This window comes from Pseudomonas sp. TMW22080, assembly GCF_022496745.1.
Classification (GTDB): Bacteria; Pseudomonadota; Gammaproteobacteria; order Pseudomonadales; family Pseudomonadaceae; genus Aquipseudomonas; species Aquipseudomonas bubulae.
In genome coordinates this window covers 739,443-836,383 of sequence record NZ_SCFF01000003.1, presented here as the reverse complement: position 1 = coordinate 836,383, position 96,941 = coordinate 739,443, and the positions used below count along the sequence as shown (strand labels likewise).

The following is a 96,941-nucleotide window of genomic DNA, read 5'->3' as shown; positions in this document are numbered from 1 at the left end:
CGGTCGAAGATACCAGGCCGCTGCGACTGTTTATTAAAAACACAGCACTCTGCAAACACGAAAGTGGACGTATAGGGTGTGACGCCTGCCCGGTGCCGGAAGGTTAATTGATGGGGTTAGCTAACGCGAAGCTCTTGATCGAAGCCCCGGTAAACGGCGGCCGTAACTATAACGGTCCTAAGGTAGCGAAATTCCTTGTCGGGTAAGTTCCGACCTGCACGAATGGCGTAACGATGGCGGCGCTGTCTCCACCCGAGACTCAGTGAAATTGAAATCGCTGTGAAGATGCAGTGTATCCGCGGCTAGACGGAAAGACCCCGTGAACCTTTACTATAGCTTTGCACTGGACTTTGAATTTGCTTGTGTAGGATAGGTGGGAGGCTTTGAAGCGTGAACGCCAGTTTGCGTGGAGCCAACCTTGAAATACCACCCTGGCAACTTTGAGGTTCTAACTCAGGTCCGTTATCCGGATCGAGGACAGTGTATGGTGGGTAGTTTGACTGGGGCGGTCTCCTCCTAAAGAGTAACGGAGGAGTACGAAGGTGCGCTCAGACCGGTCGGAAATCGGTCGTAGAGTATAAAGGCAAAAGCGCGCTTGACTGCGAGACAGACACGTCGAGCAGGTACGAAAGTAGGTCTTAGTGATCCGGTGGTTCTGTATGGAAGGGCCATCGCTCAACGGATAAAAGGTACTCCGGGGATAACAGGCTGATACCGCCCAAGAGTTCATATCGACGGCGGTGTTTGGCACCTCGATGTCGGCTCATCACATCCTGGGGCTGAAGCCGGTCCCAAGGGTATGGCTGTTCGCCATTTAAAGTGGTACGCGAGCTGGGTTTAGAACGTCGTGAGACAGTTCGGTCCCTATCTGCCGTGGACGTTTGAGATTTGAGAGGGGCTGCTCCTAGTACGAGAGGACCGGAGTGGACGAACCTCTGGTGTTCCGGTTGTCACGCCAGTGGCATTGCCGGGTAGCTATGTTCGGGAAAGATAACCGCTGAAAGCATCTAAGCGGGAAACTTGCCTCAAGATGAGATCTCACTGGAACCTTGAGTTCCCTAAAGGGCCGTCGAAGACTACGACGTTGATAGGTTGGGTGTGTAAGCGCTGTGAGGCGTTGAGCTAACCAATACTAATTGCCCGTGAGGCTTGACCATATAACACCCAAGCAATTTGCTTAGAAGCGAATTGCGGTGTGTGAAGACGATACAAACCGAAAGTTTGCGGTTCACAAAACACCACATCTATTACATACCCATTCGCTGGAGCGTAAACCGAAAGGTAAACGACCTGGCTACCGAATTTCTTGACGACCATAGAGCATTGGAACCACCTGATCCCATCCCGAACTCAGTAGTGAAACGATGCATCGCCGATGGTAGTGTGGGGTTTCCCCATGTGAGAGTAGGTCATCGTCAAGATTAAATTCCAAACCCCCTGTCTGCTCACGCAGACAGGGGGTTTGTTTTTGTGCGCGAAAAAGCGGTCGCAAGCTTCAAGCCGTGTGCTCTCGGCTTGCCCCAAGCAGTTAGCTTGCTGTGTGCGCGGGGTTTCTATGCAATGGCGCCGCTCATGGCTATCATGCGTGCCTCATTGTGAGGCGATACATGCATGCTGACGTTGTTGAAACTCCTCAAAGATGGTCGATTCCACTCAGGGCAAGCGCTTGGTGCTGCACTTGGCGTTAGCCGCAGTGCAGTCTGGAAGCAGCTCCAGCTTTTGGAATCAAACCTGAACCTGTCGATTCATAAAGTTCGTGGTCGTGGCTATCAGTTAGCTGCACCGCTTGAGCTCCTTGAGCAGGACCAGTTGACTGCCAGCCCATGGCCTGTCTCTATTCATGATTCATTAGACTCCACCAATGCCGAGGCCTTGCGCGCGATCGACAGTGGCACTGCGGCGCCGTTTGTTGTTACGGCTGAGCGGCAAACTGCTGGTCGTGGACGAAGAGGCCGCAAATGGGTCAGTCCTTTCGCAGAAAATATCTACTACAGCCTTGTTCTTCGCATGGATGGCGGGATGCGCCAGCTTGAAGGGCTTAGCCTTGTGGTTGGTCTGGCAGTACTGAGTGCGCTTCGCGGGGTGGGGATATCTGACGCCGGCCTCAAATGGCCAAATGATGTGCTCGTAGGCAACAAGAAAATTGCCGGCATTTTGCTTGAGTTGGTCGGCGATCCGGCTGATGTGTGTCATGTGGTTCTGGGGATCGGCATTAACGTCAATATGCGGGTGGCCAGCGAGGTAGATCAGGCCTGGACCTCGGTATTTCTCGAGTCAGGTCATTCGGTAAACCGCAATGCGCTGATTTCGAAACTCAACGATAGCCTGCTGGTGTATCTGAATCGCCATGCTACCGAGGGCTTTTCGGCATTGCAGGCGCAGTGGGAGCAAAACCACTTGTGGCAGGGTCGTGAAGTCTCTCTGATAGCTGGAGTGCATCAGGTGGATGGCACTGTCATGGGTATTGATCAGCAGGGCGCGCTGCGCATGAGTGTCAATGGCGAAGAGAAAGTGTACAGCGGCGGTGAGCTTAGCTTGAGGTTGCGCCATGATTCTTGAGATGGACTGTGGCAACAGTTTTATAAAGTGGCGTGCCCTTGACGCCGGGGTGGCGGTGGGTGGGGGCGTAGTTGACTCTGATGCTGCGCTGCTGGCCGCGGTGTTGGCCGTTCCGGGGTTGAACATCACCCACTGCCGGTTGGTCAGTGTGCGCAGTGATGATGAGACATCGAGCCTGGTGGCCTCCATCGTGACGACCTTTGGTGTGGCTGCACAGTGCGCGCAGCCTGCAAGGAGTGCCGCAGGTGTCAGTAACGGTTATGAGGAGTTTGCCCGTTTGGGGCTCGATCGCTGGCTTGCCGTGGTTGGTGCTTTTGAGTTGGCGAAGAGCGCGTGCCTGGTACTGGATTTCGGCACGGCGGTAACGGCGGACTTCGTGGCTGCTGACGGTCAGCACCTGGGCGGGTTTATTTGTCCCGGGATGCCCTTGATGCGCGATCAGTTGCGTACTCATACACGCCGTATCCGGTATGACGACCTCTCTGCGGAGCAGGCCTTGCTCCAGCGTACGCCCGGGCGTACGACGGTTGAGGCTGTTGAACGTGGGTGTTTGTTGATGCTGCGGGGCTTTGTGATGACCCAGCTGGAATTGGCGCGCGAGTACTGGGGAGAAGACTTTGAAGTTTTTCTTACCGGCGGTGACGCAAGCCTGGTAAAGGATATGGTTCCAGAAGCGCGCTTGGTGCAAGACCTGGTATTTGTCGGTTTGGCGGTGGTTTGTCCCCTTCCTTGAGGTTTCTATGCGTTGGCTGTTTCTGCTGCTGGTTGTACTGAATGTCTTTTATTACATATGGCACCAGCAAGAGGCTCCGTTGAGGGCCAAAGAAGTTGTTTCCTTGTCTTTGTACAAGGGCAGTCATCAGGGCATACGCCTGCTTGGCGAGGTGCCGCCGGCAGGTGGGGGAGGTGCAGTCGCCATTGACCAGGCGCTGAGTGCGCAATGCATGTTTTTAGGCAATTTACCTGTGCAAGAACAGCTGCACGGCCTGCAGCGCAGGTTGTCTGAGATGGGGATAGCATCTACCCAAGTCGAAGGTGAGCAGGCTGAAATGCCTGGCTATGCCCTCAAGATCAGCCCGCAAGGCACTGCTGCGGCCAGTGAAATGGTTTTGCAGAACCTTGTTAATGAATTCAATGGGTTAAAATACAAAAAAATGCGCTGTGAGGGCTTGCAGGTACCCGATAGTTTGCATAGAATGGCGCCCGCTCCACAGTGAACGCCAAACAGGCTACTAGGTGTGAAGCGAGTCAAGTTGCTAACTTCCTGATTTAATTGAAGAAAGTGGTTGACATAAGGTTGGAATGATGTAGAATTCTAACCAGCTCAGGAGGGGTTCCCGAGCGGCCAAAGGGATCAGACTGTAAATCTGACGTCTACGACTTCGAAGGTTCGAATCCTTCCCCCTCCACCATATTTAAGCTAGAGCAGCAAGATTTGCGGGTGTAGTTTAGTGGTAGAACCTTAGCCTTCCAAGCTAATGATGCGGGTTCGATTCCCGCCACCCGCTCCAGTCTAGCTGTTTTCGCGACATGTTTTGCTCTTGTAGCTCAGTTGGTAGAGCACACCCTTGGTAAGGGTGAGGTCAGCGGTTCAAATCCGCTCAAGAGCTCCATATAACAAGGCAGATATGAAAATATCTGCCTTTGTTTTAACAGGTGCATAGCCTGTCTGGGGTGTTTGCTGGTGGCGCTGTTTTTAGGTGTCACTGCCCTGGTTGGTTGTTACGGTTGTGAGTAGCTCGCATTCTGCTATTCGCTGGCAATTCTCTGCTTGGATAGGGTTGATTGCAAAAGTAATTGCGCTTGTTGTTGAAAAGTCTCTCTCGTGTCGGCATAATCCGCGGCTCGATAATGTTTTAGGTCAGTAGCTCAATTGGCAGAGCGACGGTCTCCAAAACCGTAGGTTGGGGGTTCGATTCCCTCCTGACCTGCCAGATTCGCTCATTGCGTCTGGCTTTCTTTTCACAGGATCCTCTTTGATGACTCCCAAGGCTGAAGTTCAAGGCTCTCGCTTCGATCTCCTCAAGTGGCTTGTAGTGGTAGCTCTTGTGGTGGTTGGCGTTGTTGGGAATCAGTATTATTCTGGTTCGCCGATCCTGTATCGCGTCATTGCACTTCTTGTGATTGCTGCTGTTGCTGCCTATGTGGGCTTGCAGACGGCAAAAGGCAAGTCGTTCGCTGTCCTGGTAAAGGAAGCTCGTACTGAGATTCGTAAAGTCGTATGGCCAACTCGCCAAGAAACTACGCAGACCACGTTGATCGTGGTGGCTGTTGTTCTTGTTATGGCGTTGCTGTTGTGGGGTTTGGATTCCCTGCTCGGCTGGCTCGTTTCCTTGATTGTTGGCTAAGGGTGTCCCGTGGCTAAGCGTTGGTACGTAGTGCATGCTTATTCGGGTTACGAAAAGCATGTTATGCGCTCTCTGATAGAGCGTATTAAGCTGGCAGGCATGGAAGATGGCTTCGGCGAAATTCTGGTTCCCACTGAAGAAGTGGTTGAAATGCGTAATGGCCAGAAGCGCAAAAGCGAACGCAAGTTCTTCCCTGGTTATGTGCTGGTTCAGATGGACATGAGCGAAGGGACTTGGCACTTGGTCAAGGACACTCCGCGTGTCATGGGCTTCATTGGTGGTACTGCTGATAAACCGGCACCTATCACTGATAAAGAAGCAGAAGCAATTCTGCGTCGCGTAGCTGATGGCAGCGACAAGCCCAAGCCGAAAACACTGTTCGAGCCGGGCGAAGTTGTCCGTGTTACCGACGGTCCGTTTGCCGATTTCAATGGCACGGTCGAAGAAGTTAACTACGAAAAGAGCCGCATTCAAGTGGCGGTGCTCATTTTCGGTCGCTCTACTCCGGTAGAGCTAGAGTTTAGCCAGGTCGAAAAGGTCTAGTTAAACACGAATCCCAACCCCATGGCCTAGGCTGTGGGGTTTTGTCGTCACTGGGATAAACGCGCAAGTAACCGGGGAGCCTCTTTAGGCGATTGAACCCGTAATTGGAGTGCCTCATGGCTAAGAAGATTACCGCTTACATCAAGCTGCAAGTGAAGGCCGCTCAGGCTAACCCAAGCCCACCTGTTGGTCCGGCTCTGGGTCAGCACGGCGTGAACATCATGGAATTCTGCAAGGCTTTCAACGCCCGTACTCAGGGTATTGAGCCAGGCCTGCCGACTCCAGTGATCATCACTGTATACAGCGACCGTAGCTTCACGTTCGAAACCAAGTCGACCCCTGCTTCGGTTCTGCTGAAGAAGGCTGCCGGTCTGACTAGCGGTTCCGCTCGTCCAAACACCGTTAAGGTTGGCACTGTAACTCGTGCTCAGCTGGAAGAAATCGCGAAAACCAAAAACGCGGATCTGACTGCAGCTGATATGGAAGCAGCCGTGCGTACTATCGCCGGTTCTGCTCGTAGCATGGGCCTTAACGTGGAGGGTGTGTAATGGCTAAGCTGACCAAGCGTCAAAAGGCAATCGCCGGTAAAATCGAAGCTGGCAAGTCTTACAATTTTGTAGACGCTGCTGCTTTGCTGGCTGAGCTGTCGACTGTAAAATTCAGCGAGTCTTTCGACATCGCCGTTAACCTGGGCGTAGACCCACGTAAATCTGACCAGGTTGTTCGTAGCGCTACTGTGCTGCCACACGGCACTGGCAAGACTGTACGTGTTGCTGTGTTCACTCAGGGTCCAGCTGCTGAAGCTGCTCTGGCTGCCGGCGCTGATCGCGTTGGTATGGACGACCTGGCTGCCGAAATGAAAGGCGGCGACCTGAACTACGACGTAGTTATTGCATCCCCGGACGCAATGCGTGTTGTTGGTCAGTTGGGTCAGATCCTGGGCCCACGTGGTCTGATGCCTAACCCTAAGGTTGGTACTGTAACTCCAGACGTAGCCACCGCTGTTAAGAACGCGAAGGCTGGTCAGGTTCGTTATCGCACCGACAAAAACGGTATCATTCACACTTCCGTTGGCAAGATCGGCTTCGACGCCGTTCAGCTGAAGGAAAACGTTGAAGCCCTGATCGCTGATCTGAAGCGTATCAAACCAGCTTCCTCGAAAGGTATTTATGTTAAGCGCGTAACCCTGAGCACCACTATGGGCCCGGGCCTGGTCATCGACCAGGGTTCCCTGGACGCGTAAGACAAAATTGGCGCAGTCAAATGCGCCAATTGAAAGATTGGGGTCCCTGCCTGGCGGGGGCTATCCAAGACCGTAGGCGGCGAAAGCCTTAAACCTCAAGCCTACGCAGATGGTGCTCCCGGTTCCTTACCGAATCAGACACCAAAACGACATCAGGCCTCGGCCAGATGAAACGGTAACAAGCAGGAGTTAAACCCGTGGCAATTAAACTCGAAGACAAGAAGGCCATCGTCGCTGAAGTCAACGAGGCTGCCAAAGTTGCCCTGTCCGCTGTTGTGGCTGATGCCCGCGGTGTGACAGTAGGCGCTATGACCGGACTCCGTAAAGAGGCTCGTGAAGCTGGCGTTTACGTACGTGTTGTACGTAACACCCTGCTCAAGCGCGCTGTTGCTGACACTGAATACAGTGTTCTCAACGACGTGTTCACTGGCCCGACCTTGATTGCATTCTCGCAAGAACATCCGGGCGCTGCTGCTCGTATCTTCAAAGAGTTCGCAAAAGGTCAGGATAAGTTCGAGATCAAGGCAGCTGCGTTCGAGGGCAAGTTCCTCGCAGCTAATCAGATCGACGTACTGGCAAGTCTGCCGACCCGTGACGAAGCAATTTCTCAGCTGATGAGCGTGATTCAAGGCGCTACCAGCAAATTGGCTCGTACTCTGGCGGCCCTTCGCGACCAGAAAGAAGCTGCTGCAGCCTAAGGCTGAGCGACTCCTTTCAGCGTTTATTGTTTATTTCGATGGCCGCGTAGGCTGTCACCCCAATACAGGAATTTATAGTCATGTCTCTGACTAACGACCAAATCATCGAAGCAATCGGCGAAAAATCCGTTCTGGAAATCGTTGAACTGATCAAAGCAATGGAAGAGAAGTTCGGCGTTTCCGCTGCTGCTGCTTCTGCTGGTCCTGCTGCTGCCGCTGCTGTTGTTGAAGAGCAAACTGAATTCAACGTTATGCTGCTGGAAGCTGGCGAGAAGAAAGTTAACGTGATCAAGGCTGTTCGTGAGCTGACTGGTCTGGGCTTGAAAGAAGCCAAGGCAGTAGTTGACGGCGCTCCAGCTATGGTACTGGAAGCTGTTGCTAAAGAAGCAGCTGACAAAGCCAAGGCTACCTTGGAAGAAGCAGGCGCTAAAGTCGAGCTGAAGTAAGCATCGACCTTGCGTTTCCAGCCCAGGCGTTAAGCTGAGGCTGATGGCTGGTGGCTCTTGCCACCGGCCTTTTTCCGTTATTGGCAGCCGACTAGGTTGGTGCCTTTAACGTGCTGTAACCACCCTGTGCGGTGGAGCAAACCAAGGGGTTTGCACGATTTTCTGGCTGCTCCCGTCGGGAGAGGCCAAACAAGCAGGTGACCAAGCTGGGGAACGCTGATGGCTTACTCATATACTGAGAAAAAACGTATCCGCAAGGACTTTAGCAAGTTGCCGGACGTCATGGATGTGCCGTATCTCTTGGCAATCCAGCTGGATTCGTATCGTGAATTCTTGCAGGCGGGAGCGACTAAAGATCAGTTCCGCGACGTGGGCCTGCATGCGGCCTTCAAATCCGTTTTCCCGATCATCAGCTACTCCGGCAATGCTGCGCTGGAGTACGTCGGTTATCGCTTGGGCGAACCGGCATTTGATGTCAAAGAATGCGTGTTGCGTGGCGTAACGTACGCCGTACCTTTGCGGGTAAAAGTTCGTTTGATCATTTTCGACAAAGAATCGTCGAACAAAGCGATCAAGGACATCAAAGAGCAAGAAGTCTACATGGGTGAAATCCCCCTGATGACTGAAAACGGTACCTTCGTAATCAACGGTACCGAGCGTGTAATTGTTTCCCAGCTGCACCGTTCCCCGGGCGTGTTCTTTGACCACGACCGCGGCAAGACGCACAGCTCCGGTAAGCTGCTTTATTCCGCGCGTATCATTCCTTACCGTGGTTCGTGGCTCGACTTCGAGTTCGACCCGAAAGACTGCGTGTTCGTGCGTATTGACCGTCGTCGCAAGCTGCCTGCATCGGTATTGCTGCGCGCGCTGGGTTATACCACTGAGCAAGTGCTGGACGCGTTCTACACCACCAACGTGTTCCACGTTCAGGGTGAGAGCATCAGCCTGGAGCTGGTTCCACAGCGTCTGCGCGGTGAAATCGCGGCCATCGATATTACCGATGACAAAGGCAAGGTGATTGTTGAGCAGGGTCGTCGTATCACTGCCCGTCATATCAACCAGCTGGAAAAAGCCGGTGTCAAAGAGCTCGTTATGCCTCTGGACTATGTCCTGGGTCGCACAACGGCCAAGGCTATCGTGCATCCGGCTACTGGCGAAATCATTGCTGAGTGCAACACCGAGCTGACCACTGAAATCCTGGCAAAAGTTGCCAAGGGCCAGGTTGTTCGCATCGAAACGTTGTACACCAACGATATCGACTGCGGTCCGTTCGTCTCCGACACGCTGAAGATCGACTCCACCAGCAACCAACTGGAAGCGCTGGTCGAAATCTATCGCATGATGCGTCCAGGCGAGCCGCCAACCAAAGACGCTGCCGAGACTCTGTTCAACAACCTGTTCTTCAGCCCTGAGCGCTATGACCTGTCTGCGGTCGGCCGGATGAAGTTCAACCGTCGTATCGGTCGTACCGAGATCGAAGGTTCGGGCGTGTTGTGCAAAGAAGACATCGTTGCCGTGCTGAAGACCCTGGTCGACATCCGTAACGGTAAAGGCATCGTCGATGACATCGACCACCTGGGTAACCGTCGTGTTCGCTGTGTAGGCGAAATGGCCGAGAACCAGTTCCGCGTTGGCCTGGTACGTGTTGAGCGTGCGGTCAAAGAGCGTCTGTCGATGGCTGAAAGCGAAGGCCTGATGCCGCAAGACCTGATCAACGCCAAGCCTGTGGCTGCGGCGGTGAAAGAGTTCTTCGGTTCCAGCCAGCTGTCCCAGTTCATGGACCAGAACAACCCTCTGTCCGAGATCACCCACAAGCGCCGTGTTTCTGCACTGGGCCCGGGCGGTCTGACGCGTGAGCGTGCGGGCTTTGAAGTTCGTGACGTACACCCGACTCACTACGGCCGTGTTTGCCCTATTGAGACGCCGGAAGGTCCGAACATCGGTCTGATCAACTCCCTGGCTGCCTATGCGCGCACCAACCAGTACGGCTTCCTCGAGAGCCCGTACCGTGTAGTGAAAGACGCACTGGTAACCGACGAGATCGTTTTCCTGTCCGCCATCGAAGAAGCTGATCACGTGATCGCTCAGGCCTCGGCCACGATGAACGACAAGAAAGTGCTGATCGACGAGCTGGTTGCTGTTCGTCACTTGAACGAATTCACCGTCAAGGCGCCGGAAGACGTCACCTTGATGGACGTTTCGCCGAAGCAGGTTGTTTCGGTTGCAGCGTCGCTGATCCCGTTCCTGGAACACGATGACGCCAACCGTGCGTTGATGGGTTCCAACATGCAGCGTCAAGCTGTACCAACCCTGCGCGCTGACAAGCCGCTGGTAGGTACCGGCATGGAGCGTAACGTAGCTCGTGACTCCGGCGTTTGCGTCGTGGCTCGTCGTGGCGGCGTGATCGACTCTGTTGATGCCAGCCGTATCGTGGTTCGTGTTGCTGATGACGAAGTTGAAACTGGCGAAGCCGGTGTCGACATCTACAACCTGACCAAATACACCCGTTCCAACCAGAACACTTGCATCAACCAGCGTCCGCTGGTGCGCAAGGGTGACCGTGTACAGCGTAGCGACATCATGGCTGACGGCCCGTCCACCGATATGGGTGAACTGGCGCTGGGTCAAAACATGCGCATCGCGTTCATGGCCTGGAACGGTTACAACTTCGAAGACTCCATCTGCTTGTCGGAACGAGTTGTTCAAGAAGACCGCTTTACCACGATCCACATTCAGGAACTGACCTGTGTGGCACGTGACACCAAGCTTGGGCCTGAAGAGATCACTGCAGACATCCCTAACGTGGGTGAAGCTGCACTGAACAAACTGGACGAAGCCGGTATCGTTTACGTAGGTGCTGAAGTTGGCGCCGGCGACATTCTGGTAGGTAAGGTCACTCCGAAAGGCGAGACCCAGCTGACTCCGGAAGAGAAGCTGTTGCGTGCCATCTTCGGTGAAAAAGCCAGCGACGTTAAAGACACCTCCCTGCGCGTACCTACCGGTACCAAAGGTACTGTTATCGACGTACAGGTCTTCACCCGTGACGGCGTTGAGCGTGATGCTCGTGCACTGTCGATCGAGAAGACCCAGCTGGACGAGATCCGCAAGGATCTGAACGAAGAGTTCCGTATCGTTGAAGGCGCTACCTTCGAACGTCTGCGCTCTGCTCTGGTTGGCCGCATTGCCGAAGGTGGTGCCGGTCTGAAGAAAGGTCAGGAAATCACCAATGAAATCCTGGACGGTCTTGAGCATGGTCAGTGGTTCAAACTGCGCATGGCTGAAGATGCTCTGAACGAGCAGCTTGAAAAGGCTCAGGCTTACATCATCGATCGCCGTCGTCTGCTGGACGACAAGTTCGAAGACAAGAAGCGCAAACTGCAGCAGGGCGATGACCTGGCTCCAGGCGTGCTGAAAATCGTCAAGGTTTACCTGGCAATCCGCCGTCGCATCCAGCCGGGTGACAAGATGGCCGGTCGTCACGGTAACAAGGGTGTGGTCTCCGTGATCATGCCGGTTGAAGACATGCCGTACGATGCCAATGGCACCCCGGTTGATGTGGTCCTCAACCCGTTGGGCGTACCTTCGCGTATGAACGTTGGTCAGATTCTCGAAACTCACCTGGGCCTCGCGGCCAAAGGTCTGGGCGAGAAGATCAACCTCATGATTGAAGAACAACGCAAGGTCGCTGACCTGCGTAAGTTCCTGCATGAGATCTACAACGAAATTGGCGGTCGTCAAGAAAGCCTGGATGACTTCTCCGATCAGGAAATCCTGGATCTGGCGAAGAACCTTCGCGGCGGTGTGCCAATGGCTACCCCGGTGTTCGACGGTGCCAAGGAAAGCGAAATCAAGGCAATGCTTCGTTTGGCAGACCTGCCAGACAGCGGCCAGATGGTGCTGACTGATGGTCGTACCGGCAACAAGTTCGAGCGTCCGGTTACCGTTGGCTACATGTACATGCTGAAGCTGAACCACTTGGTAGACGACAAGATGCACGCTCGTTCTACCGGTTCTTACAGCCTGGTTACCCAGCAGCCGCTGGGTGGTAAGGCACAGTTCGGTGGTCAGCGTTTCGGGGAGATGGAGGTCTGGGCGCTGGAAGCCTACGGCGCGGCATACACTCTGCAAGAAATGCTCACAGTGAAGTCGGACGATGTGAACGGCCGTACCAAGATGTACAAAAACATCGTGGACGGCGATCACCGTATGGAGCCGGGCATGCCCGAGTCCTTCAACGTGTTGATCAAAGAAATTCGTTCCCTCGGCATCGATATCGATCTGGAAACCGAATAACACGTGACGCGAATCGAGAGCGGGGCTGTATGGCCCGCTCTCTGCTCCGCCAGGAGGAAAGGCCTTGAAAGACCTACTGAATTTGCTGAAAAACCAGGGTCAAGTCGAAGAGTTCGACGCCATCCGTATTGGATTGGCATCGCCTGAGATGATCCGTTCGTGGTCGTTCGGTGAAGTTAAAAAGCCGGAAACCATCAACTACCGTACGTTCAAGCCTGAGCGTGACGGCCTGTTCTGCGCCAAGATCTTTGGCCCGGTAAAGGATTACGAGTGCCTGTGCGGTAAGTACAAGCGCTTGAAGCACCGCGGTGTGATCTGTGAGAAGTGTGGCGTTGAAGTCGCACTGGCCAAGGTCCGTCGCGAGCGCATGGCTCACATCGAACTGGCTTCGCCAGTGGCTCACATCTGGTTCCTGAAATCGCTGCCGTCCCGTATCGGCTTGCTGATGGACATGACCCTGCGTGATATCGAACGCGTTCTCTACTTCGAGAGCTATGTCGTTATCGATCCGGGCATGACCACTCTGGAAAAAGGTCAGCTGCTGAACGATGAGCAGTACTTCGAAGCGCTGGAAGAGTTCGGCGACGACTTTGATGCCCGCATGGGTGCTGAAGCTGTCCGTGAACTGCTGCACGCTATCGACCTGGAGCACGAGATTGGCCGTCTGCGTGAAGAAATTCCGCAAACCAACTCTGAAACCAAAATCAAGAAGCTGTCCAAGCGCCTGAAGTTGATGGAAGCCTTCCTGGGCTCCGGCAACCTTCCGGAGTGGATGGTTCTGACCGTTCTGCCGGTTCTGCCGCCAGATCTGCGTCCTCTGGTACCGTTGGATGGCGGTCGTTTCGCGACTTCCGACCTCAACGACCTGTACCGTCGAGTGATCAACCGTAACAACCGCTTGAAGCGCCTGCTTGATCTGTCCGCTCCGGACATCATCGTGCGCAACGAAAAGCGTATGTTGCAAGAAGCGGTCGACGCACTGCTCGACAACGGCCGTCGTGGTCGCGCTATCACCGGTTCGAACAAGCGTCCTCTGAAATCCCTGGCTGACATGATCAAGGGTAAGCAAGGTCGTTTCCGTCAGAACTTGCTCGGTAAGCGTGTTGACTACTCGGGTCGTTCGGTAATTACCGTAGGTCCGACCCTGCGTCTGCACCAGTGCGGTCTGCCGAAGAAAATGGCTCTCGAGCTGTTCAAGCCGTTCATTTTCGGCAAGCTGGAAATGCGTGGTCTTGCTACCACCATCAAAGCCGCCAAGAAGATGGTTGAGCGCGAGTTGCCGGAAGTGTGGGACGTTCTCGCTGAAGTTATCCGCGAACACCCGGTTCTTCTCAACCGTGCACCGACCCTTCACCGTCTGGGTATCCAGGCGTTTGAACCGGTACTGATCGAAGGTAAAGCTATCCAGCTGCACCCTCTGGTCTGTGCTGCGTACAACGCCGACTTCGACGGCGACCAAATGGCCGTGCACGTACCGCTGACACTGGAAGCCCAGTTGGAAGCGCGCGCGTTGATGATGTCGACCAACAACATTCTGTCGCCAGCCAACGGTGAGCCAATCATCGTTCCGTCGCAGGACGTTGTATTGGGTCTGTACTACATGACGCGTGAAGCGATCAACGCCAAAGGCGAAGGTCGTGTATTCGCTGACTTGCAGGAAGTTGACCGTGTATTCCGTGCCGGCGAAGCCGCACTGCACGCCAAGGTCAAGGTTCGTATCAACGAAACCGTCAACGACCGTGATGGCGGCAGCGTGACCAACACCCGTATCGTCGACACCACTGTCGGCCGTGCGCTGTTGTTCCAGGTTGTGCCAAAAGGTTTGTCGTACGACGTCGTCAACCTGCCGATGAAGAAAAAAGCGATCTCCAAGCTGATCAACCAGTGCTACCGCGTGGTTGGTTTGAAAGAGACCGTGATCTTCGCTGACCAGTTGATGTACACCGGTTTTGCTTACTCGACCATCTCCGGCGTTTCCATCGGTGTTAACGACTTCGTTATCCCGGATGAAAAAGCTCGCATCATCGCTGCTGCAACCGATGAAGTGAAAGAGATCGAAAGTCAGTACGCCTCCGGCCTGGTAACCCAGGGCGAGAAGTACAACAAGGTAATCGACCTTTGGTCGAAAGCTAACGATGAAGTTTCCAAGGCGATGATGTCCAACCTCTCGAAAGAGAAGGTAATCGACCGCCACGGCAACGAAGTCGAGCAAGAATCGTTCAACTCGATGTACATGATGGCCGACTCCGGCGCACGGGGTTCTGCTGCGCAGATCCGTCAGCTGGCCGGTATGCGTGGTCTGATGGCCAAGCCGGACGGTTCCATCATCGAAACGCCGATTACTGCGAACTTCCGTGAAGGTTTGAGCGTACTTCAGTACTTCATCTCGACTCACGGTGCTCGTAAGGGTCTGGCGGATACCGCCTTGAAAACAGCTAACTCCGGTTACCTGACACGTCGTCTGGTAGACGTTGCACAAGATCTGGTTGTGACTGAAGTTGACTGCGGTACCGAACACGGTCTGCTGATGACTCCGCACATCGAAGGCGGCGACGTTGTTGAGCCATTGGGTGAGCGCGTACTGGGTCGAGTAATCGCCCGTGACGTATTCAAGCCGGGCACCGAGGAAGTTATCGTTCCTGCAGGCACCCTGGTTGACGAGAAGTGGGTTGAATTCATCGAGCTGAACAGCATCGACGAAGTGATCGTGCGCTCGCCAATCAGCTGCGAAACCCGTTTCGGTATCTGCGCCAAGTGCTACGGCCGTGATCTGGCTCGTGGTCACCAGGTGAACATCGGTGAAGCTGTCGGCGTTATCGCTGCCCAGTCGATCGGTGAGCCGGGTACACAGCTGACCATGCGTACGTTCCACATCGGTGGTGCGGCAAGCCGGACCTCCGCTGCTGACAGCGTTCAGGTGAAGAATGGCGGTACTGTCCGTCTGCACAACCTGAAGCACGTTGAGCGTGTAGATGGCTGCCTGGTTGCAGTATCCCGTTCCGGTGAGCTGGCCATTGCTGATGACTTCGGTCGTGAGCGTGAGCGTTACAAGCTGCCGTACGGCGCCGTGATTTCGGTTAAAGAAGGTGACAAGGTTGACGCTGGCTCTATCGTAGCCAAGTGGGATCCTCACACTCACCCAATCGTTACCGAAATGAAAGGTACCGTGACCTACGTGGGCATGGAAGAAGGCATCACGATCAAGCGTCAGACTGACGAATTGACCGGTATGACCAACATTGAAGTACTTGATGCCAAAGACCGTCCAGCTGCCGGCAAGGACATTCGTCCAGCCGTCAAGATGGTGGGTGTTGATGGCAAGGATCTGCTGTTGCCAGGTACCGACGTACCGGCTCAGTACTTCCTGCCAGCGAACGCCTTGGTCGGTGTAGCGGATGGTGCGGAAATCGCGATCGGTGACGTTATCGCTCGTATTCCGCAAGAAACTTCGAAAACTCGAGACATCACCGGTGGTCTGCCACGGGTTGCTGACTTGTTCGAAGCCCGTCGTCCGAAAGAAGCCTCGATTCTGGCTGAAGTCAGCGGCACCATCGCGTTCGGTAAAGAAACCAAAGGCAAGCGCCGTCTGGTTATTACCCCGAACGACGGTACTGATCCGTACGAAGAGCTGATTCCAAAGTGGCGCCACCTGAACGTCTTCGAAGGCGAACAAGTGAACCGCGGCGAAGTTATCTCCGACGGTCCAAGCGATCCACACGACATCCTGCGTCTGCTGGGTGTGAGTGCGCTGGCCAAGTACATCGTTAACGAGATCCAGGACGTTTACCGTCTGCAAGGCGTAAAAATCAACGATAAGCACATCGAGACCATTCTGCGTCAGATGCTGCGTAAAGTTGAGATTGCCGAGTCTGGCGATTCCACCTTCATCAAGGGCGACCAGATGGAGTTGACGCAGGTATTGACCGAGAACGAGCGTCTGGGCAACGAAGACAAGTTCGTGTCCAAGTTCACTCGCGTCCTGCTGGGTATCACCAAGGCGTCGTTGTCGACTGAATCGTTCATCTCGGCGGCCTCTTTCCAGGAGACCACTCGAGTACTGACCGAAGCGGCGGTAACCGGCAAGCGCGATTACCTGCGCGGCCTGAAAGAAAACGTTGTCGTGGGTCGTCTGATCCCGGCAGGTACCGGTTTGGCATACCACAGCGAGCGTAAGCGCCGCCGTGAGGCTGACAAGCCGTTGCGCGTAAGCGCCAGTGAAGTGGAAGCTGCACTGACCGAAGCGCTGAACTCGAGCGGTAACTGAGTTCTGCGGTAAATGATGGGCGGGCCCCGGCAGTTCCGTTCATCGAATCGAGACAATTTGTCTGGGTTTGATGAGTGGAAGTGTCGGGGCCTTGCCTTGACTGGGGGCAAGATCCTCTTTAGACTCTTGTACCCCTAAATTTGGCGGGAATTCGTTCCTGCCATTTTGCTTTTCTTGCAAGACAATAGCGTCGCAAGACAACAGTGGAGCTAGTAGATGGCAACTATCAACCAGCTGGTACGTCAGCCGCGTAAGCGTATCGTCGAGAAATCCGACGTACCTGCGCTGCAAAACTGCCCGCAACGTCGTGGCGTATGCACCCGTGTGTATACAACTACGCCGAAAAAACCTAACTCGGCACTGCGTAAAGTATGCCGTGTGCGCCTGACCAACGGTTTCGAGGTTTCCTCGTACATCGGTGGTGAAGGTCACAACCTGCAAGAACACAGCGTGGTACTGATTCGTGGCGGTCGTGTAAAAGACTTGCCAGGTGTTCGTTACCACACCGTTCGCGGCTCTTTGGATACTTCCGGCGTTAAAGGTCGTAACCAAGGTCGTTCGAAGTACGGTACCAAGAAGCCGAAGTAGTCTTCGGTTTCCGGTAAATAATGCAGATTTCTTTTTTTCTGAGTCGATAAGAGTAAGGTCGGACCTGCATCCCTGGGGTGTAATGGTTCCGAGCTAACCTGAAGACCGTTTGAGGGCTTATCCATGCCAAGAAGACGCGTAGCAGCCAAGCGCGAAGTGCTTGACGATCCAAAATACGGAAGCCAAATTCTGGCCAAGTTCATGAACCACGTGATGGAAAGCGGCAAAAAAGCCGTTGCCGAGCGTATCGTTTATGGCGCGCTGGAAAAGGTTAAAGAACGCAAGAACAGCGATCCCCTGGAACTCTTCGAGAAAGCTCTCGACGCCATCGCTCCGCTGGTCGAAGTGAAGTCGCGCCGTGTAGGCGGTGCTACTTACCAGGTTCCGGTCGAAGTTCGCCCGTCCCGTCGTAACGCCCTGGCAATGCGCTGGTTGGTAGACTTCGCCCGCAAGCGCGGCGAGAAGTCTATGGCTCTGCGTTTGGCTGGCGAACTGTTGGACGCTGCCGAAGGTAAAGGTGCTGCTGTTAAGAAGCGTGAAGACGTGCACCGTATGGCCGAAGCTAACAAAGCTTTCTCGCACTACCGCTTCTAATTTCAGCTTCACTAATTTTGCGAGGGCTTTATGGCTCGTACTACTCCGATTAGTCGCTACCGTAACATCGGTATCGTCGCTCACGTGGATGCTGGTAAAACCACCACCACCGAGCGCGTACTGTTTTACACTGGCAAAAGTCACAAAATGGGCGAGGTGCATGATGGCGCCGCGACCACAGACTGGATGGTTCAGGAGCAGGAGCGTGGTATTACCATTACTTCTGCTGCCATTACCGCCTTCTGGAAAGGTTCTGCCAAGCAGTACAAGGACGAACACCGCTTCAACGTAATCGATACCCCGGGCCACGTTGACTTCACTATTGAAGTTGAGCGTTCCCTGCGTGTACTCGACGGCGCTGTCGTTGTGTTCTGTGGTACCTCGGGCGTTGAGCCTCAGTCGGAAACCGTATGGCGTCAAGCCAACAAATACGGCGTTCCACGTCTTGTTTACGTAAACAAGATGGACCGTGCTGGTGCCAACTTCCTGCGCGTTATCGAGCAGATCAAGAAGCGTCTGGGCCACACTCCAGTTCCAATCCAGTTGGCTATCGGTTCCGAAGACAACTTCCAGGGTCAGATCGATCTGATCAACATGGAAGCTGTGTACTGGAACGATGCTGACAAAGGTATGGTTCCTGTTCGCAAAGAAATTCCAGCTGAGCTGAAAGATCTTGCTGACGAGTGGCGCGACAACATGGTTCAGGCTGCGGCCGAAGCCAATGAAGAGCTGATGAACAAGTACCTCGAAGGTGAAGAATTCACCATCGCGGAAATCAAGGCGGCTCTGCGTCAGCGTACTATCGCTGGTGAGATCGTCCTGGCTGTTTGCGGTTCTTCCTTCAAGAACAAGGGTGTTCCCCTGGTTCTCGACGCCGTTATCGACTTCCTGCCTGCTCCGACTGATATTCCTGCCATCAAGGGTACTGACCCGGATGACGAGACTATCGAACTGGAGCGTCATGCAGACGACAACGAGCCGTTCTCGGCTCTGGCGTTCAAGATCGCTACCGACCCATTCGTGGGTACCTTGACCTTCGTCCGTGTTTACTCGGGCGTGTTGAACTCCGGCGACGGCGTAATCAACTCGGTTAAGGGCAAGAAAGAGCGCGTGGGTCGTATGGTGCAAATGCACGCAAACGCCCGTGAAGAAATCAAGGAAGTACGCGCTGGTGACATCGCGGCCTTGATCGGCATGAAGGACGTCACCACTGGTGAGACTTTGTGCAACGCTGACAAGCCAATCATTCTGGTTCGTATGGACTTCCCGGAGCCGGTTATTTCGGTTGCCGTAGAGCCTAAGACCAAGGATGACCAGGAAAAAATGGGTGTTGCACTGGGCAAGCTTGCTCAGGAAGATCCATCTTTCCGCGTTAAAACTGATGAAGAGACTGGTCAAACGATCATCTCTGGCATGGGCGAGCTGCACCTGGACATCCTGGTTGACCGGATGCGCCGTGAGTTCAACGTCGAAGCCAACATCGGTAAGCCTCAGGTTTCCTATCGTGAGCGCATCACGAAGAACTGTGAGATCGAAGGCAAGTTCGTTCGTCAGTCCGGCGGTCGTGGCCAGTTTGGTCACTGCTGGATTCGTTTTGCACCTGCTGACGAAGGTCAGGAAGGTCTGCAGTTCGTGAACGAAGTGGTAGGTGGTGTGGTTCCTAAGGAATACATCCCGGCTATCCAGAAGGGTATCGAAGAGCAGATGAAGAACGGTGTTGTTGCCGGCTATCCGCTGATCGGCCTGAAGGCTACCGTGTTTGATGGTTCTTACCACGACGTCGACTCCAACGAGATGGCGTTTAAGGTGGCTGCTTCCATGGCGACCAAGCAACTGGCTACCAAAGGTGGCGGTGAGCTGCTTGAGCCGATCATGGCGGTAGAGGTTGTTACACCTGAAGACTATATGGGTGACGTGATGGGCGACTTGAACCGTCGTCGCGGCATGATCCAGGGTATGGAAGATACGGTCTCCGGCAAAGTAATTCGTGCTGAAGTACCGTTGGGTGAAATGTTCGGTTATGCGACCGACGTTCGTTCCATGTCCCAGGGTCGCGCAAGCTACTCTATGGAATTCAAAAAATACGATACAGCTCCGGCGCACATCGTCGAAACTGTTACTAAAAAACAAGGCTGATTTAGTTCAGTCCTTTAGGCAAGGAGTTAATTGTCGTGGCTAAAGAAAAATTTGATCGTTCCCTACCGCACGTCAACGTTGGCACTATCGGTCACGTTGACCATGGTAAAACCACGCTGACTGCAGCTCTGACCCGTGTTTGCTCCGAAGTTTTCGGTTCGGCAATCGTTGACTTCGATAAAATCGACAGCGCGCCAGAAGAAAAAGCTCGTGGTATCACGATCAACACTGCGCACGTTGAATACAACTCGCACATTCGTCACTACGCTCACGTTGACTGCCCAGGTCACGCTGACTATGTGAAGAACATGATCACCGGTGCTGCTCAGATGGACGGCGCTATCCTGGTTTGTTCGGCCGCTGATGGTCCGATGCCACAAACCCGTGAGCACATCCTGCTGTCCCGTCAGGTTGGCGTTCCGTACATCGTGGTTTTCCTGAACAAGGCTGACCTGGTAGACGACGCTGAGCTGCTGGAACTGGTTGAGATGGAAGTTCGTGACCTGCTGTCGACTTACGACTTCCCAGGCGACGACACTCCGATCATCATCGGTTCGGCTCGTATGGCGCTGGAAGGCAAAGACGACAACGAAATGGGCACCACTGCCGTTCGTAAACTGGTTGAAACTCTGGATACCTACATTCCAGATCCAGTACGTGTTATCGACAAGCCGTTCCTGATGCCAATCGAAGACGTATTCTCGATCTCCGGTCGCGGTACTGTTGTAACTGGCCGTATCGAGCGCGGTATCGTTCGCGTTCAAGATCCGCTGGAAATCGTTGGTCTGCGTGACACTACTGTTACCACCTGCACCGGCGTTGAAATGTTCCGTAAGCTGCTCGACGAAGGTCGTGCGGGCGAGAACTGCGGCGTGCTGCTGCGCGGCACCAAGCGTGACGACGTTGAGCGTGGCCAGGTTCTGGTTAAGCCAGGCTCGGTTAAGCCACACACTACCTTCGAAGCTGAAGTGTACGTGTTGAGCAAAGAAGAAGGCGGCCGTCACACTCCGTTCTTCAAAGGCTACCGTCCTCAGTTCTACTTCCGTACAACTGACGTAACTGGTAACTGCGAACTGCCGGAAGGCGTTGAGATGGTAATGCCGGGCGACAACATCAAAATGGTTGTTACCCTGATCAAAACCATCGCAATGGAAGACGGTCTGCGTTTCGCAATCCGTGAAGGCGGTCGTACCGTTGGCGCTGGCGTTGTAGCCAAAATCATCGCGTAAGTGATGATTGCCTGAAAAAAGCCCCCGCTCAGCGGGGGCTTTTTTTATTGAGTTGACACCTACTGGGGTCGTCTATAGAATTGCGCCTCCTTTTAACGGGCGTATTGCGCTCGGTGGGAACAGCAATCTGGAGTCTGAAATCCAATGCAAAATCAGCAAATCCGTATCAGGTTGAAGGCTTTTGACCATCGCCTGATCGACCAATCAACCCAGGAAATCGTGGAAACCGCGAAACGTACTGGTGCTCAAGTGCGTGGTCCAATTCCACTGCCTACCCGTAAAGAGCGGTTCACCGTTCTGGTCTCCCCGCACGTCAACAAAGACGCGCGTGACCAGTACGAGATCCGTACTCATAAGCGCGTACTGGACATCGTCCAGCCAACGGATAAAACCGTTGATGCACTTATGAAGCTTGATCTTGCGGCCGGTGTGGAAGTGCAGATCAGCCTCGGCTAAGACTTGGGTCTTAGTCGTGTAACGCTCTGAAATGGGCGGCCATAGCGGGTGAAAGCCCCGTACACTCATGAGGTTTACAACATGACTATTGGTGTAGTCGGTCGTAAATGCGGTATGACCCGTATTTTCACCGAAGAAGGTGTCTCCATTCCGGTCACGGTCATTGAGATCGAGCCGAATCGCGTCACCCAGTTCAAAACTGAAGAAACCGATGGCTATCGTGCAGTGCAAGTCACTGTCGGCGAGCGTCGCGCTTCGCGTGTAACAGCTGCTCAAGCGGGTCACTTCGCTAAAGCAAACGTTGCCGCCGGTCGTACCGTAATGGAATTCCGTCTTGAAGAAGGCGAGTACCAGGCTGGCGATCTGATCAACACTGAAATCTTCACCGCTGGCCAACTGGTTGATGTAACCGGTCAGTCCAAGGGTAAAGGCTTCCAGGGTACGATCAAGCGTTGGAATTTCCGTGGCCAAGACAACACTCACGGTAACTCCGTTTCCCACCGCGTCCCGGGCTCTATTGGCCAGTGCCAGACTCCTGGTCGTGTATTCAAGGGCAAAAAAATGTCCGGTCATATGGGCGCTGAGCGCGTGACCGTGCAGTCCCTGGAAGTAGTGCGCGTCGACGCTGAACGCAATCTGTTGTTGGTCAAGGGTGCTGTTCCTGGCGCTACTGGCGGCAACCTGGTTGTACGTCCAGCGGCCAAGGCTCGCGGTTAAGGGGAAGCTGACATGCAATTAAATGTAAATGACGCTCAAGCGATCGAAGTTTCCGAACTGACTTTCGGCGGCGAATTCAACGAGACGCTGGTTCACCAAGCAGTCGTGGCCTACATGGCCGGCGGCCGTCAAGGTAGCAAGCAGCAAAAGACCCGTTCCGACGTTCGTGGTGGCGGTAAGCGCCCTTGGCGTCAGAAAGGTACTGGCCGTGCTCGTGCCGGTACTATCCGTAGCCCAATCTGGCGTGGCGGCGGTACCACTTTCGCAGCTCGTCCACAGGATCACTCCCAGAAGCTGAACAAGAAGATGTATCGCGCAGCAATGCGTTCCATCCTTGCTGAGCTGGTGCGTACTGATCGTCTGGTCGTGGTTCAGGACTTCGCTGTTGAAGCGCCGAAAACCAAAGATCTGCTCAACAAGCTGAATGGCATGGGTCTGACTGATGTCCTGATCGTGTCTGAAGGTGTTGATCAGAACCTGTACCTGGCTGCTCGTAACCTGCCACACGTTGATGTACGTGACGTGCAAGGTTCCGATCCAGTTAGTCTGATCGCATACGACAAGGTGTTGATCACCGTGTCGGCCGTGAAGAAATTCGAGGAGCTGCTGGGATGAACCAGGAACGCGTATTTAAAGTTCTGCTTGGCCCGCACGTTTCCGAGAAGGCTACGGTTCTGGCAGACAAGAAAGGCCAGTTCGTTTTCAAGGTTGCTACCGATGCAACCAAGCTGGAAATCAAGAAGGCCGTCGAAAGCCTGTTCAGCGTGAAAGTTGAGCGTGTTACTACCCTGAACGTTCTGGGTAAGAGCAAGCGCACCGCTCGCGGCGTGGGCAAGCGTAATGACTGGAAGAAGGCAGTAATCTCCCTTCAGCCAGGCCAAGATCTCGATTTCAGCAGCAGTGCTGAGTAAGGAAGGGGTGCATCATGGCAATCGTTAAATGCAAACCGACTTCCCCTGGCCGCCGTCATGTGGTCAAGGTGGTCAACCAGGAGCTGCATAAAGGCGCTCCTCACGCACCGCTGCTCGAGAAGAAATCGAAGTCTGGTGGTCGTAACAACAATGGCCGTATTACCACTCGTCACATCGGTGGTGGTCATAAGCAGCATTACCGTATGGTCGACTTCCGTCGCAACGACAAAGATGGCATTCCAGCCACTGTTGAGCGTATCGAATACGATCCAAACCGTACTGCTCACATCGCTCTGATGCTGTACGCAGACGGCGAGCGCCGCTACATCATTGCCCCTAAAGGCGTGAGTGCTGGCGACCAGCTGATTTCGGGTGCTTTGGCCCCAATCAAGCCGGGTAACTCGTTGCAACTGCGCAGTATTCCAGTTGGTAGCACCGTACACGGCATCGAATTGAAGCCGGGTAAAGGCGCGCAAATCGCACGTTCCGCTGGTGCTTCGGCTCAGCTGGTCGCTCGTGATGGTGTCTATGTGACCCTGCGTCTGCGCTCTGGTGAAATGCGTAAAGTACTGGCTGAATGCCGTGCGACCCTGGGTGAAGTCTCGAACTCCGAGCACAGCCTGCGTTCGCTGGGTAAAGCTGGTGCCAAACGCTGGCGTGGCGTTCGCCCAACCGTTCGTGGTGTTGCCATGAACCCGGTTGACCACCCACATGGTGGTGGTGAAGGTCGTACCTCTGGTGGTCGTCATCCGGTATCGCCATGGGGCTTCCCGACTAAGGGCGCGAAGACTCGTGGTAATAAGCGTACCGACAAAATGATCGTCCGTCGTCGCAAGTAAATAGAGGGATACGACAGTGCCACGTTCTCTGAAAAAAGGTCCTTTTATTGATCTTCACCTACTGAAGAAGATCGAAGTGGCGGCGGAAAAGAACGATCGCAAACCGGTGAAAACCTGGTCGCGTCGTTCGATGATCCTGCCACAAATGGTCGGTCTGACCATCGCTGTGCATAACGGTCGTCTTCATGTCCCAGTTCTCGTGAACGAAGACATGGTTGGCCATAAACTAGGCGAGTTTGCCGGTACCCGCACTTATCGTGGGCACGTGGCAGACAAGAAAGCCAAGCGTTAAGGGGTAAGGAACGATGGAAGTAGCCGCTAAGTTGTCGGGCGCTCGAATCTCCGCCCAGAAAGCCCGCTTGGTCGCCGACCAGATCCGCGGGAAGAAGGTGGGCGAAGCGCTCAACCTGTTGGCTTTCAGCAACAAGAAAGCCGCCGAGATCATCAAGAAAGTGCTGGAGTCGGCCGTAGCCAACGCCGAGCATAACGAAGGCGCAGACGTTGACGACTTGAAAGTCGCCACCGTTTTCGTCAACGAAGGGCGTTCGCTGAAGCGCATCATGCCGCGTGCCAAAGGCCGCGCTGATCGCATCGTCAAGCGGTCTTGCCATATCACTGTCAAGGTTGCTGACAAGTAACGGAGTCGAAGAGATGGGTCAGAAAGTACATCCCATTGGCATTCGCCTGGGAATCGTCAAGGAGCACACCTCCGTCTGGTACGCAGACGGCCGGACTTATGCGGACTACTTGTTCGCTGATCTGAAGGTGCGTGAATACCTCCAAGACAAACTAAAAAGCGCGTCCGTAAGCCGTATCGATATCCATCGTCCGGCCCAAACTGCACGTATCACCATCCACACCGCTCGTCCAGGTATCGTTATCGGGAAGAAAGGTGAAGATGTTGAGAAACTGCGTCAGGACCTGACCAAGCAAATGGGTGTGCCTGTGCACATCAATATCGAAGAGATCCGCAAGCCGGAACTCGACGGTATGCTGGTTGCGCAGAGCGTAGCTCAGCAGCTGGAGCGTCGTGTAATGTTCCGTCGCGCGATGAAACGCGCTGTACAGAACGCTATGCGCATTGGTGCCAAAGGCATCAAAATCCAAGTGAGCGGTCGTCTCGGCGGTGCTGAAATCGCACGTACTGAATGGTATCGCGAAGGTCGTGTGCCATTGCACACCCTGCGTGCCGACATCGACTATGCCAACTACGAAGCTCACACCACTTACGGTGTGATCGGTGTAAAGGTTTGGATCTTCAAAGGCGAAGTAATTGGTGGTCGCCAAGAAGAACTGAAGCCACAAGCACCAGCGCCTCGTAAAAAAGCTGCTAAGTAAGGGGTACGCCAAATGTTACAACCTAAGCGTACGAAGTTCCGCAAGCAAATGACTGGCCACAACCGTGGCTTGGCATTGCGCGGTAGCAAAGTCAGCTTCGGCGAATACGCGCTGAAGTCTGTTGCTCGTGGTCGTCTCACCGCTCGTCAGATCGAATCAGCGCGTCGTGCACTGACCCGTCACGTTAAGCGTGGCGGCAAGATCTGGATCCGTGTATTCCCGGACAAGCCTATTTCCAAAAAGCCCCTAGAAGTTCGTATGGGTAAAGGTAAGGGTAACGTGGAATATTGGGTTGCCCAGATTCAGCCAGGCAAAGTCCTGTATGAAATCGAGGGTGTTACTGAAGAGCTGGCGCGTGAGGCTTTCGCCCTGGCTGCTGCAAAGCTGCCGCTCGCCACCTCCTTTGTTAAACGGACGGTGATGTGATGAAAGCGAATGAACTTCGTGAAAAATCCGCACAGCAGCTGAACGAGCAACTGCTCGGCTTGCTGCGCGACCAGTTCAATCTGCGTATGCAGAAAGCAACTGGCCAGTTGGGGCAGTCGCATCTGCTCTCGCAAGTTAAGCGTGACATCGCTCGCGTGAAGACTGTGCTCAAACAGCAGGCAGGTAAGTAATCATGGCTGAAGCCGAAAAGACTGTCCGTACGCTGACTGGCCGTGTTGTCAGCGACAAGATGGACAAAACCATCACCGTTCTGATCGAGCGTCGCGTTAAGCACCCGATCTACGGTAAATACGTTAAGCGTTCGACTAAGCTGCACGCGCACGACGAAACCAATCAGTGCCACATCGGCGACAAAGTCACTATTCGTGAAACTCGTCCGATGGCCAAGACCAAGTCTTGGGCACTGGTTGATGTTCTCGAACGCGCTGTGGAAGTCTAAGGACTAGGGGTCGGAGAAATTATATGATTCAGACTCAATCCATGCTCGATGTGGCCGATAACAGCGGCGCACGCCGCGTTATGTGCATCAAGGTGCTGGGTGGCTCCCATCGTCGTTACGCTGGTATCGGTGACATCATCAAAGTTACCGTGAAGGAAGCAATTCCTCGCGGTAAAGTGAAAAAAGGCCAAGTGATGACTGCTGTTGTAGTCCGCACTCGTCACGGCGTACGTCGTGCTGATGGCTCCATTATCCGCTTTGATGGCAACGCTGCTGTTCTTCTGAACAACAAGCAAGAGCCGATCGGCACCCGTATCTTTGGGCCAGTGACCCGTGAACTTCGTACTGAGAAGTTCATGAAGATCGTCTCGCTCGCCCCAGAAGTGCTGTAAGGAGATCCGACATGCAAAAGATTCGTCGTGACGACGAGATCATCGTGATCGCCGGCAAAGACAAAGGTAAGCGCGGTAAGGTGCTTAAGGTTCTCGCTAACAACCGTTTGGTTATTGGCGGTCTGAACCTGGTTAAGCGTCATACCAAGCCTAACCCGATGTCGGGCGTACAAGGCGGTATCGTCGAGAAAGAAGCTCCACTGGACGCTTCTAACGTGGCCATCTTCAACAGCGAAACCAGCAAAGCAGATCGCGTTGGTTTCAAAGTAGAAGAAGGCAAAAAAATTCGTGTCTTCAAGTCGACCCAAAAAGCGGTTGATGCTTGAACACTGCTAGGTAGATGAGACCATGGCACGACTAAAAGAGATTTACCGGAAGGAAATCGCTCCGAAACTTAAGGAAGAACTTAAGCTTTCGAACGTGATGGAAGTTCCGCGCGTTACCAAAATCACCCTGAACATGGGTTTGGGCGAAGCGATCGGTGATAAGAAAATCATCGAGCACGCTGTAGCTGATTTGGAAAAAATCACGGGTCAAAAATGTGTAGTGACCTACGCTCGCAAGTCCATCGCAGGCTTCAAAGTTCGCGAAGGCTGGCCGATCGGCGTTAAGGTTACTCTGCGCCGTGAGCGTATGTACGAATTCCTGGATCGTCTGCTGTCGATCTCCCTGCCTCGGGTACGCGACTTCCGCGGCCTGAATGCCAAGTCCTTCGATGGTCGTGGTAACTACAGCATGGGCGTAAAAGAGCAGATCATCTTCCCGGAAATCGACTACGACAAAATCGATGCTCTCCGCGGTCTGGACATTACCCTGACCACCACTGCTCGGACAGATGATGAAGGTCGCGCCTTGCTGCGTGCTTTCAAATTCCCGTTCCGCAACTGATTGGAGTAGGACCATGGCTAAGATGAGCATGAAAAACCGCGAGCTGAAACGTCAGCTCACGGTTGCCAAGTTCGCCAAGAAGCGTGCAGCACTGAAAGCTATCATCGTGGATCTGAACGCAAGTCCAGAAGCACGTTGGGAAGCTCAAGTTGCTCTGCAGAAGCAGCCACGTGACGCAAGCGCTGCGCGCATGCGTAACCGCTGCCGCCTGACTGGCCGTCCGCATGGTGTTTACCGCAAGTTCGGCCTTGGCCGTAACAAATTGCGTGAAGCAGCAATGCGTGGCGACGTACCAGGTCTGGTTAAAGCCAGCTGGTAAGGCGCACAGGCAAAGTTACCCCTGTCAGGGTTGCAAGATCCTGACAGCCGGTGACCTTGAATATGAATCAAGCCCCTATTGGGGCTTGATTCATTTCTGGCGTGTGTCTAGAATGACCGGCTCGCCTGAGCCCGTGCTTTTTAAGCATTGAGTACTCGGCGACAGTTGTAGCCGCAAGGCTAATTCTTTTTGTATCAGGAGCGTCTAGCCCATGAGTATGCAGGACCCGTTAGCGGACATGCTAACTCGAATCCGTAATGCCCAGATGGCTGAAAAGTCCGTCGTAAGCATGCCATCTTCCACGTTGAAGGTAGCTGTAGCCAAAGTTCTCAAAGACGAAGGTTACATCGCGGATTATCAGATCAGCAGCGAAATCAAGCCACTGCTGTCTATCGAGCTGAAGTACTTCGAAGGCCGTTCGGTTATCGAAGAAGTTAAGCGCGTTAGCCGTCCAGGCCTGCGTCAGTACAAGTCCTCCGAAGATCTGCCGAAAGTTCGTGGCGGTCTGGGTGTGTCTATCGTCTCCACCAGCAAAGGTGTGATGACGGATCGTGCTGCGCGCGCTGCCGGTGTCGGCGGCGAAGTTCTTTGCACTGTGTTCTAAGGGGGGATAAGCATGTCACGCGTCGCTAAGAACCCCGTTAAGCTGCCAGCTGGTGTCGAAGTAAAATTCGCCGGCCAACAGCTTTCGGTGAAGGGTGCCAAGGGTACTCTAGAACTGAACATCCATTCGTCCGTTGAGATTGTTGAAGAAGCTGGTGAGCTGCGTTTCGCTGCTCGCAATGGCGATCAACAAACTCGCGCAATGGCTGGTACCACTCGTGCGTTGGTAAACAACATGGTCCAAGGCGTAAGCCAAGGCTTCGAGCGCAAGCTCCAGCTGGTCGGTGTTGGTTACAAAGCGCAAGCAAAAGGCACAGTGCTGAACCTGGCTCTTGGCTTCTCGCACCCAGTGGATTACGAGTTGCCGGAAGGCATCACCGCTGAGACTCCTAGCCAAACCGATATCCTGATCAAGGGTATTGATAAGCAGCTGGTAGGTCAGGTGGCCGCTGAGATCCGCGGTTTCCGTCCGCCAGAGCCTTATAAAGGCAAGGGTGTACGTTACGCGGACGAAGTCGTCCGTCGTAAAGAAGCCAAGAAGAAGTAGGGCATAGCAAATGACCGACAAAAAAGTTACTCGCCTGCGCCGCGCTCGCAAAGCACGTCTGAAAATGCACGAACTCGAAGTCGTGCGTCTCTGCGTGTTCCGCTCGGCACAGCACATATACGCCCAGGTCATCTCGGCCGACGGCAGCAAAGTCCTGGCAAGCGCCTCGACTTTGGACAAAGAACTGCGTGATGGTGCCACTGGCAACATCGACGCGGCCACAAAGGTTGGCCAGCTGGTCGCTACGCGTGCAAAAGCCGCTGGCGTCTCGCAGGTGGCTTTCGACCGCTCTGGCTTCAAGTACCACGGCCGCGTGAAAGCGCTGGCTGAGGCTGCTCGTGAAGCTGGGCTGGAGTTCTAAGTTATGTCAAATAACGACCAAAAGCGCGACGAAGGCTACATTGAGAAGCTGGTTCAAGTTAACCGCGTAGCCAAAACCGTTAAAGGCGGCCGTATCTTCACTTTCACCGCGTTGACCGTGGTTGGTGATGGTAAAGGGCGCGTTGGCTTCGGCCGTGGCAAGTCACGTGAAGTGCCTGCTGCGATCCAGAAGGCAATGGAAGCTGCTCGCCGCAACATGATTCAAGTGGACCTTAACGGCACCACTCTGCAGTACGCCATGAAATCCGCCCACGGCGCTTCCAAGGTTTACATGCAGCCTGCTTCTGAAGGTACCGGTATCATCGCTGGCGGCGCTATGCGTGCTGTCCTCGAAGTTGCTGGCGTTCAGAACGTACTGGCCAAGTGCTACGGCTCGACTAACCCGGTAAACGTGGTTCACGCCACTTTCAAAGGTTTGAAAGCTATGCAATCTCCTGAATCTATTGCCGCCAAGCGTGGCAAAAGCGTCAAGGAGATCTTCTGATCATGGCTACCGTTAAAGTAACGCTGATCAAAAGCATGACCGGCCGTATCCCTAACCACAAACTGTGCGTTAAGGGTCTGGGTCTGCGTCGCATCGGTCACACTGTAGAAGTACTTGATACTCCCGAGAATCGCGGGATGATCAACAAGGCTTACTACATGCTGCGTGTAGAGGGTTAATCGATGAAACTCAATGATCTGAGTCCAGCGCCGGGTTCCCGTCGCGAAAAGCATCGTCCGGGCCGTGGTATCGGTAGTGGTTTGGGTAAGACTGGTGGCCGTGGTCACAAAGGTCAGACCTCCCGCTCCGGTGGCACCATTGCTCCAGGCTTTGAAGGCGGTCAACAGCCGCTGCATCGCCGTCTGCCTAAGTTCGGTTTCGTATCCCTGAAAGCCATGGATCGCGCAGAAGTGCGTTTGTCCGAGCTGGCTAAAGTGGAAGGCGACATCGTAACTGTGCAGACCCTGAAAGATGCCAACGTGATCAACGTCAACGTACTGCGTGTGAAAATCATGCTGTCCGGTGAAGTGACTCGCGCTGTCACAATCGGCAAGGGAATCGGCGCCACCAAAGGTGCGCGTTCGGCTATCGAAGCAGCTGGCGGCAAGTTCGAGGAATAAATGGCTAAGCAAGGTGCTCTCTCAGCGCTCAGCAAAGGCGGGTTATCCGAGCTCTGGGCTCGACTGCGTTTTCTATTCCTGGCGATTATCGTCTACCGGATAGGCGCACACATCCCAGTTCCAGGTATCAACCCGGACCGGCTGGCGGACCTGTTTCGACAGAATGAGGGGACCATACTTAGCTTGTTCAACATGTTTTCCGGCGGCGCGCTGGAGCGGATGAGTATTTTTGCGCTGGGGATCATGCCGTACATTTCGGCATCGATCATCATGCAGCTTATGTCCGCTGTCAGCCCGCAACTGGAGCAGTTGAAGAAGGAAGGTGAAGCTGGCCGTCGCAAGATTAGCCAGTACACCCGCTACCTCACTGTCGCTCTTGCTCTTGTCCAGGCTATTGGCATGTCCATTGGTCTGGCAGGGCAAGGCGTAGCGTTCACTGGTGACCTGGGCTTCCATTTCGTTGCAGTAACCACGTTTGTGGCGGGTGCAATGTTCATGATGTGGCTGGGTGAGCAGATTACTGAGCGTGGTGTTGGCAACGGTATCTCGATGTTGATTTTTTCGGGTATCGTCGCCGGTCTTCCGAGAGCAATCGGGCAGTCTTTCGAGTCTGCACGTCAGGGCGATATCAATATTTTCGCTCTGGTTGCTATCGGTTTGCTGGCAGTAGCGATTATCGGTTTTGTGGTGTTCATTGAGCGTGGCCAGCGTCGTATTGCTGTTCACTACGCCAAGCGTCAGCAGGGCCGCAAGGTGTTTGCTGCGCAGACTAGCCACCTACCGCTGAAAGTGAATATGGCCGGTGTTATCCCGGCTATTTTTGCGAGCAGCATTTTGCTGTTCCCGGCTTCGCTGGGTGCCTGGTTCGGTCAGTCTGAAGGTATGGGCTGGTTGCAGGACATCTCGCAGTCGATCGCTCCTGGTCAGCCGTTGAATATTCTGCTGTTTAGTGCAGGGATTATTTTCTTCTGCTTCTTCTATACGGCGTTGATGTTCAATCCGAAAGACGTAGCGGAAAACCTGAAGAAGTCCGGTGCCTTTATTCCGGGTATCCGTCCAGGTGAGCAGTCGGCACGCTATATTGATGGCGTTTTGACTCGTTTGACTCTGTTCGGTGCTCTTTATATGACGGCCGTGTGCCTGTTGCCCCAGTTCCTGGTGGTTGCGGCAAACGTTCCGTTCTACCTTGGCGGGACCTCGTTGCTGATCGTTGTTGTGGTTGTTATGGACTTCATGTCCCAAGTACAATCGCACCTCGTTTCGCACCAGTACGAATCCCTGATGAAGAAAGCCAACCTGAAGGGCTACGGCAGCGGCATGCTCCGCTGAAGTACTACCCCGTAAGGTGAGAGGAGTTGGTGATGAAAGTTCGTGCATCGGTGAAAAAGCTGTGCCGTAACTGCAAGATTATTCGCCGCGAAGGTGTTGTTCGGGTAATTTGCAGCGCGGAACCACGTCACAAACAGCGCCAAGGCTGAGTGTGATCTGTTTGAAGCCCAGCAGCTAGTGCGCTGCTGGGTTGATTATTTGTTATTACAGCGATATTATCTCGCGCCCTATTTCTTGGCTTCCGGGGCGTAGGTAGCTGTCAATTGGAGTCCCACTGAATGGCCCGTATTGCAGGCGTTAACATTCCAGATAACAAGCACACTGTTATCTCGCTGACCTACATCTATGGTGTTGGTCGCACTACCTCACAGAAAATCTGTGCGGATGCTGGTGTAAACCCAGCCGCTAAGATCAAGGATCTGAGCGACGAGCAGATTGAGTTGCTGCGTGGCGAAGTGGCGAAGTTCACCACTGAAGGTGACCTGCGTCGTGAAGTCAACATGAAAATCAAACGCTTGATGGACCTGGGCTGCTACCGCGGTCTGCGCCATCGTCGTGGTCTTCCAGTGCGCGGTCAGCGTACCAAGACCAACGCGCGTACTCGCAAAGGTCCGCGTAAGCCGATCCGCAAGTAATCGCACCAGCGAATCGACAGGAATTTAGTCATGGCAAAACCTGCTGCTCGTCCTCGTAAAAAAATTAAAAAGACAGTGGTTGATGGCATCGCCCACATCCACGCGTCTTTCAACAACACCATCGTGACCATCACGGATCGTCAGGGTAACGCGCTTTCTTGGGCTACCTCTGGTGGTTCGGGTTTCCGCGGTTCACGCAAGTCCACCCCGTTCGCTGCTCAAGTAGCTGCTGAACGTGCTGGTCAAGCTGCGCTGGAATATGGCCTGAAAAACCTTGACGTTAACGTCAAGGGCCCAGGTCCAGGTCGTGAGTCCGCTGTCCGTGCTTTGAACGGCTGTGGCTATAAGATCGCCAGCATCACCGACGTGACGCCAATCCCGCACAACGGGTGCCGTCCGCCGAAGAAGCGCCGCGTGTAATCAGGAGACTGTAAAGAATGGCTCGTTACATTGGTCCAAAATGCAAACTGGCACGTCGTGAAGGCACTGATCTCTTCCTGAAGAGTGGTGTGCGCGCTATCGAATCGAAGTGCAATATTGAAGCTGCTCCAGGCATCCACGGCCAACGCCGCGGTCGCCAATCCGACTACGGTACCCAACTGCGTGAAAAGCAGAAGGTCCGTCGTATCTACGGCGTTCTCGAGCGTCAGTTCAGCGGCTACTACAAACAAGCTGCTGGCAAAAAAGGTGCAACCGGTGAAAACCTGCTGCAACTGCTCGAATGCCGCCTGGATAACGTCGTATACCGTATGGGTTTCGGTTCTACTCGTGCCGAATCTCGTCAGTTGGTATCGCACAAGTCGATCAGCGTTAACGGTCAGACCGTAAACGTTCCGTCCTACCAGGTTCGTGCTGGTGACGTGGTCGCTATCCGCGAGAAAGCAAAGAACCAGCTTCGCATTGTCCAAGCTCTCGATCTGTGTGCCCAACGTGGCCGCGTAGAATGGGTAGAAGTAGACACTGAGAAGAAGTCGGGCGTTTTCAAGAACGTTCCTGCTCGCAGTGATCTGTCCGCCGACATCAACGAAAGCCTGATTGTCGAGCTCTACTCCAAGTAAGGGCTAGAAAATAGGTGCATCCATGCAGATTTCGGTAAATGAGTTCCTGACACCTCGCCATATTGATGTGCAAGTTGTCAGTCCAACCCGCGCTAAAATCACTCTCGAGCCTCTCGAGCGTGGTTTTGGCCACACCCTGGGCAACGCGCTGCGCCGCATCCTGTTGTCCTCAATGCCAGGCTGTGCAGTAGTCGAGGCCGAGATTGACGGTGTGCTCCACGAGTACAGCGCCATCGAAGGTGTACAGGAAGACGTAATTGAAATCCTGTTGAACCTTAAAGGTCTGGCTATCAAGCTGCACGGCCGTGACGAAGTTACGCTGACCTTGTCGAAGAAGGGTTCGGGGGTGGTTACCGCTGCCGATATTCAGCTGGATCATGATGTCGAGATCGTTAATCCCGATCACGTAATCGCCAACCTGGCGTCTAACGGCGCCTTGAACATGAAGCTCACCGTAGCTCGTGGTCGTGGTTATGAACCAGCAGACTCGCGTCAGAGCGATGAAGACGAAAGCCGCAGCATTGGTCGCTTGCAGCTGGATTCTTCGTTCAGCCCGGTTCGCCGTATCGCATACGTGGTGGAAAACGCCCGTGTCGAGCAGCGCACCAACCTGGACAAGCTGGTTATTGATCTGGAAACCAACGGTACACTGGATCCTGAAGAGGCCATTCGTCGTGCTGCAACCATCCTGCAACAGCAGTTGGCTGCATTCGTCGACCTCAAAGGTGACAGCGAGCCAGTGGTAATCGAGCAGGAAGACGAGATCGATCCGATCCTGCTTCGTCCTGTTGACGATCTGGAACTGACCGTGCGTTCGGCCAACTGCCTTAAGGCGGAGAACATTTACTACATCGGTGACCTGATTCAGCGCACCGAAGTAGAACTGTTGAAGACTCCGAACCTGGGCAAGAAATCCTTGACTGAAATCAAGGACGTTCTGGCCTCCCGTGGTCTGTCCCTCGGCATGCGCCTCGACAACTGGCCGCCTGCAAGTCTTAAGAAGGACGACAAGGCGACTGCCTGATCGTCGTAATCACCGAACGTTGTGTTTGGTAAGGAATGAACCATGCGTCATCGTAAAAGTGGTCGTCACCTGAGCCGCACTAGCTCGCACCGCAAGGCTATGTTTCAAAACATGGCAGTGTCGTTGTTCGAGCACGAGCTGATCAAAACGACTCTGCCGAAAGCCAAAGAATTGCGTCGCGTTGCTGAGCCGCTGATTACTCTGGCCAAGATTGATTCTGTTGCTAACCGCCGTCTGGCCTTCGACCGTACTCGTTCGAAAGCCATGGTTGGTAAGCTGTTCAACGATCTGGGCAAGCGTTATGCAACTCGTGAGGGTGGCTACCTGCGCATCCTCAAGTGCGGTTTCCGCGCTGGCGACAACGCGCCTATGGCGTACGTCGAGTTGGTTGATCGTCCAGTTGGCGGTGAAGCTGTATCCGCTGAGTAAGACGTCAGTCTCTACAAAGAACCGGGCCTAGTGCCCGGTTTTTTGTGCGCGTTCGATTATGATTATCTATTGATTCTGATCATTTAATGCATTTGCCCATGTGTAATTCATGGTCAATACTCCTCGTCAGCCGATTAGCCGGCAGTACAAAGACTGACTGAGGAAGCAAACATATGAGCCAGACCAAAACGCTTACAACCGCCAGCGGCGCTCCAGTTGCGGATAACCAGAATTCTCGTTCTGCCGGTCCTCGTGGCCCATTGCTGCTTGACGATTTTCATCTGATCGAAAAGCTCGCGCACTTCAACCGTGAAAACATTCCTGAGCGTCGCGTACACGCCAAGGGTTCAGGCGCCCATGGCACTTTCACCCTGACCCGTGACATGGCTCAGTACAGCAGTGCCAAGCTGTTTGACACCATCGGCAAGCAAACCCCCACTTTTCTGCGCTTCTCAACGGTAGGTGGCGAGCGCGGCTCGGCTGATACCGAGCGTGATCCACGTGGCTTTGCCCTCAAGTTCTACACCGAGGAAGGTAACTGGGACATCGTCGGTAATAACACCCCGGTGTTTTTCATCCGTGACCCGCTTAAATTTCCCGACTTTATCCACACCCAAAAACGCCTCCCGCAAAGCAACCTGAAAAGCGCACAGATGATGTGGGACTTCTGGTCGCACTCCCCTGAGTCGCTGCACCAGGTCACCATCCTGTTTTCCGATCGCGGCATTCCAGATGGTTACCGCCATATGCATGGCTTTGGCAGCCACACGTACAGCCTGATCAATGCTGCGGGTGAGCGTCACTGGGTCAAATGGCATTACAAAACCAAGCAGGGCATCAAGAACCTGCCGCCTGCAGAGGCTGCGCGCCTTGCCGGTACCGACCCGGATTACGCACAGCGTGACTTGTTTGCCGCCATCGAACGCGGTGACTTTCCGAAATGGCGCGTATGCATGCAGGTCATGACTGAAGCTCAGGCTGCAGCCCACTATGAGAACCCGTTTGACGTGACCAAGACCTGGTCGCAGAAAGAGTTCCCGCTGATTGAAATCGGTGAGCTGGAGCTGAACCGCAACCCGCTGAACTACTTTGCCGAAGTGGAGCAGGCTGCGTTCGGGCCAAGCAATATGATCCCGGGTGTGGGCCTGTCGCCTGACCGCATGCTGCAAGGCCGTGTGTTCGCGTATGCCGATGCCCATCGCTACCGTGTAGGCACCAACCACCAGCACCTGCCGATCAACTCACCACGGGTACCTGTGCATAACTATCAGCGTGATGGCTCTATGGCCTTCGGCAACAATGGTGGTGCTGCACCGAACTATGAGCCGAACAGCTATGGCGACGCGCCAAAACAAGCACCGCAATATGCTGAGCCGCCATTGGCCCTCAGTGGTGCAGCTGATCGTTACGATCATCGTGTAGACAGCGATTACTACAGCCACGCCGGTGCCCTGTTCCGACTGATGAACGACGAGCAGAAAGCCCTGCTGATCAACAATATTGCAGGGGCTATGGAGGGTGTGACGGGGGATGTCGTCGAGCGTCAGCTGCAGCATTTCTACAATGCTGATCAGGCTTATGGTGATGGTGTTGCCAAGGCGTTGGGTGTACAGCGTAACTAACTCTAAGTGAGAAGCAGAACCGCCCTCAATTGGGCGGTTTTTGCGTTATTTAACCCTGTTTTCTCTGAAAAACAGGGTTTTTATTGCGATTTAGCCGTGACCTCTCAGTCGGCTTGGTTCAAACTACAGCCTTTCAAGCAGGGAGATGTAAGGCAATGCAAGGCCACCCGGATGTAATCGATTATCTCAATACGTTGCTGACCGGCGAGTTGGCTGCGCGTGACCAATATTTCGTCCATTCCCGTATGTACGAGGATTGGGGTTTCACCAAGCTTTACGAGCGTATCAACCACGAGATGGAGGAAGAGGCACAACACGCTGATGCGTTGATGCGCCGGATTCTGATGCTCGAGGGTACGCCGCGCATGCGCCCTGACGACCTGGATGTGGGTACTACGGTGCCTGAGATGTTCGCTGCCGACCTGCGCCTGGAATATAAAGTCCGTGCCGCGCTGTGCAAAGGCATCGCCCTGTGCGAACTGCACAAGGACTACGTGAGCCGTGACATGTTGCGTGTTCAGCTGGCAGACACCGAAGAAGACCACACCTACTGGCTGGAAAAACAGCTGGGCCTGATCAAGTCGATCGGCTTGCAGAACTACCTGCAATCGCAGTTCTGATCCAGGGAAGCTGAGATGCTTTTGGTGGGAGCGTGGCTTGCCCGCGATGCAGGCAACACGGTCTGGCTTGTGTGTCGCGGCGTTACCTTCGCGAGCAAGCCCGCTCCCACAAGAGCTTGATTTGCGCTCAGTAAAAAGCCCCTGCCATCTCACGATGGCAGGGGCTTTTTCGTACCGCGATTTAAGCCTTGTCGCGAATCAACAGTGGCTTCAGGTAGAAGCCCGTGTGTGATTGCTTCATCTCGGCTACTTCTTCCGGTGTACCGGTAGCAATGATCTGCCCGCCCTTGGAACCCCCCTCAGGGCCGAGATCCACCAGCCAGTCAGCGGTCTTGATCACGTCCAGGTTGTGTTCGATCACTACCACGGTGTTGCCATGGTCGCGAAGACGATGCAGCACATCCAGCAACTGCTGGATGTCAGCAAAGTGCAAACCGGTAGTAGGCTCATCGAGGATATACAAGGTCTTGCCTGTATCGCGCTTGGACAGCTCACGGGACAACTTGACCCGTTGCGCCTCACCGCCTGACAGCGTGGTGGCGGATTGTCCTAGCTTGATATAGGACAAGCCTACATCCATCAGCGTTTGCAGCTTACGCGCCAGTGCAGGCACGGCATCGAAGAACACTCGCGCTTCTTCGATGGTCATTTCCAGCACTTCGTGGATGCTCTTGCCCTTGTATTTGATCTCAAGGGTTTCACGGTTGTAACGCTTGCTTTTGCACACATCGCAAGGCACATAGATGTCCGGCAGAAAGTGCATTTCTACCTTGATCAGGCCATCACCCTGACAGGCCTCGCAGCGTCCGCCCTTTACGTTGAAAGAGAAACGCCCCGGGCCGTAACCGCGCGAGCGCGACTCGGGCACACCCGAGAACAACTCGCGGATTGGCGTAAACAACCCGGTGTAGGTCGCAGGGTTGGAGCGCGGCGTACGGCCAATCGGGCTTTGGTCGATATCGACGACCTTGTCCAGATGCTCAAGCCCCTTGATGCTGTCGTGCGCCGCCGCTTCCAGCGTGGTCGCGCCATTCAGTGCCGTGGCGCTGAGCGGGTAAAGTGTGTTGTTGATCAGGGTGGATTTGCCTGACCCCGAGACCCCAGTGACACAGGTCAGCAGGCCAATCGGAATTTCCAGATCAACATTGCGCAAGTTATTGCCGCGAGCACCCTTGAGCGACAGTGTCAGCTTCTTGTTGCGCGGTGTGCGCTTGGCGGGTACGGCAATCTTCACACGCCCCGACAGGTATTTGCCTGTCAGTGAGTCAGGGTGAGCCATCACCTCGGCCGGTGTACCTTCAGCAACAATATGACCGCCATGCACGCCAGCACCAGGGCCGATATCCACCACATAGTCCGCCAGGCGGATGGCGTCTTCGTCGTGCTCCACCACAATCACGGTGTTACCGATATCACGCAGATGCTTGAGGGTGCCCAGCAGGCGATCGTTATCGCGCTGATGCAGGCCGATGGAGGGCTCGTCGAGGATATACAGCACGCCAACCAGGCCTGCACCAATCTGACTGGCCAGACGAATACGCTGGGCTTCACCGCCTGACAGGGTATCGGCACTACGGTCCAGCGACAGATAGTCCAGCCCCACATTCACCAGGAACTGCAGGCGCTCGCGAATTTCCTTAAGGATTTTGTCAGCGATTTCGCCACGGCGTCCGCTCAGGCTCAGCGTGCTGAAGTATTCGGTTGCATCACCGATAGGCATGCTGGTGACCGCGGGCAGGGTTTTTTCGCCGACCCATACATGACGGGCTTCGCGACGCAGTCGGGTACCCCGGCAATCCGGGCAGGACTGGGTGCTGAGGAACTTGGCCAGTTCTTCGCGCACGGTGGCCGACTCGGTTTCGCGATAACGGCGTTCCAGGTTTGGCACGATGCCTTCGAACGGGTGAGCACGCTTGACGATATCGCCACGATCATTCAGATAGCGGAAATCCACGTTTTGCGTGCCGCTGCCATAGAGGATCACCTTTTGCTTGTCGGCCGGCAGCTCGCTGAACGGCACTTCAAGGCTGAAGTCGTAATGCTTGGCCAACGCCCCGAGCATCTGGAAATAATAAACGTTGCGCCTGTCCCAACCGCGGATCGCGCCTTCGGCCAGCGTCAGCTCGCCATTGACTAGGCGCTTGATATCGAAGAACTGCTTGACCCCCAGACCATCGCAGGTCGGGCATGCACCTGCCGGGTTGTTGAAGGAAAACAGCTTGGGTTCCAGCTCGCTGATCGCATGGCCGCAAATCGGGCAGGCGAAGCGCGCGGAAAAGATTATTTCTTCGCCCGGCTCATCGTCCATCGGCGCAACCAGGGCAATGCCATCAGCCAGTTTCAGCGCTGTCTCGAAAGACTCGGCCAGGCGCTGCTGCAGATCGGCACGCACTTTAAAGCGGTCAACCACCACATCAATGCTGTGCTTTTTCTGTTTGTCGAGCTTGGGCAGTTCGTCCAGCTCGCAAAGCTTGCCGTTGACCCGGGCGCGAACAAAACCCTGGGCGCGCAGTTCTTCAAATACTGAAAGGTGTTCGCCCTTACGCTCGCGGATCACCGGCGCCAGCAGCATCAGCTTGCTGCCTTCGGGCTGGGCCAGTACCAGGTCGACCATTTGGCTGACGGTCTGGGCTTCCAGAGGAATGTCGTGATCCGGGCAGCGCGGGATACCTACGCGGGCATACAGCAGGCGCAGGTAGTCGTAGATTTCGGTGATGGTGCCGACCGTGGAGCGCGGGTTGTGCGAGGTCGATTTTTGCTCGATGGAAATCGCCGGCGACAGACCCTCGATGGTATCGACGTCAGGCTTTTCCATCATCGACAGGAACTGCCGCGCATAGGCTGACAACGACTCGACATAACGGCGCTGGCCTTCGGCATACAGCGTGTCAAACGCGAGGGATGATTTGCCGGAGCCAGACAGTCCGGTGATAACGATCAGTTTGTCCCTTGGCAGGGTCAGGTCGATGTTCTTCAGGTTGTGGGTTCGTGCCCCACGTATCAGGATCTTGTCCACTGCGGCCTCGCTTGGCGGGCATAACGTAAACGAATGAGTATACGGATCTGTGCGAAAGCTGTGCAGGCCCTTGATGGCACACTGTCATTCAAGCAGCCTTTATAACTTTTGCGTGACAAAGCGTCGCGTCTCTCTCGTGTATGTGCTGTTAGACGATGGGACTGATAGAATCGCCGCCGGTTCACATGAGGTTTTTCCATGCACGATCCCCACAGCGAACGCATGAGTAGCGGCGAGACCCGGGCAGCAAGCGGTCTGGCCCTTGTGTTCGCCTTCCGTATGCTGGGCATGTTTATGGTGTTGCCGGTTCTGGCAACCTATGGAATGGACCTTGCCGGTGCAACGCCCGCCCTGATTGGTCTGGCGATTGGCGCTTATGGCCTGACCCAGGCCATTTTCCAGATCCCCTTTGGTGTTATTTCCGATCGTATTGGACGGCGCCCGGTCATTTACCTGGGCTTGATTGTCTTCGCGCTGGGCAGTGTGCTGGCGGCCAATTCCGATTCGATCTGGGGCGTCATTGCGGGACGCATCCTGCAAGGTGCGGGGGCGATTTCTGCAGCGGTCATGGCGCTGTTGTCAGACCTTACCCGTGAACAGCATCGCACCAAGGCCATGGCCATGATCGGCATGACCATCGGCTTGTCATTTGCCGTGGCCATGGTGGTGGGCCCGCTCCTGACTCGCGCTTTCGGGTTGTCCGGGCTGTTTCTGGCGACGGGGGCAATGGCGCTGTGCGGGATCGTGATTGTGATGTTTATGGTGCCGCGTTCCACCGGTACCTTGCAGCATCGTGAGTCCGGAGTGGCGAAGCAGGCCTTGCTGCCGACCTTGCGCCATCCCGACCTGTTGCGCCTGGACCTTGGCATTTTTGTGCTGCACGCCATGTTGATGTCGAGCTTTATCGCACTGCCGCTGGCGCTGGTCGAGAAGGCCGGCCTGCCCAAGGAACAACATTGGTGGGTGTATCTGACGGCCTTGCTGATTTCATTCTTCGCCATGATCCCGTTCATCATCTACGGCGAAAAGAAACGCAAAATGAAACGAGTTTTGCTCGGCGCCGTCGTGACGTTGATGCTCACTGAGCTATTCTTCTGGAAGTTCGGCGACAGTTTACGAACGCTGGTGATTGGCACTGTGGTGTTTTTCACTGCGTTTAACCTGTTGGAGGCTTCATTGCCTTCGCTGATCAGCAAAGTTTCACCCGCAGGCGGCAAGGGCACGGCGATGGGGGTTTACTCCACCAGCCAGTTCCTCGGATCGGCACTGGGCGGCATACTCGGCGGCTGGCTGTTTCAGCATGGCGGTCTGTCGGTTGTGTTCCTGGGAGGCGCAGGTCTGGCTGCACTCTGGTTGGCCTTTGCTGTTACCATGCGTGAACCACCGTATGTAACAAGCCTGCGCCTGCCGTTATCGCCCGAGGCGTTGCGCGAAGCAGGTCTGGCTGAGCGTCTAAAGGCAGTCAATGGCGTTACAGATGCAGTGATCGTGGCTGAAGAGGCTGCGATTTATATCAAATTGGACACCGAACTATTGGATCGCGCGACACTCGAGCAGTTGGTTAACCCAGCGCCGACGTGCGAAGCCTAGGAGAACGTTATGGCCCGTGGGGTTAACAAAGTTATATTGGTCGGCACATGCGGCCAGGATCCCGAAGTTCGCTACTTGCCTAACGGTAATGCCGTGACCAACCTGAGTCTGGCAACCAGCGAACAATGGACTGACAAGCAAACCGGTCAGAAAGTCGAGAAGACTGAATGGCACCGTGTATCGATGTTCGGCAAAGTGGCCGAAATCGCCGGCGAATACCTGCGCAAGGGTTCGCAGGTGTACATCGAAGGCAAGCTGCAAACCCGTGAGTGGGAAAAAGACGGTATCAAGCGTTACACCACCGAAATCGTGGTCGACATGCAAGGCACCATGCAACTGCTGGGTGGCCGTCCACAGGGCGACCAGCAAAACCAGGGTGGTGGCAACAACTACCAGCAACAACAGTCGGCTCCGCGTCAGCAGGCTCAACGCCCTGCACCGCAGCAACAGCAACAGTCGCGCCCTGCGCCGCAACAGCAGGCCCCGCAGCCAGCTCCGGATTTCGACAGCTTTGATGACGATATTCCGTTCTGAGGAATAGCAGAGACTCTTTTGTAAAGTTTCTCTAGGAAACCCCCGCATTGCGGGGGTTTTTTCGTTTTTGGTGTGTAAAAAATGACTTGCTGATTTTTAGCTACGTTCATACCTTGAATTTACGTATTGAATTCGAGGTGTCTATGCATCTATCGGTGAGACGGTTCCAGGGAAGTTCGGGGGAGAGGTTTTCGATCCTTGTCGATGACACTGGCATGCCGCTTTATTACCCGTCGCTGTACGTAACTGCCGAAATGCGCGGTGCCTCTCTTTCTATCAACACAATCAATGGAGCCTTGTCAGCACTCAAGGCGATGCGCGCCTGGCAGGATTACTTCGACCTTGATCTGGAATCGCGCTTTAAGCGAAGTGAGCTGCTTTTGGCTCATGAGATCCATTCGCTGAGGGATTTCATGCAAAAGCCTTTGGAAAATATGTGGCCAAAAGACGGGAAGATCAGGGCCATCAAAGGTCGACAGAAAAGGGTCTCCAAGGAGAATCAGTACAACCGCATCTCTGTCATTGCTGAGTATGTTGGGTTCTTGGCCGGTAGGCTGCACCCAGAGACTGCAACCAGCGCTAGGGCTATCGCAACCATGGTGTCTCAAATTAAGGCTAACCGGCCTAAAATGGGCGCTAAAAGTGAAACAGATAGATCTGATTCTTACCTGAAAGACGCCGTCTTGGATCAGGTTGAAAATATCCTCAAACCCGGCAACGAATTTAACCCGGTTGCTGACTTTGGCCTTCAGTTAAGAAACGCACTGATGTTCAGCATTCTTCGTCTGACCGGGATGCGGCGGGGGGAGCTGTTGAACCTCAAAACCGATGACTTCGATTTTGCGAATAACACGTTAATAATTGTCCGACGAGCAGATTCTGTTGGCGATCCGAGAACCTATCAGCCTCTGGCGAAAACACGGGAGCGTACGGTTCCTCTTATTCCAGAACTCATGGATCGAGTTCGCGAGTACATATCAAAATACCGTAATAAAGTTCCTGGTGCCCGTAAGCACGGATATCTTTTTGTCACTCATCGTCCTGGAAAAACAACAGGGTGGCCAATTTCTAACTCTGGCTTTGGAAAATTCATTGCAACGCTGTCGAGTCTTGCTGGTGAGTTTTCAAGCCTGCATAGCCATGCGCTTCGCCACCATTGGAATTACATTTTCTCAAAATATTGTGATGAAAACTCTATCACTCCCGAGCGTGAAGAAAAACTCAGGTCTTACCTCATGGGGTGGAGTGAAACTTCCGAAACGGCAGGAATTTATAATAAACGTCACATCAAGGAAGAAGCTGGTAAAGCTACTGTTGGATTGCAGGAAAAGCACTTGGGGAAAACATCTGATGATCATGAATTATAAAGCCGTCCCTGGCCGCTATGAACGTACTTCGTTTGTATCTAAAAGTGGCTATGAAGTTGATATATATTCGGATTATTGGAAGTTAAGTAAAGATATTGGGTTCTTCTTGGATGCTCTTCCCGCATGGCTGGATTGTAATTTCAAGCACGTATTTAAGCAGGTTTTGGCTATTTATGGAGAGAACTGCTCGGCGGGATACACGCTGGCGCTATACCGCCGGTTCAAGCTTTATTTTGAATCAACGGACGCTCTTTCACTCTTTAGTCCGGAATCAATGATTTCCTATCGCTCACAGATGGCTGATGCTGAGTGGGAATTGAGTTCAATGCGTGCGTTCATTCGCACATGGGTAAGTCTTGGATATCTCGGAGTCTCCTCTGATATCTTGAAAATGATGGAGAGCTGGAGAATCAAAGGGAACGAAAAAGGGTACGCAGTACAATCAATGTGTCCAGAGAACGGACCTCTTACAGATATTGAGATGGAGGCTATTGTCTCAGGCGTGCTTGATTGTTATGCGATTGGAAAACTCAACTTGCGAGAAACTTGCTTCGTGATGATTTTAGCTATGACTGGCAGGCGTTCAGCTCAAATTGCAGCGTTGAAGATTAAAGACCTTCGCACTGTTGGACAGCGCTACTTCATCGATTTTCCTCGGGGCAAGCAAAAGTATGAGGGGTGGCGTCAGTCGTTCTCTGCGTTTGAAGTTGTTGCGGATTTATGGGCGCTTCTTCAGGAGCAGGCAGGCTATGTGAAATCAGCTTTTTCTGATCTGTGCGGAGGTTCTATCCGGCAGAGTCTTATTCCCGAGCTGCCACTGTTTCCGGCCATCAAACACTACGACGTGAATAAAGGTCTTGAGGTGCAACTTGCAGGAGATTTTTTGCATGCTCGAGTGAAAGAGATTGGTGACTCAATGTCGAGCATTAAAGAGGTGATCGCCGTTATCAGTCACCGAACGGGCGCTTACACGAACATCAATCCATACCGTTTCCGTTACACCCTCGGAACCAACCTAGCGCGAGAAGGCAGGGGCGAATATATCATCGCGCAAGCGCTTGATCACTCAGATCTCCAAAATGTCGGCGTCTACGTAAGGAACATTCCCGAGATTGTTGAGCGTATCGATAAAGCTGTAGCGCTGCAGTTGGCTCCACTTGCGCAAGCGTTTCAAGGCATCCTTGTTGTTGATGAAACCAATGCTCGTCGTGGGGGAGACCGTTCAAGCAGGATTTGCAGTTCAGATGGCAACGTTGGTACCTGTGGCAGCTTTGGGTTTTGTGGTGCTCTGGCCCCGGTCGCTTGCTACACATGCTCTCACTTTCAGCCATGGCTTGATGGGCCACACGAACGTCTCCTTGATGAGCTTATTCGTGAGCGTGGCAGTGTTTATGAAGGCACCGGAGATCTGAAGATAGCATCGGTAAATGATCGACTCATTCTTGCAGTCAGTGATGTAGTAACCCGTTGCAACGCTATGAAGAGCGATCGCACAAATGTCTGACGTCTTCCTGTTTGTTCCCAAAGCCCAGATCAGCAGCCGGCAAAATCTTGACGAGTTCATCCTCATGTGCAGGAACAAGCTCAAGGTGTTTGGGGCTGATCTGGACTGGCATAGCGATGCATGGGTAGGTGTTGGTAACTTCACAAAAAAGGGTGCGCCATCCCGTGGTTTTACCAAAGCGCAGCTTCTGAATGTAGGCATCATTCCATTTGCGAAAGCTTACGTTCGCTATCAGCAGGGGCATAATCCTAGCAAGCTGAAGAGTGAGTTCAAAGCTATTCGCTGCATAGAGGCTGGGCTCCTTGAGGTCAAAGGCTGCGCCGACATCACTCAGACTGACATCAGTGTCATGAACGAGGCTGCCAAGGTTGCGTTCACCTACGGTGCCTCGTCGTATCAGGCAGGAATCAGCCTGGTAAAATTAGTAGCATTCCTAAATGAAAGTGGAATTATCCCGACGCCAATTGTCTGGAAGAATCCCATCAAGAAGCCGAAAGAGATTCATCGCACGGATAACGTTGGCAAACAACGCCGCAAGGAGAAAATACCTCCCGACCACATGCTTGAGGCGATGGCAGAGATGTTCAATAACAATCTCCTGGGCGCACGAGATCGCTTCACAACATCGATCTTCGCGCTGTGCATGTGCGCACCGTCAAGAATTACAGAGGTGCAGGATCTTCCAGTGAGTTGTTTGCACCGGGAGACTGACAGTAAGGGTGTTGAACGGGTCGGGCTCAGATTCTATGCCGGAAAGGGGTATGAATCGGATATTAAGTGGTTGCCTACCCCGATGGTTCAGATCGCCGAAGAGGCAGTTCGCAGGCTCACTGAAATGTCAGAGCTAGGGCGCAAGCTAGCGAAGTGGCTTGAAATTAACCCGAACAGGTTCTATCGCCATGAAGGATGCCCAAACGTGGATGAGGATCAGCCGTTAACTGATACCCAAGCATGCTTAGCTTTGGGGTTAGATCCGGGTGACGTAGCATATGTAGCTACCTGTAGGCTGAAAGCAGGGATGAAATCGTACAAACCTTTTTCGGCCTTTTATGCCGAGCACGGATATGTAACGCTGCGGTTTTTGAACGGTTTCATGCGCAGCAAGCTGCCAAAGGGATGGCCGTGGATGAGCAAGGAGCGGCACATCAAGTATTCCAACGCACTTTGCTGCTTCCGGCAAAACGAGCTTCGTATGGATATGCCGCCTCGACCGATAATTGTCTGGGTGCCAGGGAAGAGCACTTTTACCACCGACATCAACTACATCAATGGCCAGGAACGCAGCATCTGGGAACGAAACGGCTATAAGAATCCTGATGGGACCCCAATTTCTATGGGGTCTCACCAAGTTCGCCACTACTTAAACACTTTGGCTCAGCGCGGCAGCATGGGGCAGTTGGATATCGCTAAGTGGTCGGGGCGAGTGAATGTGCACCAGAACGCTACCTATAACCATATGACTGATGATGAGCACTTGGCAATGGCTAGAGAGGCGGGTGTGGGTGTTGCTTTAACCAAGATCAGGGAGAGCGCACCTGTAACATTGGCTGACCTTAACGCCCATGGAGAGGGGATTGCTCACATCACAATTTTCGGCTTCTGTGTGCATGACTATTCGATGTTACCGTGCCAAAAACATCGTGATTGTCTGAACTGCGCCGAGCAAGTTTGCGTTAAGGGAGATGCCGACAAGCTCGAAAGGCTCAAGAAACACCGTGATGGCATTCGGCTACAGCTTGCAAAGGCTCAGTCTGCGAACCAAGAAGGAGTCTACGGTGCTGACCGCTGGAGCCAGCATCAGATCAAAACCCTTGAGCGAGCTGAACAACTTATTCAAATTCTTGAGTCGAATGAAACTCCTAATGGCACGATCATCCGTTTGAGCATTGATCAAGAATTCAGCCCGTTGAGGCGTGCTATTGCCGCTCAATCCACCGCTCCGCGTTTGCCTGTTTTAAAAGATGTACCGAGCATGGACTAACTCCGAGCATTAATGGAACTGTAAAGCATGGCAAAACATCTGATCTCAAAGGACATGGATTTAATAATAGGGTTGATTGACGGTTGGGAGGGTAAACTTAGCTGGGAGGCTCTCTGCGATGCCGTCGAGACGTTAATCGGATCGCGACCTACCCGGCAAACTCTGCATTCGCATGCCAAGATTAAAAGTGCATTTACTCACCAGAAAGGGAGGCTGAAGTCAGGATTCGTTTCTACAAAGCGTCCGGCCAGCCTAAGTATCGCTGAGCAGCGAATTCGCCGGTTGGAGGCTGAAAACCATCGATTGGAAGGTGAAAATAGCCGCCTGCTGGAGCGGTTCATTCGCTGGCAGTACAACGCTTACAAGTTCAACATTTCTGCAGAAAAACTTGATGCGCCGCTTTCTGTCGTGGAGCGTGACTCATCGGAGGTTAGATCACGAAGTTAGGTGAACGAAATTGTTCTGATTTGAGCTAGGGGTAGCTCACCGGTGAACGATAGCGATCATGAGTGAGCTAGGGGTAGCTCATCGGTGAGCGATAGGCCAGGTCGCGCAACTTGGTCTAGAGTGTCCCTATGTAGTCACTTTCAGGTGAAGTCTGAGCTTCTACACTTAAACGTACCACCCAACCCTTGCCACCCATGCGCCTCGTTATATGAATACCCTCAACGGTAAAGATGGTCTTCTTTCCGCCCACTCATCTTTTGTTATTGGGGTATTGTGTAGACTCGCTTACCCAATTGCAGTTGATCTGGGCTGCTTTTTACATGGATTTTACCACCACATTTCATGACCTTGACCGGCAGAGAGCGACTGTGGATTCAAGCGGTGGATGCAACAATAGCCAGCCTACGCGCCGTCCTGGAGGTATGCTGAAATCAAAAGTTAGAGGTGCTTGTAGGAATCGCGATGAAAATAACCGGAAGAGTTGAAATTGAGGCCGTCACAGATGTCGTATGCGATGTATGCCGTTGCTCCACACGCTTGGATACTGGCGGGCATCAGTTTGGCACCCTACAAGCACACTGGGGCTATGGTAGTGCTCATGATGGGGAGCGCTATGAACTGCATCTGTGTGAGGAATGCTTCTTTCGAACATTGACTTACCTTAAGCAGGATCAGCGAACTCAGCAACAGCTCAGTGAGGATGGCCAAGATTTCAACGATAGTCTCGGGCTGGTCGCGAAGGATGATTATTTTGGTGACGCTGGAAGCCGATAGCTAGTCTCCGCATATTGCAGTTTGGCCGTAGCTGATCCGTTGGGCACAAGGTCGCGTTAGGCCAGCATCCGCACATGCAGTGTTTTTATGAGTGGTGCTGCCTTTTCCTGTGGTATTTGCGAGCCATCTTCATCGCTCATGTCACTCGCTTGCCGTTCTATTCCATACAACCCGCCAATCGAGTTCAGTGCCTGTTTTGCCATGCCCCTTTGGCGTGACAAGGAAAATCCTGAGGGAGAGAATTTTAGCATTAGCTGGAATACTGTATTAATATACAGTATGCTGGCGAGAGTTTGTAGTGTGAAACGTGATTCAAAAGTGGTTATATGTCGTGGCACTTAGCCACCAATGCAAGGGGGACAATCTTTGGCCACTTTAACAGATGATCAAATAGCTTCACTAAAAATAAGTAATTTCCTCTTTCATGTAGTTCACCATGGAAAGGATGAACCCGAATATTTTGACGATGTACCACTTGGGAAGTTCGAGCCTTTTTTTGTCGCTCGAATAAAAGATACTCTTAAAGGGAATAGGTTTTCCTTCTTGGATGACTCTAGTGTTAAAGCCCAAATATTGAAGTGGCAGGGCAAGGAGACCACTTTTCTCGAGCTTTCAAAGGTTTTAGCTTCTCAGTTTAACGATTTTTATGATAAGCGAGTTACACTTGGGGTTTTAATTGTAATCGAGCTGCTCGCTGGAGAGAAACGATACTACTCACTTATAAAGTATGATTCGGATGAAGTCGTTAGCTTCACAAGAAATGGCGCGAAGGCCGTGCTTGCAGATGTGGTCAATAATTTTACACAGTCGGCCAAGTCACTCCAGAAGTCCGCGCTTGTCGACTTGGATGCAGTTGCCGCTGAAGGCCATGTAGCAGTGATTGATCGTCAGACGCGATCTAGTATTAGTGATATTTTTAGAAAGTTTCTTGGTGTCGAACGCACCAAAAAGCCAGCGGAGCTAACTGAGTCCTTGCATAAGGCCGTAATTAAGATCGTTTCTAAGCATAAAGATGACTTCCCATCCTCGTTTACTTGTCGCGCTGTAGAGCAGGTCAGAGAAATTGCAGAGAAACAGAAAGAATTCAATGCAGATGACTTTTTTGATCAGTTTTTTGGCGCTTATGGGAATGATGAGGTTAAAGCGTCCTATCAAAAAGAACTAAATTACCAAGGATTGACTGGTGAAGTATTTGAGTATGTGCCAGATGCGTTGCCGGAGGTAAGAAAAGTTAGATACAAGACCCAAGAGGGGATTGTGATCACGGTTCCGCCTGGGGCTGGTAATACCTTAAAAATTTCTCCAGATGGGAAAACTATCACCATCTCAACGTCTAAAGTAAACGAGGTTTGATATGGATTATGGTGCTCAATTAGTTAGGTTGCTAGAGCAGCCGGGAATGGGCACCAAAGTCGCAGTTTTTGAAACGCTTGCTGAAGTGCGAATGGATGATGTTTCTGAGCCAAGTGCGGAGTTTATTAAACAGCTTAAGCTGACTTCTACATATCTCACTACATATGGACTAGGTTCCATGGTGATCATTGGTGCTATCAGTGGTCAGGAGTGGCCGGCTGAGGAATTCAGTGTAGAAGATGCCTTGGAGCCTGTAAGGGTTATTATCACGAAGCTGTCAACTGATGACTGGGTGTATTTCGCAACGGTCGACGGCTTTCGGCAATGGTTAAAAAGCTTCTGCGCAGGCCAAGCCATTGCGCCAGAACGACTTTGTGTCTGGGTGGCTGGAGATTTTGCGCCTTTTGCTACTTTTCAGCATGCTGTAAGGCCATTCCTATCAGATAAATTATTGCCCGAGATCGAACAGAAGCCCGAGAAACCTTGGAAGCTTGTTCGGGATCTAACTCATGCCTATACCCCGTCGTCTATCAGTCCATGGTTAATTTTAGAGAGTCCTGCCTCAGCAAGCGTTGTATACGATGCATGGTCAGATATTGCCAAACAGAATTTGGCTTTCTGTCTACCGTCCGAAGTCCGCAGCGAAGGTGATGCTGTAGAAGCAGTGTTTCGAGGTGGGCGTTCACTTCCTGTACCGGTGAAGGAGGTGAACTGGAGCGGCGTCGACTATGGTAGTTTTAGTGAGGCATGCAATTGGGTTTATGCAACTCCTCGTGAGGCCGAGACTAAATTTCAGCTATTAAACAATCACTTGGCTATAAATTGGAATCAAGGCAGTGCATGGCCTGAAGGTGCCAGTCAAGTTCTCGAAAATAGCCTGGTAGGCGCCAAAGAGGCATTTGCCTTCCATTTACAAGATCAGAGCAAGGAGGCCATAAAAGGACTTGGTGATCTGAGGAAAGGGCTACAGGAGGAAGTCGCAAAAACACAGACTGCTGCGCGGGATCTAATTTCGGCAGTGTGGCGCGACTTTGCTATTGCAGGTGTCGTGTTAGCGCTTAAGATTCCAAGCAGTCCGATCACTGTGGGTGGAAAAGTTATTCAGTCGCTTTATATTGCGACAGCTCTACTATTAGCGCTTAGTATTTTCGTCAGTGGGTTCTCAAATCGACGATTTAACTCTTTGGCAGACTCTAGTCGAAAAGACTGGAGAAACAAACTATATAGCTTTATGTCAGATAAAGATTGGCAAACGTTAGTAGAGTCTCAGGTAGAGGCTGGAAGAAAGGTTTTTTGGGTGATTTGGGCGCTTTGTTTCATTCTTTACGGGGGGGCCGCCTTGTATCTGATATCACTAGCCTTTCCTGGAGTCATTACCAGCTTTTTGAATATGCTTTTTTTAGAATATCTGAATCCATTGGTAGAGGTGGTTCGTGAGTCTATTGATTGTTGCGTTGGGTAATATAACACCGTAGCGTACAGGTTTTTTTGAATTCAAGCGGTACTAAGTAATTACTTCGATGAAATAAGTCTTTTTAAAAGCTCTGTTAGGCGGGCTGCTTTGGTCACTGGTTTTAGAGCCGGTGTCGAACAGGTGTAGCTCACCAATCTGCATTTTCGGTTCAGGTGGTTAAAGATACCGTAAGGTTTAATAATCCCAGCGTTATTCAGTCAACAATGACCTATTCAGCTCAACTCGAGGCGTCTGACATTGCGGAAAGTATTTATCCATCAGGTCATGAAAGCGGTCGTTATGGTGACGTTCGTCTAGGTTATGTACGAACAGTAACGTCGTAAACATCGCATGGCGCAGGCCAGCGAGATTATCGCCGCATAACTTTTCGTGAGTTTGTCGAAGCGTGTAACGATGCGGCGGTTCTCCTTTAGCCAACCAAACATACCCTCGATGATATTTTGCTTTCGGTACTTGGGTCGCTTACACAGAGTCGACCCATAGCAGTCATTCATTCCTGAGCCTTTCCCTGTCATCTTCAGAATGTCGGCGTAGCTTCCTTCCATTGGAAGGTGTTTTTTAAACACGCAGCAAGTGTTCCAGAGAGCTCGCTCCTCAGCTTGGTATTTGATGAATAGGGTGCGCGAGTGTGTTTACTGTCGTTCGTGAGCACTCCGCAATATTTCACCACATCGTTTTTTCCAGCCGTTATCCATCTGGTTACGGCGAGTAAATGGTTTTGGTCGACCAGATGTTGAGGCCCGTGCCGGGCGGTCTGCCGGCGTACATTGCGGCGTTGACCTAGCCCATTACCGTCTCGGTCCACGCGGTAACGTTTCTACCCCAGCATGCTGTCAGGGGATCAAACGATAAAGTCGCGCTCTAGTTCTCTCACCGAGGCTTTTACCGCAGAAATAGTGCCGTTAGATTCTGGGTGGGCATAAACAATCGCAGTATTCAAATTATGAAGTTTCGCGAGCGCAAGGAATACCTTCAACTTGTATTGCGGCATGCCGTAAACCGACCATAGCTCCCGGTCCTTAAGCTTTTCTAAGTAAAGTTCTGCATACCTTTTCGATAAAAATAAAGGGACCGTGGGTCGGCCGTCGGCAACTGGAGCATGGTAGCTTCCAGTGCTGTACTGGGTTGGACTATTACTCCGCTCTGCGATAATCCAGAAAGGCTCGCCAAGTAAATTAGGTTCATGCAGCCCAGAACTTATAATCTGTTGACCTACTAACTCTGGAAGCGATGGTAGGTCGTCCGCGGTGAGTAGTGATATGTTGTGTCTAGCGGCTACCATCTCAACACCTGCTTGGTAGCCAGATCGAGACACAACTATTCCAATAACATCATGTCCGATATTTTTAATCTTCTGGTGAAATTCGAGGATTTTACCTTGATCAATGGGGCGCTTCCAATCTTTACACTCGATAGCTACCCTATGTCGAACGCCTACCCTAGAAAATTCATAGTATACATCAACTTCATAGGTGTCGCCGGTGGGTAGCTTGAAGGTGGTTCGGCGAGATACTTGTGTTTTTTCGCCGCGAAGATTGAGTAGCGTGCTGTAAACGTACTGGACGTAACTCTCAAAATCCTTGCCCGTATTCTGTATCTTAGACATGTTTCACCGTGAATTAGGTACGATGTTTAGAAATTCTTGGTCAGGCGCACTCTTAAAGATTTTTCAAGTGTGAACCTGTGGATTAATCGTGAACTGTTATTTTAAATCTTGCCAAACTGTGAGATATTCTTTGAGCCCATCCTTTTCGAAAAAAGCGCGATCCTCTAGCAGTTTTAGTATGCCCCATCCTGAATATGCTTGTGCTATGCATACTAAGTTCAGGAATCTAACGGGCATCGTATAGTTACAGATTTCTATGTATTTTTCCTGGTAGCGGGAAGGGCATGCTTCGGTTGTTATTTTGAATAGTATGTAAAAACTTCTCACCGAAGAGAAGACCCCCATTGATGATTGCTCGTCTAACTTGTCGAACATCGCTTCGAAGTCAGACTGCACATCCATTTTGATATTGTCTTTATATAATCTGATAATCTCTTCTTCGATATGGCTGACAGCGTAGGACTCACAGTGCTCTTTGCCGGATGAATCCTTTATAATAAGTCGGCTGTACTCTTGCCTGGCAACTTCCGCAAGATTGTAGAAAGTAGACTCAAAAGATCTCAAGTCTTCAAGCTCTTTTTGCCTTTCCTCAGAGTTTTTTATATGGTTGTTTTGTTCGATAATGCTCATGTTCGCATCTTTTTGCAGGTCTATAGACTTGATTAACATGCACATTGTAATAAAGGTTATAATGGGATTAGAAAATCCGCCTATAAAATCACCAAACGTACCCCATTCTCCCTTGTCAGAAGATAATCCAAGACCTTCATTGAAGTTCAGAGAATATATTAGTAATGCCCCGGTTATCGTCATAGCGCCAATCACTATTTCTTTTCTCATGGTCCTATACCTGTTTAGTCAAGGATGACGCTATGGACCTTGTAATGCTTGACTATGTCATCTCGACCCATAACGCGGGTGACTTCCAATGTTAAAGGCGAAAAATCTTCTGAGCCATTGTTTTGGTGCAGGTTTCTTGAAAAGAGTTTTCTTTGATTAGCAGGGAACATTTGCCAGGTTCTCGCAGGAGCAAAGCTAACAGATTTTTCGTCCTCTGATAAAATTAGGCGGCCAGTTCCTGTTAGTTTGTTAAATCTGGTAATTACAGCGGTTATTTGAATGCGTTGATCTTCTGTAAATTCATGTGATAAATACTGAAATGTGTCGCTATTAAATACTGAAATTGGCGAGCGTCTTTTATTTAAAACTATTCGGTAACCTTGATTTTCTATAGGTTTGTGTATTCTCAGTAAAGGTTCACGAATTCTCTGGATTAAGTCAACTTCGTCTTCGATGTAGGTTCTGGCCCAGCTTATTGCGACAGGCTTTATTATTTGATGCTCGACGCCTACGGCTTGACCTATGTAGTGTTTCATTATCTGGAAGAACCCATCTTCTCCAATCCATTCCAGCACTCTAACTTGTTCGGCGCCAGTAATTGCTAACTCGAATTTTTGCCCGAAAGAGCCGATGAAGGATCTTTTAAAATTGGCTCTTATTCCTTCTATTGAGGGGACTTGCTTTGCGAGTGTTCTATTCAAAATAGTATGTGCTACAAGAGCAACGACCTCTGAGGTCCCCTCTAATGCTTTAGCTCCATAATAGAAGTCGAGATCAGTAAAATTTGCCTCACCTGTTCCAATCGTCACATCCATCGGAATTATCAATTATGTTCCCTCAAAAATGGTGATGTCACCTTACCATTATCCATGGCATGACGATCCTTGGGATACCTATTTTCGATGACTCCTAAGGCTCACTAGCTACACTTGGTTGTTCATGTCTCAGGGCAGGGATCACTGATGCTCAGTAGACCGAGCTGTCTTACTGAGACCAAAAAACCACAGTGCGCGGTACTCCACTATGGGAGCGTGATTTCTCAGGGTTTTGACTAGCTTACAGAGATACACTCAAATCTGAGTAAATCTTCAGGAGCCACTGTAGCTCTCATCGATTTGAGGGTTTTCTGCCGGTCATGGTTACAACCCGCGCTGGTCTAATTCGATTCAGTCGGTGGCTAGAACGAATTAAATGGTCAAGATGAACGCAAATGAGTAGTCAAGTGGAGTGCGACTTCGCACCAATGACATTGCTGTGTCATAGCTCTGTAGCGACCCAACATGAATCTACCGTTCGTCGCCTTTTTTGGCCAAGTTCGCTGCTTGATGCATGGAGTTAGTCGCAGGGGATTCTGTAAAGTTTAGGATGATAAATTGGTGAGGTTGGACAGAAATTTTACAAAAAAATATACAAAATCAATGCGAAATTGAGCTGGTGTGTATCGCGGGCTCCAGTGTTTTGCGGAATGAATCGCTTGCTCGCCAAAATGCAGAGGCTTCTGGTATTCATAACCGTTCTAGGTCTTGCCTTGGGCTTAACAGCTTCAGCGTTACCTAAAAAGCCCCGAGAGTTCTGCTCTCGGGGCTTTTTGTTTGCCTCAAAAATAATCCCCGTAAACGGGGATTATTTTTTACATAAACGCAACCAGCCGTTTATTTTTCAGCGCTGTCCGGTAATGCATACGCAATGATGTAATCACCTACGTCAGGGGAGTGGCTCATGCCCCCTGCAGAGATCACCACGTATTGTTTCCCGGTAACCGGTGATTTGTAGATCAGCGGTGCGGCCACTGCGCCGACAGGCAAGCGTGCTTTCCACACTTCTTTACCGGTTGCCGAGTCGAGCGCACGCAGGTAGTAGTCTTGAGTCCCTGCAAAGAACACCAGGCCCGAGGCTGTTGAGGTTGGACCACCCAGTGTTGGCATGCCCAGCGGTATCGGCATGTGGGTTTTAATTCCCATAGGGCCGGTATCCTGGACGGTGCCCATAGGCACTTGCCACACCAGTTTCTGAGTATTGAGATCAATCGCACTCATGCTGCCGAACGGGGGTGTATTGCACGGCACGCCCAGTGGCGATTGCAGAATGTCGATTCTCACGCCGCCATAGATACCGGCGACTTGTGGGCGAATGGTTCCCATGAAACCGGGCACTTCGTCAGTCGATACTTTGAACTTGCTGGTGTCTTCCTTCGTCACCAGCGACATCCGCAGGGGCACACGCATGTCGTTAACAAACATCATGCCTGTATTTTCGTCGATGGAGATGCCCCCCCAGTTCATACCGCCCAACAAGCCTGGCCATTCGATGTACGGTTTCTCGGACGGAGGTGTAAACGGGCCCACGTAAACGGAGTCCTTGAACATGATCCGGCAGTACAGTTGATCGAAAGTCGTCACGCCCCACATGGACTTCTCAGTCAGTGGCTCAACACCAATAGTTGGCATTCCGACCGAAAACGGTTGAGTCGGTGACAGGTGCTCGCCTTCAGCAGCAGGTGAGGTTGGAACCGGACGTTCTTCAACTTCGGTAACAGGTTTGCCTGTACGACGGTCCAGAACAAAAATATTGCCTGTTTTGCTGGTCTGGATCAAAACCGGCGTTTTCTCGCCGTCAGCGCTCTTCCAGTCATACATAACTGGCTGAGAAGGCAGGTCGTAATCCCACACATCGTGGTGAACGATCTGGTAAACCCACTTGGCTTTACCGGTCGATGCATCCACAGCTACAACCGCCGAGCCATATTTTTCCTTGGCCGCGTTGCGATCACCGCCCCAGTAGTCCGGTGGGCCATTGCCTGTTGGCAGGTAGACCAGGTTCAACTCTTTATCGTAAGTAGGAATAGTCCATACGTTAGGCGTTTCCAGCGTGAACTGGTGATCGTCGGCAGTAGCGTCCTTACCCTCAGGTGCGCCTATGTCCCATGCCCAGACCAAATCACCGGTCAGCACGTCAAATGCACGCACGGCCCCTGAAGGCTCGCCCGCTACAATGTCACGCACCCAGCCGCCGACTACGGTCAGATGACCCATCACAACCGGCAGAGAGGTTGGGTGATAGCGTTTGCTCTTCTCGGTCGGGCCCATGCCTTTCTTGAGATCGACGTAACCGTTCTCACCAAAGCTCGAGCACAGGGCGCCGGTGTGCGCGTCAAGCGCAAACAGACGGGCATCTACCGACGACACCAGAATGCGCTGACGGCATTGTTGGTCGTTGTCGTGCGAAGCCTTGACCTCAGCACTCAGGCTGTCGTCTTTATCGATGTCGTAATAACCCACGCCGCGGCAGGTGACGTGTTCTTCAGTTTTGGCTTTAGGGTCGAACTTCCAGAGAGGAGCCCCAGTATCACCATCCAGTGCGGTGATCAGATTCTCCGGTGTGCATGAATACAGCACGTTGCCAATCTGCAACGGCGTGTTTTCGTCTACGCCTGCACCAGCCCCGGTCGTTCTGCGCCCTGTTCTGTATGTCCAGGCGACCTGTAGGTCCTTGACGTTTTCTGGGGTGATCTGCGTGTAAGGCGCAAACCGGGTACCCGATGCGCTGCGACCATAGTATTCCCAATTTTCAGGCGTATCGGCAGTAGGTTCCTTCGGCTCGGATGCCTTCGACGCGACCACAGGATTTGAGATCGCACCGTGAGGGTAAAACGCAGCAATAAAGGTGGCGATCAACGCGGCAAACACCGCAAAGCCAAACCGGTTAGCCATGCGCCGAGTCATCAGGGATGTACCCGGGAACGTCGCGCCCACCCACAAACTAAGTGTCAGGATAATGGCTGGAACGACAAGGCGTGGCAGCAGTTCCCAATAACTGAACTGACCTACCTCATAAAATGCCCAGACGCATGTGGCAAGGAAAATAAGTGCCGAAAATATAATGCTGAAACGTTTACGCCATAACAATAACGGGGCGAGTAGCAAATAAGCCAACCCGGCTATTAGATAATAACTTGATCCGTCCAGGGCCAATAACATGACCCCACCGTATATCAATGTCACTGCAACAGCAAAAACGAAGAGGGAAAATATTATTCTCGCGAGCGAGCTGATTGCCCGTCTTTTAGTGGGTGATTGATGGTCATCCGTCATTTTCATGAATGCTCTATGGGTGAATACAAAACTGTTCCTCGTCGGTGCGAACAGCCCGGCCGAATGATCGATTCGGACGTAATTGGTTGGGCGTAAATCCTCTGGCACCTCGTCAATCAAGCGTTAAAGCGCTGAAAAACCAGGTCGTTACCCGGTGAGTCGGATGCTGAACGCGCAGTTGCACACAAAGGACTGAAGGTTCTACGAAACCTGGAGCGGAGCATCAGTGCTCTATAGGGTTGGATTTTGTGACTTTGTTTGCGCTAGCAGGCTAATTTTAATCGGATGATGTCTCGGATAAATCCAGCGCATTGGAAAACAATATTGATGAAACAGTAACAATCAAGTAGTCGTGAGCGACTCAATAGGTGCAGAACGTCATCGGTGCTGGGTGGCCAACGAGCAATGAGTCATAGGCACGATGAGCAGATCTGTTGAGTCATCGCTTCAGGTTCGTGCCTGTTAGTTCAAGAGCTGGCATTCAGGCGAATTGTTACGAACGCACCAACAATGTTTCTTGCAGAGTTGGATGTATTCCAAAAAAGCTAATGCTTACACTTAAGCGTTGCTACTAACGTCAAGCGACGTTATCCAATCCAATCCAATCCAGTCCTTACACCCTGACGCAAGCAGCATAAGGCGACTTGCTAAACAGCCTTGATCATCTGCGTTTTTTCAACGGAGCACCTTTCGAATGTTTTTTTCTTTCCGCGCGCTGCTGAGTACCAGCCTGTGCAGCGGTTTGTCGTTCTGTATGTTGTCCCCTGCTTCAGCGTTGGCAGATTCTACGGACTTGATGAGTCGCTCAACACTCACCGGCGATTGGGGAGGGGAGCGACAGAAGCTGGTCGACAAGGGGATTAAGCTGACGGGTGAATACAGCTCCGAGACGATTTCGAACCTGCACGGCGGGATAAAACGCGGCACTCGCTATGCGCAACAAATACGCATTGGCGCGCAGTTTGATCTGAGCAAGTTACTCGACACTCCGGATGCTGGGGTGGTGCAGATCATTATCAATGACCGTCGTGGCCACAGCGCCACGGAAGATTTGCTCGGTAACCGCTTATCAGCTCAGGAAAACTATGGGGGTGAATACACCCGGCTGACCGAGTTCAGCTATCAACGCAATCTGTTTTCCAAAGACCTGTCGGCCAAGGTCGGATATATGGTCATGGGCACCGAATTTGGGGGGATGCCCATCCTGACCAACTTTGTAAGCGCCGGTTTTTGTGCACACCCGTTAACCATGTCCAGCGGCAGTGGATGGGGTAACTATCCGACGGCACACTGGGGGGGAGAACTGCGTTACGACGTTAACCCGTCTCTAACGCTGCAAACCGCTGTGTTCCAAGTCAACCCGGAGCACAACGCACGCCCTTCTGAAGCGTTTTCCATGCCCAGCAACGGTACCACCGGGGCTATTTTGCCACTGGAGGCGATTTTCAATAATCATGCCTTTCTGGATGGTCAGTACAAAGTCGGTTGGTATTACGACACGTCCAATTACCAGAAAATTGGCAGCACAGAAAAGAGCAGTAACCGTACCGGGGCTTACGTGTTGTTTGATCAGGCCATCTGGAAGGACGAGCAAGACCCTGAAAGCGTATTGCGCCTTTTCGGGCAAGCGGCCACCAGTAACGCTGCGACTTCACCGATGCGTCGTTGGTATTCGGTGGGTCTGGTCAAGCAGAAGCCCTTTGCAAACCGCCCCAAAGATACTATCGCCTTTGGTTATGGCCGCGCCGTGATCAATTCGCGCACGCGCGATGAGCAAGAAGCGGCTGCAATCAATTTTGGGGAGTCAGACATGATCGCCAGCCTCGACAACGGCGAGCAGATGCTTGAACTCAACTATGGCGCGCAAGTCACGCCCTGGCTGCTGGTGCGACCGGACATGCAGTACTACATCGAACCGGGCGCGTTCTTCGGTAAAAAAAGAGGAAACGCATTGGCTGTAGGACTACAGATCAAAGCGACTTTTTAACAGGCGGGCTGGCGATTTGTGCGTTACGAACCTGAAAGCGCAGGCTATTAAGCGATCTCCGCGACTCAGGCAAGCACACATTGCCCATTGACCATGCGCCACAGTTCGAGCGGATTGCCCTCCTGTAGCGTTTCAGGCATCAAGGCCGCAGGCAGGTCCTGATAACACACCGGCCGTAAGAACCTGTCGATGGCGCTGGCGCCGACGGCGCTACTTCGACTGTCCGAACTGGCCGGGAACGGGCCGCCATGCACCATCGCGTGAGAGACCTCGACGTTGTTCGGATAACCGTTCACCAGGATGCGGCCCGCCTTGCGCTCAAGGATGGGCAGCAGCTTTCGGGCCAGCCCATGATCAGCGTCATCCAATTGCATTGTCGCCGTCAGCTGTCCTGACAGGTGCTCGGCCACCGCCAGCATTTCATCTTCGTTCTTGCAGGCGACGATCAGCGAGCTGGGGCCGAATGTTTCGTCGCCAAGCCGTTCTGTTGTGAGAAAGGTGGCTGCATCGGTTACGAACACTGTGGCCTGCGCGGCACTTGGCTTTTCTGCAGGGCACCCTTGGCCCAGCGTTGTAATACCGCTGATGTTGCCTGTCTCCTCGATCCCAGCGAGGTAGGCATGATGAATCCCCGGCGTCAGCATGGTTGCTGCCGCCTTTTTGTGCAGGGCGTCCAGGGCCGTGCTGCAAAACTGGGTCAGTGCCTGACCTTCCAGGGCAATCACCAAACCTGGATTTGTACACAATTGGCCGGCACTCATCGTCAGAGCCTCAACGAATCCACGGCCGATTTCGCTGGCGCGCATCGACAGCGCATGCGGCAACAGGAACACGGGATTGATGCAGCTCATTTCGGCGTACACCGGAACCGGTTCGCTGCGTTGCGCCGCGGTACGCATCAGCGCCAGACCGCCTTGTCGCGAACCCGTGAAGGCGACTGCCTTGATCGCGGGATGGCTGACCAGGGACTGGCCGAACGGATGACTGTCGCCAATGAGCAGGGAAAACACGCCCTCTGGCAAGTTGTGGGCAGCGGCTGCCTGTTGAATCACCTGGCCTACCAGTTCAGACGTACCCAGGTGAGCTTCGTGTGCCTTGACCACTATCGGGCAGCCAGCGGCCAGGGCAGCGGCGCTGTCGCCGCCGGCAACCGAAAACGCCAGGGGAAAATTGCTTGCACCAAATACAGCCACTGGGCCGAGCGCGATTTTGTGCAGCCTCAGGTCGGGGCGAGCAGGGATGCGTGTCGGCAATGCGCAGTCGAGGGTGGCGCCGAGGTAGTGGCCGTCGCGCACCACCTGGGCAAAGAGTCGCAACTGGCTCACGGTGCGACCCCGTTCGATGATCAGGCGCGCTGCCGGCAATCCGGTTTCGAGAGACGCGCGCCCGATCAGCGTGACCCCCAACGCCAGGATGCCCGTGGCGATCGCTTCCAGAAACTGGGCACGCTGTTCTGCCGTGGTCGCGCGGTAGCGATCGCAGGCCTGCTGCGCCAACGTGCAGGCCTGTTCAATGTCAGCGATACCGCCGACGCCGAAGTCAGGGCCCAGCGTTTCATGGGTGGCAGGGTTGATTGCAGACAGCAATCCTTTGTCGCCACGCACTGCCGACTGGCCGATGAGCATTTTGCCAGTAATCATCATGTGTCCTATTGTTTGCTGTGCCATCGTCAGGCCCGATTTTTCCTGGAAATGAAATGCGCAGGAGGTTGGTTCTATGTGTAGCGGTAGCGGCCCAACACAGCTTGGGGATCCATTAAAAGCTGCATAGCCCTGCTGATTTCCTGCACCTCTGGGGGCGTGTACTTGCCGTAATAAGCTGCATTCACAGGCCCGACGCCATGCTCTGCACTGAAGCAGCCGCCGTTTTCGGTCACCAGCTTATAGATGCCGCTACGCACAACGACGACCTTGGCGATGCCGTACTGTCTGATGTGGGCGTGCGGCACCAGCACAATCAAATGGCAGCCGCCGTCGGCAAAATGGCCGAAATCGTAAAGCTGTAGCAGCGGATGTTCGCGCTGTAACCACTGTGCAGCTTGATCACGGAAAGCGACCAAGCGTGAGCGCGAAAACGCTACGTCGAACGACAGTGGGATACCTTCCTTGGCGATGGCCAGCGGTAGATTGTCTCGCAGTGGCCAAAAGCTGCTGGTATTTCCAAAGGCGGCGTCGAGAATTCGGCCGCTTTCATACAGCGCTTCCAACACCTGTTCGGTTCGTTGCGCAAAAAGGCTGTGCAAGCCAGGCATGCTGCTGGCGATCTCAATCAGGGCATAGCAGCTTGCCGACGATTGGCCGAACGGGTGGCGCAGCGTGGGGAAGTTGCGCAACGTAATGGCGAGCGCCGCCTCGGATATCACTTCGAACGCGCACAGCAGATCGCCAAATTGAAGTTCGAAGGCCTGCAACACCTCAAGCGCTGTCCCATGGTCAGGCAAGGCCACAAACACGCTTTGCGTCGACTGGTCGATGCGTTTGAGCTCAAGCGTCGCCGCCGTAATGATGCCGAAGGCGCCGCCGGTGCCGACAAACAACTGCTTGAGGTCAAGCCCGGTATTGTTCTTGCGCAGCGGTGCGAGGAGTTGCACCACGGTGCCGTCGCCATCGGCCAGCACCACTTCGATACCGAGCAGGTTATGGCGCACGTCGCCATGCTTGAGCAAGCGGCTGCCGCCGGCATTGGCGCCAATTAATCCGCCTATGGCCGGGTCGCTGCCGATATCAATAGGGAAATACAGCGAATGGCTTTCCAGTGTGCGATTCAGTGCTGACAAGAGCGTGCCGGCTTCCACAATCACCGTGCGGTTCAAGGGATCAATCTCGCGCACTTGGCGCATGCGCGAAAGTGAGACGATCACTTGCTTGCCGGAGTTGTCGGTGACGGCACCGCCCACCAATCCGCTGCGGTTGCCTTGGGCGACCAGCCGTATGCGATGGCGCACCGCGATGCGCATAAGCGCGCTGACAGCGTGGGTATCGCACGGGATGACGACCGCCGCCGCTTTGCCGCGGCAATGAGCAACGTCGATTTCATAGGGGGCACAGTCCGCCCCGGTCAGCAGCGACGCCTGCCCCAGAACTTCGGCGACTTCGGCCAGAAACGCGTCGAGTCCCGAGGCTTGTCGGTCCACGGTATGTTCCAGGTCGCTCATTGCGCCGCCGCCATGCGCTTGAGCAACTGGCTGCGTACCAGCACCAGTGCGACGACCGGCAATACGCCTCCCAGCAACGTGTTATGGCGAAAAATCAACGACACGGCGACGGCGATGGCCGCGCCAATCAGCAGCATCACAGAGAGTTTTCGAACCAAAGCCTGGTTGCTGCTGGTTTCGCCGATAAAGCCGAGTGGAGAAAACCGGGTGGCAGCCATGCCAATCACCAATACGCACGCCAGCACGGGTGCAGCACCCAGCTCCTGCCCCCACACTTGCAACGCAGCGGTAGAGACCGTGGCCAACAGGGCGCCAATCATCAGGTACAGGTCGACGCCCATTGCGATCCAATGGCCAGGGCGGTAATTGAACAGCCAGATCAGGTGCGCAATGCTGAGAATACCGCTGAGCACATACGCGGTATCCCAGCGTACGCCTGCCTCACCCGGGCCGAAACGGCCATACAACAGGAACACGATGACCGGAATGAATGCGCTGGCATTCGACAAATAGGCACGGCCTAGCTTGCTGATAGACATGCGGGTTTCCTTGGATAGAGATGCAATGAAATGCCTGAGTCCCGGGCTTAACTCTTGTGCCAGCGGAACATTAAGGTGGCTGCGGTGAGAAACAACGTGGTCCAGCCTGCCATGGCCAACAAGGGCAGCCACAGCGAAGGCAAGGGCGCTCCTTCGAGCAGCACTTGGCGCAGTACCGAGACAAACTGGTTGATCGGAATCACCGAGAGAATGCTTTTGATCCAGGCTGGCGCATCGTTCAACGGGATGGTCAGGTTGCCGAAGAACAGGGCCGGGTAATGGATCAGATGGCACAGCAATTCGGTTTCCTTGACCGAGGAGGTGCGACTGGCCAGCAGGGTGCCGAGGCTCAGCAACATGGCGCCGCCCAGCAGAATGACCGGCAACGCACGCATGGACTGCACGCTCCACAGCGAGATATCAATGCCGTACCCGTACCGCGCCACCAGCAGCAAGGTGCCGACAGAAATCAGCATCATGAGCACCCGCGACACGAGAATAGAGGCCAGAAAGACCAGCTTCGGCACTGGAAAGCAGGCGTAGATCTTGAGTGCATTATGTTCACGCAAGCTTGCAATCGATAAGGCGGTGGACATGATGCCGAGTGACATCAAACAGATGACCAGAATGCCGGTTGTAAAGAACTGGCCGTAGTCGAAGGGCTTGGCACCGGAGGCCGTATCCTCGAAACGCACCAGGTCTGTTGAGACGATGCCGCGTCTGGCCGCTGAACACCTGACCGCGGCGATCTCGATCACGCGCGCTGCGGCGCGTACCGCCAGCTGACCCTTGAAGTCATAGTGCACCTGCAACGGTTCGTCGCCGGCCGCAAAGACGATGCGTACCGTGTCTGCTGCGATGGGGGCAGTGCTGCTGACGGTTGAAAAATTGGCCTTTACCGGATCTCCGCCAGCAAATGCCTGCTGGATTGCTAGCTGGCAACTGGTGTCCGAACTGGCCTGGGCGTCAGCCTCCAGAAACTGGATATTTACCGTACCGAGTGAGCCAGGATGACCGAACGCCATCAGCATCACGGTCAGCAGCAGTATGGGAAAGGCCAGCGCCCAGAACAGCGCCGACTTGCTGCGAAAAAACCCCAGCAGCTCGTTGCGCGTCAATATCGCCAGTATGCTAAACATCCTGTTCTCCCTGGGCGCAGAGGTGCAACATGTCGCGGTAATGGGTGGGGCCGAACTCAAAGTGCTGGAACGCAACATTGCCGATCAGGCGGCGTATCGACTGATCCAGTTCCTGCGTGCCATAGACGCTGATTTCAGTGTTTGATGGCCTCGACAGCCGCAACGTGGCGCTTTCGCGCTCCAACTGGCGATAGATGGCGTTGATATGATCACTGTCGTCCAGCTGCAGATACGCATGGAAGGCGCCGACCAGGCGGTTCTTTAATGCTTCTTTATCGCCTCGATACTTAACGCCGCCGTTGCACACCCACACCACATCGCTTGCGGCATCCAGCTCTTCCTCCGAGTGGCAAATCATGATGATGGTCAGTTCCGTCAGGTCGTAGCGCAGCAGGTGTGCGACGCGCTCGATATACGCTCGGTCGAGCCCGGTAAACGGTTCGTCAAGGATTGCGATTTCCGGGTGGTGTGCCAGCGCCACGAACAAATCGAGCCGCTGTTTCTGGCCGCGTGACAGTGCCCGATAGGGCAGTTTGCGCAGCGCTTCGATATCCAGTGCCTGCGCCACCTGCGGGTCTTGCTTGCCGTACAGGGCCTGATGCAAATCGAGGATTTCCCTGACATTCGACGAGTCTTCATATTCGACCCGCTGCAATTGCACCCCCAACCGCTTGCGGTGCCGGGTGCTTTGCAGAAAGCGCGACGCCGCAACCCCCAGAATCTGCGCCTCTTCCAGATGCGCCTGACGGAAGCCGAGCAAGGCTTCGATCAGGGTGGTTTTGCCAGCACCATTGGGGCCAATGATGGCGGTATGTCGACCGCGCCGGAACTGCAGATCGCGGACCTCGAAGTGGAAACTGCCAGCGCTGACCCGGATCAGTTTGGCCGCCGCCGCATAGGGTTCATCAGTGCGCGTAGGTGCCAACTGCACCTCACGGTGCAGGGCAGGTTCGGACAGCCCGTGTGTTTCGTCCGTCAGCAGGATTTGACTGTTCATGTTCAATCGAACAACGCGACTTGGACATCGCGTTTGCCTTTGTAGGGATTGCGGCCATGGGCGACGGCAATGTTATCGATCAACAACATGTCACCGCTGTGCCAGGGAAACGCAATCTCCTGCGCCTCCAAGGCGTCGTATATCGGCGCGATTTCATCCTCCGAGATCGGCGAGCCGTCGCCCAGCCGCACATCGTAAGGGCGTGCCGGTTTGTCCTGATAGGCGTGCTGAATGTAGGCGTAGCCCGGCTTGCCGAGGGAGCGGGCGTTGTTGTGTTGGGTCGACAGTTGATTGAACCAGATCGCTTCGCCGGTCAGCGGATGTTTCAACATGGCATCACCGGTATGCGAGACCGTGATGCTGCCATCGTCGAGCCACTGGTAATCGAGGTGGGTATCGCGGCACAGCTGTTCCACCTGCTGCGGATCATCGGTCAGGAACGCTTCATCCCAGGGGCGGTGGTATTCGCGCATATGGGTGTTACGCGGTTCATTCTCGGGTGTGCTGGGGGCACGGAAGTTGCGCAAGTACTGGATGCGCGCGGCGCTGAGGCGTTCGATCAATGACGGTGACAGGCGACGGGTGACGGCTCGCATATCACACAGTATGGTTTCGCCGCCTTGGTCAGAGGGCTGTTTGCAAAAGAAAGCCAGTTTCTGTGGATAGTGCGCCATGTAGGCCTTTTCCTGATGCAGACCGATTTTCAGGGTGGCCGGGATGCGTGTCGATTCGTAGACTCTGCCTTCGATGTTCTTGCGTGGCGTGGCGCCGCCGATATAACCGAACGCATGCTCAGGATAGTGTTGCGCAATGGCCTGGAAGTCCGCGTTTTCGCGCAATGGAAAACCACGGAACAACAGGCAACCGAACTCCAGCAGCATGCTGTCAAAGATTGCCTGGTGCTGGCGATACCATGTCGTAAAAGCCTCGCGGTCATCGCTTAGCGTACTGTCGACAGGCGTTATGACGAGCGGCATGTGCTCCGGCGACAGAAAGCCACACTGTATCCGCGAGCCGCCCAGCATTTCGTTAAAGTGCTCAACCCTATCTAAACGATGATCCATAGCTTTTTCCCCGACGAGTTGCGTATCAAGCCAGCAAAGGCTTTTTGATGAGGATTTCGAAACCCAGTGCGCCCATGCCGGAACTTGGGCTGGTCACTACCGTGCAATGGTCCAGACCCGCTTCGATGACCAGCGCGCGTGCCTCTTCCAGGGTGACTTTTTCTTCAACATGGGTCGGTGGATAACCCACTGAAGCGCGCATTTGAGTGAACTTCTCCAGCAAGTCGGGGGCGACGTCGCGGCGCATGTCGTGCACCAGGCCAACCCCGCCCGGCTGCAGTACGCGATACATTTCAGTCAGGCTTTTCAGCTTGTCCGGCAAGTGATGCAAGGTGGCACGGCTTACCGCCATGGTCAGGCTGTTGTCGGCGAAGGGCAGGTCCAGGGCATCGCCGACCTTGAGTTCGATGGTATCGCTCAGGCCTAGCGCTTCGATGCGTGGTCGGCCTCCTTCGAGCATGGTTTCGTCCAGATCCAGGCCGATGAAATGCCAGCCTTTCAAAACCGGGTCGGCCGCCAGACGCACCGGGACCACGACGGTGGCGGTGCCGATATCGACCAGGGCGCCCGGCGGCAAGTCGCGGGCAATCTGGCGGATGCGGGTGACGAACAACACATCCCAGGGTTCCAGTGCTTGCGAGGCAAAGCGGTCGTACTCGTCAGCAGGGCGTAGATTTTTCAATAACATGGATACGTTCTCGTCTTGGTTAGCGTTAGAAGAAGATTCAGCGTTGAACTAGCCAGTGCGTGTGGCTCATTTCTTGTCTTACAGCCACCCCACTGGAACGGTGGCCAACAACTTGCGCGCGGCTTTGCTGTTGACACCGAAAGCAGGGCGATCGCGCCGCTCGATGGCATGCGCGACCATGGCCGCCACCCGGCCACAGAGCCCCAGGCCGACACCCCAACGGGCTTGGGTCACGCCGAGATCGAGCAGGGCTGCGGCGGTGATGAAGTCAATATTCGGACGTAGGCCTTTGCGCTCCAGAACGTGGGCACAAACAACGTCGTAAATCTCCAGATAGCGCCCCCCGAAACCCCACTGGGAAAACAGGGCCCTGATGTGCGGCGGTCGTGGGTCCTGCACAAACAGCGGATGGCCAAAGCCAAACAACAGGTTGCCCGGCTGATCCAGCGCAAGGTCGACCGCTTGCCGTATGTCAGCAGGGCTGGCTTGCGCACTGATGGTCTTGAGCCAGGTCATCGCTTCTTCTGCTGCGCCGACATGGTTCGGTCCGCTGGCCATGAAACCGGCCGCCACGGCCTGGGCAAGGGTGACACCGGTGCCGATGGCGGTACGGGGTACCAGCACCGTCGGCGTGATGTAGCCGAAACCGGCGTGCCAGGCCACCAGCAGGGCATCAACGACACGAATGGCTAATGGGTCGATATCGGTCGCGCCCATTGCCGTCAACACGACCTCGGCGTGATGCGTCGATGCTGCGCCGGGGGCGCTATAACCGAGCGCCGTTTGCAGAAAGTGCGGCGTTGAAGCAACGCTGACCAGGCCCTCGATAAAATCCTGATGCGTAGGCAAGTCGCGAACGGTGGCTTCGATCAGGACAATATGTTCCAGCGCTGCCAGATCACCGAGAAGGCCGCAGGCGGCGGCCTGAACGATGCCGGCACCGCTGTCGGCCACGGCTTCGATGCCACGTCGATAGGCAGGCTCCGCCGACAGGTGGCTGGCAATGCGTACCAGAAGGGCGTCAACGGCCTGGCTCTCAGCAGGGGTCGGCAGGCTGCCAAACCACGCCAGCCATAGCGCTGTGGGGAAGTCGACAATGCCGATCAGGTCATTGAGGTTGCGACCCCTGACCCACAGCCCTTCATTAGGCTCAATCGTGGCGCCGTCGATATTGGTACCGCGATACAGGGTGCGTGGTCCGCCAAACAGGCTCTGCGGCGGTGTGGGTATCAGCGTGTCGGCCTGTGCCAACTCATCAAGCGCAATGCCGCAGTGGGCGACCAGCAGGTTTTCTATTGTGTGTGCGTGTTGCGTGACCGTCGGCAGGATGTTGGCGAAAAAATAATGGGCGGTCTTGACCTTGCCACGGTAAAAAGCGGCTTCTTCGGCACTCAGTGGCTCGCGCAACTGACGCTCGGCCAGGCAGGCCGATTCAAGCAAGACCCAGGCGCTGGCGGTGAGACCGAGCATTTCCAGGAAGCGGGTATAGAACTGGCTGGTTTCGTGTGTGCGGCCTTCACGCACGTGCTCATTGATACGGGTTAGCGCCTGCTCCACGGCAACCATGGCGTTTTCCAGCGCCGGGAATTGGTCGTGCAGCTCAGAACCGACACCCGTTGTGTTGTTCAAGAAGGCATCCAGCTCTTCGCGCAGAAACTTGATCAGGCGTGAGTTCCTGCCAAAACCGAGCTTGTCGCGCACCAGGTCCTGGGACTGGATGTAGTTGGTCCCTTCCCAGATCGACAGGATTTTCACGTCGCGCGCATTTTGCTCGACAGGGTAAGCATCGGTGTAGCCGATACCGCCATGCACTTGTATCGCCAGTTCGCAGATTTTCCAGGCCTGGTCCGAGACGAACGCCTTGCACACCGGCGTGAACAGCAGCACCAGCTTGCGGTATTTTTCGACCTGGACTTCGTCCAGTACCGGCTCGGCTTCCAGGGCAAATGCCTGGGTCGATGCGCCGGTCAACTTACCGAGCAGGCCACGGCAACCTTCTACCCGGGCCTTCATTTCCAGCAGCATGCGCTGCACGTCGGCGTGTTCGATGATGGCTACAGGCGGGGCGCTGGCATCGGAGGTGCGACTGATTGCACGGCCCTGGAACCGTTTGCCGGCGAAATCGACTGAATGCAGATAAGCGCTGGAAGCCAGGCCCAAGCCGATAATTGCCGTGCTCATACGGGCCTGGTTCATCAAGGGCACCAGTTGCAGCAATCCGGCATTCTTGCGGTCGCCCAGCAGTACGGCGCGGGTGGTGCCGGTTCGACCAAACACCAGTTGGGTATTGGCGCAGCCCTTCAATCCCATCTTGCGCAGCAATGAAGTGCACTCGACATGGTTGTCTTCCAGCTCGCCCGTTTCGGGATTAGGCCAGAAGCGCGGCACCAGCAGGCAGGACAGCGAGTAGGAGGTCGAGGTGGTGGTATTGATGCGGCCCAGGACAAAGTAAACGGTGTTTTCGGTCAGCGTATGCATGCCCGCCGAGATGTAGACCTTTTCGCCGCTGACGGCGTATTCGCCGTTTTCAAGGGGTTTTGCGACAGTGGTGACCGCTGTCAGGTCGCTGCCGGCCTGCTGCTCGGTGGCGCAGAAACACGCGTCCCAGTCGTAGCGCTGAAGCTTGCGCAGGTACGTTGCCTTTTGCGCTGCGGTAGCGTGCAGCTTCAACAGCTTGATGGCCGGAAAATTGAAGCCGCCGTAGGTCATGAACGCCGGATTGGCGCCCATGAACATTTCCTGGATGGTTTGCCGGATCAGGGGTGGCAAGGCCGGTTGCTGGGATTCGCTGTCGATGCCCAGCACCTGAATCCACTCTTCCTTATAGCGCTGCCAGAGTCCGTGGAACTCTTTGGGGATTTCGACCTTGCCGTTTTCCAGCAAGTGGCATTCCTGTCGGTCGGAGGCTTGATAGGCCTTGCCTAACTCATAAGCGAACGCCCTGGCGCGCTCCAGCAAGGCATCGTAGTAGGTACGATTTTTGTCGTTGAACGGCGCCCGTGTGAGAAAATTCTGGTCGGTTTTATGCAGTTCCCACAAAAAAAAGCGAAGCTCACGCAGGCTGACTTTATAAGCAGACATAGGTTTTCCTGATTAATAAGCGGTGTGTATCTGGGTTCAGGCGCCAGCCTGGATCTCGGCCACAATGGCGCCAGCGGTGCCGCACAACGCCGCATCCCAAAGCAGGGCGGTGGCTGTTTTACCCTGAGGCAGGGTGGCGCGCAGGCGCATAAGCGACAGCAAGGGGGCCGCGCTCGAGTGGTGCGCGCGGGCACCGAGTTCGAAATGTCGCTCTTGTGCAATGCCCAGTTCGCGACTGACGCCCAAGGAGAAGCTGTCGCTGAATCCGGCCGGTAATACCCAATCGATATCACTGGCTTTCAGGCCGGAACGTTCGATTGCCGTTTGCGCTGCGCTCACCGCCATCGGATGCAGGCGCTCAGCCAGAGCGGCAGGGGTCAGCCCCCAGGGGTTGTCAATGGCCGCGCCATAGTGCACCGCCGAGGCGCGTATCGCCCCCCAGCCAGGCGTCGTCTGAGCGTCGCCATCGAGCAAGATGGCGGCTGCGCCGTCGCCGTACACAACCAGATCCCCCCAGGCGCGAAAGAAGGGGTAGAGCCACTTATCGGACGCCACCAGCAGCACCTTGCCGCCGAGACTGACCAGCGCTTCGATCATGGTCAGTGCGTTGAACACGCCGGCAGTGCCCGATTGGCCGATGGCGAACGGCAACGCGTTGGGCAAGCCCAGTGCATGCTGGATACGGCCTGCGACCGACTCATTAATGCGTTGGTTAAGGGCGCTATTGGTCACCACAATGTGGGTCACCTGTGCCAGCGTTTCTGCCGGAACCTGTTGACGCAATCGCGTGACCGCTTCCAGTGCCAGGTCGGCGCAGCTTTGCAAGGGTGGCGCTACCGGCAGGGCGATGCTCGCCGTGGGAAGCAGTCGACGCTCTTCTTCGGCGTCGATCCTGCCTTTGCCACGAGGCATGGAAAAGACCGCCGACTTGTACAACAGATGGCCATAGCCGATGTTTTTTTCCTGAGCTTGTACCGCCCGGAACGGGGTCGTATCGGGGACGTGAGAAGCGATAGCGCGGATTCGAAGCATGAGGCTATTCCGTGACCGTAAGTGAGGTGGAGAAAAACTCGGAAAACTGCTGCTTCAGCTGCTTTCGGTCGATCTTGCCGTTCGGATTGCGCGGTAAAGGCGAGTCATGGAAGGACACATGCAACGGCACCATATAGGTCGGCAGTTTGTCCCGGCACAGCTTGATCAGTGCCTGGGCGCTGGTTTGTATCTGCGGATGGGCGAACAGGCTGATGATGATGGCTTCGCCCTGTTGCGGATGCGGTACACCAAACGCTGCCGCCTCGGTCACGTCATCCACGGCAAAGAGGATTTCTTCGACTTCGGTGGGGCTGACGCGATAACCGGAGGTCTTGATCATGTCGTCGCTACGGGCAACGAAATACAGATAATCGTCGCTGTCGCGGTAGACGATATCGCCCGACCAGACCGCTGTTTCGGTACGCGAAATCTGCTGGTCCGGGTGTAACCAGGGACGAAAGCGTTGAGCGGTCAGTTCTGGATCATTCCAGTACCCGAGCGTGACGAACGCCCCGCGGTGCACCAATTCACCGTGCTCTCCAGCGGCACATTCGCTGCCGTCCTGGCGCATCACGCGAATATCAGCATTGGGGACCGCCTTGCCGATGGAGTCGGGTCGTGTGACGGCCGCTTCCGGCGCCAGGTAGGTGGAGCGGAAAGCCTCGGTCAAGCCGTACATCAGGTAGGGCAGCGCATTGGGAAATGCGGTTTTGAGTTTTTCCAGCAAAGGCGGTGGCATATGCCCGCCGGTATTGGCGAAGCAGCGAATGCGAGCGCCGGCAGGCTGCGGCCATTGCACTGACGCCAGTTGCATCCACAGTGGCGGCACGCCGGTAATCACGGTGACGCCATGGGCTTCACAGAACGTCGGGACTTCGCCCGCTTGCAGGAAATCCAGCGGGGCGTAGCAAGCACCGCTGACCAGCGCCGTGGTCAGCTGACTGAACCCGGCATCGAAGCTCAGCGGCAATACGCCCAGGATGACGTCATCGGCCCGCAAGCGCAGATAGTGAGCGACGCTATAGGCGCCAGACACCAGGTTACGTTGCGACAGCACCACGCCTTTGGGCCGTCCCGTAGAGCCGGAGGTGTACAAAATGGCCGCAGGATCACTGTCTGTGACGGCGGCGTATGCGTTGAAAAACGCCGCATCGGTCAGTGTGTTCAGGGTCTCGGACTGTAGTTTTTCCAGTTGCCAGGTATCGAGTTCGATGTCATTCAACGCCGCCTCGATGCGTCTTAGGCGTGCCCCCGTACTGATGAGCAAGCGAGCACCGCTGTCCAGCAGGATATGGCGTACCTGTTGCTCTTTGAGCTGAGGATTGATGGGCACCAGGATCGCACCCCGGGCATTGATTGCCAGGAACATGACGACGGTTTCGTACTGCTTGCCCGTATAGACAGCGACGCGTTCGCCCGCTTGCACGCCGCTATCGGCCAGCCTCTTTGCCGCCAGGCGCACGTCCTCCAGCAATTGGGAATAAGTCGCCATCTTTGCGCCTTGCGCGAACGCACGGCGGTCGCCATGGTGTTGGGCGCTGTCTTTCAACAGGTCGTACAAACTGATGTGGGCGGTCATGGTGACGTCCCTAGGATTGGTGGATATAGGTGTGTGCCGGGCTCTGCGAGAGGAAAGCGCTGACGCTGTACGTCTGGTTGTAGGCGCCGCAGTTGTCGAAGATCACCAGATCGCCCACGCTCGGCGGGGCCGACAGTTCATGACTCCAGCCGATCACGTCGGCGCGGCTGCAGGTGCTGCCAACAAACTGGATCGGCAACGGGGGCGCGTCACCCGGTGCCTGTTGACGCCGCAGCAGGCGCGGCTGTGCGTAGTTCTTCAACATGGCCTCAGTTTTGGCCAGCAGGAAGTTGTGGCTCAGGCCACCGTCGCAGACGGCAACGTAGCGCTCACCCAAGGCTTTGACTGAACGTACGCGGGTCACGAAAGTGCCTGCGCCAGCGAAGACACCGCGCCCGGACTCGTGGACGACCTTGAAGTCTTTTTGCAGCGGCGCAATGCGCTGGCGATAAGCGTCAAACGTCTGCGCCTGGTTGTTGAAGTGCTCGGAGAAACCGCCACCGACGTTAAGAAATTCAACCGGCATGCCGGTGAGGCGTGCTACTTGTGGCGCGAATGCAGCGAGCGCATGGGCAAGGGCGGCGGCATCGGCACCCTTGTCATCGATGTGAAAGCTATTGGAGCCCGCAAACGTATGGAGGCCGATGATTGGCACGTTGGCCTGGGCCAATGCAACCGTCGTCAGCAAGGCGTCTTGGCGACTCATGCCGAAGTGGTCCGCCGGGTGTTTGCCCGAGCTGACCAGTTGGCCCGCGTTCAAGCGCAAAATCGTTTGCGGCGCGGTCTGTTTGCCGATGACGCGAATCAGTCTCTGCGCCTGCTCCAGGCTGTCGATGATGAACGTGCAGCGTGAGGCCAGGGCCGCGCGCATGAAATCTTCATCCATTGACGGATTGTTCACGTATTTGGGGGTGTTGATGCGACCCGCCACAATATCGAGTTCGCCCAGGCTGGCCAGCTCCACACCGTCGACGAAGGCATGGCCGCAGCGGATCAACAAATCCAGGTTTGGATTGGCCTTGAGCGACACAATCAACGGTGTACCCAGACGCTCGCGTAAATCAGCGTAACGCGCCTGTACGACAGTGGGGTCCAGTACGTAGCAAGGCGTTTTCAGATTCAGCAGCCATTGGTCGGTCGTTGCGTCGTCGCTTCTGACAGGCGCGCAGGCGGTGGTCATGGTCATGTCAATTCACCGGATGAAGGGTCAATGCCGAAAATGAACCGTTGTCCGATTCCGTTATGTTCATCAGGTGCGCCCCGGCATCGACCTTGCTCAAGCCAATATCGGCCAGGTTGATCGCCAGGTCCGAGCCAAAGGAGTGGCCTTTGTTCAGAATGTTGTCGGAGTAGAGCGTGGAGGAGGGAATGGCCATGGCGCCACAGAAGGCTTTCCAGCCAGAGTGGTTGGAGTTGTAAGGCAAAATGCATGAAAAATCGCTAAGCGCCATGCCACAGTCGGCCACGGCTTCCTTCATGACTTTGCGGGTGTAGTGCCACTCCAGATTGAACATTTCCTTTTTCACCGCGTTGTTGGTCACGGAGCCCAGATACCAGCTGCCGTAATTGCGCACGGCCGTTGCACCGACCCGGTTACGCCGGCTGTTACGGGTCACCAGCAAGCACCCTGCGCCATCACTTAAGATGCTTGCCTGCAACACCCGGTAACGCTCGATAAAGACGCGGTCGGACGACACGATCAGCACCGAGTGCAATTGGCTATGGACATTCATCAAGGCCTTGGCCATCTGAATGGCGACGCTGATCGACGAGCAATTGAGCTGTGCGATCGAGCCGGCCCAGACAGGCTTTATGCCGAATGCAGTGGCCACTTCCATGGGCAGGCTGCGTGGCGCCGGCGGTACGCTGAATAGCCCGGTATGAACATGGATGACCGCACCGATGTCGCTGCCCTTGAAGCCTTGCTCCTCTTGCAGGCGAGCGACAGCGCGCTTGGCCAGCTCGACCTCGTCGATGTCCGGTGACACATGGAAATAACGGCAACCCGCATTGCGGATCATGTCAAAGCGCTCGGCGGGCAACTTATGGTGCTGAGCCCAGTCATTGAGGTCCTGGCGTTCGCCGGGTAACTCGTAAGCGGCGGCTTCAATACCGATCGTGAAGGGGGCGGGGCTGTTTGTTGCCGCAGTAGTTGGGGGCGTCATGACTGTATTCCTGTTAAGCCGGCATTGGCATGGCGGCGTAGTCCAGCACTCTGAGCTTTTCAAAGGCATCGCTTACACGGGGCGTCAGCAAACCCATTTCGCGGATGGTCGGCACCAGCCGCCGGAAAATGGAACGGCGCATGGAGTTGGCCACTTCAGAACTCCTGACCAGGTGGCTGCACTCTTTTTTGGATAAGCCCATCGGCTCCCATATGTCGTCGGCGCACAGGTGTTCGTACAAGGTATAAGCACCTTCAACCACAAACTCTTCGCGCTCCTTGCGTTCAGTTCCGCTCATTTCCTTGTACACACTGCCCAGCGTGATGCGGCCAATGGCGAAATGGCGCGCCTCATCGCGCTGAATGCGCGTCATCAGGTCTTTGATAAAAGGGTCTTTGGTGTAGGCGACCATGCTTTGAAACAGTGACAGCGCAATGCCCTCCACCAGCACTTGCATGCCGAGGTTGGTCATATCGAGTTTGCTGGTGGTAATGGTGTCTTCCAGCAGGCCTTTGAGCGCCTTGCTCATGGGGTAGCTGATGGGCAGCTTGTTATTCACCAGGCGCCCGAATGCTTCAATATGACGGGCTTCATCGATGATTTGCCCGGCAGCACAGAGGCGAGCCGAGAGGCTTTCTTCTGCCACCGCCAGTTTCGATGCGCAAATCAGGGCAGCCTGTTCACCGTGCAGTACCTGTGACAGGGTCCAGCCTTGCGAGTGATGGCGAATTTCGGCGCGGTTTTTTTCATTCATTTTGTTCCAGACATCGGTGCCGTAGATCAGCAGTGTGCCGTCCGGCATGCCCAGTGGATTGTCCGGGTTGAGCTCGTAGCTCCAATCGATGTCGGTATTGACATCCCACTGGTTGGCCTTGGTTTTCTGATACAGCGCATTCAAGCTGTCATTGCTGAAATCGTAGGTCTGAGACATGTAAGCCTCGACCGAGAAATTCCACTTGATCGGCTCGCCATCATCCAATGTCGGTTTGTGCTCTGTTTGCATGATCACACCTGTACGTGCGTGCATTTCGGTTGAGAGGTGGTGAACGGCTCATGCACAGGAGATGTGTGCACCTGTGCCGCGAAGTAGTCCAGGTCGGGTAAGAACCACTCGGTGATGGCTGGCGTTTGCGCGGTATTCCAGGCTGCGATGTGCAGGAGGTTATCGCCGCCGTCCCACAGGTCGCGGCGAATCTGTTCGGCGCTGATCCAGACCACCGGCGTCTGTAGCTGGCGCGCCCAGAACAAGGCTTCGTTCCATAAATGGGCGCCCATCGTCACGCGTGGATCGAGCAGGTTTTTTGGCAACGCAAGGTCGATGGAAGGCATGCGTACCTGCGCCAGGAGAAGCGTCTGCTCACCGCAGCTGCCCCAAATGTACTGGGCCAGCGTGGACAGCAGGGTGTAGTACTGCTGGTTGTTGACCAGCACAGGCGCGGGATTGTCGTGTGCGTACACACTTCGGCGTGCATAGTCTTGCGTTTCGAGCAGTGGCAGGTTGCGAGCCGAACAAGGGATCGCCAGGTTGTAATCGGGGTTACGCTGCAACAGCAGGGAACAGGTTTGCGCGCTCTTCACATTTCACCTTCCAATGCATAGTGCAGATCAGGCGCGAGGGTTATCTGGGCAATCGAAAAATAGCCGTTCATTGCCAGCGAAGAAACGATGCAATCGCTACCCGTGTGCGCGGAACCCGCACCCAGCTCCCCCAATAGCGAAAGCCAGGGGTCGCTGCCGAATGAATGGCCAAATCGTTGATAATGGTCGGCGTGCACAGACGAAGTGTCGAAGCACTTGAACAGCGCGCGGCGCGACATCTCTGGAAAAAACGGTACTGCAATGCCTAGACCTGGCCGGCTTTCGGTGAAACTGCGCAGGTTTCGTCCTAATTGCAGTAGCGCATTAGCCTGGCTTGAAGTGCCGATGACCAGCATGTTTTTGGCCTCTGGAATCACGTCAATCACTAACGTGCAGATGCCAAAACCGGAATTCCCCCAGCGGTTGTTGCCTAACCAGTAAGTAAAATTGTGGATATCGGTATCGACAATCTGCAGTAACAGCCTGCGACGACCGCTGAACTGAGCCTTCCCCTGGATATATCGCAGGATGAAACCCCAGCCCGTGCATTCATAGGCGTTGGTGACCCAGTCAGGACGGCGCCCATACTGGGTGGCTATCGCCTCCTGGAAATAGCCTGCATGTGGCGAACCGTCTGCCAAAAACTGTGACAGCACAGTAGAGCTCACCACGTAATCGTCGATAGGGCCTGCGTCGCTTGCATAGCGGCAAGCCTCATCGCCTACCCGCTGCCCCAATGCCAACGCTGCATCCTCCAGGCTGACCTGGTGCGATACAAAGGGCGTTTCTGTGCGTCGGTAAGCTAGCGTATGGACCCTGAAAGCCGGAGCGGTGCCAAGCGACTGCGTTGATGCAAAGGGCTGCGAGTTCGACATGTTGAGCTTCTGGTATGAGGGTGGCTGGCGATCAGGCGACTTGTTGCTGCTGCAACTGCGAGTCGATTTGCTCCAGAGTGGTGTACTGCGTGATGTTCAGTTGCTCAGGATCAATCGATCCGTAGAGCTGTTCGCAATAGACGATCAGCTCAACCACGTTGAGTGAATCGATACCCAGTTCGCCCAAACCGACATGGGTATCGACGGATTCGATATTGAGAATCTTGGCGGCTTCTTTCTTCAGAAGTTCCAGCGTGTTGAGGGTTTCAGTCGTCATTGGTGCATCTCCTGGGGTTAAAGCGGATTAAAGTGAGTCGGATACGGGCTTGGCTACGCGCATGCTTGCGCGCAATTCGTGATAACAGCGGTAAGAGCTGCCTTCCATTTTGGTAAACGCCAACAGATCACGCTGGTCGAGAAAACTCGGTACGGCAGAGCGGCTGACCAGATGCAAAAGCAGTTCATTGGAGGCGAATTTCAGTGCCAGCACGCGGTGCACGTCTTCGCTCTCATAGCGGTCGGACAGCGTCTTGGTACGGGCGGCGGCAGCGATGAAGTCGCGTGACGCGCGTTCGTCGGGTGTCAGTTCGAGGCGGCCCTGACTTGCCAGCCAGTCAACATGGGCCATCAGTGCGCGCACCAGGAAAGGCCGTACCGTCGTCAGGTATTTATTGAGTACCGCAGGGCCGCCCACTTTCAGACGATCTTCCTGGGAAACCTGCACCGTGCCCTTGACGTTCCCCAACTGCACGACATCGCCGAGAAAGGGCTCGCCGCAGAGGGTTCGCTTGAGGGTCTTGTATTGCTCGGGCCAGACCAGGAAGGCCGAGGGGAAAAACGAGCCCGGCGTGCGGGCGGCAACGATTGCCATGCCATCAAGGTTGGCGTACATGCCCCATACCTTGTCGATATGCAGCTTGAAACCATCCCCTTCAGGCTGGGCGACAGTGCGCCAGCTAGTGAGGGTAGGGCCGCCGGCATCACTCATCAGAAAACGCAGGGCACTGCCCGCATCAATGCTGGCGCGCGCCCGTTCGTATTGATCCGGCGTCAGGAACAGCGAAAACAAATGGGCGAAGTTCTGCATGAACGATCGGTAGTGCAACGCCAGACCGTCTTGCTGAATGCGCTCCAGAATATGTTCCAAGTCATGGCTCGGCTGCGACAGGGCCACCGAGGGGCGGTTTAATTGCTCGGCAGGCTCATAGTCTTGCGGTGTCTGCGAAATCAACATATCTGAATCCATCAGTCGCACTGAAGCGCGCGAAATAATATGGATCAAGTGAGCAGGCAGTTCGCCGTATGTCGATAAGCGATGAAGAACCGGTTGTGCACACACATTCAATAATGAATGGCGTGACGAAGCCGTATCCCCACCTTGCGTCAAAGTGTGCATAGTGTGTGATCCAGTATTTGAAAGTTGCAGTGCTTCAGTGTGTCGATGTTATTGGCGTGGTTGTAGATTAACTAACAAGCTGTTCGCGATCGGCCTTGTCTTTGTTGTCCAGTACGGTTTGCAGATAAATAGTTCGGCATTCCAAGCGCTTGAGTTTGTTGCTGGTCGTACGTGGCAAACTTCCGGGTAGCACGAATGTAATGGCGTGGGCACCAAATCCGAACTTCTCACGCAATTGGTTTTGAAGTTGGGTGCGCAGTTCGATAGGGTTATGCTTCGTTTCAAGCTCGATCAGAATCGCCAGGCTCTCGGTTCTCTGTGTCTCGTCGTAGATACCGAAGGCCGCTATTGCATTACCCCCGCTGGCCAATAAAGGGTGTGAGGCAATGACGTCTTCAATTTCATGGGGGAAATAATTACTGCCACGGATAATGATGAGTTCTTTCTTGCGGCCGAGTACAAACAAGTGCTCATCCACGCGATAACCTATATCCCCGGTCGCAAACCAGTCGCCGCTCTGGTAGTGCTCGGTCTGGCCTTCGGCGGGTAAATAGCCGGACATGACCGAAGAACCACGTATGAAAATTTCGCCCACTTCGCGGTCCTTGGCGTCGGAACTGTCCAAAGCCCTTACCGCCACTTGCATCCCGTCAATCGGCCGGCCCATCGACAGTACGGTTTCTACCCGCCGACTGTTATCGTCGGCGCGGCGTGCCTGCCAATGATCGATTACCGCGCCGGAGTCGATACGGTCAGGAATCACGTAGGAGAGCGCCTGCTTGTCGTAATCAAAGGTCGTGTTATGCATGGTCACTGCCAGCGTCGATTCCGCCATGCCGTAGCAGGGTTGCAGCGCAGAACGTGAAAGGCCGTGGGGCGAGAATGTCTGTGCAAACTCCCTCAGGCAGGCTTCATCGACCCTTTCGGCGCCGACAAAGATATTGCGCAACTTGCTCAGATCCACCTCTTTCATTGACGCTTCGCGGTAACGGCGAATGCAATACTGCAGGGCGAAAGTCGGCGCCGCCGTGGTGGTTGCGCCAAAGCTGGACATGCGCTTGAGCCAGCCAAGCGGGTTGCGAATAAAACTGGCCGGCTGCATCAATAGCAGCGGTGCCTGGTAATACAGGTTCGACAGTAGCGTCACCAGGCCCATGTCGTGATGCAGCGGCAGCCAGGACGCAGAGGCGTCGCCGCGTTCGACACTGTAGCCAACAACACCGCCGATACCGCGCACATTGGCGATGACATTGCGATGGCTCAGGATGGCGGCCTTGGGGCGACCGGTCGAGCCCGAGGTCAGTTGCACATGATGGCCGCTGTCAGCCTGGCAGCGTTCCACGCGCACTGGAAACCCTGCGCTGGCAGCGAGGCTCACCTCTGCGCTCGTGACCACGCGTACAGGCAGGTTGGAAAGCAAGCGCTGGAGTGCCGGTGTATTGCTTTCGGATGCGATCAGCAGGCGCGGTGCAAACAACTGACAGGCCACATATATCTGATTGCGCGGTGAGTCTGCCATCAATCTTCCAGGCAGCGCGACGGTGCAAGGCAAGGCGCCAATCAACACGCATCCAGTCAGCAGTAACAAGTGATCGATCGATGCCGGCAGGGCAAGAATAACCAGGTCATTACGAACAACCCCCAGTTCGGTCAGGGCTGAAGAGACCGCCAATGCTTGTTGTGCCAACGCTGCATAGGAAATGCTTTTTTCTTCCCCGTTCTCTTCTATAACAGTAATTTGCCGCAGTGCACTTTGCTGTGGATTATCCAAGGCAGACAAAATAGCATCGATCATTGTTTCCAATTTCCGATCTCCGGGAAGTCAATCAAACAAGTCTGTCAAATATTACAAATTCAATACAACGCTCTAGTGAGCATACAAACCTGTAGTGCCCGGTCTGGCGGACTTTATGGGATGGAACAGTGTTTGTAAATCGGTCGGGTGAAAGTTTCATAATCTTTCATGTTCGTTTGTAGTCGGCGCTATTGCCCGGTTCTAAAGCAAGTTTATAGTTGTTTAAGTGTCTAAACGCTTGTTACTCGGCGTTGGATGTTTTGTATTTAAGTCGTGCGCGCAGTCGTTTACTTTTGTAGTACGTGTCGACTCTTTAGTTGTGGGAGTGTCTCGAATAAGTCGTTGGTAGTGCGGGGTAAGCGTGCTCTTCAAGATCACGTATTTCGGCGCTTCCGGCGTATTCTTATAACGGGCGTACTCGTCGTCCAATGAGTACTTTCTCTCCCGGTTTGGTGTTTGCTGCAGTTACGATGCCTGATCTTCGGGTTACACATTTTGTCTAGTGGTGTATTGAATGGCGGCAGTTTCAGGCAAGCCTCAACCGATTATTTCCCGCGCCTGACGTGTCATTGACTACGCTGTACCTGATCGAAATTACAGACGCGCCCTGTCTCGAACCTAATCCCTTCGGTACGGTTGGCCTATCAAGGATGTGCAGGAGGCCCCCGGGTTTGTACAAATTCAAAACAGCGTTTCTGCTTCTTGTCCTGTTGTGCTCGGGCAATGGCATGCTTTTGGCCGCCCCTACACTGGCCTCTGTGATCAAGGCCGAGGAATCCGATGGCAAGCCTCCCGTGCTGGTGGATGGCGGGCTGCTGGGGGCTTTGGGTGCGGGGATGGACGAGGTTCAAGGTCAGCTCGGCCTGAGTATGCAGTTGCTGGACGCCTGGCGTTTACGCACCGAGCGGGCGGCAGGTGAAGTAGGACAACTGGTCGAGCAGGCATCCACACATCCTTCCTGGAGTGGTGTAGGCGACTTTTTCTTGCTGACGGTTATCTGGTCCGGCGTTTTTTTCGGGTTGATGCTCGCAGGAAGATTGCTGGCGCGTTATTTGTGTACCACGCGTTCGATGGTTGACCGGCCACGCATCCAGACGCTGGTGGGTTATGTGGTGCCCTACATGTTGCCTGCGCTGGTCTCGTTGATGCTGGCCCTGTACGCCAGCCGCATGCTGCAAGACACCTTGGGTCGCTCGTTCGGCCTGACCCTGACCTATGCCGGCAGCGCCGGGGTGTTCTGTGTGGCGCTGGTGCTGTCACTGAGTACCTTGTTTGAAACGGGCCACAAGCGCCGCGCGGTGCAGATTATTCGTCAGTACTCGAAACGGGCGCTGTTCTTGATCGGCTTTTTTTCGGCACTGAGCGACGCAATGAGCAGCCCGCAAATTGCGCGGCAAATCGGCGGCAATATCGCCAGTTGTCTGTCGGTATTCGCCGGCCTGCTGGCGTGCGCCATTCTGGGCTGGCTGGTGGTACGGCTGCGGCGGCCCGTGGCTCACCTGATCCGCAATCGGGCCCTGGCACAACGGCTCGGGCAGCCAGCCTTGCAAGAGTCGTTGCGCATTTTTTCGGTACTCTGGTACTGGCCCGTGCTGCTGATGTTGCTGGTGAGCGCGCGCAATTTACTGGGCGTGGGTGAGGGCAGTGAACGTGCCTTGCGCAGTGCATTGCTGACATCGGGCCTGCTGATCGGCACGGTATTTCTGAGCACGATTCTGCACCATTCATTTCGGGCGCGAACCCAGCATACAGGGGCCTATAAAGAGCGTTTTATCGGTGTGGTTTACGCATTGCTGCGCATTGCCCTGGCCGTGACCTTTATTGAGTTGCTGGCGAAGATCTGGGGTTTCTCGCTGTTGGCCTTCGCTTCCGACAGCAATACCGGCAAGGTCATCAGTGATTCCCTGGGCCATATCCTGTTGATCCTTCTGGTGACCTGGTTGACCTGGGTGGTCCTCGACACGGCCATTCAACAAGCGCTGGAACCGGCCACCAACCGGCGCGGGAGCCATGAGCCCAGTACGCGAATCAAGACCATCCTGCCGCTGGCGCGCAATGCTATCAAAGTGATTCTGGTGGTGATCTGTACCATCACCACCATGGCCAATCTGGGGGTGAACGTCGCGCCCTTCCTGGCTGGCGCCGGGGTGATAGGCCTGGCCATCGGCTTTGGCTCCCAGCAGTTGGTGCAGGACGTGATTACCGGGCTGTTTATCATTATTGAAGACACCATCTCGGTTGGTGACTGGGTGGTGATCGACTCCGCCCATGCCGGCACCGTCGAGGGGTTGACCATACGAACCCTGCGCCTTCGCGATTCGAGAGGTTTTGTCCATTCGGTGCCTTTCGGTCAGATCAAGGCCGTCATCAACCATTCCCGGCAGTTTGCCTATGCCTTTTTTTCCGTGCAGTTCACCTATGACACCGATATGGACAAAGCGACGGCCCTGATTCGGGAAGCGGGGAGCCAGATCAGCAGCGATCCTTTGCTCAGCCTGAGCCTGCAGGGTTCGCTGACGATCTTTGGCGTCGACAGCATGAACCTCGATGGCGTGACCATAACCGCGCAGTTCCGAACCATGTCCGGGGCGCAGAACACCGTGAGCCGGGCATTCAATGACCGGCTTAAAAAGCTTGTGGATAAGTCGCCGGATGTTCACTTCGCACAGCATTATCCACAGGGGTTTCTGCTGCCCGTGCGGGAGCCGGAACAAACGCTGCCAGCGGACTCCTTGGCGCAACGGTCTACGGTATTACTGACTGATATTCCGCCCAGATCCCAATGAAGGCCTTTTAGCATGAGGCAGTTTGTCAGTGACGGGTGGGCAAGAAACCCGCAAAATGCGGCTATCTTGATTAGGGTCAGCAGCTTTCACGGCTGGTTTTCTGGTATACATCACCGTTCTAAATAGACTGAGCCTGCATACTTTATGCGAATGCGCCTTATGTTATTGGGCGGCGGAAATGCCCTCGGGCAGGCGCTGATTCGTCTGGGTGCCGAGGAAGACATCAATTTCCTAGCCCCGCGCCCGCCGCAAGACGGTTGGGACGCCGCGAGCCTCACGCAACTGCTCGATGACACCCGCCCGGATGCTGTCATCAACCTTGCGTACTACTTCGACTGGTTTCAGGCGCAGACAGTAAGCGAGTCGCGTCTTGCCGCCCAGGAGCGCGCTGTCGAGCGTCTGGCCGAGCTGTGCCAGCACCACAGCATCACCTTGTTGCAACCTTCCAGCTATCGGGTTTTCGATGGCTCGCGTGCGACGGCCTATAGCGAAAAAGACGAACCCGTCCCGCTCGGGTTGCGCGGTCAGGCACTGTGGCGTATCGAACAAAGTGTGCGGGCCATTTGCCCGCAACATGTGCTGCTGCGTTTTGGCTGGTTGCTCGATGACAGCCCGGATGGCACCCTCGGGCGGTTTCTGGCCCAGGCCGAAAAACCGGGTGAGTTGTTGATGGCCGATGATCGACGGGGCAACCCGACGCCGGTGGATGATGCGGCGCGGGTGATTATCTCGGTACTCAAGCAGCTCGATTGCGCGGCGCCGCTGTGGGGCACTTACCACTACGCCGGGCACGAAGCGACAACGCCGCTGGCGCTGGGGCAGGCAATCCTGGCCGAGGCCCGTAACCTGCACGAACTGGCAATCGAAGCGCCGACACCCCAGGCGCACGCCGCGCGGCCCGACGCGGCAGAAGAACCCCAGCACGCGGTGCTGGCGTGCAAAAAAATTCTACACACCTTCGGGATCAAGCCTCGCGCCTGGCGTGCGGCGCTCCCCACTTTACTGGACAGGTTTTATCGTCATGGTTGATGCTCCCGTTTTAATCACCGGTGGTGCCGGTTTTATTGGCTCCAACCTGGTAGACGCCTTGTTGGCCAAGGGCTACTCCGTAAGAATTCTCGATGACATGTCCACAGGCAAACGCAGCAACTTGCCAATGGCCAACTCGCGGGTCGAGCTGATTGAAGGTGACGTGGCCGATGCCGCACTGGTTGCCAAAGTCATGGCCGGTTGCAGCGCCGTGGTTCACCTGGCGGCGGTTGCTTCGGTACAAGCCTCGGTAGACGACCCGGTGCGTACTCACCAAAGCAACTTCATCGGCACCCTGAATGTGTGCGAAGCCATGCGCGAAACAGGGATCAAGCGCGTTGTTTTCGCCTCCAGTGCTGCGGTCTACGGCAATAACGGCGAAGGCGAGTCGATTGTCGAAGACACGCCTAAAGCGCCATTGACACCTTATGCCGCCGACAAGTTGTCCAGCGAGTACTACCTGGATTTCTATCGTCGCCAGCACGGTCTGGAGCCGGTGATCTTTCGCTTCTTCAATATCTTTGGCCCGCGCCAGGACCCCTCCTCGCCTTATTCGGGCGTGATCAGCATTTTCAGTGAGCGTGCTGAAAAGGGCCTGCCGATCACTATCTTTGGCGATGGCGAACAAACGCGCGACTTCGTGTATGTGGGTGATCTGGTCAAGATTCTGGTGCAAGCCGTCGAAACCGAGAACGCTGAAGCGGGTGCCGTGAACGTAGGCTTGAACAAGGCCACTACACTCAATCAAATGCTGGCAGCGTTGAGCGAAGTGATCGGCGAGTTGCCACCGATCAGCCACGGTCCGGCCCGCTCGGGTGATATCCGCCATTCCCGTGCTGACAATAGCCGTTTGTTGCAACGCTTCACCCTCGGTGAAACCACACCAATGAGTGTCGGGCTGGCACGCCTGCTAGGCCGCTAAGAACCACCCGCCCACAAAAAAGGCGCCTTTCGAAGGCGCCTTTTTTATGATTGCCGGACTTAGAATTTGTAGCCCAGGCCAACCATGTATACCCATGGGTCCACGTCTACGTTGACCTTGGCACGAGTGCCTGGTGCCACGGCGTTGTTTTCCACAGTGGCGCGGGTGTCGATATCGATATAACGCGCCTGGGCGTTGATCATGATGTTGTCGGTCAGCATGTAGTCAGCACCCAACTGCCAGGCCATGCCCCAGGAGTTTTTTGCCTTGAAGTTGTCGAACCCTTCGGCGCTGGCACGGCTGCCGACGTGTTCGTCGTAGATCCAGGTGTAGTTGATGCCGGCACCGACGTAAGGCTGGAATGCCGATTTGGTATCCAGTGGGTAGTACACAACGCTCAGGGTTGGCGGCAAGTGTTTGAGGCTACCCAGTTTGCCGTTGGCGGCTGCCAGGCCAGTACCCTTGAGTTTCACGTCATGCTCAAACGGTGTGGCTGCCAGCAATTCGATACCCACATGGTCGGTGATCATGTAAGCGAAGTTCAGACCCAGTTGCGTGTCGCTGCTCATGGTCGCCTTGCCACCCAGATCAGCACCTGCCAACGGGCCTTGATCAACCTTGACGCTGGAGCTGTCGGCTTTCGGGTTTACCGTGATAGCACCGGCACGCACGATGATGTCGCCTTCCGTGTGCGCGTGGGCAAGAGGGGCGACGACGGCGAGCGCAAGGGCGGCTGCGCTGAGCAAAGACTTGTGCATGGGAGCTCCATTTGGATATTTAAAATTTATATAACCAATGGTAATGAGCGCCCAGGCCTGTTCAGTTGACCCAGCTCAATGAAAGCGTGAAGTTGTGAAAAATTCGTTAATTGCCCAGAGCCCCTCACCCCAACCTTCTCCCGGAGGGAGAGGGAGCTGATGGGTGGCGTTGCGCAAACCTGCTTTTGCTTTTAGTCCCTTCTCCCACTGGGAGAGGGCTAGGTTGAGGGGCCTTTGGGGTTACTCCGGCAATTCATACACCACGATCCGCTGCGCATCCATCTGATACCCCGCATCCGCCAGTTCGCTAGTGCTGGCCTTGACCTGCAGCGCGCCCACGATCCAGTACGGCTGGTACAACTCGTCGAGTTTGACCCCTTCCTTGCTGGTCACGTGCACGATCTGGTTCGACGGCGGTGGCGGTACATGGATGCAGGCACCGAAGTACGGCACCAGCAAAAAGTCCGTGGTGCGCCCGTCTTCGCTGACTTCAAGGGGCACGATATACCCCGGCAGGCGAATCAACTGGCCATCCAGCGCCGGGACCACCGGCGCATTGGGCAAGTCCTGCCTGGCTGCCGGGGCGGCTTCCATATTGCCCATCTGCGAGAGGTCATGCAGGGGCGTCATGTCCGGTGCTTCAGGCGGCGCATCCGCCGGGATCATTTCCGACCAGGTCAGCTCTTTCGGTTCGGCCGCCCACAGCGGCGTCGCAACCAGCAGTAACAGTGCCAGCAGCACGCGAGACATTGCAGACCTTTTCATAAATGTAAGCTCATAAACGAATGGACAGACCATCTGCCAGCGATTGTCGGTAGGCGCGCCAGGCAGGCACGCAGCCCATCAACAGGGCCGCTGCCAGAATACCGCCGAGCAGCGTCCATTCATATTCACTTGGCCACGCCAGTGGCAAATACAACCCGTAGTTCGATTGAACATAGCCTTGGGCCACGGCAATGCACACATACAACAGACCGACACCTGCGATCACTCCGGCGAGTGCCAGAGCCAGTGCTTCGAACACCAGTAACGTGGCGATATGCCAAGGGCGGGCGCCCACGGAGCGCAAGATCGCCATCTCGCGGCGCCGCTCATTGAGGCTGGTCAAGATTGCGGTGAGCATGCCGATCAGTCCGGTCAGTACCACAAACAGCGACACCACAAACAACGCTTTTTCAGCAGTGCTCATCAAGCTCCAGAGTTCCTGCAGGGCTACGCCGGGCAAAATCGCCATCATCGGCTCACCGCGAAAATCGTTGATCTCCCGTTGCAGGGCAAAAGTCGAAATTTTGCTGTTCAGGCCCAGCATGAACGCAGTAATGGCCTGGGGGGTTAGGTCCATATTGCGGGCCTGGTCAGCGCTGATACGCCCGGCACCGTGGGCGGGCACGCCGTTATGCCAGTCGATATGGATTGCTTCCATACCGCCCAGGCTGATATGCAGCGTGCGGTCCACCGGGGTACCGGTGCGCGCGAGAATGCCAACCACGGTGAACGGTTTGTCGTCGTGCTTGACCAGGCTGATCGCCGCCACGCCATGAGCCAGCACCAGTTTGTCGCCCAGTTTGTAATGCAGGGCATCGGCGACTTCGGCACCCAGTACCACTTCGAACGGATCGCTGGCAAAAGGACGACCGCTGGCCAGTTTCAGGTTTTGCTTGTGGCCGTACTGGTAGTGCTCGAAGTACGCCTCGCTGGTGCCCATCACCCGATAGCCGCGGTGCGAGTCGCCCAGGGACATGGGGATGGCCCATTTCACTTTCGGGTTGTTGGCGAAATGTTCAAAGCTGTCCCAACGAATATTGTTGGTGGCATTGCCGATGCGGAACACCGAATACAGCAGCAGATTGACCGAGCCCGAGCGGGCACCCACGATCAGGTCGGTGCCGCTGATGGTACTGGCGAAGCTGGCGCGGGCTTCGGTGCGGACCCGCTCCACGGCCAGCAGCAGGCACACCGACAGGGCAATGGCGAAGGCGGTCAGCAGTGCGGTAAAGCGGCGGTTGGCCAGGCTGGCCAACGCTAGACGAAACAGATACATCTCAGACCTCTACCGACAGGGCGGCGCGATTGAGTTCAGACAACGACAGGTTACGGTCGAACAGAGGGGCCAGGCTTTGATCGTGGCTGACAAACAAGAGGCTGGCACCCGCTTCACGGCATTCGGCAAACAGCAGCTGGATAAAGGCTTCGCGAGCGTCCGCGTCCAGTGCTGATGTGGGCTCGTCGGCAATCACCAGTTCGGGCTGACCGATCAGTGCGCGGGCGGCGGCAACACGCTGCTGCTGGCCGATGGATAACGAGTCTGCACGTCGCTCCAGCAGGGCCGGGTCTTTAAGGCCCAGATGGGCCAGCAGGGTTTGCGCGGCGTTATCCACACTGCCGTGGCGTTGCACGGCGCGGCTGGCACGCAGTTTGGAAAAGTGGCAAGGCAGCTCGACGTTCTCGCGAACCGACAAAAATGGCAGCAAATTGAATTGCTGGAAGATATAGCCCGTGTGGTCAACCCGGAAACGGTCACGGGCCCCGGAACCCAGCTCTCCCAGCTCCTGGCCGAGCAAGCGGATGCTGCCGCTGTTGGCTTTTTGCACGCCGCCAAGCAACCCCAGCAAAGTGGTTTTGCCACTGCCACTGGGGCCTTTGAGGAACAGGGTTTCACCTGCTTGCAGGCGAAACGCCGGAATATCCAGTAGCACGGGGTGCCCCGGCCAGCGGAAACTCAGGTCGCTCAGTTCGATAAGTGCTTGGGTCATTGGGGGAGGAGATCGCCTGGGAGTTGGTGGAAGTCTTTCTGTGGGAGCTGTTTAAAACTTCAGCACAGGTGCCTTGGCTGTCACTTCCACGGCTTGCTGACCGCTCGGGCCGATCAGTTGTACCTTGAATTTATGGGTGCCGGGGAATGTCTTGAAAAACTGCGCCAGATCCAGCGCTTTCAAAGCGTCCGGCGTGCTGCAGGTAAACGCATAGTGGGCTTCGATATCGCTGTGGTGGTGCTCGCCCTTGGCGCTGCCTTCTTCCGGCGCCGGTTCGAACAGCGGGCTTTTCAGTTCCTGCGCTTCAGCTGTGCAACCGGCGGCCTTGGGGATGCTGAACAGCACCAGTGGGTCTTCCAGTTGTTTGCGTACCGAGCTGACTTTGGCCTTGTCAGCATCAGTGGTAGCAACGTGTTCAAAGCCCACCAGGTTCATCGACGGGCCATCCAGGTCCAGTTCCAGGGTCTGGCCGTCGAGCGCGACATTCAAGCTGCCTACGCCATGTTCATGGGGCGCCAGGCTGCTGTGTTCATGGTCGTGATCATGATCGTCGGCGGCGTGAGCCATCGCCAGCGGCAACAAGGCAAACGGCAAAGCAAGAAGCAAACGGCGCATGGGAGCACTCCAGCAGAAATGTGAAAATATTGTTATGTGATCTTATAACAACTGTTGCGAGAGTTTGCCCGTGTGCTTGGCGTTACGCAAGGCGCGTGGGAGCATGGCTGCAAGAAAATTGAGGAGCACGACGATGGTGCGCATTCGCGGAACGATAGGCGACTGGCCGGTGGATTTGACGGTGGAGCTGGATGAGAGCGACTGGATAAAGCTGGGCGCGCAACTGCACGTCAGTGAAGCGCCGATCAGCCAGCCGCCCGCAAAACCTGCGAATCAGGATGATGCCGTGTGGGAAGCCACCAAGGATTTGCTGCGCAAGGCTGGACAGATCAGCGGGCCTGAATTGCTGGGGCAGCTTGAAGCGCTGACCGGCAGCACGGGCGCAGGCAAACGCTTGTTGGTGCGCCTGCGCCATTGTGCCGAGGTGAAAGTGGTTAGCGGTGCTGATTCGCCGATTTACAGCTGGGTTGACGTGGCGTAACAAAAACTCCCGTAGCAGCTGCCGAGGGACGAGGCTGCGTTCGGCAGCTACAGGAACACTGCAACTGTGGGAGCGAGCCTGCTCGCGAAGGTCGTTCGCGAGCAGGCTCGCTCCCACAATAGGGCTTGACCTGCAACAGAGTATCTACAGATATGTATCGGGGTTTAGTACAGCGCTGCAAACAGCTTGCGGCGGTAGGTGGTGACCAGCGGGTGATCATTGCCCAGCAAGTCGAACACCTGCAGCAGGGTCTTGTGGGTGATGCCTTCGTTGTAGCTGCGGTTGCGGGTGAACAGTTTCAGTAGCCCGTCCAGTGCGCCTTCATATTGCTGGCGTGCCAGTTGCTGGATTGCCAGTTGATACGCCGCTTCGTCGTCTTGCGGGTTTTGTGCCACGCGGGTCTTCAGGTCGGCCACATCCGGCAAGTCCGCTGCCTGGCGCAAGAACGTCAGTTGCGCCTTGGCCCCGGCCAGTTCGGCCTTGTGCTCGTCGCTCTTGACCGCATCCAGCACCGCTTGTGCTTCAGTCAGCTCGCCACGTTCAGCCAGGCAGCGGCCATACAGGATCAGCGCTTTGGCGTTGCTGTTGTCTTCAGTCAGGATGCTTTTGAGCAAGGCTTCAGCATCGGCAAAACGGCTTTCGGCAAACAGCGCCTGGGCTTGAACCAGCGGGTCTTCAACCGCAGCTTCAGGCATCACCACATGGGGCGCGAGCATGGCACGGATCGCTGATTCCGGCTGGGCTTCCTGGAAACCGTCGACCACTTTGCCGTCCTTGAACAGCACCACGGTGGGCAAGGTCTGAATGCCAATGCGGCCAACAATATCCTGCTCGACATCACAGTTGACCTTGGCCAGCAGCAGTTCGCCCTGATAGTCCTCGGCAATTTGCTCCAGGATCGGCAGCATCACCTTGCAGGGAGCGCACCACTCGGCCCAGAAATCCACCAGTACGGGTTGGTCGAATGAGGCCTGGACCACCAGCCTGTCGAAGTCAGTGGAGGTCACGTCGAAGCTGTAAGAAGGCGTAGGCTGATTCATTTCGTGTCTCGAAGCAGGTAAATAAGAGCAACTATAAAGGCTGGGCGCAGTGGCTGAAAGGCACAGGCTCGCGTTGTGCGTGATACAGGCTGACGTTGCGAAATTCGTGGGGCTCGGCCAGGTCGGGCAGGGTCAGGGCCTTGAGCATGGCCAGTTGCCGATAAAGCGGGTGCTTGAAGTCGCGTACGCGGGAATCGGCTACCAGGGTCTGCTGGCCGCGGCTAGGGAACTGATCCAGCAGCGGCAGGTTTTCGCGGTCGTAGAGCACATCAGCCACCAGGATCAGATCGAACCGGTCCGCCTCGGCAAAAAAATCGCTGGAGTAGCCCAGCGCGACATCGTTGAGCTGGGCATTGGCCCTGCAGGCCGCCAGTGCCAGCGGGTCAAGGTCACAGGCCACCACTTCCAGCGCCCCGGCCCTGGCTGCTGCAATCGCTGCAACGCCCGAACCGGCACCAAAATCCAGAACGCGCTTGCCCTTGACCCACTGCGGTTGCTCGGCCAGAAAGCGTGCGAGCGCCAGCCCGCTGGCCCAGCAAAAGGCCCAGTAGGGAGGTTCGTAGAGAATGCGCCGGGTTTCGTCGGGGGTGAAGGCGCGATCCATATTGTGGGCATCGATCAACCAGAGTTTGAGCGCGGTGCCGGGCAAGTCGGTCGCCACCAGCCGCGCATCACCCAGCAACTCGCTCAACGACTGCTGCAGGCCAAACGGTATATTCATGGTGCTTTGACGAAGGCCAGGGTACCCAGCGCCTGCGTGGTGGGCTGGTTGATGATCCGCGAAGGCAGATGCAGGATCAATTGCCCGGACTGGCTGGCGCGGCCGCGCAGCTCGACCCGCATCCCGGTCGGGAAGGCTTGCGGGTTGAAGCGCAGCTTGAAGGGCAGCGCCTGGCTGTTGCCGAGGATCTTGCTGCTGGCCATCAAGCCTTGGGGGCGGCCACGATCGTCAACGATCAGCATGGCCAGCTCGACCTCGGCGCCTGCCGGCACACCGGTCAGCACTCCGCTCAACTCGCGCTGATATGACGGCAGCGGGCCAAGGTCAGCCGGGGCATCGGTTTTTGGCTGCGTCAGCACTTGGGGCTGTGCCGATTTTGGCGGCTCACTGCTACAAGCGACCAGCAAACTGGCAAGGCACAGCAAAACAAGCGTTCGTAGCGGCATACACGGCTCCAGCGGCAGGTCAGTCGGTGTATCAGATTGTGTAAAAGATAGTAGCCCGTCTGTATACCGTAAAGCCTATGGCTTGTCTTGCCAGTGGGATGCGCTAACATGGCGCTCCCCATTTTTGTTGGCTGCCACCATGCACTGTCCCTTCTGCGGTGCCAACGACACTAAAGTCATCGACTCGCGTCTGGTTGCCGAGGGCGACCAGGTGCGCCGCCGGCGTGAATGCCTGGCCTGTGGTGAACGTTTCACCACCTTTGAAACAGCTGAGTTGGTATTACCCCGCCTTATCAAGCAGGACGGCAGCCGCCAGCCGTTCGATGAAGAAAAGCTGCGCGCCGGCATGCAGCGTGCGCTGGAAAAGCGCCCGGTGAGTGTCGAGCGTCTTGAAGCCGCGCTGGCCCGGATCAAGCACAAGCTGCGCGCCACTGGCGAACGCGAAGTCAAATCGCTGGTTGTTGGTGAACTGGTCATGGGCGAGCTGCAAAAGCTCGACGAAGTGGCCTATATCCGCTTTGCCTCGGTCTATCGACGTTTCCAGGACTTGAACGAGTTCCGCGAAGAGATCGACCGTCTTGCCCGTGAGCCTTCCAAAGAATGATCCAGTCCACAGAACAATCGATTTTAGACACCCATTACATGGCGCGGGCCATCGAGCTGGCGCGCAACGGGCTGTACACCACTCACCCCAACCCCCGTGTCGGTTGCGTCATCGTACGTGACGGGCAGATCGTCGGCGAAGGCTGGCATGTGCGCACCGGCGAGCCCCATGCCGAAGTCCACGCCTTGCGCGCGGCCGGTGAGCTGGCGCGGGGCGCCACGGCCTATGTCACCCTTGAGCCGTGCAGCCATCATGGGCACACCCCACCGTGCGCCGAAGGGCTGATTAGCGCAGGTGTGGCGCGTGTGGTTGCAGCCATGCAGGACCCCAACCCGGAAGTTGCCGGGCGTGGCCTCAAGCGTTTGGCCGATGCCGGTATTGAAGTGCGCAGTGGTGTGCTGGAAGCCGATGCCCGGGCGTTGAACCCTGGTTTTCTCAAGCGCATGGAACACGGCCTGCCGTTTGTACGGGTCAAAATGGCCATGAGCCTTGATGGCCGCACCGCGATGGCCAACGGCGAAAGCCAGTGGATCACCGGGCCAGAAGCGCGCTCGGCGGTGCAGCGCTTGCGGGCCCAGGCCAGTGTGGTGCTGACGGGTGCGGATACCGTGCTGGCCGATGGCGCCCGCCTGACCGTGCGCGGCCCTGAACTGGGCCTGAGCCCCGAGCTGACCGCGCTGGCGCTCAGTCGTCCGCCGTTGCGGGTGTTGATCGACGGGCGTTTGCGGGTGCCGCTGGATGCACCGTTCTTCAAGGCCGGGCCAGCGCTGGTTGCCACCTGCGTGCCGCCTGCCGAGCAATACCGTACCGGGCCCGAGTGCCTGGTGATCCACGGCGCCAATGGCCAGGTCGACCTGCGCAAGTTGTTGCAGGCGCTGGCCGCCCGCGGCGTCAACGAAGTGCTGGTGGAGGCCGGGCCGCGTCTGGCGGGGGCCTTTGCCGAGCAGGGGTTGGTGGATGAATACCAGATATTTGTCGCGGCCAAGTTTTTGGGCTCTACGGCGCGGCCATTACTGGAGCTGCCGCTGACCCATATGAGCGAAGCGCCATTGCTCAAAATTACCGACATGCGCGCGGTAGGCGATGACTGGCGAGTCACTGCCATACCTGTGCCGTCAGCGAGCGTATAATTCTCAGCCTTCGTGTTACGCAGGCTTTGTTCTCAAGGGGAACGCCATGTTTACCGGCATCATTGAATCCATCGGCAGCATCCGTGCATTGACCCCCAAGGGCGGTGATGTGCGAGTTTCCATCGACACCGGCAAGCTCGACCTGAGCGACGTCAAACTCGGCGACAGTATCGCCATCAATGGCGTGTGCCTGACCGCCGTTGAGCTGTCGGGCAACGGCTTTGCCGCTGACGTCAGCCGCGAGACCCTCGATTGCACCGCGTTCAACGACTTGAAAAGCGGCAGCCGGGTCAACCTGGAAAAGGCCCTGACCCCGACCACGCGCCTGGGCGGTCATCTGGTCAGCGGCCACGTTGATGGCGTGGGCGAGGTGATCTCCCGTGAGGAGAACGCCCGTGCCATCGAGTTCCGCATCCGTGCACCCAAAGAACTGGCCAAGTACATTGCCCATAAAGGCTCGATCACGGTCGACGGCACCAGCCTGACGGTGAACGCGGTCAATGGCGCCGAGTTCTCGCTGACCATCATTCCGCACACCCTGAGCGAAACCATCATGGGTGACTACCGTCCGGGTCGCCGGGTCAACCTCGAGGTCGATTTGCTGGCGCGCTACCTTGAGCGTTTGCTGCTGGGTGACAAAGCTGCCGAGCCGACCTCGGGTGGCATCAGCGAAAGTTTTCTGGCCGCCAACGGCTTTCTCAAATCCTGACGTAAGGGGGTGCCGCGTGGCGCTCAACAGCATCGAAGAACTGGTTGAAGATATCCGCCAAGGCAAGATGGTCATCCTTATGGATGACGAAGACCGCGAGAACGAAGGCGACCTGATCATGGCCGCCGAGTGTTGTCAGGCCGAGCACATCAACTTCATGGCGCGCTTTGCCCGTGGCCTGATCTGCATGCCGATGAGCCGCGAGCGTTGCGAACTGCTCAAGCTGCCGTTGATGGCACCGCGCAACGGTTCCGGTTTTGGCACCAAGTTCACGGTCTCGATCGAAGCGGCCACCGGCGTCACTACCGGCATCTCTGCCGCTGACCGCGCGCGCACCGTGCAAGCGGCGGCCGCCAAGGACGCCAAAGCCGAAGACATCGTCAGCCCGGGCCATATCTTCCCGTTGATGGCTCAAGCCGGTGGCACCCTGGCCCGCGCCGGCCACACTGAAGCCGCCTGTGATCTGGCGCGCATGGCCGGGTTCGAGCCAAGCGGAGTGATCTGCGAAGTGATGAACGACGATGGCACCATGGCCCGTCGCCCTGAACTGGAAGCTTTCGCGGCCGAGCACGGCATCAAGATCGGCACCATTGCCGACCTGATCCACTACCGCATGATTCACGAACGTACCGTTCAGCGGATTGCCGAGCAGCCACTGGACAGCGAACTGGGCCAATTCAATTTGGTGACCTATCGTGATTCAGTCGAAGGCGATGTGCATATGGCACTGACCCTGGGCAAGATCTGCGCCGAAGAACCGACCCTGGTGCGCGTGCATAACATGGACCCGCTGCGCGACCTGCTGATGGTCAAGCAGCCCGGCCGCTGGAGCCTGCGCGCCGCCATGAGCGCGGTGGCTGAGGCCGGCAGCGGTGTGGTGCTGTTGCTCGGTCACCCCCTGGATGGCGATGTATTGCTGGCCAATATCCGCGAAACGGCAGACCACGCGCCGGTGAAAAAACCGACCACCTACAGCATCGTCGGTGCCGGTTCGCAGATCCTGCGTGACCTCGGTGTACGCAAAATGCGCCTGATGAGTTCACCAATGAAGTTCAATGCCATATCCGGTTTCGATCTGGAAGTTGTAGAATACGTGCCCTCCGAATAAAGACCGGTCGTGTCCAGTCCGAATTCGTGGCCCAATATCCTAAAGAGCGCATGCAAATGCGCTCTGGCTCTTTAATACGAGACATACCGAATGACCCTGAAGACCATCGAAGGTACCTTCATCGCCCCCAAAGGTCGCTACGCACTCGTAGTTGGCCGTTTCAACAGCTTCGTCGTCGAAAGCCTGGTGAGTGGTGCCGTTGATGCCCTGGTTCGCCACGGTGTGAACGAAAGCGACATCACCATCATCCGCGCACCTGGCGCGTTTGAAATCCCGCTGGTCGCGCAAAAAGTTGCCCAGCGCAACGAATTCGCCGCCATCATCGCCCTGGGCGCCGTGATTCGTGGCGGTACTCCGCATTTCGAATACGTTGCTGGCGAGTGCACCAAGGGCTTGTCCCAAGTGTCCATGCAGTTCGGCGTACCGGTTGCCTTCGGCGTGCTGACCGTTGACTCGATTGAACAAGCCATCGAGCGCTCGGGCACCAAAGCTGGCAACAAAGGCGCAGAAGCTGCCTTGTCCGCCCTTGAAATGGTTAGCCTGTTGGCACAGTTGGAGGCCAAGTGATTTCCGACGAAAGCGATCGTTTCAACCCGCGCGACCCGAAACCTGCGGACGCTGGCAAGCCTTCCAAGAGCGCCAAGCGCCGTGAAGCGCGTCAACTCGCAACTCAGGCCCTGTACCAATGGCACATGGCCAAGCAGTCGCTGAACGAAATCGAAGCGCAATTCCGCGTCGATAACGACTTCTCCGACGTTGATGCTGCCTACTTCCGTGAAATCCTGCACGGCGTGCCTGCGCACAAAGGCGAGATCGATGCTGCCCTGGTTCCGTGCCTGGACATCACCATCGAAGAACTCGATCCGGTTGAGCTGTCTGTTCTGCGCCTGTCCACCTGGGAGCTGATCAAGCGTGTTGACGTGCCTTACCGCGTTGTGATCAACGAAGGCATCGAGCTGGCGAAAGTGTTCGGCTCCACCGACGGCCACAAGTTCGTCAACGGTGTGCTCGACAAATTGGCGCCACGCCTGCGTGAAGCTGAAGTAAAGGCTTACAAGCGCTAAACCGCGCTGTCGGCCATGGGCGAGTTTGAGCTGATCCGCAACTTCTTCGCTGCCGCGCCCTGTGCGCAGGGCGGCGAGGGTGTTGCCCTG

The 96,941-nt window shown here is 55.1% G+C and carries 97 protein-coding genes, 4 tRNA genes, 2 rRNA genes and 1 pseudogene (1 of these 104 only partly in view); 72 read left to right on the top strand and 32 right to left on the bottom strand.

Going from position 1 to position 96,941, the window contains the following annotated elements; translation table 11 throughout:
- From EQV96_RS14210 to bfr, 51 genes are all read left to right on the top strand, one after another.
- Window positions 1-1,157, top strand: a 23S ribosomal RNA gene (locus EQV96_RS14210); the annotation flags it as partial.
- 148 nt (window positions 1,158-1,305) lie between these two features.
- Window positions 1,306-1,421: ribosomal RNA gene (gene rrf, locus EQV96_RS14205) — 5S ribosomal RNA — on the top strand.
- Window positions 1,422-1,611: 190 nt separating this feature from the next.
- The gene (birA, locus tag EQV96_RS14200) at window positions 1,612-2,559 is read left to right on the top strand and encodes a bifunctional biotin--[acetyl-CoA-carboxylase] ligase/biotin operon repressor BirA (protein ID WP_095019088.1); all 948 of its coding nucleotides are present in this window, start codon (window positions 1,612-1,614) and stop codon (window positions 2,557-2,559) included.
- The gene (locus EQV96_RS14195; RefSeq protein WP_095019087.1) at window positions 2,549-3,292 is read left to right on the top strand and encodes a pantothenate kinase; all 744 of its coding nucleotides are present in this window, start codon (window positions 2,549-2,551) and stop codon (window positions 3,290-3,292) included. The genes birA and EQV96_RS14195 overlap by 11 nt, the downstream gene beginning before the upstream one ends.
- Before the next feature lie 7 nt (window positions 3,293-3,299).
- The gene (locus tag EQV96_RS14190) at window positions 3,300-3,776 is read left to right on the top strand and encodes a hypothetical protein (protein ID WP_095025008.1); all 477 of its coding nucleotides are present in this window, start codon (window positions 3,300-3,302) and stop codon (window positions 3,774-3,776) included.
- Window positions 3,777-3,886: 110 nt separating this feature from the next.
- Window positions 3,887-3,971 (top strand) — tRNA-Tyr (locus EQV96_RS14185).
- Between the two features lie 25 nt (window positions 3,972-3,996).
- Window positions 3,997-4,070: transfer RNA gene (locus tag EQV96_RS14180), tRNA-Gly, on the top strand.
- A 26-nt stretch (window positions 4,071-4,096) separates the two neighbouring features.
- Window positions 4,097-4,172 (top strand) — tRNA-Thr (locus EQV96_RS14175).
- A gap of 245 nt (window positions 4,173-4,417) precedes the next feature.
- Window positions 4,418-4,493: transfer RNA gene (locus EQV96_RS14170), tRNA-Trp, on the top strand.
- A gap of 45 nt (window positions 4,494-4,538) precedes the next feature.
- Window positions 4,539-4,907, top strand: a complete 369-nt coding sequence (secE, locus tag EQV96_RS14165) for a preprotein translocase subunit SecE (RefSeq protein ID WP_016779165.1) — start codon at window positions 4,539-4,541, stop codon at window positions 4,905-4,907.
- A 9-nt stretch (window positions 4,908-4,916) separates the two neighbouring features.
- Window positions 4,917-5,450: a transcription termination/antitermination protein NusG gene (gene nusG, locus EQV96_RS14160; protein ID WP_026014126.1), complete on the top strand. Its 534-nt coding sequence runs from the start codon at window positions 4,917-4,919 to the stop codon at window positions 5,448-5,450.
- Between the two features lie 116 nt (window positions 5,451-5,566).
- Window positions 5,567-5,998: a 50S ribosomal protein L11 gene (rplK, locus tag EQV96_RS14155; protein WP_008008888.1), complete on the top strand. Its 432-nt coding sequence runs from the start codon at window positions 5,567-5,569 to the stop codon at window positions 5,996-5,998.
- Window positions 5,998-6,693 (top strand): 50S ribosomal protein L1, encoded by a 696-nt coding sequence (gene rplA, locus EQV96_RS14150; protein ID WP_016779167.1) that lies wholly within the window; start codon window positions 5,998-6,000, stop codon window positions 6,691-6,693. The genes rplK and rplA overlap by 1 nt, the downstream gene beginning before the upstream one ends.
- A gap of 197 nt (window positions 6,694-6,890) precedes the next feature.
- Window positions 6,891-7,391 carry a 50S ribosomal protein L10 gene (gene rplJ, locus EQV96_RS14145; protein ID WP_016779168.1) on the top strand — a complete coding sequence of 167 codons (501 nt, stop codon included), beginning with the start codon at window positions 6,891-6,893 and terminating at the stop codon, window positions 7,389-7,391.
- 80 nt (window positions 7,392-7,471) lie between these two features.
- Window positions 7,472-7,837: a 50S ribosomal protein L7/L12 gene (gene rplL, locus EQV96_RS14140; protein WP_016779169.1), complete on the top strand. Its 366-nt coding sequence runs from the start codon at window positions 7,472-7,474 to the stop codon at window positions 7,835-7,837.
- A 219-nt stretch (window positions 7,838-8,056) separates the two neighbouring features.
- A complete protein-coding gene (rpoB, locus tag EQV96_RS14135) occupies window positions 8,057-12,130 on the top strand; it encodes a DNA-directed RNA polymerase subunit beta (RefSeq protein ID WP_016779170.1) in 4,074 nt (1,357 codons plus the stop codon).
- Between the two features lie 64 nt (window positions 12,131-12,194).
- The gene (gene rpoC, locus EQV96_RS14130) at window positions 12,195-16,394 is read left to right on the top strand and encodes a DNA-directed RNA polymerase subunit beta' (protein ID WP_094999501.1); all 4,200 of its coding nucleotides are present in this window, start codon (window positions 12,195-12,197) and stop codon (window positions 16,392-16,394) included.
- Window positions 16,395-16,610: 216 nt separating this feature from the next.
- On the top strand, window positions 16,611-16,982 hold the full coding sequence (gene rpsL / locus EQV96_RS14125; protein WP_002555494.1) for a 30S ribosomal protein S12: 372 nt from the start codon (window positions 16,611-16,613) through the stop codon (window positions 16,980-16,982).
- Between the two features lie 123 nt (window positions 16,983-17,105).
- Window positions 17,106-17,576: a 30S ribosomal protein S7 gene (rpsG, locus tag EQV96_RS14120; RefSeq protein ID WP_016779172.1), complete on the top strand. Its 471-nt coding sequence runs from the start codon at window positions 17,106-17,108 to the stop codon at window positions 17,574-17,576.
- A gap of 30 nt (window positions 17,577-17,606) precedes the next feature.
- Window positions 17,607-19,712, top strand: a complete 2,106-nt coding sequence (gene fusA / locus EQV96_RS14115) for an elongation factor G (RefSeq protein ID WP_094999500.1) — start codon at window positions 17,607-17,609, stop codon at window positions 19,710-19,712.
- 35 nt (window positions 19,713-19,747) lie between these two features.
- Window positions 19,748-20,941: an elongation factor Tu gene (gene tuf / locus EQV96_RS14110; RefSeq protein ID WP_016779174.1), complete on the top strand. Its 1,194-nt coding sequence runs from the start codon at window positions 19,748-19,750 to the stop codon at window positions 20,939-20,941.
- Window positions 20,942-21,085: 144 nt separating this feature from the next.
- Window positions 21,086-21,397, top strand: a complete 312-nt coding sequence (rpsJ, locus tag EQV96_RS14105; protein ID WP_003186070.1) for a 30S ribosomal protein S10 — start codon at window positions 21,086-21,088, stop codon at window positions 21,395-21,397.
- A gap of 81 nt (window positions 21,398-21,478) precedes the next feature.
- Window positions 21,479-22,114 (top strand): 50S ribosomal protein L3, encoded by a 636-nt coding sequence (gene rplC, locus EQV96_RS14100; RefSeq protein WP_016779175.1) that lies wholly within the window; start codon window positions 21,479-21,481, stop codon window positions 22,112-22,114.
- Window positions 22,115-22,126: 12 nt separating this feature from the next.
- The gene (gene rplD / locus EQV96_RS14095) at window positions 22,127-22,729 is read left to right on the top strand and encodes a 50S ribosomal protein L4 (RefSeq protein WP_016779176.1); all 603 of its coding nucleotides are present in this window, start codon (window positions 22,127-22,129) and stop codon (window positions 22,727-22,729) included.
- Window positions 22,726-23,025, top strand: a complete 300-nt coding sequence (rplW, locus tag EQV96_RS14090) for a 50S ribosomal protein L23 (RefSeq protein ID WP_003444375.1) — start codon at window positions 22,726-22,728, stop codon at window positions 23,023-23,025. Before rplD ends, rplW begins: the two co-directional genes overlap by 4 nt.
- A gap of 14 nt (window positions 23,026-23,039) precedes the next feature.
- Window positions 23,040-23,864, top strand: a complete 825-nt coding sequence (gene rplB / locus EQV96_RS14085) for a 50S ribosomal protein L2 (protein WP_016779177.1) — start codon at window positions 23,040-23,042, stop codon at window positions 23,862-23,864.
- A gap of 16 nt (window positions 23,865-23,880) precedes the next feature.
- Window positions 23,881-24,156 carry a 30S ribosomal protein S19 gene (gene rpsS / locus EQV96_RS14080; protein WP_003232420.1) on the top strand — a complete coding sequence of 92 codons (276 nt, stop codon included), beginning with the start codon at window positions 23,881-23,883 and terminating at the stop codon, window positions 24,154-24,156.
- A gap of 13 nt (window positions 24,157-24,169) precedes the next feature.
- Window positions 24,170-24,502, top strand: a complete 333-nt coding sequence (gene rplV, locus EQV96_RS14075; protein WP_003444373.1) for a 50S ribosomal protein L22 — start codon at window positions 24,170-24,172, stop codon at window positions 24,500-24,502.
- 13 nt (window positions 24,503-24,515) lie between these two features.
- On the top strand, window positions 24,516-25,202 hold the full coding sequence (gene rpsC, locus EQV96_RS14070) for a 30S ribosomal protein S3 (protein WP_003176422.1): 687 nt from the start codon (window positions 24,516-24,518) through the stop codon (window positions 25,200-25,202).
- 12 nt (window positions 25,203-25,214) lie between these two features.
- Entirely contained in the window at window positions 25,215-25,628 is a 414-nt protein-coding gene (rplP, locus tag EQV96_RS14065) for a 50S ribosomal protein L16 (protein WP_016779178.1), read from the top strand.
- Window positions 25,628-25,819: a 50S ribosomal protein L29 gene (rpmC, locus tag EQV96_RS14060; RefSeq protein ID WP_003444371.1), complete on the top strand. Its 192-nt coding sequence runs from the start codon at window positions 25,628-25,630 to the stop codon at window positions 25,817-25,819. Before rplP ends, rpmC begins: the two co-directional genes overlap by 1 nt.
- A gap of 2 nt (window positions 25,820-25,821) precedes the next feature.
- Window positions 25,822-26,088: a 30S ribosomal protein S17 gene (gene rpsQ, locus EQV96_RS14055; protein ID WP_003194644.1), complete on the top strand. Its 267-nt coding sequence runs from the start codon at window positions 25,822-25,824 to the stop codon at window positions 26,086-26,088.
- Window positions 26,089-26,111: 23 nt separating this feature from the next.
- Window positions 26,112-26,480, top strand: coding sequence for a 50S ribosomal protein L14 (rplN, locus tag EQV96_RS14050; RefSeq protein WP_002555479.1), 369 nt, complete (start codon window positions 26,112-26,114; stop codon window positions 26,478-26,480).
- An 11-nt stretch (window positions 26,481-26,491) separates the two neighbouring features.
- On the top strand, window positions 26,492-26,806 hold the full coding sequence (gene rplX / locus EQV96_RS14045) for a 50S ribosomal protein L24 (protein WP_016779179.1): 315 nt from the start codon (window positions 26,492-26,494) through the stop codon (window positions 26,804-26,806).
- Between the two features lie 22 nt (window positions 26,807-26,828).
- On the top strand, window positions 26,829-27,368 hold the full coding sequence (rplE, locus tag EQV96_RS14040; protein ID WP_003444368.1) for a 50S ribosomal protein L5: 540 nt from the start codon (window positions 26,829-26,831) through the stop codon (window positions 27,366-27,368).
- A gap of 13 nt (window positions 27,369-27,381) precedes the next feature.
- Window positions 27,382-27,687: a 30S ribosomal protein S14 gene (rpsN, locus tag EQV96_RS14035; RefSeq protein ID WP_003444367.1), complete on the top strand. Its 306-nt coding sequence runs from the start codon at window positions 27,382-27,384 to the stop codon at window positions 27,685-27,687.
- Between the two features lie 211 nt (window positions 27,688-27,898).
- Window positions 27,899-28,291 carry a 30S ribosomal protein S8 gene (gene rpsH / locus EQV96_RS14030; protein ID WP_003444366.1) on the top strand — a complete coding sequence of 131 codons (393 nt, stop codon included), beginning with the start codon at window positions 27,899-27,901 and terminating at the stop codon, window positions 28,289-28,291.
- A gap of 12 nt (window positions 28,292-28,303) precedes the next feature.
- Complete coding sequence (gene rplF, locus EQV96_RS14025; protein WP_016779180.1) at window positions 28,304-28,837, top strand: 50S ribosomal protein L6; 534 nt, start codon at window positions 28,304-28,306, stop codon at window positions 28,835-28,837.
- Window positions 28,838-28,847: 10 nt separating this feature from the next.
- On the top strand, window positions 28,848-29,198 hold the full coding sequence (gene rplR / locus EQV96_RS14020) for a 50S ribosomal protein L18 (RefSeq protein ID WP_016779181.1): 351 nt from the start codon (window positions 28,848-28,850) through the stop codon (window positions 29,196-29,198).
- A 3-nt stretch (window positions 29,199-29,201) separates the two neighbouring features.
- Window positions 29,202-29,702, top strand: a complete 501-nt coding sequence (gene rpsE / locus EQV96_RS14015; RefSeq protein WP_003186035.1) for a 30S ribosomal protein S5 — start codon at window positions 29,202-29,204, stop codon at window positions 29,700-29,702.
- A 2-nt stretch (window positions 29,703-29,704) separates the two neighbouring features.
- Complete coding sequence (gene rpmD / locus EQV96_RS14010) at window positions 29,705-29,881, top strand: 50S ribosomal protein L30 (protein ID WP_003186033.1); 177 nt, start codon at window positions 29,705-29,707, stop codon at window positions 29,879-29,881.
- A gap of 3 nt (window positions 29,882-29,884) precedes the next feature.
- Window positions 29,885-30,322, top strand: a complete 438-nt coding sequence (rplO, locus tag EQV96_RS14005; protein WP_016779182.1) for a 50S ribosomal protein L15 — start codon at window positions 29,885-29,887, stop codon at window positions 30,320-30,322.
- Window positions 30,323-31,651: a preprotein translocase subunit SecY gene (secY, locus tag EQV96_RS14000; RefSeq protein WP_003444361.1), complete on the top strand. Its 1,329-nt coding sequence runs from the start codon at window positions 30,323-30,325 to the stop codon at window positions 31,649-31,651.
- A 32-nt stretch (window positions 31,652-31,683) separates the two neighbouring features.
- Entirely contained in the window at window positions 31,684-31,800 is a 117-nt protein-coding gene (gene rpmJ / locus EQV96_RS13995; protein WP_002555468.1) for a 50S ribosomal protein L36, read from the top strand.
- A gap of 129 nt (window positions 31,801-31,929) precedes the next feature.
- A complete protein-coding gene (rpsM, locus tag EQV96_RS13990; protein ID WP_016779184.1) occupies window positions 31,930-32,286 on the top strand; it encodes a 30S ribosomal protein S13 in 357 nt (118 codons plus the stop codon).
- Between the two features lie 30 nt (window positions 32,287-32,316).
- Window positions 32,317-32,706: a 30S ribosomal protein S11 gene (gene rpsK, locus EQV96_RS13985; protein ID WP_007924177.1), complete on the top strand. Its 390-nt coding sequence runs from the start codon at window positions 32,317-32,319 to the stop codon at window positions 32,704-32,706.
- A 17-nt stretch (window positions 32,707-32,723) separates the two neighbouring features.
- On the top strand, window positions 32,724-33,344 hold the full coding sequence (rpsD, locus tag EQV96_RS13980; protein ID WP_003444359.1) for a 30S ribosomal protein S4: 621 nt from the start codon (window positions 32,724-32,726) through the stop codon (window positions 33,342-33,344).
- Between the two features lie 22 nt (window positions 33,345-33,366).
- The gene (gene rpoA, locus EQV96_RS13975) at window positions 33,367-34,368 is read left to right on the top strand and encodes a DNA-directed RNA polymerase subunit alpha (RefSeq protein ID WP_003176403.1); all 1,002 of its coding nucleotides are present in this window, start codon (window positions 33,367-33,369) and stop codon (window positions 34,366-34,368) included.
- Between the two features lie 42 nt (window positions 34,369-34,410).
- Window positions 34,411-34,797: a 50S ribosomal protein L17 gene (gene rplQ, locus EQV96_RS13970; RefSeq protein WP_016779185.1), complete on the top strand. Its 387-nt coding sequence runs from the start codon at window positions 34,411-34,413 to the stop codon at window positions 34,795-34,797.
- Between the two features lie 173 nt (window positions 34,798-34,970).
- Window positions 34,971-36,419 (top strand): catalase, encoded by a 1,449-nt coding sequence (locus tag EQV96_RS13965; protein ID WP_095025007.1) that lies wholly within the window; start codon window positions 34,971-34,973, stop codon window positions 36,417-36,419.
- Window positions 36,420-36,574: 155 nt separating this feature from the next.
- Window positions 36,575-37,039 (top strand): bacterioferritin, encoded by a 465-nt coding sequence (bfr, locus tag EQV96_RS13960; protein WP_016779187.1) that lies wholly within the window; start codon window positions 36,575-36,577, stop codon window positions 37,037-37,039.
- Between the two features lie 181 nt (window positions 37,040-37,220).
- Here bfr and uvrA read toward each other — a convergent pair whose 3' ends face one another.
- The gene (gene uvrA / locus EQV96_RS13955) at window positions 37,221-40,055 is read right to left on the bottom strand and encodes an excinuclease ABC subunit UvrA (protein WP_094999498.1); all 2,835 of its coding nucleotides are present in this window, start codon (window positions 40,053-40,055) and stop codon (window positions 37,221-37,223) included.
- Window positions 40,056-40,253: 198 nt separating this feature from the next.
- Here uvrA and EQV96_RS13950 point away from each other — a divergent pair, with 198 nt between their 5' ends.
- The 9 genes from EQV96_RS13950 (at window position 40,254) to EQV96_RS13910 (ending at window position 51,067) form a co-directional block, all read left to right on the top strand.
- Complete coding sequence (locus EQV96_RS13950) at window positions 40,254-41,645, top strand: MFS transporter (protein ID WP_095019084.1); 1,392 nt, start codon at window positions 40,254-40,256, stop codon at window positions 41,643-41,645.
- Between the two features lie 9 nt (window positions 41,646-41,654).
- On the top strand, window positions 41,655-42,179 hold the full coding sequence (locus EQV96_RS13945) for a single-stranded DNA-binding protein (protein WP_016779190.1): 525 nt from the start codon (window positions 41,655-41,657) through the stop codon (window positions 42,177-42,179).
- Between the two features lie 143 nt (window positions 42,180-42,322).
- Window positions 42,323-43,546 (top strand): site-specific integrase, encoded by a 1,224-nt coding sequence (locus EQV96_RS13940; protein ID WP_240882143.1) that lies wholly within the window; start codon window positions 42,323-42,325, stop codon window positions 43,544-43,546.
- Window positions 43,530-45,050 (top strand): site-specific integrase, encoded by a 1,521-nt coding sequence (locus EQV96_RS13935; protein ID WP_240882136.1) that lies wholly within the window; start codon window positions 43,530-43,532, stop codon window positions 45,048-45,050. Before EQV96_RS13940 ends, EQV96_RS13935 begins: the two co-directional genes overlap by 17 nt.
- Entirely contained in the window at window positions 45,043-47,031 is a 1,989-nt protein-coding gene (locus tag EQV96_RS13930; protein WP_240882135.1) for an integrase, read from the top strand. Before EQV96_RS13935 ends, EQV96_RS13930 begins: the two co-directional genes overlap by 8 nt.
- Before the next feature lie 27 nt (window positions 47,032-47,058).
- On the top strand, window positions 47,059-47,478 hold the full coding sequence (locus EQV96_RS13925; protein ID WP_240882134.1) for a hypothetical protein: 420 nt from the start codon (window positions 47,059-47,061) through the stop codon (window positions 47,476-47,478).
- A 462-nt stretch (window positions 47,479-47,940) separates the two neighbouring features.
- Complete coding sequence (locus tag EQV96_RS13920; RefSeq protein ID WP_240882133.1) at window positions 47,941-48,252, top strand: hypothetical protein; 312 nt, start codon at window positions 47,941-47,943, stop codon at window positions 48,250-48,252.
- 366 nt (window positions 48,253-48,618) lie between these two features.
- Complete coding sequence (locus tag EQV96_RS13915; RefSeq protein ID WP_240882132.1) at window positions 48,619-49,605, top strand: nucleoid-associated protein; 987 nt, start codon at window positions 48,619-48,621, stop codon at window positions 49,603-49,605.
- A 1-nt stretch (window position 49,606) separates the two neighbouring features.
- Window positions 49,607-51,067, top strand: coding sequence for a hypothetical protein (locus EQV96_RS13910; protein ID WP_240882131.1), 1,461 nt, complete (start codon window positions 49,607-49,609; stop codon window positions 51,065-51,067).
- A gap of 305 nt (window positions 51,068-51,372) precedes the next feature.
- Here the strand turns inward: EQV96_RS13910 and EQV96_RS13905 are convergent.
- The 5 genes and pseudogenes from EQV96_RS13905 to EQV96_RS13885 all read right to left on the bottom strand — a co-directional run.
- Window positions 51,373-51,540, bottom strand: a pseudogene (locus EQV96_RS13905) (transposase); the annotation flags it as partial.
- Between the two features lie 380 nt (window positions 51,541-51,920).
- Window positions 51,921-52,685, bottom strand: coding sequence for a restriction endonuclease (locus EQV96_RS13900; RefSeq protein WP_240882130.1), 765 nt, complete (start codon window positions 52,683-52,685; stop codon window positions 51,921-51,923).
- Window positions 52,686-52,781: 96 nt separating this feature from the next.
- Window positions 52,782-53,525 carry a hypothetical protein gene (locus EQV96_RS13895; RefSeq protein ID WP_240882129.1) on the bottom strand — a complete coding sequence of 248 codons (744 nt, stop codon included), beginning with the start codon at window positions 53,523-53,525 and terminating at the stop codon, window positions 52,782-52,784.
- A gap of 14 nt (window positions 53,526-53,539) precedes the next feature.
- On the bottom strand, window positions 53,540-54,340 hold the full coding sequence (locus EQV96_RS13890; RefSeq protein ID WP_240882128.1) for a hypothetical protein: 801 nt from the start codon (window positions 54,338-54,340) through the stop codon (window positions 53,540-53,542).
- 837 nt (window positions 54,341-55,177) lie between these two features.
- On the bottom strand, window positions 55,178-57,616 hold the full coding sequence (locus EQV96_RS13885) for a membrane-bound PQQ-dependent dehydrogenase, glucose/quinate/shikimate family (RefSeq protein ID WP_095023485.1): 2,439 nt from the start codon (window positions 57,614-57,616) through the stop codon (window positions 55,178-55,180).
- A gap of 694 nt (window positions 57,617-58,310) precedes the next feature.
- Here EQV96_RS13885 and EQV96_RS13880 point away from each other — a divergent pair.
- Window positions 58,311-59,603: a carbohydrate porin gene (locus EQV96_RS13880; protein ID WP_240882127.1), complete on the top strand. Its 1,293-nt coding sequence runs from the start codon at window positions 58,311-58,313 to the stop codon at window positions 59,601-59,603.
- Between the two features lie 65 nt (window positions 59,604-59,668).
- Here the strand turns inward: EQV96_RS13880 and EQV96_RS13875 are convergent, their stop codons facing one another.
- The 18 genes from EQV96_RS13875 to EQV96_RS13790 form a co-directional block, all read right to left on the bottom strand.
- Window positions 59,669-61,246, bottom strand: a complete 1,578-nt coding sequence (locus tag EQV96_RS13875; protein ID WP_240882126.1) for an aldehyde dehydrogenase (NADP(+)) — start codon at window positions 61,244-61,246, stop codon at window positions 59,669-59,671.
- Window positions 61,247-61,317: 71 nt separating this feature from the next.
- The gene (locus EQV96_RS13870; protein ID WP_240882125.1) at window positions 61,318-62,757 is read right to left on the bottom strand and encodes an FAD-binding oxidoreductase; all 1,440 of its coding nucleotides are present in this window, start codon (window positions 62,755-62,757) and stop codon (window positions 61,318-61,320) included.
- On the bottom strand, window positions 62,754-63,296 hold the full coding sequence (locus EQV96_RS13865) for a permease (protein ID WP_240882124.1): 543 nt from the start codon (window positions 63,294-63,296) through the stop codon (window positions 62,754-62,756). Before EQV96_RS13865 ends, EQV96_RS13870 begins: the two co-directional genes overlap by 4 nt.
- A 47-nt stretch (window positions 63,297-63,343) precedes the next feature.
- Entirely contained in the window at window positions 63,344-64,435 is a 1,092-nt protein-coding gene (locus tag EQV96_RS13860) for an ABC transporter permease (protein WP_153380192.1), read from the bottom strand.
- Complete coding sequence (locus EQV96_RS13855; RefSeq protein ID WP_240882123.1) at window positions 64,428-65,432, bottom strand: ABC transporter ATP-binding protein; 1,005 nt, start codon at window positions 65,430-65,432, stop codon at window positions 64,428-64,430. Before EQV96_RS13855 ends, EQV96_RS13860 begins: the two co-directional genes overlap by 8 nt.
- Window positions 65,433-65,434: 2 nt before the next feature.
- A complete protein-coding gene (locus EQV96_RS13850; RefSeq protein WP_178114897.1) occupies window positions 65,435-66,409 on the bottom strand; it encodes a TauD/TfdA family dioxygenase in 975 nt (324 codons plus the stop codon).
- Window positions 66,410-66,521: 112 nt separating this feature from the next.
- Complete coding sequence (locus tag EQV96_RS13845) at window positions 66,522-67,184, bottom strand: methyltransferase domain-containing protein (RefSeq protein ID WP_094999489.1); 663 nt, start codon at window positions 67,182-67,184, stop codon at window positions 66,522-66,524.
- A gap of 78 nt (window positions 67,185-67,262) precedes the next feature.
- Complete coding sequence (locus EQV96_RS13840; protein ID WP_240882122.1) at window positions 67,263-70,265, bottom strand: citrate/2-methylcitrate synthase; 3,003 nt, start codon at window positions 70,263-70,265, stop codon at window positions 67,263-67,265.
- Window positions 70,266-70,301: 36 nt separating this feature from the next.
- On the bottom strand, window positions 70,302-71,297 hold the full coding sequence (locus EQV96_RS13835; RefSeq protein ID WP_095019078.1) for a hypothetical protein: 996 nt from the start codon (window positions 71,295-71,297) through the stop codon (window positions 70,302-70,304).
- 4 nt (window positions 71,298-71,301) lie between these two features.
- Entirely contained in the window at window positions 71,302-72,876 is a 1,575-nt protein-coding gene (locus EQV96_RS13830) for an acyl-CoA ligase (AMP-forming), exosortase A system-associated (RefSeq protein WP_095023476.1), read from the bottom strand.
- Between the two features lie 10 nt (window positions 72,877-72,886).
- Window positions 72,887-74,062 carry an alanine racemase gene (locus tag EQV96_RS13825; RefSeq protein ID WP_240882121.1) on the bottom strand — a complete coding sequence of 392 codons (1,176 nt, stop codon included), beginning with the start codon at window positions 74,060-74,062 and terminating at the stop codon, window positions 72,887-72,889.
- Window position 74,063: 1 nt separating this feature from the next.
- Window positions 74,064-75,041 carry a 3-oxoacyl-ACP synthase gene (locus tag EQV96_RS13820; protein WP_165446499.1) on the bottom strand — a complete coding sequence of 326 codons (978 nt, stop codon included), beginning with the start codon at window positions 75,039-75,041 and terminating at the stop codon, window positions 74,064-74,066.
- Window positions 75,042-75,054: 13 nt separating this feature from the next.
- Window positions 75,055-76,044, bottom strand: a complete 990-nt coding sequence (locus tag EQV96_RS13815) for a ferritin-like domain-containing protein (RefSeq protein WP_094999484.1) — start codon at window positions 76,042-76,044, stop codon at window positions 75,055-75,057.
- Between the two features lie 2 nt (window positions 76,045-76,046).
- Window positions 76,047-76,619, bottom strand: coding sequence for a hypothetical protein (locus EQV96_RS13810; RefSeq protein ID WP_095031794.1), 573 nt, complete (start codon window positions 76,617-76,619; stop codon window positions 76,047-76,049).
- Window positions 76,616-77,494 carry a hypothetical protein gene (locus EQV96_RS13805; protein WP_095019073.1) on the bottom strand — a complete coding sequence of 293 codons (879 nt, stop codon included), beginning with the start codon at window positions 77,492-77,494 and terminating at the stop codon, window positions 76,616-76,618. The genes EQV96_RS13810 and EQV96_RS13805 overlap by 4 nt, the downstream gene beginning before the upstream one ends.
- A 31-nt stretch (window positions 77,495-77,525) precedes the next feature.
- Window positions 77,526-77,771, bottom strand: a complete 246-nt coding sequence (locus EQV96_RS13800) for an acyl carrier protein (protein ID WP_094999482.1) — start codon at window positions 77,769-77,771, stop codon at window positions 77,526-77,528.
- Between the two features lie 27 nt (window positions 77,772-77,798).
- A complete protein-coding gene (locus EQV96_RS13795; RefSeq protein WP_094999481.1) occupies window positions 77,799-78,728 on the bottom strand; it encodes a hypothetical protein in 930 nt (309 codons plus the stop codon).
- A gap of 229 nt (window positions 78,729-78,957) precedes the next feature.
- Window positions 78,958-80,685, bottom strand: coding sequence for an AMP-binding protein (locus tag EQV96_RS13790; RefSeq protein ID WP_094999480.1), 1,728 nt, complete (start codon window positions 80,683-80,685; stop codon window positions 78,958-78,960).
- A 671-nt stretch (window positions 80,686-81,356) separates the two neighbouring features.
- On the opposite strand from EQV96_RS13790, the gene EQV96_RS13785 reads away from it, so the two are divergent.
- From EQV96_RS13785 to EQV96_RS13775, 3 genes are all read left to right on the top strand, one after another.
- Window positions 81,357-83,471: a mechanosensitive ion channel domain-containing protein gene (locus tag EQV96_RS13785; RefSeq protein WP_094999479.1), complete on the top strand. Its 2,115-nt coding sequence runs from the start codon at window positions 81,357-81,359 to the stop codon at window positions 83,469-83,471.
- A gap of 144 nt (window positions 83,472-83,615) precedes the next feature.
- Entirely contained in the window at window positions 83,616-84,500 is an 885-nt protein-coding gene (locus tag EQV96_RS13780) for a sugar nucleotide-binding protein (protein WP_094999478.1), read from the top strand.
- A complete protein-coding gene (locus EQV96_RS13775; protein ID WP_153380208.1) occupies window positions 84,493-85,422 on the top strand; it encodes an NAD-dependent epimerase/dehydratase family protein in 930 nt (309 codons plus the stop codon). Before EQV96_RS13780 ends, EQV96_RS13775 begins: the two co-directional genes overlap by 8 nt.
- Before the next feature lie 59 nt (window positions 85,423-85,481).
- Here EQV96_RS13775 and EQV96_RS13770 read toward each other — a convergent pair whose 3' ends face one another.
- The 5 genes from EQV96_RS13770 to EQV96_RS13750 form a co-directional block, all read right to left on the bottom strand.
- Complete coding sequence (locus EQV96_RS13770; RefSeq protein WP_094999476.1) at window positions 85,482-86,180, bottom strand: OmpW family outer membrane protein; 699 nt, start codon at window positions 86,178-86,180, stop codon at window positions 85,482-85,484.
- Between the two features lie 240 nt (window positions 86,181-86,420).
- Entirely contained in the window at window positions 86,421-86,945 is a 525-nt protein-coding gene (locus EQV96_RS13765) for a DUF3299 domain-containing protein (RefSeq protein ID WP_094999475.1), read from the bottom strand.
- A gap of 10 nt (window positions 86,946-86,955) precedes the next feature.
- Window positions 86,956-88,221, bottom strand: a complete 1,266-nt coding sequence (locus EQV96_RS13760) for an ABC transporter permease (protein WP_095019069.1) — start codon at window positions 88,219-88,221, stop codon at window positions 86,956-86,958.
- Window position 88,222: 1 nt separating this feature from the next.
- Complete coding sequence (locus EQV96_RS13755; protein WP_095019068.1) at window positions 88,223-88,933, bottom strand: ABC transporter ATP-binding protein; 711 nt, start codon at window positions 88,931-88,933, stop codon at window positions 88,223-88,225.
- Window positions 88,934-88,984: 51 nt separating this feature from the next.
- Window positions 88,985-89,548: a DUF2796 domain-containing protein gene (locus EQV96_RS13750; protein WP_095019067.1), complete on the bottom strand. Its 564-nt coding sequence runs from the start codon at window positions 89,546-89,548 to the stop codon at window positions 88,985-88,987.
- A gap of 133 nt (window positions 89,549-89,681) precedes the next feature.
- Between EQV96_RS13750 and EQV96_RS13745 the strand changes: the two genes are divergently transcribed.
- A complete protein-coding gene (locus EQV96_RS13745; RefSeq protein ID WP_094999471.1) occupies window positions 89,682-90,029 on the top strand; it encodes a hypothetical protein in 348 nt (115 codons plus the stop codon).
- A 164-nt stretch (window positions 90,030-90,193) separates the two neighbouring features.
- Here EQV96_RS13745 and trxA read toward each other — a convergent pair whose 3' ends face one another.
- The 3 genes from trxA to EQV96_RS13730 are packed head-to-tail and all read right to left on the bottom strand — an operon-like array spanning window position 90,194 to window position 92,236.
- On the bottom strand, window positions 90,194-91,069 hold the full coding sequence (gene trxA / locus EQV96_RS13740; protein ID WP_094999470.1) for a thioredoxin: 876 nt from the start codon (window positions 91,067-91,069) through the stop codon (window positions 90,194-90,196).
- 31 nt (window positions 91,070-91,100) lie between these two features.
- Window positions 91,101-91,790, bottom strand: a complete 690-nt coding sequence (locus tag EQV96_RS13735) for a 50S ribosomal protein L11 methyltransferase (protein ID WP_094999469.1) — start codon at window positions 91,788-91,790, stop codon at window positions 91,101-91,103.
- Window positions 91,787-92,236: a hypothetical protein gene (locus EQV96_RS13730; protein WP_094999468.1), complete on the bottom strand. Its 450-nt coding sequence runs from the start codon at window positions 92,234-92,236 to the stop codon at window positions 91,787-91,789. Before EQV96_RS13730 ends, EQV96_RS13735 begins: the two co-directional genes overlap by 4 nt.
- Before the next feature lie 139 nt (window positions 92,237-92,375).
- On the opposite strand from EQV96_RS13730, the gene nrdR reads away from it, so the two are divergent.
- From nrdR to thiL, 7 genes are all read left to right on the top strand, one after another.
- A complete protein-coding gene (gene nrdR / locus EQV96_RS13725) occupies window positions 92,376-92,840 on the top strand; it encodes a transcriptional regulator NrdR (RefSeq protein ID WP_029611200.1) in 465 nt (154 codons plus the stop codon).
- Complete coding sequence (ribD, locus tag EQV96_RS13720) at window positions 92,837-93,970, top strand: bifunctional diaminohydroxyphosphoribosylaminopyrimidine deaminase/5-amino-6-(5-phosphoribosylamino)uracil reductase RibD (protein ID WP_165446500.1); 1,134 nt, start codon at window positions 92,837-92,839, stop codon at window positions 93,968-93,970. The genes nrdR and ribD overlap by 4 nt, the downstream gene beginning before the upstream one ends.
- Before the next feature lie 46 nt (window positions 93,971-94,016).
- Window positions 94,017-94,679 carry a riboflavin synthase gene (locus EQV96_RS13715; RefSeq protein WP_086795767.1) on the top strand — a complete coding sequence of 221 codons (663 nt, stop codon included), beginning with the start codon at window positions 94,017-94,019 and terminating at the stop codon, window positions 94,677-94,679.
- A gap of 16 nt (window positions 94,680-94,695) precedes the next feature.
- Entirely contained in the window at window positions 94,696-95,787 is a 1,092-nt protein-coding gene (ribBA, locus tag EQV96_RS13710; protein ID WP_094999467.1) for a bifunctional 3,4-dihydroxy-2-butanone-4-phosphate synthase/GTP cyclohydrolase II, read from the top strand.
- A 90-nt stretch (window positions 95,788-95,877) separates the two neighbouring features.
- The gene (gene ribE, locus EQV96_RS13705; RefSeq protein ID WP_003444275.1) at window positions 95,878-96,354 is read left to right on the top strand and encodes a 6,7-dimethyl-8-ribityllumazine synthase; all 477 of its coding nucleotides are present in this window, start codon (window positions 95,878-95,880) and stop codon (window positions 96,352-96,354) included.
- Entirely contained in the window at window positions 96,351-96,851 is a 501-nt protein-coding gene (gene nusB / locus EQV96_RS13700; RefSeq protein WP_095019065.1) for a transcription antitermination factor NusB, read from the top strand. Before ribE ends, nusB begins: the two co-directional genes overlap by 4 nt.
- Before the next feature lie 15 nt (window positions 96,852-96,866).
- A protein-coding gene (thiL, locus tag EQV96_RS13695; protein ID WP_095019064.1) for a thiamine-phosphate kinase crosses the window boundary here: on the top strand, window positions 96,867-96,941 show its start. 885 nt of this gene lie beyond the right edge of the window; only the first 75 of its 960 coding nucleotides appear in the window; it begins with the start codon at window positions 96,867-96,869; the stop codon falls past the right edge of the window.

Coding starts and splice junctions, on each gene's coding strand:
- birA (WP_095019088.1), top strand. CDS start 1,612: ATGCTGACGTTGTTGAAACTCCTCAAAGATGGTCGATTCCACTCAGGG.
- EQV96_RS14195 (WP_095019087.1), top strand. CDS start 2,549: ATGATTCTTGAGATGGACTGTGGCAACAGTTTTATAAAGTGGCGTGCC.
- EQV96_RS14190 (WP_095025008.1), top strand. CDS start 3,300: ATGCGTTGGCTGTTTCTGCTGCTGGTTGTACTGAATGTCTTTTATTAC.
- secE (WP_016779165.1), top strand. CDS start 4,539: ATGACTCCCAAGGCTGAAGTTCAAGGCTCTCGCTTCGATCTCCTCAAG.
- rplK (WP_008008888.1), top strand. CDS start 5,567: ATGGCTAAGAAGATTACCGCTTACATCAAGCTGCAAGTGAAGGCCGCT.
- rplA (WP_016779167.1), top strand. CDS start 5,998: ATGGCTAAGCTGACCAAGCGTCAAAAGGCAATCGCCGGTAAAATCGAA.
- rplL (WP_016779169.1), top strand. CDS start 7,472: ATGTCTCTGACTAACGACCAAATCATCGAAGCAATCGGCGAAAAATCC.
- rpoB (WP_016779170.1), top strand. CDS start 8,057: ATGGCTTACTCATATACTGAGAAAAAACGTATCCGCAAGGACTTTAGC.
- rpsL (WP_002555494.1), top strand. CDS start 16,611: ATGGCAACTATCAACCAGCTGGTACGTCAGCCGCGTAAGCGTATCGTC.
- rpsG (WP_016779172.1), top strand. CDS start 17,106: ATGCCAAGAAGACGCGTAGCAGCCAAGCGCGAAGTGCTTGACGATCCA.
- fusA (WP_094999500.1), top strand. CDS start 17,607: ATGGCTCGTACTACTCCGATTAGTCGCTACCGTAACATCGGTATCGTC.
- rpsJ (WP_003186070.1), top strand. CDS start 21,086: ATGCAAAATCAGCAAATCCGTATCAGGTTGAAGGCTTTTGACCATCGC.
- rplC (WP_016779175.1), top strand. CDS start 21,479: ATGACTATTGGTGTAGTCGGTCGTAAATGCGGTATGACCCGTATTTTC.
- rplD (WP_016779176.1), top strand. CDS start 22,127: ATGCAATTAAATGTAAATGACGCTCAAGCGATCGAAGTTTCCGAACTG.
- rplW (WP_003444375.1), top strand. CDS start 22,726: ATGAACCAGGAACGCGTATTTAAAGTTCTGCTTGGCCCGCACGTTTCC.
- rplB (WP_016779177.1), top strand. CDS start 23,040: ATGGCAATCGTTAAATGCAAACCGACTTCCCCTGGCCGCCGTCATGTG.
- rplV (WP_003444373.1), top strand. CDS start 24,170: ATGGAAGTAGCCGCTAAGTTGTCGGGCGCTCGAATCTCCGCCCAGAAA.
- rpsC (WP_003176422.1), top strand. CDS start 24,516: ATGGGTCAGAAAGTACATCCCATTGGCATTCGCCTGGGAATCGTCAAG.
- rplP (WP_016779178.1), top strand. CDS start 25,215: ATGTTACAACCTAAGCGTACGAAGTTCCGCAAGCAAATGACTGGCCAC.
- rpmC (WP_003444371.1), top strand. CDS start 25,628: ATGAAAGCGAATGAACTTCGTGAAAAATCCGCACAGCAGCTGAACGAG.
- rpsQ (WP_003194644.1), top strand. CDS start 25,822: ATGGCTGAAGCCGAAAAGACTGTCCGTACGCTGACTGGCCGTGTTGTC.
- rplN (WP_002555479.1), top strand. CDS start 26,112: ATGATTCAGACTCAATCCATGCTCGATGTGGCCGATAACAGCGGCGCA.
- rplX (WP_016779179.1), top strand. CDS start 26,492: ATGCAAAAGATTCGTCGTGACGACGAGATCATCGTGATCGCCGGCAAA.
- rplE (WP_003444368.1), top strand. CDS start 26,829: ATGGCACGACTAAAAGAGATTTACCGGAAGGAAATCGCTCCGAAACTT.
- rpsN (WP_003444367.1), top strand. CDS start 27,382: ATGGCTAAGATGAGCATGAAAAACCGCGAGCTGAAACGTCAGCTCACG.
- rpsH (WP_003444366.1), top strand. CDS start 27,899: ATGAGTATGCAGGACCCGTTAGCGGACATGCTAACTCGAATCCGTAAT.
- rplF (WP_016779180.1), top strand. CDS start 28,304: ATGTCACGCGTCGCTAAGAACCCCGTTAAGCTGCCAGCTGGTGTCGAA.
- rplR (WP_016779181.1), top strand. CDS start 28,848: ATGACCGACAAAAAAGTTACTCGCCTGCGCCGCGCTCGCAAAGCACGT.
- rpsE (WP_003186035.1), top strand. CDS start 29,202: ATGTCAAATAACGACCAAAAGCGCGACGAAGGCTACATTGAGAAGCTG.
- rpmD (WP_003186033.1), top strand. CDS start 29,705: ATGGCTACCGTTAAAGTAACGCTGATCAAAAGCATGACCGGCCGTATC.
- rplO (WP_016779182.1), top strand. CDS start 29,885: ATGAAACTCAATGATCTGAGTCCAGCGCCGGGTTCCCGTCGCGAAAAG.
- secY (WP_003444361.1), top strand. CDS start 30,323: ATGGCTAAGCAAGGTGCTCTCTCAGCGCTCAGCAAAGGCGGGTTATCC.
- rpmJ (WP_002555468.1), top strand. CDS start 31,684: ATGAAAGTTCGTGCATCGGTGAAAAAGCTGTGCCGTAACTGCAAGATT.
- rpsM (WP_016779184.1), top strand. CDS start 31,930: ATGGCCCGTATTGCAGGCGTTAACATTCCAGATAACAAGCACACTGTT.
- rpsK (WP_007924177.1), top strand. CDS start 32,317: ATGGCAAAACCTGCTGCTCGTCCTCGTAAAAAAATTAAAAAGACAGTG.
- rpsD (WP_003444359.1), top strand. CDS start 32,724: ATGGCTCGTTACATTGGTCCAAAATGCAAACTGGCACGTCGTGAAGGC.
- rpoA (WP_003176403.1), top strand. CDS start 33,367: ATGCAGATTTCGGTAAATGAGTTCCTGACACCTCGCCATATTGATGTG.
- rplQ (WP_016779185.1), top strand. CDS start 34,411: ATGCGTCATCGTAAAAGTGGTCGTCACCTGAGCCGCACTAGCTCGCAC.
- EQV96_RS13965 (WP_095025007.1), top strand. CDS start 34,971: ATGAGCCAGACCAAAACGCTTACAACCGCCAGCGGCGCTCCAGTTGCG.
- bfr (WP_016779187.1), top strand. CDS start 36,575: ATGCAAGGCCACCCGGATGTAATCGATTATCTCAATACGTTGCTGACC.
- EQV96_RS13950 (WP_095019084.1), top strand. CDS start 40,254: ATGCACGATCCCCACAGCGAACGCATGAGTAGCGGCGAGACCCGGGCA.
- EQV96_RS13945 (WP_016779190.1), top strand. CDS start 41,655: ATGGCCCGTGGGGTTAACAAAGTTATATTGGTCGGCACATGCGGCCAG.
- EQV96_RS13940 (WP_240882143.1), top strand. CDS start 42,323: ATGCATCTATCGGTGAGACGGTTCCAGGGAAGTTCGGGGGAGAGGTTT.
- EQV96_RS13935 (WP_240882136.1), top strand. CDS start 43,530: ATGATCATGAATTATAAAGCCGTCCCTGGCCGCTATGAACGTACTTCG.
- EQV96_RS13930 (WP_240882135.1), top strand. CDS start 45,043: ATGTCTGACGTCTTCCTGTTTGTTCCCAAAGCCCAGATCAGCAGCCGG.
- EQV96_RS13925 (WP_240882134.1), top strand. CDS start 47,059: ATGGCAAAACATCTGATCTCAAAGGACATGGATTTAATAATAGGGTTG.
- EQV96_RS13920 (WP_240882133.1), top strand. CDS start 47,941: ATGAAAATAACCGGAAGAGTTGAAATTGAGGCCGTCACAGATGTCGTA.
- EQV96_RS13910 (WP_240882131.1), top strand. CDS start 49,607: ATGGATTATGGTGCTCAATTAGTTAGGTTGCTAGAGCAGCCGGGAATG.
- EQV96_RS13900 (WP_240882130.1), bottom strand. CDS start 52,685: ATGTCTAAGATACAGAATACGGGCAAGGATTTTGAGAGTTACGTCCAG.
- EQV96_RS13895 (WP_240882129.1), bottom strand. CDS start 53,525: ATGAGAAAAGAAATAGTGATTGGCGCTATGACGATAACCGGGGCATTA.
- EQV96_RS13890 (WP_240882128.1), bottom strand. CDS start 54,340: ATGGATGTGACGATTGGAACAGGTGAGGCAAATTTTACTGATCTCGAC.
- EQV96_RS13885 (WP_095023485.1), bottom strand. CDS start 57,616: ATGACGGATGACCATCAATCACCCACTAAAAGACGGGCAATCAGCTCG.
- EQV96_RS13880 (WP_240882127.1), top strand. CDS start 58,311: ATGTTTTTTTCTTTCCGCGCGCTGCTGAGTACCAGCCTGTGCAGCGGT.
- EQV96_RS13875 (WP_240882126.1), bottom strand. CDS start 61,246: ATGATGATTACTGGCAAAATGCTCATCGGCCAGTCGGCAGTGCGTGGC.
- EQV96_RS13870 (WP_240882125.1), bottom strand. CDS start 62,757: ATGAGCGACCTGGAACATACCGTGGACCGACAAGCCTCGGGACTCGAC.
- EQV96_RS13865 (WP_240882124.1), bottom strand. CDS start 63,296: ATGTCTATCAGCAAGCTAGGCCGTGCCTATTTGTCGAATGCCAGCGCA.
- EQV96_RS13860 (WP_153380192.1), bottom strand. CDS start 64,435: ATGTTTAGCATACTGGCGATATTGACGCGCAACGAGCTGCTGGGGTTT.
- EQV96_RS13855 (WP_240882123.1), bottom strand. CDS start 65,432: ATGAACAGTCAAATCCTGCTGACGGACGAAACACACGGGCTGTCCGAA.
- EQV96_RS13850 (WP_178114897.1), bottom strand. CDS start 66,409: ATGCCGCTCGTCATAACGCCTGTCGACAGTACGCTAAGCGATGACCGC.
- EQV96_RS13845 (WP_094999489.1), bottom strand. CDS start 67,184: ATGTTATTGAAAAATCTACGCCCTGCTGACGAGTACGACCGCTTTGCC.
- EQV96_RS13840 (WP_240882122.1), bottom strand. CDS start 70,265: ATGTCTGCTTATAAAGTCAGCCTGCGTGAGCTTCGCTTTTTTTTGTGG.
- EQV96_RS13835 (WP_095019078.1), bottom strand. CDS start 71,297: ATGCTTCGAATCCGCGCTATCGCTTCTCACGTCCCCGATACGACCCCG.
- EQV96_RS13830 (WP_095023476.1), bottom strand. CDS start 72,876: ATGACCGCCCACATCAGTTTGTACGACCTGTTGAAAGACAGCGCCCAA.
- EQV96_RS13825 (WP_240882121.1), bottom strand. CDS start 74,062: ATGACCATGACCACCGCCTGCGCGCCTGTCAGAAGCGACGACGCAACG.
- EQV96_RS13820 (WP_165446499.1), bottom strand. CDS start 75,041: ATGACGCCCCCAACTACTGCGGCAACAAACAGCCCCGCCCCCTTCACG.
- EQV96_RS13815 (WP_094999484.1), bottom strand. CDS start 76,044: ATGCAAACAGAGCACAAACCGACATTGGATGATGGCGAGCCGATCAAG.
- EQV96_RS13805 (WP_095019073.1), bottom strand. CDS start 77,494: ATGTCGAACTCGCAGCCCTTTGCATCAACGCAGTCGCTTGGCACCGCT.
- EQV96_RS13800 (WP_094999482.1), bottom strand. CDS start 77,771: ATGACGACTGAAACCCTCAACACGCTGGAACTTCTGAAGAAAGAAGCC.
- EQV96_RS13795 (WP_094999481.1), bottom strand. CDS start 78,728: ATGTTGATTTCGCAGACACCGCAAGACTATGAGCCTGCCGAGCAATTA.
- EQV96_RS13790 (WP_094999480.1), bottom strand. CDS start 80,685: ATGATCGATGCTATTTTGTCTGCCTTGGATAATCCACAGCAAAGTGCA.
- EQV96_RS13780 (WP_094999478.1), top strand. CDS start 83,616: ATGCGAATGCGCCTTATGTTATTGGGCGGCGGAAATGCCCTCGGGCAG.
- EQV96_RS13775 (WP_153380208.1), top strand. CDS start 84,493: ATGGTTGATGCTCCCGTTTTAATCACCGGTGGTGCCGGTTTTATTGGC.
- EQV96_RS13770 (WP_094999476.1), bottom strand. CDS start 86,180: ATGCACAAGTCTTTGCTCAGCGCAGCCGCCCTTGCGCTCGCCGTCGTC.
- EQV96_RS13765 (WP_094999475.1), bottom strand. CDS start 86,945: ATGAAAAGGTCTGCAATGTCTCGCGTGCTGCTGGCACTGTTACTGCTG.
- EQV96_RS13760 (WP_095019069.1), bottom strand. CDS start 88,221: ATGTATCTGTTTCGTCTAGCGTTGGCCAGCCTGGCCAACCGCCGCTTT.
- EQV96_RS13755 (WP_095019068.1), bottom strand. CDS start 88,933: ATGACCCAAGCACTTATCGAACTGAGCGACCTGAGTTTCCGCTGGCCG.
- EQV96_RS13750 (WP_095019067.1), bottom strand. CDS start 89,548: ATGCGCCGTTTGCTTCTTGCTTTGCCGTTTGCCTTGTTGCCGCTGGCG.
- EQV96_RS13745 (WP_094999471.1), top strand. CDS start 89,682: ATGGTGCGCATTCGCGGAACGATAGGCGACTGGCCGGTGGATTTGACG.
- trxA (WP_094999470.1), bottom strand. CDS start 91,069: ATGAATCAGCCTACGCCTTCTTACAGCTTCGACGTGACCTCCACTGAC.
- EQV96_RS13735 (WP_094999469.1), bottom strand. CDS start 91,790: ATGAATATACCGTTTGGCCTGCAGCAGTCGTTGAGCGAGTTGCTGGGT.
- EQV96_RS13730 (WP_094999468.1), bottom strand. CDS start 92,236: ATGCCGCTACGAACGCTTGTTTTGCTGTGCCTTGCCAGTTTGCTGGTC.
- nrdR (WP_029611200.1), top strand. CDS start 92,376: ATGCACTGTCCCTTCTGCGGTGCCAACGACACTAAAGTCATCGACTCG.
- ribD (WP_165446500.1), top strand. CDS start 92,837: ATGATCCAGTCCACAGAACAATCGATTTTAGACACCCATTACATGGCG.
- EQV96_RS13715 (WP_086795767.1), top strand. CDS start 94,017: ATGTTTACCGGCATCATTGAATCCATCGGCAGCATCCGTGCATTGACC.
- ribE (WP_003444275.1), top strand. CDS start 95,878: ATGACCCTGAAGACCATCGAAGGTACCTTCATCGCCCCCAAAGGTCGC.